This is a genomic window from Streptococcus sp. NSSLK0004 (assembly GCF_059039125.1).
Window position 1 is genome coordinate 610858 of the sequence record NZ_CM180142.1, and the last position, 115343, is coordinate 726200.

At 40.5% G+C, this 115343-nt stretch carries 115 protein-coding genes and 1 other annotated feature (2 of these 116 only partly in view); of the genes, 98 read left to right on the forward strand and 17 right to left on the reverse strand.

All coding sequences use genetic code 11. The features are described from left to right. From AC4CS8_RS03250 to AC4CS8_RS03265, 4 genes are all read left to right on the forward strand, one after another. Nucleotides 1-1153: the 3' portion of a Tex family protein gene (locus tag AC4CS8_RS03250; protein WP_493893524.1), read on the forward strand. It extends 1004 nt beyond the left edge of the window; 1153 of the gene's 2157 nt are visible here — the last part of the coding sequence; its start codon lies beyond the left edge, outside the window; the stop codon is at nt 1151-1153. Beyond that, nucleotides 1140-1574 carry a SprT family protein gene (locus AC4CS8_RS03255; protein ID WP_493893525.1) on the forward strand — a complete coding sequence of 145 codons (435 nt, stop codon included), beginning with the start codon at nt 1140-1142 and terminating at the stop codon, nt 1572-1574. The genes AC4CS8_RS03250 and AC4CS8_RS03255 overlap by 14 nt, the downstream gene beginning before the upstream one ends. Nucleotides 1575-1643: 69 nt before the next feature. Then, on the forward strand, nt 1644-2405 hold the full coding sequence (locus AC4CS8_RS03260; protein ID WP_493893526.1) for a hypothetical protein: 762 nt from the start codon (nt 1644-1646) through the stop codon (nt 2403-2405). Further along, on the forward strand, nt 2395-2673 hold the full coding sequence (locus AC4CS8_RS03265) for a PspC domain-containing protein (protein WP_493893527.1): 279 nt from the start codon (nt 2395-2397) through the stop codon (nt 2671-2673). The genes AC4CS8_RS03260 and AC4CS8_RS03265 overlap by 11 nt, the downstream gene beginning before the upstream one ends. A 38-nt stretch (nt 2674-2711) precedes the next feature. Here AC4CS8_RS03265 and manA read toward each other — a convergent pair whose 3' ends face one another. After that, a complete protein-coding gene (manA, locus tag AC4CS8_RS03270) occupies nt 2712-3653 on the reverse strand; it encodes a mannose-6-phosphate isomerase, class I (RefSeq protein ID WP_493893528.1) in 942 nt (313 codons plus the stop codon). Between the two features lie 126 nt (nt 3654-3779). On the opposite strand from manA, the gene hprK reads away from it, so the two are divergent. Genes hprK through AC4CS8_RS03290 form a run of 4 tightly spaced genes read left to right on the forward strand, consistent with a single transcriptional unit; the run spans nt 3780 to nt 6385 of the window. Further along, complete coding sequence (hprK, locus tag AC4CS8_RS03275) at nt 3780-4712, forward strand: HPr(Ser) kinase/phosphatase (RefSeq protein ID WP_493893529.1); 933 nt, start codon at nt 3780-3782, stop codon at nt 4710-4712. After that, on the forward strand, nt 4709-5488 hold the full coding sequence (gene lgt, locus AC4CS8_RS03280) for a prolipoprotein diacylglyceryl transferase (protein WP_493893530.1): 780 nt from the start codon (nt 4709-4711) through the stop codon (nt 5486-5488). Before hprK ends, lgt begins: the two co-directional genes overlap by 4 nt. A gap of 11 nt (nt 5489-5499) precedes the next feature. Next, a complete protein-coding gene (locus AC4CS8_RS03285) occupies nt 5500-5892 on the forward strand; it encodes a DUF948 domain-containing protein (protein WP_493893531.1) in 393 nt (130 codons plus the stop codon). Nucleotide 5893: 1 nt separating this feature from the next. Further along, a complete protein-coding gene (locus AC4CS8_RS03290; RefSeq protein ID WP_493893532.1) occupies nt 5894-6385 on the forward strand; it encodes a YtxH domain-containing protein in 492 nt (163 codons plus the stop codon). Nucleotides 6386-6484: 99 nt separating this feature from the next. Here AC4CS8_RS03290 and nrdF read toward each other — a convergent pair whose 3' ends face one another. The 3 genes from nrdF to nrdH all read right to left on the reverse strand — a co-directional run bounded on the left by nrdF (nt 6485) and on the right by nrdH (nt 10385). Further along, a complete protein-coding gene (nrdF, locus tag AC4CS8_RS03295; RefSeq protein WP_493893533.1) occupies nt 6485-7444 on the reverse strand; it encodes a class 1b ribonucleoside-diphosphate reductase subunit beta in 960 nt (319 codons plus the stop codon). A 234-nt stretch (nt 7445-7678) separates the two neighbouring features. After that, entirely contained in the window at nt 7679-9838 is a 2160-nt protein-coding gene (nrdE, locus tag AC4CS8_RS03300; protein ID WP_493893534.1) for a class 1b ribonucleoside-diphosphate reductase subunit alpha, read from the reverse strand. Between the two features lie 328 nt (nt 9839-10166). Beyond that, nucleotides 10167-10385: a glutaredoxin-like protein NrdH gene (gene nrdH, locus AC4CS8_RS03305; protein WP_493893535.1), complete on the reverse strand. Its 219-nt coding sequence runs from the start codon at nt 10383-10385 to the stop codon at nt 10167-10169. A gap of 299 nt (nt 10386-10684) precedes the next feature. Here nrdH and acnA point away from each other — a divergent pair, with 299 nt between their 5' ends. The 5 genes from acnA (at nt 10685) to ptsP (ending at nt 17815) form a co-directional block, all read left to right on the forward strand. Beyond that, nucleotides 10685-13357, forward strand: coding sequence for an aconitate hydratase AcnA (gene acnA / locus AC4CS8_RS03310; protein ID WP_493893536.1), 2673 nt, complete (start codon nt 10685-10687; stop codon nt 13355-13357). Next, entirely contained in the window at nt 13354-14472 is a 1119-nt protein-coding gene (locus AC4CS8_RS03315; protein WP_493893537.1) for a citrate synthase, read from the forward strand. Before acnA ends, AC4CS8_RS03315 begins: the two co-directional genes overlap by 4 nt. A 4-nt stretch (nt 14473-14476) precedes the next feature. Next, nucleotides 14477-15664 carry an NADP-dependent isocitrate dehydrogenase gene (icd, locus tag AC4CS8_RS03320; protein WP_493893538.1) on the forward strand — a complete coding sequence of 396 codons (1188 nt, stop codon included), beginning with the start codon at nt 14477-14479 and terminating at the stop codon, nt 15662-15664. 149 nt (nt 15665-15813) lie between these two features. Beyond that, nucleotides 15814-16077, forward strand: coding sequence for a phosphocarrier protein HPr (locus tag AC4CS8_RS03325; RefSeq protein ID WP_002936050.1), 264 nt, complete (start codon nt 15814-15816; stop codon nt 16075-16077). Between the two features lie 4 nt (nt 16078-16081). Continuing rightward, entirely contained in the window at nt 16082-17815 is a 1734-nt protein-coding gene (ptsP, locus tag AC4CS8_RS03330; RefSeq protein ID WP_493893539.1) for a phosphoenolpyruvate--protein phosphotransferase, read from the forward strand. Nucleotides 17816-17902: 87 nt separating this feature from the next. Here ptsP and AC4CS8_RS03335 read toward each other — a convergent pair whose 3' ends face one another. Beyond that, nucleotides 17903-19390: a DUF1846 domain-containing protein gene (locus AC4CS8_RS03335; protein ID WP_493893540.1), complete on the reverse strand. Its 1488-nt coding sequence runs from the start codon at nt 19388-19390 to the stop codon at nt 17903-17905. Nucleotides 19391-19673: 283 nt separating this feature from the next. Between AC4CS8_RS03335 and AC4CS8_RS03340 the strand changes: the two genes are divergently transcribed. From AC4CS8_RS03340 to ftsY, 8 genes are all read left to right on the forward strand, one after another. Next, nucleotides 19674-20942: an MFS transporter gene (locus AC4CS8_RS03340; protein WP_493893541.1), complete on the forward strand. Its 1269-nt coding sequence runs from the start codon at nt 19674-19676 to the stop codon at nt 20940-20942. Between the two features lie 60 nt (nt 20943-21002). Further along, nucleotides 21003-22244 carry an MFS transporter gene (locus AC4CS8_RS03345; protein ID WP_493893542.1) on the forward strand — a complete coding sequence of 414 codons (1242 nt, stop codon included), beginning with the start codon at nt 21003-21005 and terminating at the stop codon, nt 22242-22244. 38 nt (nt 22245-22282) lie between these two features. Beyond that, complete coding sequence (locus AC4CS8_RS03350; RefSeq protein WP_493893543.1) at nt 22283-23329, forward strand: ArsR/SmtB family transcription factor; 1047 nt, start codon at nt 22283-22285, stop codon at nt 23327-23329. A gap of 114 nt (nt 23330-23443) precedes the next feature. Then, nucleotides 23444-24130 (forward strand): ribonuclease III, encoded by a 687-nt coding sequence (rnc, locus tag AC4CS8_RS03355; RefSeq protein WP_493893544.1) that lies wholly within the window; start codon nt 23444-23446, stop codon nt 24128-24130. A 2-nt stretch (nt 24131-24132) separates the two neighbouring features. Next, nucleotides 24133-27672: a chromosome segregation protein SMC gene (gene smc, locus AC4CS8_RS03360; protein WP_493893545.1), complete on the forward strand. Its 3540-nt coding sequence runs from the start codon at nt 24133-24135 to the stop codon at nt 27670-27672. A gap of 79 nt (nt 27673-27751) precedes the next feature. Next, nucleotides 27752-28564, forward strand: a complete 813-nt coding sequence (locus AC4CS8_RS03365) for a Cof-type HAD-IIB family hydrolase (protein ID WP_493893546.1) — start codon at nt 27752-27754, stop codon at nt 28562-28564. Then, nucleotides 28554-29366 carry a Cof-type HAD-IIB family hydrolase gene (locus AC4CS8_RS03370; protein WP_493893547.1) on the forward strand — a complete coding sequence of 271 codons (813 nt, stop codon included), beginning with the start codon at nt 28554-28556 and terminating at the stop codon, nt 29364-29366. The genes AC4CS8_RS03365 and AC4CS8_RS03370 overlap by 11 nt, the downstream gene beginning before the upstream one ends. Nucleotide 29367: 1 nt before the next feature. Then, nucleotides 29368-30624: a signal recognition particle-docking protein FtsY gene (gene ftsY, locus AC4CS8_RS03375; protein ID WP_493893548.1), complete on the forward strand. Its 1257-nt coding sequence runs from the start codon at nt 29368-29370 to the stop codon at nt 30622-30624. 26 nt (nt 30625-30650) lie between these two features. Here the strand turns inward: ftsY and AC4CS8_RS03380 are convergent, their stop codons facing one another. From AC4CS8_RS03380 to AC4CS8_RS03405, 6 genes are all read right to left on the reverse strand, one after another. After that, complete coding sequence (locus tag AC4CS8_RS03380) at nt 30651-30809, reverse strand: GNAT family N-acetyltransferase (RefSeq protein ID WP_493893549.1); 159 nt, start codon at nt 30807-30809, stop codon at nt 30651-30653. A gap of 50 nt (nt 30810-30859) precedes the next feature. After that, nucleotides 30860-31534, reverse strand: a complete 675-nt coding sequence (locus tag AC4CS8_RS03385) for a DNA alkylation repair protein (protein ID WP_493893550.1) — start codon at nt 31532-31534, stop codon at nt 30860-30862. A 49-nt stretch (nt 31535-31583) separates the two neighbouring features. Next, the gene (gene zwf / locus AC4CS8_RS03390) at nt 31584-33071 is read right to left on the reverse strand and encodes a glucose-6-phosphate dehydrogenase (protein WP_493893551.1); all 1488 of its coding nucleotides are present in this window, start codon (nt 33069-33071) and stop codon (nt 31584-31586) included. Between the two features lie 79 nt (nt 33072-33150). Continuing rightward, a complete protein-coding gene (locus AC4CS8_RS03395; RefSeq protein ID WP_493893552.1) occupies nt 33151-33966 on the reverse strand; it encodes a TIGR03943 family putative permease subunit in 816 nt (271 codons plus the stop codon). Further along, nucleotides 33963-34868, reverse strand: coding sequence for a permease (locus AC4CS8_RS03400; protein ID WP_493893553.1), 906 nt, complete (start codon nt 34866-34868; stop codon nt 33963-33965). The genes AC4CS8_RS03395 and AC4CS8_RS03400 overlap by 4 nt, the downstream gene beginning before the upstream one ends. Before the next feature lie 2 nt (nt 34869-34870). Continuing rightward, nucleotides 34871-35017 (reverse strand): SPJ_0845 family protein, encoded by a 147-nt coding sequence (locus AC4CS8_RS03405; protein WP_493893554.1) that lies wholly within the window; start codon nt 35015-35017, stop codon nt 34871-34873. A 125-nt stretch (nt 35018-35142) separates the two neighbouring features. On the opposite strand from AC4CS8_RS03405, the gene ligA reads away from it, so the two are divergent. The 26 genes from ligA (at nt 35143) to AC4CS8_RS03535 (ending at nt 59981) form a co-directional block, all read left to right on the forward strand. Continuing rightward, on the forward strand, nt 35143-37101 hold the full coding sequence (gene ligA, locus AC4CS8_RS03410) for an NAD-dependent DNA ligase LigA (RefSeq protein WP_493893555.1): 1959 nt from the start codon (nt 35143-35145) through the stop codon (nt 37099-37101). Nucleotides 37102-37112: 11 nt separating this feature from the next. Continuing rightward, the gene (locus AC4CS8_RS03415) at nt 37113-38159 is read left to right on the forward strand and encodes a diacylglycerol kinase family lipid kinase (protein WP_493893556.1); all 1047 of its coding nucleotides are present in this window, start codon (nt 37113-37115) and stop codon (nt 38157-38159) included. Nucleotides 38160-38295: 136 nt separating this feature from the next. Next, entirely contained in the window at nt 38296-38496 is a 201-nt protein-coding gene (locus AC4CS8_RS03420; RefSeq protein WP_493893557.1) for a F0F1 ATP synthase subunit C, read from the forward strand. A 36-nt stretch (nt 38497-38532) separates the two neighbouring features. After that, nucleotides 38533-39246, forward strand: coding sequence for a F0F1 ATP synthase subunit A (atpB, locus tag AC4CS8_RS03425; RefSeq protein WP_493893558.1), 714 nt, complete (start codon nt 38533-38535; stop codon nt 39244-39246). 18 nt (nt 39247-39264) lie between these two features. Continuing rightward, the gene (gene atpF / locus AC4CS8_RS03430) at nt 39265-39774 is read left to right on the forward strand and encodes a F0F1 ATP synthase subunit B (RefSeq protein ID WP_493893559.1); all 510 of its coding nucleotides are present in this window, start codon (nt 39265-39267) and stop codon (nt 39772-39774) included. Beyond that, complete coding sequence (locus AC4CS8_RS03435) at nt 39775-40308, forward strand: F0F1 ATP synthase subunit delta (RefSeq protein ID WP_493893560.1); 534 nt, start codon at nt 39775-39777, stop codon at nt 40306-40308. 3 nt (nt 40309-40311) lie between these two features. Continuing rightward, nucleotides 40312-41832: a F0F1 ATP synthase subunit alpha gene (gene atpA, locus AC4CS8_RS03440; RefSeq protein WP_493893867.1), complete on the forward strand. Its 1521-nt coding sequence runs from the start codon at nt 40312-40314 to the stop codon at nt 41830-41832. A gap of 11 nt (nt 41833-41843) precedes the next feature. After that, nucleotides 41844-42722: a F0F1 ATP synthase subunit gamma gene (locus AC4CS8_RS03445; protein WP_493893561.1), complete on the forward strand. Its 879-nt coding sequence runs from the start codon at nt 41844-41846 to the stop codon at nt 42720-42722. Nucleotides 42723-42746: 24 nt separating this feature from the next. Further along, nucleotides 42747-44153, forward strand: coding sequence for a F0F1 ATP synthase subunit beta (atpD, locus tag AC4CS8_RS03450; RefSeq protein WP_493893562.1), 1407 nt, complete (start codon nt 42747-42749; stop codon nt 44151-44153). A 9-nt stretch (nt 44154-44162) separates the two neighbouring features. Continuing rightward, nucleotides 44163-44579, forward strand: coding sequence for a F0F1 ATP synthase subunit epsilon (locus tag AC4CS8_RS03455; protein WP_493893563.1), 417 nt, complete (start codon nt 44163-44165; stop codon nt 44577-44579). Between the two features lie 53 nt (nt 44580-44632). Further along, nucleotides 44633-44872, forward strand: a complete 240-nt coding sequence (locus AC4CS8_RS03460; RefSeq protein WP_493893564.1) for a DUF1146 family protein — start codon at nt 44633-44635, stop codon at nt 44870-44872. 31 nt (nt 44873-44903) lie between these two features. After that, a complete protein-coding gene (gene murA, locus AC4CS8_RS03465) occupies nt 44904-46187 on the forward strand; it encodes a UDP-N-acetylglucosamine 1-carboxyvinyltransferase (RefSeq protein WP_493893565.1) in 1284 nt (427 codons plus the stop codon). Further along, nucleotides 46180-46371, forward strand: a complete 192-nt coding sequence (locus AC4CS8_RS03470; protein WP_493893566.1) for a DNA-directed RNA polymerase subunit beta — start codon at nt 46180-46182, stop codon at nt 46369-46371. The genes murA and AC4CS8_RS03470 overlap by 8 nt, the downstream gene beginning before the upstream one ends. A gap of 28 nt (nt 46372-46399) precedes the next feature. Continuing rightward, nucleotides 46400-47239, forward strand: coding sequence for a DNA/RNA non-specific endonuclease (locus tag AC4CS8_RS03475; RefSeq protein ID WP_493893567.1), 840 nt, complete (start codon nt 46400-46402; stop codon nt 47237-47239). 61 nt (nt 47240-47300) lie between these two features. Then, complete coding sequence (locus tag AC4CS8_RS03480; protein WP_493893568.1) at nt 47301-48014, forward strand: hypothetical protein; 714 nt, start codon at nt 47301-47303, stop codon at nt 48012-48014. Nucleotides 48015-48289: 275 nt separating this feature from the next. Then, the gene (gene pheS, locus AC4CS8_RS03485; protein WP_493893569.1) at nt 48290-49333 is read left to right on the forward strand and encodes a phenylalanine--tRNA ligase subunit alpha; all 1044 of its coding nucleotides are present in this window, start codon (nt 48290-48292) and stop codon (nt 49331-49333) included. Between the two features lie 177 nt (nt 49334-49510). Continuing rightward, nucleotides 49511-50032 (forward strand): GNAT family N-acetyltransferase, encoded by a 522-nt coding sequence (locus tag AC4CS8_RS03490; RefSeq protein WP_493893570.1) that lies wholly within the window; start codon nt 49511-49513, stop codon nt 50030-50032. Nucleotide 50033: 1 nt separating this feature from the next. After that, nucleotides 50034-52433, forward strand: coding sequence for a phenylalanine--tRNA ligase subunit beta (gene pheT / locus AC4CS8_RS03495; protein WP_493893571.1), 2400 nt, complete (start codon nt 50034-50036; stop codon nt 52431-52433). 297 nt (nt 52434-52730) lie between these two features. Further along, nucleotides 52731-52916, forward strand: coding sequence for a hypothetical protein (locus AC4CS8_RS03500; protein ID WP_172071872.1), 186 nt, complete (start codon nt 52731-52733; stop codon nt 52914-52916). Further along, entirely contained in the window at nt 52897-53247 is a 351-nt protein-coding gene (gene tnpB, locus AC4CS8_RS03505; protein ID WP_493892778.1) for an IS66 family insertion sequence element accessory protein TnpB, read from the forward strand. The genes AC4CS8_RS03500 and tnpB overlap by 20 nt, the downstream gene beginning before the upstream one ends. Before the next feature lie 50 nt (nt 53248-53297). After that, nucleotides 53298-53504: an IS66 family transposase gene (locus AC4CS8_RS03510; protein ID WP_172066339.1), complete on the forward strand. Its 207-nt coding sequence runs from the start codon at nt 53298-53300 to the stop codon at nt 53502-53504. Further along, the gene (locus AC4CS8_RS03515; protein ID WP_493892777.1) at nt 53458-54810 is read left to right on the forward strand and encodes an IS66-like element short variant transposase; all 1353 of its coding nucleotides are present in this window, start codon (nt 53458-53460) and stop codon (nt 54808-54810) included. Before AC4CS8_RS03510 ends, AC4CS8_RS03515 begins: the two co-directional genes overlap by 47 nt. A gap of 252 nt (nt 54811-55062) precedes the next feature. Beyond that, nucleotides 55063-56187, forward strand: a complete 1125-nt coding sequence (locus tag AC4CS8_RS03520; protein WP_172006132.1) for an ISAs1 family transposase — start codon at nt 55063-55065, stop codon at nt 56185-56187. A 269-nt stretch (nt 56188-56456) separates the two neighbouring features. Next, nucleotides 56457-57716: a transposase gene (locus AC4CS8_RS03525; RefSeq protein ID WP_493892440.1), complete on the forward strand. Its 1260-nt coding sequence runs from the start codon at nt 56457-56459 to the stop codon at nt 57714-57716. A 240-nt stretch (nt 57717-57956) separates the two neighbouring features. Further along, nucleotides 57957-58586 (forward strand): hypothetical protein, encoded by a 630-nt coding sequence (locus AC4CS8_RS03530; protein ID WP_172006133.1) that lies wholly within the window; start codon nt 57957-57959, stop codon nt 58584-58586. Between the two features lie 9 nt (nt 58587-58595). Beyond that, nucleotides 58596-59981, forward strand: a complete 1386-nt coding sequence (locus tag AC4CS8_RS03535; RefSeq protein WP_172006134.1) for a hypothetical protein — start codon at nt 58596-58598, stop codon at nt 59979-59981. Between the two features lie 73 nt (nt 59982-60054). Here AC4CS8_RS03535 and AC4CS8_RS03540 read toward each other — a convergent pair whose 3' ends face one another. Then, entirely contained in the window at nt 60055-60357 is a 303-nt protein-coding gene (locus tag AC4CS8_RS03540) for a hypothetical protein (RefSeq protein WP_493893572.1), read from the reverse strand. Nucleotides 60358-60370: 13 nt separating this feature from the next. Continuing rightward, nucleotides 60371-61420 carry an endonuclease/exonuclease/phosphatase family protein gene (locus AC4CS8_RS03545; protein ID WP_493893573.1) on the reverse strand — a complete coding sequence of 350 codons (1050 nt, stop codon included), beginning with the start codon at nt 61418-61420 and terminating at the stop codon, nt 60371-60373. A gap of 188 nt (nt 61421-61608) precedes the next feature. Between AC4CS8_RS03545 and AC4CS8_RS03550 the strand changes: the two genes are divergently transcribed. Together AC4CS8_RS03550 and AC4CS8_RS03555 are read left to right on the forward strand one after the other, a co-directional pair. Then, nucleotides 61609-62352 carry a polyphosphate polymerase domain-containing protein gene (locus AC4CS8_RS03550; RefSeq protein ID WP_172024876.1) on the forward strand — a complete coding sequence of 248 codons (744 nt, stop codon included), beginning with the start codon at nt 61609-61611 and terminating at the stop codon, nt 62350-62352. Further along, a complete protein-coding gene (locus AC4CS8_RS03555; protein WP_493893574.1) occupies nt 62339-63016 on the forward strand; it encodes a DUF4956 domain-containing protein in 678 nt (225 codons plus the stop codon). The genes AC4CS8_RS03550 and AC4CS8_RS03555 overlap by 14 nt, the downstream gene beginning before the upstream one ends. A 68-nt stretch (nt 63017-63084) precedes the next feature. Here AC4CS8_RS03555 and AC4CS8_RS03560 read toward each other — a convergent pair whose 3' ends face one another. Then, nucleotides 63085-63567: an NUDIX hydrolase gene (locus tag AC4CS8_RS03560; RefSeq protein WP_024403727.1), complete on the reverse strand. Its 483-nt coding sequence runs from the start codon at nt 63565-63567 to the stop codon at nt 63085-63087. Nucleotides 63568-63735: 168 nt separating this feature from the next. Here AC4CS8_RS03560 and folE point away from each other — a divergent pair, with 168 nt between their 5' ends. The 5 genes from folE to AC4CS8_RS03585 are packed head-to-tail and all read left to right on the forward strand — an operon-like array spanning nt 63736 to nt 67304. Continuing rightward, nucleotides 63736-64299 (forward strand): GTP cyclohydrolase I FolE, encoded by a 564-nt coding sequence (folE, locus tag AC4CS8_RS03565; protein ID WP_105106434.1) that lies wholly within the window; start codon nt 63736-63738, stop codon nt 64297-64299. Nucleotides 64300-64307: 8 nt separating this feature from the next. Further along, nucleotides 64308-65120, forward strand: a complete 813-nt coding sequence (gene folP / locus AC4CS8_RS03570; protein ID WP_493893575.1) for a dihydropteroate synthase — start codon at nt 64308-64310, stop codon at nt 65118-65120. Further along, nucleotides 65113-65475, forward strand: coding sequence for a dihydroneopterin aldolase (folB, locus tag AC4CS8_RS03575; protein WP_493893576.1), 363 nt, complete (start codon nt 65113-65115; stop codon nt 65473-65475). Before folP ends, folB begins: the two co-directional genes overlap by 8 nt. Continuing rightward, a complete protein-coding gene (gene folK / locus AC4CS8_RS03580; protein ID WP_493893577.1) occupies nt 65472-65963 on the forward strand; it encodes a 2-amino-4-hydroxy-6-hydroxymethyldihydropteridine diphosphokinase in 492 nt (163 codons plus the stop codon). The genes folB and folK overlap by 4 nt, the downstream gene beginning before the upstream one ends. Nucleotides 65964-65993: 30 nt before the next feature. Then, nucleotides 65994-67304, forward strand: coding sequence for a GntP family permease (locus AC4CS8_RS03585; protein WP_493893578.1), 1311 nt, complete (start codon nt 65994-65996; stop codon nt 67302-67304). A gap of 45 nt (nt 67305-67349) precedes the next feature. Here the strand turns inward: AC4CS8_RS03585 and AC4CS8_RS03590 are convergent, their stop codons facing one another. Further along, a complete protein-coding gene (locus tag AC4CS8_RS03590; protein WP_493893579.1) occupies nt 67350-68498 on the reverse strand; it encodes a cobalamin-independent methionine synthase II family protein in 1149 nt (382 codons plus the stop codon). A gap of 215 nt (nt 68499-68713) precedes the next feature. Here AC4CS8_RS03590 and AC4CS8_RS03595 point away from each other — a divergent pair, with 215 nt between their 5' ends. Continuing rightward, a complete protein-coding gene (locus AC4CS8_RS03595) occupies nt 68714-69877 on the forward strand; it encodes an MFS transporter (RefSeq protein ID WP_493893580.1) in 1164 nt (387 codons plus the stop codon). A 61-nt stretch (nt 69878-69938) separates the two neighbouring features. On the opposite strand, the gene AC4CS8_RS03600 is transcribed toward AC4CS8_RS03595, so the two are convergent. Then, nucleotides 69939-70109 (reverse strand): DUF3042 family protein, encoded by a 171-nt coding sequence (locus tag AC4CS8_RS03600; protein ID WP_493893581.1) that lies wholly within the window; start codon nt 70107-70109, stop codon nt 69939-69941. A gap of 68 nt (nt 70110-70177) precedes the next feature. Here AC4CS8_RS03600 and miaA point away from each other — a divergent pair, with 68 nt between their 5' ends. The 38 genes from miaA (at nt 70178) to AC4CS8_RS03790 (ending at nt 112869) form a co-directional block, all read left to right on the forward strand. Beyond that, nucleotides 70178-71062 carry a tRNA (adenosine(37)-N6)-dimethylallyltransferase MiaA gene (gene miaA, locus AC4CS8_RS03605; protein ID WP_493893582.1) on the forward strand — a complete coding sequence of 295 codons (885 nt, stop codon included), beginning with the start codon at nt 70178-70180 and terminating at the stop codon, nt 71060-71062. After that, complete coding sequence (gene hflX / locus AC4CS8_RS03610) at nt 71055-72305, forward strand: GTPase HflX (protein ID WP_493893583.1); 1251 nt, start codon at nt 71055-71057, stop codon at nt 72303-72305. Before miaA ends, hflX begins: the two co-directional genes overlap by 8 nt. After that, on the forward strand, nt 72289-72918 hold the full coding sequence (locus AC4CS8_RS03615) for a cystathionine beta-lyase (protein ID WP_493893584.1): 630 nt from the start codon (nt 72289-72291) through the stop codon (nt 72916-72918). The genes hflX and AC4CS8_RS03615 overlap by 17 nt, the downstream gene beginning before the upstream one ends. Before the next feature lie 10 nt (nt 72919-72928). Next, nucleotides 72929-73858: a ribonuclease Z gene (gene rnz, locus AC4CS8_RS03620; protein ID WP_493893585.1), complete on the forward strand. Its 930-nt coding sequence runs from the start codon at nt 72929-72931 to the stop codon at nt 73856-73858. After that, a complete protein-coding gene (locus AC4CS8_RS03625) occupies nt 73855-74610 on the forward strand; it encodes an SDR family NAD(P)-dependent oxidoreductase (protein WP_493893586.1) in 756 nt (251 codons plus the stop codon). The genes rnz and AC4CS8_RS03625 overlap by 4 nt, the downstream gene beginning before the upstream one ends. Before the next feature lie 266 nt (nt 74611-74876). After that, a complete protein-coding gene (locus tag AC4CS8_RS03630; protein WP_493893587.1) occupies nt 74877-76940 on the forward strand; it encodes a BglG family transcription antiterminator in 2064 nt (687 codons plus the stop codon). 3 nt (nt 76941-76943) lie between these two features. Further along, nucleotides 76944-77402: a PTS sugar transporter subunit IIA gene (locus AC4CS8_RS03635; RefSeq protein ID WP_493893588.1), complete on the forward strand. Its 459-nt coding sequence runs from the start codon at nt 76944-76946 to the stop codon at nt 77400-77402. Between the two features lie 30 nt (nt 77403-77432). After that, entirely contained in the window at nt 77433-77711 is a 279-nt protein-coding gene (gene gatB, locus AC4CS8_RS03640; protein WP_493893589.1) for a PTS galactitol transporter subunit IIB, read from the forward strand. Nucleotides 77712-77756: 45 nt separating this feature from the next. Next, the gene (locus AC4CS8_RS03645) at nt 77757-79100 is read left to right on the forward strand and encodes a PTS galactitol transporter subunit IIC (RefSeq protein ID WP_493893590.1); all 1344 of its coding nucleotides are present in this window, start codon (nt 77757-77759) and stop codon (nt 79098-79100) included. A gap of 20 nt (nt 79101-79120) precedes the next feature. After that, nucleotides 79121-80158: a galactitol-1-phosphate 5-dehydrogenase gene (locus tag AC4CS8_RS03650; RefSeq protein ID WP_493893591.1), complete on the forward strand. Its 1038-nt coding sequence runs from the start codon at nt 79121-79123 to the stop codon at nt 80156-80158. Next, nucleotides 80155-81087, forward strand: a complete 933-nt coding sequence (locus AC4CS8_RS03655; protein WP_493893592.1) for a tagatose 1,6-diphosphate aldolase — start codon at nt 80155-80157, stop codon at nt 81085-81087. Before AC4CS8_RS03650 ends, AC4CS8_RS03655 begins: the two co-directional genes overlap by 4 nt. A gap of 52 nt (nt 81088-81139) precedes the next feature. Beyond that, nucleotides 81140-82072, forward strand: a complete 933-nt coding sequence (pfkB, locus tag AC4CS8_RS03660; RefSeq protein ID WP_493893593.1) for a 1-phosphofructokinase — start codon at nt 81140-81142, stop codon at nt 82070-82072. Nucleotides 82073-82400: 328 nt separating this feature from the next. Then, entirely contained in the window at nt 82401-84323 is a 1923-nt protein-coding gene (locus AC4CS8_RS03665) for a fructose-1,6-bisphosphatase (protein ID WP_493893594.1), read from the forward strand. Nucleotides 84324-84477: 154 nt separating this feature from the next. Continuing rightward, nucleotides 84478-86025 (forward strand): cardiolipin synthase, encoded by a 1548-nt coding sequence (gene cls / locus AC4CS8_RS03670; RefSeq protein ID WP_493893595.1) that lies wholly within the window; start codon nt 84478-84480, stop codon nt 86023-86025. 160 nt (nt 86026-86185) lie between these two features. After that, nucleotides 86186-88399 (forward strand): single-stranded-DNA-specific exonuclease RecJ, encoded by a 2214-nt coding sequence (recJ, locus tag AC4CS8_RS03675; RefSeq protein WP_493893596.1) that lies wholly within the window; start codon nt 86186-86188, stop codon nt 88397-88399. Between the two features lie 192 nt (nt 88400-88591). Continuing rightward, nucleotides 88592-89104, forward strand: coding sequence for an adenine phosphoribosyltransferase (locus tag AC4CS8_RS03680; protein ID WP_493893597.1), 513 nt, complete (start codon nt 88592-88594; stop codon nt 89102-89104). Nucleotides 89105-89210: 106 nt separating this feature from the next. Further along, a complete protein-coding gene (metA, locus tag AC4CS8_RS03685) occupies nt 89211-90152 on the forward strand; it encodes a homoserine O-acetyltransferase MetA (protein WP_493893598.1) in 942 nt (313 codons plus the stop codon). Between the two features lie 9 nt (nt 90153-90161). Next, entirely contained in the window at nt 90162-90842 is a 681-nt protein-coding gene (locus AC4CS8_RS03690) for a DnaD domain-containing protein (RefSeq protein WP_493893599.1), read from the forward strand. Nucleotide 90843: 1 nt separating this feature from the next. Beyond that, on the forward strand, nt 90844-91530 hold the full coding sequence (locus tag AC4CS8_RS03695) for a tRNA (adenine(22)-N(1))-methyltransferase (protein WP_493893600.1): 687 nt from the start codon (nt 90844-90846) through the stop codon (nt 91528-91530). Then, nucleotides 91517-92311 carry a Nif3-like dinuclear metal center hexameric protein gene (locus AC4CS8_RS03700; RefSeq protein WP_493893601.1) on the forward strand — a complete coding sequence of 265 codons (795 nt, stop codon included), beginning with the start codon at nt 91517-91519 and terminating at the stop codon, nt 92309-92311. The genes AC4CS8_RS03695 and AC4CS8_RS03700 overlap by 14 nt, the downstream gene beginning before the upstream one ends. A 105-nt stretch (nt 92312-92416) precedes the next feature. Further along, nucleotides 92417-93241 (forward strand): ZIP family metal transporter, encoded by an 825-nt coding sequence (locus AC4CS8_RS03705; RefSeq protein WP_493893602.1) that lies wholly within the window; start codon nt 92417-92419, stop codon nt 93239-93241. 94 nt (nt 93242-93335) lie between these two features. Continuing rightward, on the forward strand, nt 93336-94205 hold the full coding sequence (gene rfbA, locus AC4CS8_RS03710) for a glucose-1-phosphate thymidylyltransferase RfbA (protein WP_493893603.1): 870 nt from the start codon (nt 93336-93338) through the stop codon (nt 94203-94205). Further along, nucleotides 94205-94798: a dTDP-4-dehydrorhamnose 3,5-epimerase family protein gene (locus AC4CS8_RS03715; RefSeq protein ID WP_002939744.1), complete on the forward strand. Its 594-nt coding sequence runs from the start codon at nt 94205-94207 to the stop codon at nt 94796-94798. Before rfbA ends, AC4CS8_RS03715 begins: the two co-directional genes overlap by 1 nt. Then, nucleotides 94798-95283 (forward strand): phosphoribosylanthranilate isomerase, encoded by a 486-nt coding sequence (locus AC4CS8_RS03720; protein WP_493893604.1) that lies wholly within the window; start codon nt 94798-94800, stop codon nt 95281-95283. Before AC4CS8_RS03715 ends, AC4CS8_RS03720 begins: the two co-directional genes overlap by 1 nt. A gap of 360 nt (nt 95284-95643) precedes the next feature. Next, on the forward strand, nt 95644-96690 hold the full coding sequence (gene rfbB / locus AC4CS8_RS03725; protein WP_002937117.1) for a dTDP-glucose 4,6-dehydratase: 1047 nt from the start codon (nt 95644-95646) through the stop codon (nt 96688-96690). 57 nt (nt 96691-96747) lie between these two features. Continuing rightward, the gene (locus tag AC4CS8_RS03730; protein ID WP_493893605.1) at nt 96748-98268 is read left to right on the forward strand and encodes a glycosyltransferase family protein; all 1521 of its coding nucleotides are present in this window, start codon (nt 96748-96750) and stop codon (nt 98266-98268) included. After that, nucleotides 98265-99230 carry a glycosyltransferase family 2 protein gene (locus AC4CS8_RS03735; protein ID WP_493893606.1) on the forward strand — a complete coding sequence of 322 codons (966 nt, stop codon included), beginning with the start codon at nt 98265-98267 and terminating at the stop codon, nt 99228-99230. The genes AC4CS8_RS03730 and AC4CS8_RS03735 overlap by 4 nt, the downstream gene beginning before the upstream one ends. Before the next feature lie 57 nt (nt 99231-99287). Next, a complete protein-coding gene (rfbD, locus tag AC4CS8_RS03740) occupies nt 99288-100139 on the forward strand; it encodes a dTDP-4-dehydrorhamnose reductase (protein ID WP_493893607.1) in 852 nt (283 codons plus the stop codon). Between the two features lie 88 nt (nt 100140-100227). Then, nucleotides 100228-101382 (forward strand): beta 1-4 rhamnosyltransferase Cps2T, encoded by a 1155-nt coding sequence (cps2T, locus tag AC4CS8_RS03745; RefSeq protein WP_493893608.1) that lies wholly within the window; start codon nt 100228-100230, stop codon nt 101380-101382. Further along, entirely contained in the window at nt 101372-102304 is a 933-nt protein-coding gene (locus tag AC4CS8_RS03750; protein ID WP_493893609.1) for a glycosyltransferase family 2 protein, read from the forward strand. The genes cps2T and AC4CS8_RS03750 overlap by 11 nt, the downstream gene beginning before the upstream one ends. A 2-nt stretch (nt 102305-102306) precedes the next feature. Next, entirely contained in the window at nt 102307-103110 is an 804-nt protein-coding gene (locus AC4CS8_RS03755; protein WP_493893610.1) for an ABC transporter permease, read from the forward strand. Then, a complete protein-coding gene (locus AC4CS8_RS03760; protein WP_493893611.1) occupies nt 103110-104339 on the forward strand; it encodes an ABC transporter ATP-binding protein in 1230 nt (409 codons plus the stop codon). Before AC4CS8_RS03755 ends, AC4CS8_RS03760 begins: the two co-directional genes overlap by 1 nt. 11 nt (nt 104340-104350) lie before the next feature. Then, entirely contained in the window at nt 104351-105757 is a 1407-nt protein-coding gene (locus tag AC4CS8_RS03765; RefSeq protein WP_493893612.1) for a glycosyltransferase family 2 protein, read from the forward strand. Next, the gene (locus AC4CS8_RS03770) at nt 105754-107502 is read left to right on the forward strand and encodes a rhamnan synthesis F family protein (protein ID WP_493893613.1); all 1749 of its coding nucleotides are present in this window, start codon (nt 105754-105756) and stop codon (nt 107500-107502) included. The genes AC4CS8_RS03765 and AC4CS8_RS03770 overlap by 4 nt, the downstream gene beginning before the upstream one ends. Then, nucleotides 107499-109112, forward strand: a complete 1614-nt coding sequence (locus tag AC4CS8_RS03775; protein ID WP_493893614.1) for an LTA synthase family protein — start codon at nt 107499-107501, stop codon at nt 109110-109112. The genes AC4CS8_RS03770 and AC4CS8_RS03775 overlap by 4 nt, the downstream gene beginning before the upstream one ends. A gap of 234 nt (nt 109113-109346) precedes the next feature. After that, nucleotides 109347-110924 carry a sulfatase-like hydrolase/transferase gene (locus AC4CS8_RS03780; protein WP_493893615.1) on the forward strand — a complete coding sequence of 526 codons (1578 nt, stop codon included), beginning with the start codon at nt 109347-109349 and terminating at the stop codon, nt 110922-110924. A 77-nt stretch (nt 110925-111001) separates the two neighbouring features. Further along, nucleotides 111002-112252: a hypothetical protein gene (locus AC4CS8_RS03785; RefSeq protein ID WP_493893616.1), complete on the forward strand. Its 1251-nt coding sequence runs from the start codon at nt 111002-111004 to the stop codon at nt 112250-112252. A 128-nt stretch (nt 112253-112380) separates the two neighbouring features. Then, nucleotides 112381-112869, forward strand: coding sequence for an EbsA family protein (locus AC4CS8_RS03790; RefSeq protein ID WP_493893617.1), 489 nt, complete (start codon nt 112381-112383; stop codon nt 112867-112869). On the opposite strand, the gene AC4CS8_RS03795 is transcribed toward AC4CS8_RS03790, so the two are convergent. After that, a complete protein-coding gene (locus AC4CS8_RS03795) occupies nt 112858-113052 on the reverse strand; it encodes a ferredoxin (RefSeq protein ID WP_493893618.1) in 195 nt (64 codons plus the stop codon). The genes AC4CS8_RS03790 and AC4CS8_RS03795 overlap by 12 nt on opposite strands. Before the next feature lie 49 nt (nt 113053-113101). On the opposite strand from AC4CS8_RS03795, the gene AC4CS8_RS03800 reads away from it, so the two are divergent. From AC4CS8_RS03800 to rplT, 5 genes are all read left to right on the forward strand, one after another. Next, nucleotides 113102-113593, forward strand: coding sequence for an SAG1386/EF1546 family surface-associated protein (locus AC4CS8_RS03800; RefSeq protein WP_493893619.1), 492 nt, complete (start codon nt 113102-113104; stop codon nt 113591-113593). Between the two features lie 9 nt (nt 113594-113602). Continuing rightward, on the forward strand, nt 113603-114280 hold the full coding sequence (cmk, locus tag AC4CS8_RS03805; RefSeq protein WP_493893620.1) for a (d)CMP kinase: 678 nt from the start codon (nt 113603-113605) through the stop codon (nt 114278-114280). 26 nt (nt 114281-114306) lie between these two features. Then, nucleotides 114307-114436, forward strand: a sequence feature (ribosomal protein L20 leader region). A gap of 25 nt (nt 114437-114461) precedes the next feature. Continuing rightward, the gene (gene infC, locus AC4CS8_RS03810) at nt 114462-114983 is read left to right on the forward strand and encodes a translation initiation factor IF-3 (RefSeq protein WP_208562419.1); all 522 of its coding nucleotides are present in this window, start codon (nt 114462-114464) and stop codon (nt 114981-114983) included. 24 nt (nt 114984-115007) lie between these two features. Next, entirely contained in the window at nt 115008-115208 is a 201-nt protein-coding gene (gene rpmI / locus AC4CS8_RS03815) for a 50S ribosomal protein L35 (RefSeq protein ID WP_012027223.1), read from the forward strand. Between the two features lie 42 nt (nt 115209-115250). Next, nucleotides 115251-115343, forward strand: partial view of a 50S ribosomal protein L20 gene (gene rplT, locus AC4CS8_RS03820; RefSeq protein ID WP_024531755.1) — the 5' end (the start) only. 267 nt of this gene lie beyond the right edge of the window; 93 of the gene's 360 nt are visible here — the first part of the coding sequence; the start codon lies at nt 115251-115253; its stop codon lies beyond the right edge, outside the window.

Below are 115343 nucleotides of genomic sequence, written 5' to 3' on the forward strand. Positions count from 1 at the left end.
ACAGGTTATCTATCCTGTTGAGCCGGCTGGTCAGCGTCAAATCGCTCAGGCCAAAAAAGACTTGGCAGACTTGATTAGCCAGTATCAGGTGGAAATCATTGCCATCGGAAATGGAACGGCCAGCCGTGAGTCTGAGGCTTTCGTTGCTGATTTGCTCAGGGATTTCCCAGAAGTTTCTTACGTCATCGTCAATGAAAGCGGAGCTTCAGTTTACTCAGCTTCTGAACTGGCTCGATACGAGTTTCCAGACCTACCTGTCGAAAAACGCTCTGCTATTTCCATTGCCCGCCGTCTGCAAGACCCTCTGGCTGAGTTAGTAAAAATCGATCCCAAGTCGATCGGTGTCGGCCAGTACCAACACGATGTCAATCAGAAATCTCTCTCTGAAAGTCTGGACTTTGTGGTTGATACGGTGGTCAACCAGGTCGGTGTCAATGTCAACACGGCTAGTCCTGCCCTTTTGGCTCACGTGGCCGGTCTCAACAAGACTATTTCGGAGAATATCGTCAAGTACCGTGAGGAAAATGGTGCTTTGACCTCTCGTCAGCAGCTCAAAAAGGTGCCTCGTCTGGGTGACAAGGCTTTTGAGCAGGCAGCTGGTTTCTTGCGAATTCCTGAAGCGACCAACTTTTTGGACAATACTGGCGTGCACCCAGAGTCTTACAAGGCTGTGGAGAACTTGTTAGAACTTCTAGCCATTGACCACTTAGATGCTGCTGCGCAGGAAAAATTAAAAGCGGTGTCCATTGTAGATATAGCCGAGAAAATCGGTGTCGGTCAGGAAACCTTGAAAGACATCATCGCAGACTTGCTCAAACCTGGTCGTGACTTGCGGGATGATTTTGAAGCCCCTGTTCTTCGCCAAGATGTCTTGGATGTTAAGGACTTGGTGGTCGGACAGGAATTGCAGGGAACAGTCCGCAATATTGTAGACTTTGGAGCTTTTGTGGACATCGGCGTCCATGAAGATGGCTTGGTTCATATTTCACGTATGGTCAAACGCAAACGAGATAAGAATGGTCGCCAACAAGCCTTGCCTCATCCAAGTGAAGTTCTTGCAGTTGGGGAAATCGTAACGGTTTGGGTAGTTGAAGTCGATATCAAACGCAACCGTATCGGATTAAGTCTTTTAAAGCCAAATGGATCTGAATAAGTATGTGCAAGAAGTTTCCTTGGAGGACTTCGGTAAAGAATTTCGCCATGTAGCCATCTGGAACAGGCGATTGCGATCAACAGGCGGACGCTTTTTTCCAAAGGATGGGCACTTGGATTTTAATCCTAAGCACTTGGAGGAGCAGGGGCTGGAGGTCTTTCGAAAGATTGTTCGCCATGAGCTTTGCCATTACCATCTTTACTTCGAGAAAAAAGGCTATCGGCATGGAGATAGGGATTTCAAGGAATTACTGAAAGCGGTGGACGGTCTGCGCTATGCTCCCAAACTGGAACAAGCAACCAAGCCCAGCCTGCTTTATATCTGTCAGTCCTGTGGTCAAGTCTACCAGCGTAATCGCCGCATTGACCTAAACAAATACCGATGTGGGAAATGTCGGGGAAAACTTGTTTTGAAAGAATAGAGAATCAGTCCTCGGGCTGATTTTTTTATGAGTAAATATGATATACTAGAATAGAATTGAGGTGAGGGCATGGCACAGGAACAACAAGAGCGTTTGATTGAGCTGTATGAAAAAGGAGTGTTAACAAAAGAAGAAGCACGTGCTTGTTTTTTAGAATTTGAAGAACGTCCAGATGTGCTTTTTGTAGAAGAGAAAACCAAGATGAGTTTTACCCTCCCTAGTCTAAAGGTATTCTCTTCTTCCAAGCTTAAACAAGAATATAGCTTTGATGGAATTGAGTCTATTTTCTTGAATTTGGCTGAAGGACGACTCTTAGTTAACAAGTCCAAAACGAATCAAGTTCATATTAAGTTAATCTATCCTCAACAAGCTGATCAAACAGCATTGCCACAATTATACGTGGAAAAGAGAGGATTGCATTTTACCTCGACGGTACCTTGTCAGCTTACTGTATCTGTTCCGGATCAGCAATTAGGAATTTTAGATTTGCAAATAGGACGTGCAGATGTGAAGTTGGATTGTCTTCCTTTTGAAGATATTTCCATCCGTAGCAAGACGGATAGTAAACAACAGGATATTCGTATTAATGGCTACGGCCAATTTCCTCAGCACCTCTATCTTCAACTTATCCAGGCTCCGATTCATCTTATTTTGGCTAAAAATCAAGGAATTGTTGGACGTTTGGAGAGCTACTCTGGACAGATAATGATAAACCATAAGAAAAAAGTCAGTCCATGCTATTGTGAAAAATCAGGTCAAGAGTTACTTTATTTAAAATTGCAGACGGATAGAAGTAGTTTATTTGTGAAAGGAGTGAAAGATGTTCGCTAAATTGAATTTATTTAGACAACGACAAAATAAGTTGGTTTCAGGCGTTTTAGCAGGGCTTTCAGCTCGTTTCGGATGGAATCTAGCAGTTGCGCGTGGTGTATTTTTCTTCCTTTGTTTATTAGGGCGATTGGGACTGATTGCAATCACTCTGTACGTTCTTTTATCGATTTTAATACCTTATAAGGAAGATGTTGATGCAGAGCGATATGGAACAGGTCCGCGTAAGATAAAAGATGCGGAAAAAATTAATAAGTCCTGGTTTGGATAACAAAAAAACTTGAGATTGTCCTCAAGTTTTTTTGTATTTTAATTTGCGTGGCTTGCGATGATTTCCATCTGACCTATAAAGGTCCAGTCGGTTACGTTAGCTGGCAAGATAAAGTGGGTCCCTTTTTCAAGCGGATAGTTGGTTTCGCCAACTTGAATAGCTCCCTCACCGTCGATGATACTGACTAGCAGGTAAGGAACAGTCTGTTCCATTTTTATTTCTTGCTGTGTCTTCCATTTATAGACGGTAAAGAAAGGATTGGCAACTAAGAGGGTAGAATCGAGATTATCAGCTTTGAGGTGGGCAGGTGTTGAATTGGCAACGGGGCCAATTGTCAACACATCAATGGATTTTTCAATATGCAGTTCACGCAGGTTTCCAGCATCATCACGACGATCAAAATCGTAGACACGATAGGTTGTATCGCTAGATTGCTGGGTTTCCAAAATCATGATGCCCTTACCGATAGCATGCATGGTTCCGCTTGGAACAAAGAAGAAGTCCCCTTTTTTGACGGGTACATGGGTTAAGAGTTGTTCCCAATCCCCAGCTTCGATTTGTTGACGGAGTTCTTCTTTGGATTGGGCATTGTGGCCATAAATGATTTCGGATCCTTCCTCGGCTTCTAATATATACCAACATTCTGTCTTCCCAAGCTCCCCTTCGTTTGCCATTCCATAGCAATCATCAGGATGGACTTGGACACTAAGCCAATCGTTTGCGTCAAGGATTTTTGTTAAGAGTGGAAATACCTCATCTATTGGATTTCCAAATAAATGCTTTTCATTTTTGTAAAGGTCATCGAGTCCTCTACCTTTGTATCGTCCATTTGAAACAGCTGTGATACCATTAGGATGGGCGGAAATAGCCCAACATTCACCAGTCTTATCACTCGGAATGTTATAGTTATAATTGGTTTTTAAGCGACTACCACCCCAAATTTTTTCCTGCATAACTGGTGTGAGAAATAACGGTTCCATATTTTTCTCCTTAATAATAAGTCTTTATCTATATAAAGTATAACAGATTTTAAAAAAAAGGTACTTGTTTTTCTCTCGGTTCCTAGCTTATGGTATAATAGTTTTAAAGAAATTGTGAGGTAGCCTATGACTGTATTTGTCAAAGATTTGATTGACCATGTCCGTGTAGAATGTGCTTATAGCACTGAAGAGCTTTTGTTGAAAGAGATTACTACTTCGGATATTACTCGACCAGGCTTGGAAATGACAGGTTATTTTGATTACTATTCGCCTGAACGAATTCAGCTAATTGGAATGAAGGAATGGTCTTATCTGATGGCCATGACCTCTCATAACCGTTATCAAGTACTGCGAAGAATGTTTCAACCAGAGACCCCGGTAGTTATTGTAGCACGAGGTCTTGAGATTCCAGAAGAAATGCTTCGTGCGGCAAGGGAACAGAAAATAGCAGTTTTTCAAAGTCGCACGGCAACGAGTCGTTTGTCAGGAGAATTATCCTCATTTTTAGACAGTCGTCTGGCGAACAGGACTAGTGTCCATGGAGTTCTTATGGATATATATGGTATGGGGGTTCTGATTCAGGGAGATTCAGGTATCGGGAAAAGCGAGACAGGTCTAGAACTAATTAAGCGAGGTCATCGAATTGTTGCCGATGATCGTGTAGATGTTTTTGCTAAGGACGATGTGACACTTTGGGGTGAGCCAGCAGAAATCTTGCGTCATTTAATTGAAATTCGAGGCGTTGGGATTATTGATATTATGAGCTTATACGGTGCTAGTGCTGTCAAAGAATCATCAGAAGTTCAGTTAGTAGTCTATTTAGAAAACTATGATACTGGAAAAGTTTTTGATCGTCTTGGAAATGGTGGAGATACAATTGAAATCGCTGGAATCACCATTCCACAAATTCGTATTCCTGTAAAAACTGGACGAAATATATCAGTAGTAATTGAAGCTGCAGCAATGAACTACCGAGCTAAGCAAATGGGATTTGATGCGACGAAAGAGTTTGAAAAACGCTTATCCAACCTGATTGCAAGTAATAAGGAGGAAGTATGATTGATCCTATTGCTTTTCGTATCGGTTCACTGGAAATTCGATGGTATGCTCTTTGCATTGTAGTCGGTTTGATGATTGGTGTTTATCTAGCAGGTAAAGAAGCGCCACGTAGGAAGATTTTGCCGGATGATATTTTTGATTTTATCCTTTATGCATTCCCTTTAGCTATTCTTGGAGCAAGACTCTACTATGTTATCTTTTCTTGGAGCACTTATCAAGATAATATTCTGGAAGTTTTCGCGATATGGAATGGTGGTTTGGCCTTTTACGGCGGTCTAATAACTGGTATTTTAGTTCTCTTCTTCTTTACTCGTTATCGTTTTATCAATACATGGGACTTTTTAGATGTTGCTACACCATCTGTTATGATTGCTCAAGCTATTGGAAGATGGGGGAATTTCTTTAATCAGGAAGCTTATGGAAATGCTGTTGACAATTTGAATTACTTGCCTTCTTTTATTCGAAAGCAGATGTATATTGATGGCGCCTATCGGCAACCAACCTTCTTATTTGAGTCACTTTGGAATCTAGTTGGCTTTAGTCTGATTTGTTTTCTTCGCCGAAAACCAATGTTTCTTAAACAAGGAGAAATAACGGCCTTTTACTTAATTTGGTATGGATTAGGGCGGATATTGATTGAAGGAATGCGTACAGATAGTCTTATGTTTCTGGGAATTCGCATATCCCAATGGCTATCAGCAGTTTTAGTTTTATTGGGAATTGTTTTAATTGTCTATAGACGTAGACAAACAAATATTCCATATTATCAATCTTAAAGGAGATTTATATGATTGAAATTTCTATCTTAATTATTGCACTTTCAGTTGCAGCAGTGTCTATTTACATTGTCTTGCTATTGACAAAATTATCAAAAGTAACAGATGAAGCACAAAAGAGTTTACAGATTTTAACTAGTGATGTCAATGTTACCCTTTACCAGACGAACGAGCTCTTAGCTAAAACCAATATTTTAGTTGAAGATGTCAATGGTAAAGTATCTACCCTAGATCCATTATTTGTTGCTGTAGCAGACTTATCAACTTCAGTTTCAGATCTCAATGCTTCAGCGCGTGATTTGACTGTGAAAGCCAAAGAGGCAGGAAAAAACACAGCTAAAGCTGGTGGAGTTCTATCAGCTATCAATCTATTTTCATCTATTTTAGGCAAGAAAGGAGAATAATATGGTAAAAAAATCTAGTATCTTTACCAGTATTTTATTAGGAGTAGCAGGAGGAGCTGCAGCAGCTATTTTCTTGACAAGCAAGTCAGGCAAGGCTGTCAAGGAAAGAGTTGTCAACTTTACGAAAGACTATCAAGAAAATTATGAAGATATTAATGCAGAACTTCTTCATAAAGCACAAGATTTTAAAAATCAGGCTGTTGGAAAATATCAAGAAGTTAGAGAGCAATTTGAGACTGGCGAGATAACGGTTGATAGCTTGATGAAGTCAAGCAAAGAAAAAGCACAGGTTGTCAAGGAACAATCTAAGGAAACATTTGAGCAAATCAAGGGAAAAATTGCTGAACAAAACCTAACAACTAGTGACTTAATCGCTTCTATTAAGGAAAAAACAGTAACGAGTTTACCAATTCTAGAAGAGAATGACCTCTATCAAGATGATATTGAACTCACTGTGGACGATTTAGTAGAGCCACAGAATAATGTTGAGTAATTACAGCATAAAAATGAGCAAATCCATAAAAGTTGGATTTGCTCATTTTTTATTTTTCAAGTAGTTAACAACTATGTTCCAGTGATGTTATTTTTAAGTTTACAGACCGTAAAGATAATCATCATCCTGCATAGCTTCAACTTCACCGAGTAGGTAACCGTTTCCGACTTGCGAGAAGAAGTCGTGGTTAGATGTACCAGTTGAGATACCGTTCATGACGATTGGGTTAACATCATCTGCTGAATCTGGGAAGAGTGGATCTTGTCCCAAGTTCATAAGAGCTTTATTGGCATTGTAACGCAAGAAAGTCTTTACTTCTTCAGTCCAACCAACTGGATCATAAAGTGACTCGGTATAGCCTTCTTCATTTTCATAGAGTTGGTAAAGAAGATCATACATCCAGTCACGTAGTTTATCTTGTTCCTCTTCAGGCAATTCATTAAAACCAAGTTGGAACTTGTAACCAATGTAAGTGCCATGAACAGACTCGTCACGAATGATGAGTTTGATGATTTCCGCAACGTTCGCTAGCTTGTTATTGCCAAGATAGTAGAGCGGAGTGAAGAAGCCAGAATAGAAAAGGAAGGTTTCTAGAAATACACTAGCAACTTTCTTTTCAAGAGGTGTACCCGTTTCGTAGATTTCGTTGATAATTTTTGCTTTACGTTGCAAGTATTCATTGCTGTTTGTCCATTCAAAAATCTCTTCAATTTCAGACTTGGTATTCAAGGTTGAGAAGATAGACGAATAGGATTTGGCATGGACAGACTCCATGAATTGAATGTTGTTGTAAACAGCTTCTTCATGTGGTGTGCGAATGTCATTACGAAGGGCTTGAACCCCTGTCTCAGATTGAAGCGTGTCCAAGAGGGTCAATCCACCGAAGACCTTACCGACCAAGTCTTTTTCTTGGCTAGTCAATTTCCGCCAATCATCCAAGTCATTTGACAAAGGGATACGGGTATCGAGCCAGAATTGCTCGGTCAATTTTTCCCAAGTTGACTTGTCAATCACATCCTCAATGGCGTTCCAGTTTATGGCTTTGTAATAGGTTTCCATATTCATCACTTTCTTTTCTCGAAATATCTATACTATTGTATCATATTTTCTGCTAAAAAACGCCTCAAGGACGTTCTTTAAATTTGATTGCATCAACAGAATATTCTGTGAAAACACGTAGAAACTGAAGACGGTATTTCTTCAGTTTCGTAGTTAGTAAGGTAGCTAGCTAATCCGCTGATAGCGGTTGGCGTAGATTAGGTAGTTGGCTTGCCAACATCTAATCTTGCTACGTCAGATTACACAACTCTCACAGTGGTTTGCGCCGACTTCTTCGCCGTCGTCTGTAAATGTACGAATGTAGTAGATAGACTTGATACCTTTGTTAAAGGCGTAGTTACGAAGAATGGAGAGATCGCGCGTGGTTTGTTTATTTTCTTTTTTCCATTCGTAGAGTTCCTTTGGAAGTTCACTGCGAAGGAAAAGAGTGAGGGATAAACCTTGGTCAACGTGTTCTGTTGCTGCTGCATAAACATCGATAACCTTACGCATATCCATATCGTAGGCAGACTTGTAGAATGGAATGGTTTCAGTTGCCAATCCAGAAGCTGGATAGTAGATTTTACCGATTTTCTTCTCTTGACGCTCTTCAATACGCTGGGTAATTGGGTGGATAGAAGCAGAAACATCGTTGATATAACTGATTGATCCGTTTGGTGCAACTGCCAGACGGTTTTGGTGATAAAGACCATCTGCCATTACTTTTTCACGCAATTCAGCCCAATCTTGTCCACTTGGAATGAAGATTCCTTTGAAGAGTGCTTTGACACGGTCAGATTGTGGTTGGTAATCACCGGTTACATACTTGTCGAAATAAGTACCGTCTGCATATTTTGATTTTTCAAAATTATAGAAAGTTGTTTTCCGTTCACGGGCAATATTATTTGATTCTACCAAGGTCCAGTAGTTGAGGAGCATGAAGTAGATATTAGTAAATTCTACGGCTGTTTTTGATCCGTAATCAATCAAGTTTTGAGCTAAGTAAGAGTGAAGTCCCATTGCCCCAAGACCGATTGAATGAGCCTGTTCATTACCAGCTTCAATAGAAGGAACGGCAGAGATGTGTGAATGATCTGTAACGTATGTTAAAGCGCGTGTCATGGTACGAACAGATTGACCAAAGTCGGGTGACTTCATGAGGTTAACAATATTGGTTGAACCCAAGTTACATGATACATCTGTTCCCATTGTCAAGTATTCCTGAGAATCGTTGATAAGGCTAGGAGTTTGTACTTGAAGGATTTCAGAACAGAGGTTAGACATGATGATCTTACCGTCAACTGGATTGCTGCGGTTAGCAGTATCAATGTTGATGACGTAAGGGTACCCAGATTCTTGTTGAAGTTTAGAAATTTCTGTCTCTAGATCACGAGCCTTGATTTTGGTCTTGCGAATGCGTGGGTTTGCCACCAACTCATCATATTTTTCTGTAATATCCAGATAGCTATAAGGCACACCGTATTCCAATTCGATAGAGTAAGGGCTGAAGAGGTACATATCTTCATTCTTACGTGCTAATTCATAGAACTTATCTGGAATGGTAATACCAAGCGATAGGGTTTTGACGCGTACTTTCTCATCGGCATTTTCCTTCTTAGTAGAAAGGAAGGCGATAATATCCGGGTGGAAGACATCAAGGTAAACAACCCCAGCACCTTGGCGTTGACCAAGTTGGTTAGAGTAAGAGAAGCTATCTTCAAAGAGTTTCATAACGGGAACGACCCCAGAGGCAGCTCCTTCGTAACCCTTGATTGGTGCCCCTGCCTCACGCAAGTTGCTGAGTGAAATTCCGACACCACCACCGATACGGGACAATTGCAGAGCGGAGTTGATGGAGCGACCAATTGAGTTCATGTCATCTGTTACTTGAATCAAGAAACAAGAAACCAACTCACCACGACGTGCGCGACCAGCGTTGAGGAAAGAAGGAGTAGCAGGCTGATAACGCAAATGAATCATTTCATTAGCTAAATTAAGTGCCAATTCTTCATTTCCTTCTGCAAAATACAAGGCGTTGAAGAGAACACGGTCTTCCATGCTCTCCAAATAGTAGGCACCGTCGTTTGTTTTAAGGGCATACTGATTGTAGAATTTGTAGGCAGCCATGAAAGACTTGAAGTGGAAGTTTTGATCCTTCAAAAACTGTTCGATTTTAATGAGGAACTCTGGACTATAGTTTTGTAAAAATTCACTTTCGATATAGTTTTCTTCTATTAAATAATCAATTTTTTCTAAGATAGAGTCAAATTGTTTTGTATTTGGAAGTACATTTTCATTAAAAAATGCTGTGAGAGCTTCTTGATCTTTATGAAGTGGAATTTGTCCATTTATAGGACGGTTGATTTCGTTATTTAAACGGAAGTAGGACACATCGCCTAATTCTTTCAAACTCATGATTGTAATCTCTTTCTATAAATAAATGAAAAAATGGGAGTGGGAGAGAACTCGATTAACCTCAAAAAAGGTTCGTTAACAAGTCCTCATTTTGAGCTAAAACGACCGTTTTGCCCTCCCACATAGCTCCAATAGTCAGAGTAGTGACTTATTGGAGGTTAGATTTGAAGTGTAGTACACGAATTTCTGAAATTTGTTTTGCAAATCCCATCTCCAACTTTTAACAGTCCACCGGACTGTTAAAGCCAATCAACCACTGTGGTGAGATGTTGACTCAAACTTTGAGTAGTGGAGTTAAACTTTTTACCAATCTCCAATAGGGCACTTGTTAAACAAGTGCTTTTAGTTTGCTTGGTTGGAAACCTGAGAAACTTTCTATCTCTGTTTCGATTACAGGAGCAGATGAGAAGCCAAGACCTTTAACGTGCTCGATAAATTCAGGTTGCTCATCCAAATTGATTTCTTGATAAGCAACATTATGCTGGTCCAAGAAACGCTTGGTCATCTTACATTGGACACAATCATGTTTTGAGTATACAGTTACCATAACTCTCTCCTTTTTGTTAATCACCAATCTAGGATACAAGATTTTGTGGTGAAAGTCAAGAAGTAAAAACTAAATATTGTGTTATATTTTATCTAAGAGTACTATATATAGTGTAAAAACCTAATATAGTCAAATTTTGGAGTTTATTGGAAAGATAGTGTTTTATCAGTTATGTCATGTATAAAATTCTCGTTTCTCTATAAATGTTATAAAATATAACGTGAAAAAGTAAGAAAGGAATTGCCTTTTTATAAAACAATTATGTATAATATAAAGACAAAATAGTTGAGGTGACATAAATGGAGAAAAGGTTTACAAATACATTATATATTGATAAGAAGGCATATTGTTACTTTGATTTAGAAATGTTGTGTCAGGAAAATGGAGTGGATATTCATACACTTCCTTATACAATTCGTGTTTTACTCGAAAGTTTAATTCGAAAAGAAGATGGGGTAGATGTTCTAAAATATCACATAGATAATCTTGTTGCCTATCAGGCTTATGCTCCAAAGGGAGAAATTCCTTTTAAACCCAGTCGAGTTATTTTGCAAGATTTTACAGGAGTACCAGTCGTTGTTGACTTAGCTTCCATGCGGGATGCAGTCGTCAAACAAGGAGGTAATCCTGATTTGATCAATCCAGAAATTCCTGTGGATTTGGTTATTGATCATAGTGTGCAGGTCGATTTCTTTGGCTCTGATACAGCTTTAGAGCAAAATATTGAGTTGGAATTTGAACGCAATCAGGAGCGGTATCAATTTCTGAAATGGGCAGAAGGAGCGTTTGATAATTATCGAGCGGTTCCGCCGGCAACCGGTATTATTCACCAAGTTAATATTGAATTTTTGAGTGATGTCATTATTGAAAAAGATGGTTGGCTCTATCCAGATTCTATGTTTGGGACAGATAGCCATACAACCATGATCAACGGAATTGGTGTGCTTGGTTGGGGTGTGGGAGGAATTGAAGCAGAAGCGGCCATGCTTGGCGAGGCTTCCTATTTCCCTGTGCCAGAGGTGATTGGTGTTCGTTTGGTTGGAGAAATGCCGAAGATAGCAACTGCTACAGATTTAGCCTTAAAAGTAACGCAAGTTTTGCGTCAGGAAAATGTAGTTGGAAAATTTGTGGAGTTTTTTGGACCAGGCCTAGCTTCCTTGACTTTGGCAGACCGAGCAACAGTCGCGAATATGGCTCCTGAGTATGGTGCTACCTGTGGTTATTTCCCAATTGATGCAGAAACTCTTAACTATATGCGTTTAACCAATCGTTCGGAAGAACAAATTCGACTGACAGAAACCTACGCAAAGGTCAATCATTTTTATTATGATGAGAAAAAGTACCCGACCTATACCAAGGTTATTGAGTTAGACCTATCTAGTTTAACTCCTTCCATTTCTGGACCAAAACGGCCACAGGATTTGATAGAATTAGCAAATGCTAAGGAAGAATTTCAAGCTAGTCTGGTTCGTGAGGCAGGTGTGAGAGGCTTTGGTTTAGGAGAAGAGGAATTAGATAAGACGGCAGAAGTCGTATTTAATTCAGAAGATAAAGAAGAGATAAAGACAGGGCACGTTGCTATTGCTGCCATTACCTCTTGTACCAATACTTCAAACCCATATGTGCTACTAGCTGCGGGGCTTTTAGCCAAAAATGCAGTTGAGAAAGGCTTGACAGTAGCTAAGACTGTTAAAACCTCCCTGGCACCGGGATCTAAGGTGGTAACAGGCTATTTACGAGATTCTGGTTTGCAGACTTATCTAGACGCTCTTGGATTCAACTTGGTAGGTTATGGTTGTACCACCTGTATTGGAAACTCAGGGGACTTATCACCAGAAGTCGCCGAGGCTATTAAAAATGAGGATTTGCTCGTATCGGCAGTCTTGTCAGGAAATCGAAACTTTGAAGGACGTATTAATCCCTTGGTTAAGGCTAATTTTTTAGCTAGCCCACCTCTTGTTGTAGCTTATGCCTTGGCTGGTAACATGAATTGTGACTTGACAAGTGAACCTTTAGGTTTTGATGAAGTAGGAAAAGCTGTTTATTTAGCTGATATTATGCCAAGTCGTGATGAAGTAGATGCTTATATTGAGCGTTATGTTACTCCAGATTTGTTCAGGGCAGAATACCAACAAGTTTTCACAGATAGTCAAGCTTGGAATGAGATTGAAACGGCAACTGGTCAAAATTATCAATGGGATAGTCAGTCAACTTACATTCAAAATCCGCCTTACTTTGATCAGTTGAAAGAAGATTTGACTTTGAAACCTCTTCGGAATTTAGCAGTGCTAGCTAAATTTGGCGATACAGTTACGACAGACCATATTTCGCCAGCGGGTAATATCGCTCGCACTAGCCCGGCAGCTAGCTACTTAGAAGACAATGGGGTAAGCTTTATGGACTTTAATTCTTACGGTAGCCGTCGAGGGAATCACGAGGTCATGATGAGAGGGACTTTTGCCAATATTCGCATCAAAAATGAACTGGCTGATGGGAAAATTGGTGGATGGACTAAGTATAGAGGTGAGATAGTATCCATTTATGATGCAGCCATGGCTTATCAATTAGCAGGCATTGGTAGCTTGGTTATTGCAGGTAAAGACTATGGTATGGGGTCCAGTCGAGATTGGGCAGCAAAAGGTGCAAGCTTGCTTGGAGTTCAAGCTGTATTGGCAGAATCTTTTGAACGCATTCATCGCTCCAACCTTGTTATGATGGGGGTCCTTCCCTTGCAATTTTTAGAAGGACAGACAGCAGAGAGTCTTGGTTTGACTGGTTTAGAACGCTATGACATTGACCTGCCAGCTGATCCAAAAGTTGGTCAGCTGATTCGAGTGCGAGCTGTTTCAGAAGATGGAACCAAGGAATTTGACGTTCGTCTGCGTTTTGATGCCGTGGCAGATATTCGCTATTACCGTCACGGAGGTATTTTGCCAATGGTTGTACGAAAGAAATTAGGAGGAGCAATATGACAGAAAGTCAAGGTTTGAAGGACATGATTGCCTGCGAGACACGGATTTGTGCAATTGAAAATGAAGCCCTTTCTTATGCAGGTTATGATATTTCTGAGTTGATGGATAACAATGCTTCCTTTGAAGAGGTCATTTACCTCCTTTGGAATTTACACTTACCGACTCAGATTGAACTCAATCATTTTGAAAAGAGTCTACGGTCGGAGTACGCTATCTCAGATGCAGTGGAACAGTGTATCTTAATTCAGTCTCGTAAGCATCTACATCCTATGAGTGTTCTTCGTTCGACGGTTTCCCTTCTTGGTGTTTACAACATTCATGCTGAGGAGAATTCCTTAGAAGCTTTGTACGACCAGTCTATTCAGATTATGGCTAAGGTGCCGACTATAATTGCTAGCTTTGCTCGTTTTCGTCAAGGTCTAACTCCGATTGAACCGAGGGAGGACTTGGGGTTTGCGGCAAATTTCCTCTATATGCTGACAGGCGAGGAGCCTACGGAACTTCAAGTGAAGGCTTTTAATAAGGCGTTGGTTTTGCACGCAGACCATGAACTAAACGCTTCTACCTTTGCGGCACGGGTTACGGCTTCCACTTTGACAGACTTATACTCCTGTGTAACGACGGCCATTGGTACGCTTAAGGGGTCGCTACATGGCGGAGCAAACGAACGGGTGTTCGATATGCTCTTAGCTATCCAAGAGAGCGGCGATACGGAAGGCTACTTGCAGCAAAAATTAGACTCCAAAGAAAAGATTATGGGTTTTGGTCATCGTGTCTATCGGAGAGAAGATCCTCGACAAAGATATTTGAAAGAAATGGCGAGAGACTTGACGACGGGAACAGAAAACGAAGCTTTTTATCAACTCTCTCAAGAAGTGGAAAACTTTATCAAGCATAAGAAGGGACTGATTCCCAATGTCGATTTTTATTCCGCGACAGTCTATCATGTTCTAGGGATTGACAGTGATATTTTTACGTTAATTTTTGCTATGAGCCGAATGGCTGGTTGGATTGCTCATGTACAGGAACAACGTAAGAATAACAAGTTAATTCGTCCGCGTTCTTCTTATTTAGGAGCACGAGATCTGACTTATATCCCAATTGGAAAGAGGTAAAGTAATGGCAGAATTGATTCAAATGAAAACAGGGAGTTTAGTTGTCCCTGACAGACCAGTTATTCCTTATATTGAAGGGGATGGTGTGGGAAAGGATATCTGGCCAGCTACGCAGGCAGTAGTGGATAAGGCAGTTGAGAAAGCCTATGGTGGCAACCGTCAGATTATCTGGGAAAAGATGCAAGCAGGCGAAGCAGCTTTTGAGGCCCTTGGAACCTACCTGCCTGATGAAACCATTGAGCGAGTGAAGGAGACTTTAGTTGCTATCAAGGGTCCTTTGGGAACACCAGTTGGTGGGGGGCATCGTTCCTTGAATGTTGCTTTGCGTCAAGATTTGGATCTTTATGCCTGTGTCCGTCCTATTCGTTACTTCAAAGGTGTTCCAAGCCCTCTAAAAGAACCTGAAAAAACGCAGATGACTATTTTCCGTGAAAATACAGAGGATATATACGCAGGTATTGAGTGGGAAAAAGGGACTGCTGAAGTAGCCCAAGTCCTCGCTTTTCTACAAGAAAAAATGGGCGTCACTAAAATTCGCTTTCCTGAAAGTTCTAGCATCGGCATCAAGCCCATTTCTCAGGAAGGAAGTCAGCGTCTGATTCGGGCAGCTATTGATTATGCTCTCAAGGAGAAGTTAACAATTGTAACCTTGGTTCACAAGGGAAATATCCAGAAATTTACGGAAGGTGGCTTCCGTAAATGGGGGTATGAGTTGGCTCAAGCAGAATATGCTGACCAGTTAGCTAACGGAAAGTTGGTGGTTAATGATATCATTGCGGACAATTTCTTACAGCAGGTTCTTTTAGCTCCAGAAAAATTTCAAGTTGTCGCTCTGACCAATCTAAATGGTGATTATGCAAGTGATGCATTAGCAGCTCAAGTTGGAGGAATCGGTATCTCTCCTGGAGCTAATATCAATTATCAGACAGGGCATGCAATCTTTGAGGCTACTCATGGAACAGCTCCAGATATTGCAGGTGAGAACAAAGCAAACCCCTCCTCTCTTTTACTATCAGCCTGTATGATGTTGGATTATCTCGGCTGGACTGAGGCCAGCAGGTTGATTATTTCATCCTTAGAAGCGGCTTTTGAAAACGGTAAAGTTACGGCAGATTTTGCAAAAATGTTAGGAAAAACAGGGCTGTCAACTAGTGAATTTGCTGAGGTACTTATTACCACTATGGAAAGATGAGTTAAATTAATCGAGAGCTTTTCTGCTATCCAAATTTGAAAGAACGATAAAAAAATCTTGAAAATGATTTCAAAAAGTGGTATAATATCGTTTGTAAGGGTTATCATTCGCTAACCTACAATATTGAAAAAACAAAGGAGAATCCAAATATGGCTTCAAAAGACTTCCACATTGTGGCAGAAACAGGTATTCACGCACGTCCAGCAACTTTGCTTGTTCAAACTGCTAGCAAGTTTGCTTCAGATATCACTTTGAACTACAAAGAAAAATCAGTTAACCTTAAATCTATCATGGGTGTTATGAGTCTTGGTGTTGGTCAAGGCGCTGATGTAACAATCTCTGCAGAAGGTGCTGATGCTGACGATGCTATCGCAGCGATCACTGAAACAATGGAAAAAGAAGGATTGGCATAAGAATATGACAGAAATGCTAAAAGGAATTGCAGCATCTGATGGTGTTGCCGTTGCTAAGGCATATTTACTCGTTCAGCCAGATTTGTCCTTCGAAACTGTTACAGTTGAAGATACAAATGCAGAAGAGGCTCGTTTGGATGCTGCTCTTGCAGCCTCTCAAAACGAGCTTTCTGTTATTCGTGAGAACGCAGTAGCTAGCCTAGGTGAAGAAGCCGCAGCTGTATTTGATGCACATTTGATGGTTCTTGCTGACCCAGAAATGATTGGTCAAATTAAGGAAACTATCCGTGCCAAGAAAACAAATGCTGAAACAGGTTTGAAAGAAGTTACGGATATGTTTATCGCAATCTTTGAAGGTATGGAAGATAACCCATACATGCAAGAGCGCGCAGCAGACATTCGTGACGTAGCAAAACGTGTATTGGCACACTTACTTGGTGTACGTTTACCAAACCCAGCTACAATTGATGAAGAATCTATCGTTATTGCACATGACTTGACACCTTCAGATACAGCACAGTTGAATAAACAGTTTGTAAAAGCCTTTGTAACCAACATCGGCGGACGTACAAGCCACTCAGCTATCATGGCTCGTACACTTGAAATTGCTGCTGTTTTGGGTACAAATAACATTACTGAAATCGTTAAAGACGGTGATGTATTGGCTGTTAACGGTATCACAGGTGATGTAGTGATTAACCCTTCTGAAGAAGTGATTGCAGAATTTAAAGCAGCTGGTGAAGCCTATGCTAAACAAAAAGCTGAATGGGCACTTTTGAAAGATGCTCAAACAGTTACAGCTGACGGCAAACACTTTGAATTGGCAGCAAACATCGGTACACCAAAAGACGTTGAAGGTGTAAACGATAACGGTGCTGAAGCAGTTGGTCTTTACCGTACAGAATTCTTGTACATGGATTCGCAAGACTTCCCGACTGAAGATGAGCAATACGAAGCTTACAAGGCTGTTCTTGAAGGCATGAATGGCAAGCCAGTTGTGGTTCGTACAATGGACATCGGTGGTGATAAGGAACTTCCTTACTTCGACCTTCCACACGAAATGAACCCATTCCTTGGTTTCCGTGCCCTTCGTATCTCTATTTCTGAGACTGGTAACCAAATGTTCCGTACTCAGTTGCGTGCCCTTCTTCGTTCATCTGTACATGGTAAACTTCGTATCATGTTCCCAATGGTTGCCTTGTTGACTGAATTCCGTGCAGCAAAAGCAATCCTTGAAGAAGAAAAAGCAAACTTGTTGGCTGAAGGTGTAGCAGTTGCAGATGATATCCAAGTTGGTATCATGATTGAAATCCCTGCAGCAGCAATGCTTGCAGACCAATTTGCAAAAGAAGTTGACTTCTTCTCAATTGGTACAAACGACCTCATCCAGTACACTATGGCAGCTGACCGTATGAACGAACAAGTTTCATACCTCTACCAACCATACAACCCATCAATCCTTCGCTTGATCAACAATGTTATCAAGGCTGCACACGCAGAAGGCAAGTGGGCTGGTATGTGTGGTGAGATGGCTGGTGATCAACAAGCTGTTCCGCTCCTTGTCGGAATGGGATTGGATGAGTTCTCTATGAGTGCAACATCAGTACTGCGTACACGTAGCCTTATGAAGACACTTGACACAGCTAAGATGGAAGAATATGCTCACCGTGCGTTGACAGAATGTGCAACTGCAGAAGAAGTTCTTGAACTTCAAAAAGAGTATGTTGATTTCAACTAATAGTAAATAGATAGAAGCAAGGATAGTTTTCTCCTTGCTTTTTCAATATAGAAAAAATAGACTTGCTTTTGCAAGTCTATTGATATGCTAGTTTTTTTGATAGAATTTATTGTGCTGATAAACAGGATCAAATGTTAGATTGATACCTAGTTTACGAAGGACACTCTTGTCTTCATCGGATAGGATAACGGTTGAGTGGGCCTCGCTACCGTTTAATTGTCCTAATTCTTTCATGGCACGCGCAGCGATAGAGCTATCCTGTGCTGTGATGGCAAGGGCGTTAAGGATTTCGCTGGCATCGAGTCTTGTGTTTGTTTTATCCAAGTAATCTGCTTTCAGTTCTTGGATTGGGCGGATATAGTTTGGTTCAATAAGGAGAACTTGGTCGTCAATTTGTGCGATTTGTTTGATGGCATTCAAAAGGACGGTAGCAGTTGGTTTAAGGAGGTCTGAGGTCTTACCTGTAACAATTTCGCCAGTTGGCAACTGAATAGCAAGGGCAGGGCTAGCTGTCAGCTCTGCTTTTTCGCGTGCAGCGACAACCACCTTACGATCAGCAGGAGTAACACCGACTTCATTCATGAGAAGTTCAATCTTTTTAACAGCTTGCTCGCTCACTCGCTCTGCCTTGAAATCAACCAAGGTTTGATAGTAGCGGCGGATGATTTCCTGCTTGGATGCTTCAATAGCAGCTTCTTCGTTAACAATGGAATAGCCGACCATGTTGACCCCCATATCCGTCGGTGAAGCATAAGGTGATTTACTCAAAATGCGCTCAAAAGTACGGTTAAGAACAGGGAAGACTTCAATATCACGGTTGTAATTGACCGCTGTTTTTCCGTAGGTTTGGAGGTGGAATGGATCAATCATGTTAAGGTCATCCAGGTCAGCTGTAGCTGCTTCGTATGCCAAGTTGACAGGATGGTGGAGCGGCAAATTCCATACTGGGAAGGTTTCAAACTTAGCATAACCTGATGTTACTCCGTGCAGCTGGTCGTGGTAAAGTTGAGAGATACAAGTCGCTAACTTACCTGAACCAGGTCCAGGCGCGGTTACGACAACCAGGTTACGGCTGGTTTCGATGTAGTCGTTTTTCCCCATTCCTTCAGGTGAGATGATATGGTCGATGTCAGAAGGATAACCTTTGATTGGATAGTGGAGGTAAGACTTGATGCCGTGTTTTTCCAATTGCTTGCGGAAGGCATCCGCTGCTGGTTGGTTGCGGTACTGAGTAATGACAACTGAACCAACATAAATATCAATATCATTGAAGGTATCAATCAAGCGGAAGACTTCTTGGTCGTAAGAAATGCCCAAGTCACCACGTGCCTTAGAATGCTCAATATTGCTAGCGTTGATTGCAATGACAATTTCAACTTGATCTTTCAACTCTTGGAGGAGTTTGATTTTGTTATCTGGTTCATAGCCTGGCAAAACACGAGCTGCGTGGAAATCTTCTAGCATTTTTCCGCCAAATTCCATGTAGAGCTTGCCTTCAAACTGGGCAATTCGCTCCAAAATGTGATCACGTTGTAGGTTCAAATACTTATTTGAATCAAAAGCAATCTGTTTCATACTAATAAAGTCCTCCATATAATCAATAAATTGGGTCCATGTTTGGAAAAAACAAAAAATGCCCCCTAAAATATAGGGAGCTTTTTTTCTGACCTCACAAAAGAGGTGCCCGAACAGTACTATAACAAACTAAGTTGTTCTTGTCAAGAAAAAGACAGAACCAAGAATGTTAAACGAATGTTTAAAAAATATTTTATTTTCATTAAATTAATCGTTGACTTTATTAAAATAAAGTGTAAAATAATATTAAACAAATATTTAATTTCTGTTTAAGGAGATATTTATGAAAAACCTGATGAAAAATAAATTATTCCTATCTAGTTTTGTAGCTGATTTGATTTCAAATTTTGGTGATACCCTTTACTATCTAGCTCTGATGAACTACGTCTTACTATTGCCAGATACCAAGTTTGCTTTGGCTATGATTACAGCCTCTGAAACCTTACCAATCTTGGCTGGTCTTTTTATCGGAATCTGGGCTGATAAAACTAAGAATAAGTTGGATACCATTCTAGCAACTCTTATAGTTCGTGTTGGTTTGTATGCCCTCGTTGGTTTTCTAATGGGGTTTGCGCCAGCTCTCTGGGTTGTAGCAATAGTTTGTGTGGTGAATTTCCTGTCTGATTTGGCAGGTCAATATGAAAATGGTCTTTATCTGCCAGTTAGTTTGCGGGTTGTAGCAGCAGAAGACCGTGAGTCTGCCATGGCTTTCAAGATGACGGTGAAATCACTTTTGCAAATTGCATTCCAAGCCAGCGGAGCTATCCTAATCGGCTTTATGTCTTATCAAAATCTTGCTTTCTTCAATGCAGGGACCTTTTTGGCCAGTCTTGCAATTATGATGATACTGTGTCCAGCTCTTGCGAAACTCTTGAAGGAAAATCCTATCCAGCAAGCTGAACAAGTGGAAACGGAGACAGGGATTATCAAGAGCATGCGTCAAAGTCTTAAAGACTCCTATCAAGCTATCCAAGATATTCCTGTCCTAAAAGCTTCTATCATTACCATTGCTAGCTTAAACGCAATCTTTACGGCTCTATCACCCCTAGTTATCCTTAATATGAAGGAATTTTCAGATTTTGTTATTGCTAATGCAGGGACAACCGTTGCGCTCATTTCTATTCTCTTTTCAGTTGGTAGCATCCTTGGTTCAAGTATTGGGATGGCTCTCTTCAAAAATGTCAGCTTGATCAATCTTCTCAAGTTTTCCACCCTCATGCCTGTCATCCTTTTCGCAGGTTTCTTCCTTCATAATATCTACATGGTACTGGCGGTTATTTTTGCAACTGCTATGACCTTGGGCGTCTTTAATCCCAAAATGAATGCCTTGGTCTTGAATGAATTGCCAGAGGATAAATTGGCGACCGTTGGCGGTGGTATTGATAGCTTCTGTCAAATTGGTATGGTTGCTGGTCAAGCCTTGGTTGCTTTTATGGTGACAGTTCTATCTGCGACGAGTATTTCCCTTATCTTCCTCTTGCTTTCTGTGGGGCTATTGAGCTTTACTATTCTTACAGGGTACAAGTCTGCAAAATCAGTAGTAAACACTTGAAAAGAAATCTATGCAAGCAGATTTAAGGTGCTAAAACCAAGCCTATCAGGAGAAGAAACTATGAAAAAACTAATCCGTAATAAATTGTTCCTCTCTAGCTTTGTAGCGGACTTGATTTCAAACTTTGGGGATGTCTTGTATTACTTGGCTTTGATGAACTATGTTTTACTCTTGCCAGATACTAAATTCGCCTTGGCGATGATTACAGCCTCTGAAACCTTGCCAATTTTGGCTGGTCTCTTTATCGGAATTTGGGCAGATAAGACGGAAAATAAATTGGATACCATTCTGGCAACCTTAGTGGTTCGTATTGGTCTATACAGTCTGGTAGGTTTACTGATGGGGTTTGCTCCAGCGCTTTGGGTTGTGGCAGTGGTCTGTGTCATCAATTTCTTCTCTGACTTAGCTGGTCAATATGAAAATGGTCTTTATATGCCAGTCAGTTTGCGGGTTGTGGCAGCAGAAGACCGTGAAGCTGCCATGGCCTTTAGGAACTCTGTGGGAGGTGTCTTGTTAATTATCTTCCGCTCTAGCGGCGCTATCTTAATTGGTTTCATGTCTTATCAGAGTCTAGCCTTTCTCAATGCAGGGACTTTCTTGGCTAGTCTTGCGATTATGATGATTCTTCGTCCAGCTCTTGCCAAATTGTTGAAAGAAAATCCTATCAAACAAACTGAGCAAGTAGAAACAGAGGCGGGCATTATCAACGGTCTTCGTCACAGTCTCAAAGAATCCTATCAAGTCATTCAAAAGATTCCTATCCTAAAAACTTCTATAATTGCCATTACTTGCTTTAATGCTATCTTTTCGGCTATTTCCCCACTGGTTATCCTCACAATGAAGGAATTTCCAGCCTTTCTTATTGTTAATTCAGGGATAACAGTTGCCTTGGTCTTTAATCTCTTTTCAGCTGGGTACATTCTGGGGTCTAGTATCGGTATGGCACTCTTTAAGGATATCAGCTTTGCCAACCTCCTTAAGTTCTGTATCCTTATGCCTGTATTACTGTTTACAGGCTTCTATTTTCACAATGTTTATATGGTGATGGCCTTTATTTTAGTTATTACGATGACGACTGGAATCATCAATCCCAAATTGTATGCTTTGATAATGAATGAATTACCAGAGGATAAGCTGGCTACGGTTAATGCTGGAATGAATACACTATTTAATATTGGTAGTGTTGCTGGCCAAGCCTTGGTTGCCTTCATGGTGACAGTTTTATCTGCGACGAGTATTTCTCTCGTCTTTCTCTTGCTTTCGGTGGGACTATTAAGCTATACTATTCTTAAAAGGACATAAAATTGCAACATCAATAGTGAATGTTTAGAAAGAAACCTATGAAATTAGATTACCGTGAGTATAGAAGTGAAATTGTTGAAAAATTCTTCATTCCCTTGATTGTCAAGGAACGTGAGGAGCCTTTTGAAGCAGATTTATCACAGAAAGAAAAAGACATTTTGAAAGATGCTTTAGAAATTCGTGATGAGATTGAAGGAAAATTAGCTGATTTTCGTCAGGAAGTCAATGAGGTCTTTCTCTGGGGACAAATTTTTACTCTCTTGCATAGCTTGTATTTTTATTTGCTCAATCAAGGGCAGGACCCACAGACTGTTGAGGATGCCTGTCAGTTGATTTTGGACTTGTCACAGGAAGAAGTTGAAGAAGCTATGAGAACCATGCTGGCATCAGAAAATGACGGTCATCGGGAACAAGACCTCAGCCTCATGGAACTTTTGGAGAAAACAGATAAAAAGCCAGCAGATAAATGGTACTGGTCACTAGCTATTCGCAATCCCTTGGAAACAGTTGGACGTTCTGTGGAAGTCTTGAACAGGTTGCTGCCTATCTATCAACCTTATTTTGAACAGGCAAGGGCAGAGCGTGAAGCTTTTGCTAGGGATTTTGACATCGAAAAATTGTATCGAGAATCCAAGCAATTATCCATGACTAGCTTGGATGCTTTGGGTGTAGATACTGCCCGCTTCTTCGTCCTTAGTCCATGGTGCTTTTGGTTTGCCTATTATGGTAATGAAACATTTGACTACATGAAGGTTGCTCTTCTGGCTTCCTGTCGGATTGACCAAATTCTGCTATCAACTAATGAGTTAGATGTGGATGGTTTAACCGCTGCTCTCAAGGTTATCAGCGATAGCACACGCTATCAGGTTTTGGTAGAATTGACCAAGCCTCATGCCAAGAGCAAAGACATCGCTGAGCGGCTCAATATTACAGGGGCAGCAGTGTCTTTCCACACCCAGAAACTGATTAACGGCGATTTGCTTCTCTTTAATACAAAGGATAGCGATGTTAAATATAGTGTCAATCGTGACCTACTCCAACAGATGATTGCCAAATTGACAGAGGATTTTGATCTTGATTCATAAGTAGAAAACACGGCAGAAGCTGTGTTTTTCTTCGGTCAAAATAGGGAGTATTCTTTGAAATATGGTATAATAAAGGGTGACTTGCCTAGGTAAGTCAATGAGAAGGAGAAAGAAATGCAAGAATTACAAAAAAAGCTGGCTGTGGAGTTTGGGATTGATTTTAGTGATTTATCCTTGTTGGAAACGGCTTTTACCCATACGTCCTATGCCAATGAGCACCGCCTTCTAAAAATTTCACACAACGAACGCTTGGAATTTTTAGGAGACGCTGTTCTGCAATTGATTATTTCCAAGTATTTGTATCAGAAATATCCTGATTTTCCAGAGGGAGAAATGTCAAAACTTCGCTCGACATTTGTGCGTGAGGAGTCCCTAGCTGGTTTTTCTCGTACCTGCGGTTTTGATCGTTATATCAGATTGGGGAAGGGTGAGGAGAAATCTGGCGGTCGCAATCGTGATACCATTCTAGGAGATGCTTTCGAGGCTTTCTTAGGGGCTCTGCTATTGGATAAGGGGGAAAAGAGTGTAGAGGCCTTTCTTCATCAGGTAATGATTCCACAACTAGAGATAGGTAACTTTGAACGAGTGACGGACTACAAGACTGCCTTGCAGGAAATCCTGCAGGTCAATGGTGAAATCACGATTACCTATCAGGTGGTTTCTGAGTCAGGTCCAGCGCATGATAAGGTGTTTGAAGTGGAAGTCTTAGCGGAAAATCGTATGATTGGTCGTGGAAAGGGCCGGTCTAAGAAATTAGCAGAACAGGCTGCTGCCAAAAATGCGGTGGAGGCCAGAGGATAAGTATGTATCTTAAATCGATTGAAATGCAAGGTTTTAAGTCCTTTGCAGATAAGACCAAGGTCGTTTTTGACCGTGGAGTTACCGCAGTTGTTGGACCAAATGGGTCTGGGAAATCCAACATTACAGAGAGTCTGCGTTGGGCCTTGGGGGAATCTTCTGCTAAGAGCTTGCGTGGTGGAAAAATGCCGGATGTTATCTTTGCGGGTACGGAAAGTCGCAAAGCTCTTAACTATGCCTCTGTGGTGGTAACCTTGGATAATGCTAGTGGTTTTATTGCGGATAAGGACAAGGAAATCAAGGTGGAACGACAGATCTATCGCTCAGGAGATAGTGAGTACCTCATCGATGGCAAAAAAGTTCGCTTGCGTGATGTACATGACTTGTTCATGGATACTGGTCTAGGGCGGGATTCTTTTTCAATTATTTCCCAAGGGCGAGTGGAGGCAATTTTCAATTCCAAACCAGAGGAGCGTCGCGCTATCTTTGAAGAAGCGGCTGGGGTACTCAAGTATAAGACTCGTAAGAAAGAAACCGAAAGCAAATTAGCTCAGGCTCAAGATAACCTTGATCGCTTGGAAGACATCATCTACGAGTTGGACAATCAGGTCAAACCACTAGAAAAACAAGCGCAGACTGCTAAAAAGTTCTTAGAATTAGATGGACAACGCAGGGAACTCTATCTGGATGTTTTGGTAGCTCAGATAGTAGCTGGTCGTGAAAAATTGACTGCCAAACAAGAAGAATTGGAAGTTGTCAAAGCAGACTTAGCTAGTTATTACACCTTGCGTTCTAATCTAGAGCAGGAAAACCAAGACCTCAAAAATCAACGTCATCTTTTAACAGAGCAGATGGAGAGAGAGCAGGCAGTTCGTTTGGATTTGACCAAGTTGATTAGCGACCTGGAGCGCAAGATCGAAGTTCATAAATTAGAATCCAGTCAAAATGAATCCAGTAAGCAAGAGGCTCAAGAACGTCTGCAGACCCTACAGGAGAAGTTGGACAAGACTAGACAGCAGGTTGCAGAAAAAACAGACCTGATTGCAGATTTGAAGAGCAAGCTAGCAGGTCTTAAAGAGAAAATTGCAGGACTTGAAAAAGAAATTACTTACTTCTCAGAAGATCCAGAACAGGTCTTGGATCATTTGCGTGAGCAGTATGTGAGCCTTTTGCAAGAAGAGGCTGATTTGTCCAACAATCTGACCAAGGTAGAGCAGGATATTGCTAACCAGATTCGTCTATCTGAAAGTCAATCGGAAGAGATTCAGCGTTTACAAATTGAAAAAGAAGCGGTAGAAAGAGAAGTTTCTACGAGTCAGCAGGAAAGAAGTCAGGCAGAAACTACCTTGTCTCAACTCTTGAAAGACTATCAGGAACAAGCGCAAACCTTACAAGAAGAGGAGCGGGATTACCAGCAGGAACAAGGGGTTATGTTTGAGCTTTTGGATCAGGTCAAGGCCAAGCAAGCACGTCAAGCCAGCCTCGAAGCAATCCTGAAAAATCACTCCAACTTCTATGCTGGAGTCAAGTCAGTTTTGCAAAATGCTCAGTCTATCGGAGGCATCATCGGGGCTGTTAGTGAACACTTGACCTTCGATACCCGCTATCAGACTGCCCTTGAAATTGCTCTTGGTGGAGCTAGTCAGCATGTCATCGTCGAGGATGAAGCGACAGCCAAGTCAGCCATTTCTTTCCTTAAGCAGCAACGACAGGGGCGGGCAACCTTCTTGCCATTGACGACCATTAAGCCACGTCAGCTAGCTGGTCATCATGAGTCCGTTTTGACGACAGCGACTGGCTTTCTTGGTATGGCGAGTGATTTGGTGACCTATGAACCACGTCTCCGCACTATTTTCCAGAATTTGCTGGGGACCATTGCCATATTTGATACGGTTGATAATGCCAATCAGGCAGCGCGTGCGACCAAGTTCCAAGTGCGAATGGTGGCCTTGGACGGCTCGGAAATCCGTCCTGGAGGAGCTTTTGCCGGAGGTAGCAATCGTACCAATAACACCACCTTCATCAAACCAGAATTGGACCAGTTGTTAGGGGAAATAGCAGAGCTGTCCAATCAGTTGAAAGCTCAAGAAGACAAGGTTGCACATCAGAAAGCAAGTCTTGAGCAAGCTCGTCAAACCTTAGAAAATATAAAAACACAAGGCGAAGAAGCTCGGTTAGCTGAACAAGAAATCCGTCTCCGTCACGAGCAAGCTGAGGAACGGCTGAAACAAGTGACCAGTCTGTATAGTTTGCAAGTCAGTCAGACCAGTCCGGCTATTTTGACAGAATTACAAGAACTACAGATAAGTTATCAAACAGATTTAGCTGTCATGGCAGACAAGAAAATTCAGCTCAATCAACAGATTGAAGAGGTGAAGAATAATCGAGATGCCATTCAAGAAAATCTGACCAATTTGCAAGATCAACTGTCCAGCTTGAAATTGGAGCAGACCCAATTTGTTGGTCAACTTGGCTTTGAGCAAACAGACTTGACTCGCTTGCAGGAAGAAGTTGCCTCAACGGAGAAGGAAGCTGGGATTCTTGAAGATATTATCAATCAGAAGTCGGTTGCAATTGATGATACTAGCTTAGATGTCTTGCAAGAGCAATTGGAAGCTGCCTTGAAGAAGCAAGATGAAACCAACCAGATACAAATTCGTTTGAAATTTGAATTGGAAGATATTGATGGCCAGTTTGAAGACTTGGAAAGTCGTTTGGAGCAGGCCCGTCTGAAGAATGATGATTTGATTCGCAAGCAAGCCAAATTAGAAGCTGATTGTGAGCAAGCTAGTGACAAGTTGATGACTCTTTTAGCCAATCTTGGTGAGCAGTATAAGATGAGCTTTGAAGAAGCACAGGCTAAAGCCAAGGCGGTAGAAAATCTGGCTCAATCAGAAGGACAGGTCAAGGATTTGGAGCGGGCTATTCGTGCTCTAGGTCCAGTTAACTTGGATGCCATCGAGCAGTATGATGAAGTCCACAATCGCTTGACCTTCCTCAATGAACAGCGAACAGACATCCTATCTGCTCGTGACCTTCTCTTGAATACCATTCATGAGATGGATGATGAGGTCAAGGAACGCTTCAAGGTTACCTTTGAGGCGATTCGCGAAAGCTTTAAAACAACTTTCAAGCAAATGTTTGGCGGTGGCTCTGCGGACTTGATATTAACCAGTCCAGATATTCTGACTGCGGGTGTCGAGATTTCAGTTCAGCCTCCGGGTAAGAAAATCCAATCTCTCAACCTTATGTCAGGTGGCGAAAAAGCCCTCTCGGCTCTTGCTCTGCTATTCTCCATTATCCGCGTCAAGACCATTCCTTTTGTTATTTTGGACGAGGTGGAGGCGGCCTTGGACGAGGCCAATGTCAAGCGTTTCGGGGACTATCTCAATCGCTTTGACAAGGATAGCCAGTTTATCGTTGTAACCCACCGTAAAGGGACAATGGCGGCGGCAGATGCTATGTATGGGGTCACCATGCAGGAATCTGGCGTGTCCAAGATTGTTTCGGTGAAACTTAAAGATGTGGAAGATTTTGCCAAATAGAGCAGTTACCCTTGGGATTTTCTCAAGGGTTTTGCCATTAGATGTGGTATAATAAAAGAACTGGGAAAAGGGGAAGAATATGACAATTAAGAAGATTATTGCGACAGATATGGACGGAACTTTCCTGCGTGAAGATCATACTTTTGATAAGGACCGTTTACGTCGTGTCCTAGACCAGTTTCAACAGGCTGGTTACTTGTTTGTAGCTGCTAGTGGTCGTTCACTGCCAAGTTTGAAGATGGTTTTTGAAGGTTTTGAAGAGGAGATGGCCTTTGTAGCTGAAAATGGTGCCATTGTGACCTATGGTCATCAGGAAATTTATATTGATGACCCGATTGCGCCAGAAGTTTATATGAAACTAGTAAATGATTTAGTGGCAAGTGGCTATGCGCAACCTCATCATATAACCTTGTCTGGTATACAGCAATCTTATATGTTAAAAACGATTGAGAAAGATTTGCTCAAAGACTTATCAGGCTATTATCTATCCATTGGCTTAGTTGATGATTTTTCGCAAGTGGAAGAAGATATTATTAAGTTGAATGTGTTCTTTGATGAAGCAATTCGAGATGAGGCTCAGGATTGGATAAACAATAACTTTGACAATCTAACAGCAGTGACAACAGGTTTTACCTCTGTGGATATTATCTTATCAGGTGTTCACAAGGCCTTTGGTTTGGAAAAACTCTGCCAACACTTTGGCTTGACCAAGGATGATGTGATTGCTTTTGGGGACAACCAGAATGATGTCGAAATGTTAGAATTTGCTGGATTATCTTTGGTGACAAGCAATGCACAGCCGACTGCCAAAGCAGTAGCAGATAAGATGATTGGGCATTGTAATGATGATGCTGTTTTGGAGTATATGGAGGACTTGGTAAATGGCTATTAAACTAATTGCACTTGATTTGGATGGGACCTTGCTCACATCACAAAAGACTATTTCAGATAAAAATAAAGCAGCTTTGCAGGCTGCACGTGATAAGGGAGTTTATGTTGTTTTGACAACGGGTCGTCCTCTTCAAGCCATCGGAACTTTTTTAGAAGAATTAGACCTGCTTGGTGAAGAACAATATTCTATTACCTTTAATGGCGGTCTGGTGCAGGAAAATACAGGACGGATTTTGGATAAGATTGGCTTTAGCATTGAAGATGTACGGGCTATTCGCCAAGTGACCAATGCGTTAGAATTGCCTTTGGATATTTTGTATGGTGGTGATGTTTATTCACTGCCAGCTGCCCACGAATCACTTTATTTGACTGCCAATCCCCTTTTGAACAGAATTAAGATAACAGATGAGGAATTACCAGAAGATTTTGTTTACAACAAGGCTGTTTCAGCAGTGAATGCGGACTTTTTAGATGGACAAATTCCAAAAATTCCAGTGGAGCTGTATGAGCGATTCGAGATTTTTAAATCACGTGATATTCTTTTGGAGTGGAGTCCGAAAGGGGTTCATAAGGCAAATGGTTTGACGAAATTGATTGGTCATCTTGGAATTGATCGGTCAGAAGTCATGGCCTGTGGAGATGAAGGAAATGACCTTTCAATGATTGAATGGGCTGGTCTAGGAGTTGCTATGGCCAATGCAACAGATGAAATCAAATCTGCTGCAAAACTTGTCTTACCAAAGACCAATGATGAAGATGGAATTGCTTGGGCAATTGAACGCTATGTATTAAATGAGGACTAGTATGGGATTATTTGATCGATTATTTGGCCAAGAGGCACAAGAAGAACAAGCTGTAGAAGAGCTTGAATTTGAACAGTTGGATAGTGAAGAACAGGTTGATATTACTGATACGGAAGAAGTTGGTGAGACAACAGAACAGATTGTAGTATCTGAATTGACTGAGGAAGAAGAAGCGCAAAAACAGCGGACTCTAGATATGATGGCTCAGTACTATGCTGCTAAAGAAGCGGCAGCAGCCCGTGTCAAAGAAGCGCAAGAAAAGGGCTTTGACCCTGCTATTCAAACTAAGTCCAAGGATGAACCTGTTCAGGAAGTGCATTCAGTTCCCCAAGAGAGTGAGCAGGATAAATACCAGAGAACTCTGAAAAAAACTCGAACCGGTTTCGGAGCAAGGCTCAACGAATTCTTTGCCAATTTCCGTTCAGTGGATGAAGAATTTTTCGAAGAGTTGGAAGAAATGCTGATTTTGTCAGACGTAGGTGTGCAAGTTGCTTCTACACTGACAGAGGAGCTCCGCTATGAAGCCAAGCTACAAAATGCCAAAAAGACAGAAGAACTCCGTCGAGTAATCATCGAAAAATTGGTGGATATTTATGAGAAAGACGGTCAGTTTAGTGAGCAAATCCATTTCCAAGATGGCTTGACAGTCATGCTCTTTGTCGGTGTCAATGGAGTTGGGAAAACGACCTCTATTGGTAAGTTGGCCTACAAGTACAAGCAGGCTGGTAAGAAGGTCATGTTGGTTGCGGCAGACACTTTCCGTGCAGGTGCCGTTGCTCAGTTAGTTGAGTGGGGACGTCGTGTTGATGTGCCAGTGGTTACAGGGCCTGAGAAATCAGATCCAGCAAGTGTGGTCTTTGATGGTGTAGAGCGGGCTGTGGCTGAAAGCGTAGACATTCTCATGATTGACACTGCAGGTCGCTTACAGAATAAGGACAACCTCATGGCAGAGCTGGAAAAAATTGGTCGCATTATTAAACGCACCTTGCCAGATGCCCCACATGAAACTTTATTAGCCCTGGATGCCTCAACAGGACAAAATGCACTTAGTCAAGCCAAGGAGTTTGCAAAAATTACCCCATTGACTGGGTTGGTCTTGACCAAGCTAGACGGTACAGCTAAAGGTGGTGTCGTCCTTGCTATCCGTCAGGAGCTGGATATTCCAGTCAAGCTGATTGGTTTCGGTGAGAAAATAGATGACATCGGTGAATTTAAGTCAGAAGAGTTCATGCGTGGGCTCTTGGAAGGTTTAGTGTAGAATAAAAGTCGTTAGTTCAAAATGAACTAGCGACTTTTTCTATCTGTATGCAGTAGTGAGTAGACAGCGATATCCACAATCCTACGATTATTTTTCGCTGCTTGTCGCAGGGTACCTTCATAGGTCATACCTGCTTTTTCCATGACCCGACCGGAAGGACGGTTTTCACTGTCGTGAACAGCCATAATTCGTAAACAGTCGACTTCTTCTAGCAGAAAGCGATTATGCTTTATGACTATTTCCTCCTCAACAATGCCTCAATCCAGTCAGGTGCGTAGGCAGAGGTACAACCTTTTGGAACTTTCATATCGGCATAGACAGCCAACTCCTGACCAATTGCCAGTCCTTGTTCCAAATAGTCAGGATAGGTAACAGCAATTTCTACCAAGCATTGATTCATGGTCCATTGAACAAGCGGCTCAGCAGTTTGTAGATGCTTGCTAATATAGGCAAGGATTTCTTCAATTTCTTTTTTACTGGCTGATTTTCCAGCAAAATACTTGGCATGGAGGAACCAGCCTAGGCGTTGAAAAACTGCTTGGTCTTGGGCAAGTAAAAATTCTTCCCATTCCTTACTATCTTTGCGCTTGCTGAGAATGATAGAAGCTAATTTATCCAAAACATTGACAGATACTTGTTCATCCAGACAATTCTGTAAGTCACTGAAAGAAAGTTGGTCTGGTTTGGCTTTGGAAAGTTGAATGGCCAGGTATTGGGCCTCAAGTACCCCTGTCTGCCAGAGTGGAACAAACAAGTCCAGTCGATTTTTATAGCTCTTCGCAATTCCAGAAATGGCTCCCATTGGCACCGCAAAATAAGGTTTGGTTTCTCCAATTTTTTCATAACGCTTGAGAGTTCCTGTATGGCTGGCAGCCTCAAGTTCTGTTAAAATCATCTTAACTTCTGTCATTATAGCTCCATTCTTTCGAAAAAAACTGGATTACTCCAGTTTTAGTATCTTATTTCAATAATCCACGTTCACGGTACCAGACATCAGGGGTCCATACCCATTTGCAACCGTAACTTTCAAGCAAATCAAAGGCTGCCTGTGGTCCCATGGTTCCAGCTGGATAAGTGTGAAGTGGTACTTGATTGCTTGCCCACAAATCAACAATGCGGTCAATCAAACTCCAGCTTGCTTTTACTTCTTCCCAATGGCTAAAGTTGGTAGAATCACCATTTAGCACATCGAAAAAGAGTTTTTCGTAGGCTTCAGGTGAATTTCCAAGTGCAGTTGCGTTGTGACGGAAATTGAGTTTTGCAGGAGTAAGAGCAAAGTGTGAGCCAACTTCCTTACCATTGATAGATAACATGAAGCCTTCGGTTGGCTGGATAAAGATGGTTAAAACATTGGCTTCAGAAGGCTGACCAAAGATATCCTCTGCATGTTTGAAGGTGATGGTCACGCGTGTGCCTTTTTCTGTCAAACGTTTCCCTGTACGGAAGAAGAAAGGGACATCACGGAATCGGTCAGTATCGACAAAGAAGACACCACCAGCAAACGTTTCTGTTTGTGATTTCTCTGCGATATTTGGTTCATCTAGGTAGCCAACATAGTCTTTTCCGTCAATTGAACCTGCTGCATATTGACCGCGGATAAAGTTGCGTTTGAGGTCCTCATCAGAAGGCTGGCGAAGGTGTTGGAATACCTTGATTTTCTCTGCACGAACATCTTCCTCTTTAAAGCTAGCAGGCTTGTCCATTGCCAAGAGAGAAAGAACTTGCAAGGCATGGTTTTGGACCATGTCTTTTAAGGCACCTGAGTGGTCGTAGTAGCCTCCACGGTCTTCAACACCGATTGCTTCTGCGAAAGTGATTTGAACATTGTCAATGTAGTCGCGATTCCAGATATGTTCGAAAATAATATTGGCAAAGCGGACTGCGAAGATATTTTGCACCATTTCTTTGCCTAGATAATGGTCGATACGATAAATCTGGTCTTCATTGAAGGTAGCGGCTAATTCATCATTGAGTTTGCTTGCGGTTGAAAGGCTGGTTCCGAAAGGTTTTTCAATAATCAAACGTTCAAAACCTTGGCCGTCAACGATTTGCTCAGACTTGAGGTGTTTAGCAATGGTTCCGAAAAATTCTGGAGCCATTGATAAGAAGAAGACTTTGTTGTGCTGGGTATCGTATTTCTCGCATAAGTCATCCTGTAATTTCCGAAGGGCTACGTAATGTTCTGTATCGTTAACATCATGGCTTTGGTAGTAGAAATGACTTGCAAATTCATGGGCTTGACGAGGTGTGTCAGGCAAGTCACCAAGAGATTCTATAACAGTTTGCTCAAAAAATTCTTTAGTCCATGGTCTACGAGCAGTTCCGATGACTGCAAAATTTTCTTTAATATGCCCAGCTTTGTAAAGACGGAAAAGTGATGGATAGAGTTTGCGCTTGGCAAGGTCGCCACTAGCACCAAAAATTGTAAACAATACGTGTGATGACATAGATTCTTTCCTATTCTATTGAGTATAAATCTCATTATAGCATAAATTGTCAGAAAATTCACTTTTTGAGAGTGATTTTCTAAAAAACACGGTAAACATAAGGATTGTCGGGTTGATTGACTTCCTGAATAGAAGTCAATTCTAGCGTTGGAAGGCTTTGTCCAAGTGAGGTATGGTAACTAACTTTCAGAGTACCAGAGGCTTTGACCCAGGTATTATCAGGATAACTAGTGCTGGCCCCAGTTGAAAGTAGCCCATAAACACCAGAATCAGCAATACAATGGATGATACCAAATCGAAAAATGAATTGCTGATTGGCATTGTCAGGATCGTTATAGACGAAACCGACTAGTTCGACAGTCTTTCCAGCAAACTCATTTGGATAGTCATAGATTGCCTCCATAACTTCCATATAGTTATCGCTCGTCACAGTGATGACGTCTTCTTCAAGATAGCGGTCAGCAATAGCTCGCATTTCTGCTTGATAAGTAGCATCAGTAAAGTAAATAGACGTATCAGGTTTCAGGTACTGAATAGTTGTTCCTTCTTGAGCTTGAGTATCTACATCATTTTCTGAAGCAAGTGGAAAGTGATAGCCCTTGGCTGCAACAGTTGTAGAATCGAGTGTGACAGTTGGAAATAACCAAGCAACTGTTAAGGGAAGAATGAGCAAACCAATACTAGTGAGCTTCCCAATTCTTTTTGTTAAATGGCTGTGCGTTTCAATTTGCTTCATCCAGACAATCAATTGTACGACGGCAAGGATGAAGGAGAGAATCATCGATAAGTAAGCCAAGTAAGAATAGTGAAGGTTGATGTATTGGTCTAATTTATCAGATACATAGAGATACATAGTCATCTCGAAATACGCTGCAAGAATTAAAAATCGAATCATACCAGACCTCCAATTCCAAAAGAATAGACGAGGACAAGTAGAGAAATTAGCCCAATGAAGGCTAGAATGAATTTCCCCTTAAAATAATTCTTCATCATGAGTAGGTTCTTGATATCAATCATGGGGCCGATAACCAGAAAGGCCAAGACAGGAGCAAATCCAAAGCTAGATAATAAGGAAGCACCGATAAAAGCGTCGGCTTCAGAACAGAGTGATAGTAGGAAAGCCAAGACCATCATGAGTAAAATAGCCGTTAGTGGATTATGGGCGATTGAAGTTAATATAGTTGTCGGAACATAGACCTGGACTAGACTAGCAAAAAGGCAACCAAAAATCAAGTAGCGTCCTGTATCAAAAAACTCATCAATCGCTTGGATGAGAGCATAGCCCAGCTTTGTCCAACCTTTTAGAGCAGAAAAATCGTGTTCGTGGGTATCCTTTCTTCCTTCCTTGACAATCGGTTCCTTGACAAAAAATCCTAGCGCAATCCCAAGAATAAGAGCCACAAATACAGCTCCTAAGGCACGATAGAAGGCAAAGAGAAAGGAATTTCCAAAGGCAGTAAAGGTGGCAAAGAGGACAATGGGATTGATAATAGGAGCGGTCACCAAAAATGGCACTGCAGTATAACTAGGTACTTTTTTCTCCAAAAGACGATTGACGATAGGGACGATACCACATTCGCAGGAAGGGAAAACAAAACCGATAAGAGTTCCAAAAAGAATAGCCAACAACTTGTTCTTAGGTAGTAACTGGTGGACTTTGTCTGGTGTGACATAAACCTCAATAAATCCAGAAATGACAGAACCAATTAATACAAAAGGCAGTGCTTCAATGATAATAGATAGGAAAATAGCCCCCGCCTGCAAGACGGAGGTTGGAAGTTGATCAAATCCAAGCATGGCTACTTGTCATCAGCTTTCTCAGTAACTGGATTGCTAACTTTCTTGGTCTTAGGGTCAGGAAATTCCACTTTTTCTAGTTCTTCAAATGAAGCAAATTCTGAAAGCATTGCTTCCAAATCATCTTGACGTTTGTAAGTTACAGCCATAAGGCACCTCCAAATGTGTAGTTACTCTATTATACTCTTTTTTGTAAAAATAATCTAAATAAATATAGTGAGGAGAAGCGGTACAAAATCTTTCTGATAGGCTGGTTTCGTGATATAATATACATATGAAAACGAGAATTGAAGAACTGGTTGCATTACTCAATCAGTATGCTAAGGAATATTATCAACTGGATAAGCCCAGTGTTTCGGATGCTGAGTACGACAAGCTATACCGAGAATTAGTAGATTTAGAGACGCTTTATCCGGACCTTGTTTTGGCAGATAGCCCTACTCACCGGGTTGGGGGGAAGGTGCTTGATGGTTTTGAAAAATATAGCCACGTCTATCCTCTCTTTAGTTTGCAGGATACCTTTTCACGTGAGGAATTAGACTCCTTTGATCAACGTGTTCGCAAGGAATTTCCTCAAGCAACCTATATTTGTGAATTGAAGATTGATGGTTTATCTATTTCGTTAACTTATGAAGCAGGCAATCTTGTTGTTGGAGCGACACGTGGTGACGGTAGTGTCGGAGAAAATATTACAGAAAACCTCAAGCGTGTGGCAGATATTCCTTTAACCTTGCCTCAAGCAGTGGACATCACTGTCCGTGGTGAGTGCTACATGCCAAAGAGCTCTTTTGACCGTGTTAACAAGCAGCGTCAGGAAGCAGGTGAGGCTGAATTTGCCAATCCACGTAATGCGGCAGCAGGAACCCTTCGCCAACTTGACACAGGCGTCGTAGCCCAGCGTGGTCTTGCTACTTTTCTCTATCAGGAGGCCAGTCCTTCCGAGGCTACTAGCCAATCTCAAGTTCTTGAAAAACTAGATGAATTAGGGTTTGTGACCAACCATGACTATCAGTTGGCAGATACCATTGATGAAGTTTGGGCTTTTATTGAAAAAATGGCGGTGCTACGAGATGAGTTACCGTATGAAATTGATGGTGTTGTTATTAAGGTAAATGACCTAGCTATTCAAGAGGAACTTGGTTTTACTGTCAAAGCGCCTCGATGGGCGGTAGCCTACAAATTTCCTGCTGAGGAAAAGGAAGCTCAAATCCTATCAGTTGATTGGACAGTTGGGCGTACGGGTGTCGTCACTCCAACGGCCAATCTTAGCCCAGTTCAATTAGCTGGAACGACTGTTAGTCGTGCAACCTTGCATAATGTTGATTATATCGCGGAAAAGGATATTCGTATTGGTGACACCGTGATTGTCTATAAGGCTGGCGATATCATTCCTGCTGTTCTGAAAGTAGTGGGCAAGTACAGAAAAGACCAGGAAGCTGTGCCTATTCCAAGTCAATGTCCATCATGTCAGAGTAACTTGCAACATTATGAAGACGAAGTGGCTCTCCGTTGTATCAATCCTATTTGTCCTAGCCAGTTGATGAGCAAGCTAGAGCATTTTGCCAGCCGTGATGCCATGAATATCGCTGGTTTAGGAAGTTCCATTGTGGAAAAACTCTTTGTTGCTGATTTAGTCAAGGATGTGGCAGATATTTATAAACTGACTGTGGATGATCTCTTGACTCTAGATGGCTTCAAAGAAAAATCTGCTGAAAAACTTTATCAAGCCATTCAGACATCGAAGGGGAACTCTGCAGAACGGCTTTTGTTCGGTTTGGGGATTCGTCATGTTGGTAGCAAAGCTAGTAAGATTTTGTTAGAAAATTTTGGTGATTTGGAAGCCTTAGCTCAAGCAGGTCAAGAAGATATTGCTTCCCTAGAAGGATTGGGCCAAGTCATTGCCAAGTCCTTGACGACCTTCTTTGCCAGCTCAGGTACACAACAACTTTTAGCTGAACTTAAGGAAAACCAAGTAAACTTGACCTATCTAGGACAAGTGGCGGATTCCAATGCAGCTCTATCAGGCCTGACAGTTGTCCTCACAGGTAAGCTAGAACGAATGAAGCGGAGTGAGGCCAAGGCTAAACTAGAAGTCTTAGGAGCCAATGTAGCAGGGTCGGTTTCCAAAAAAACCAATTTGGTGGTCGCTGGAACCGATGCTGGAAGTAAGTTGGCCAAAGCTCAGGAATTAGGCATTGAAATAAAAGATGAGGCTTGGTTGGAAAGTCTTTGAGGAAATAAAGCATGGAAGAAAGAAAACGAGCACGATTGATTTATAATCCTACATCTGGTCAGGAAATTATGAAAAAAAATGTGGCTGATGTACTGGATATTCTAGAAAGTTATGGTTATGAGACTTCAGCTTTTCAAACAACCCCAGCAAAAGATTCTGCGAAGAATGAGGCTAGAAGAGCAGCAGAGTTGGGATTTGATTTGGTTATCGCAGCAGGCGGTGATGGAACAATCAATGAAGTGGTTAACGGAATTGCTCCTCTTGAAAAACGGCCGAAGATGGCTATCATTCCGACTGGAACAACCAACGACTATGCGCGTGCTCTCAAGGTTCCTCGTGGTAATCCTATTGAGGCAGCCAAGTTAATTGGTAAGAATCAGACCGTTTTGATGGATATTGGTCTTGCAAAAAACCAAAAAGATGGGCAACCAAATCATCATTATTTTATCAATATCGCAGCAGCAGGAACATTGACAGAATTAACCTATAGTGTACCAAGTCAACTCAAAACGACCTTTGGTTATTTAGCTTATGTGGTCAAAGGAGCAGAACTTCTACCTCAGGTACAGTTTACACCAGTTCGTGTCAAACATGATCAGGGTACCTTTGAGGGGAAAGTTTCTATGATTTTTGTAGCCTTGACTAACTCTATCGGTGGATTCGAAAAGATTGTACCAGATGCTAAGCTAGACGATGGTCAATTTACCTTGATTATGGTGAAAACAGGGAATCTATTTGAAATTTTGCATTTGATTCGTCTGGTGATTGACGGAGGAAAGCATATTGATAGCGATAAGATTGAGTACATCAAGACTCGAAGTCTTGAAATTCACTCACTAGATAATAAAGGGAGAAGACTTTTATTAAACCTAGATGGCGAATATGGTGGAGATGCACCAGTGGAACTTTTTAATCTTGCTAATCATATCGAATTTTTTGCAGATACAGATAAAGTGGCAAATGAAGCTATCACCTTGGATACAGAAGAATTAAAACGGGAACAGATGGCTAAGCGTTTTGTTGAAGAGTCTTCTCAATTAGAAGAAACTATTAAATAGGAAGAAAGAGTAAAAAGGCTCTTTTTTCTTTTGTACAAAATAAGAATATAACGCTTCCAATTGCCGTATTTTCTTGACAAAAGCAAGTAATAGGAGTATGCTATCAGGGTATTAAAATTTTAAAGGAGAATTCGTTATGAATTTAGGCGCATTGGCCCTTGGATTGGCCTGTCTTGGTGTAAGTATCGGTGAAGGACTGTTGGTGGCGTCCTACCTTAGCTCAACTGCACGTCAACCAGAAATGCAAAGTAAATTGATGGCTGGCGTATTTTTGGGTGTGGCCTTTATCGAGGGAACTTTCTTCGTAACCTTGGCGATGACATTTGTGTTGAGATAGTAGAAAATAGAGAAATAGAAAAGGGGGGAACCTCCATTGGAAGAACATTTAAGTCCAACCCTTACCCTTGGTCCCGTAACCTTTGACCTGACCATGGTATTGGTTTCAGGGATTACCATTTCTATTATCTTTCTTCTTGTTTTTTGGGCTAGTCGCAGTATGGAATTGAAACCCAAAGGTAAGCAGAATGTACTGGAATATGTGTATGAACTAACGATTAACTTTACCAAGGGAAATTTGGGTGATGAAGAGGCAAAACGCTACTCACTATTCTTTTTCACGGTCTTTACTTTTCTTTTGATTGCCAATAATTTGGGATTGATGACAAAAATCGAAACGGCAGAAGGTCAAAATTTATGGACTTCGCCTACTGCTAATATGGCCTATGACTTTGGTTTGGCTACTATTGCTATTGTATTTTGTCATATTGAGGGGATCCGCCGTAGAGGATTCAAAGGTTATTTGAAAGCTTTTGTGACTCCAGTAGCTATGACCCCGATGAATATCTTAGAAGAAATAACCAACTTGGTATCTCTGGCCTTGCGCTTGTACGGGAACATTTATGCAGGTGAAGTACTCGTCTCTCTCTTGCTTCAATTATCTCATCAAGGTGTTATGGTCTATCCAATAGCCTTCCTATTGAATTTGGTTTGGACAGCTTTTTCTGTCTTTATTTCCTGTCTGCAAGGCTATGTATTTATCATGCTAGTTTCGATGTATTTGAACAAAAAAATTGGCGGAGAAGATTAGGAAAGGAAAAGTAGACGAATGATGACAGTACTAACTACAAGTACAAGCAGTACTATTCTTGGTAACTTTATTTTGGTTACTGCTTCTTTTGCGACCTTGATAATCCTTGTTCGTGTCTTTGCTTGGAAGCGAATTACAGGCATCTTTGAAGCGCGTGAACAAAAGATAGCAGGGGATATTGATGCAGCAGAAGAAAAATTGAATGTCGCAGCTGATTTGGTTAAACAGAGAGAAGATGAGCTTGTCCAAGGTCGTATTGAAGGACAAAAAATCATCCAAGATGCTGTTGAGCGTGCCAAGTTAGAGAAAAAACGGATTTTAGAACAGGCTGAGGTTGAGGCTAAAGCTTTGAAATCTAAAGCGACGATGGAGATTGAAGCTGAAAAACGTGAGGCACAGGAGAACTTGCATAGACAAGTTGCTGAATTAGCTGTTGACCTCGCTGGAAAAATTATTTTGGAAGATTTGGATCAACAAGCACATAGTAACTTGGTTGATCGTTACTTGGAGAAACTAGGAGACAAGTAGATGAACGCTAGAGAAAATGCCATTGTGCAAAAATACGCTCTATCATTTGTTGAAAAAGTCAGTGATCATGCAGACATTTGGGAAATGTATGACCAAATTTCTGACTTGATTTCCATCATCCATGATAGTAAGCTGAATCGAATCTTGCTGTCGGCGACAGTATCTAGAGAAGAAAAGGCTGACTTTGTAAGGACGGTACGTCAATCTAGTTTCTGGCAAATCAATGATTTGATTGAAGATGTTATTCGAGATGGTCATGCAGATTTGCTCCTTGAAACATTGGAGCGTGTCCAACTACAAATCAGTAAATTTAAAAATGAATTTGAAGCCCAGGTGGTTTCAGTCTATCCCTTGACAGATGAACAAAAGGAGCGTCTTCGTCAATTGATAGAACAACGATTTTCCTTGCGTGTACGTAACATTACAGAGGAGTTAGACCCAAGTCTACTCGGTGGTTTTATTGTGACGGTCAATCATAAGGTAATCGATGCAAGCGTTCGGACACAGTTGAAGGACGTTAGGAAAAAACTTTAGAAAATAGAAAGTGGTGTTCTTTTGATAAATGCACAAGAAATTAGCGCTTTACTAAAACAACAAATTGAAGGCTTTCAGCCTGACTTTGACTACACAGAAACTGGTGTCGTAACCTATATTGGTGATGGTATCGCCCGTGCGCAAGGTCTTGATAATGCCATGAGTGGAGAGCTTTTGGTATTTGAAAATGGCACCATTGGTATGGCTCAAAACTTGGAAACCAACGACGTTGGTATCATCATTCTTGGTGAATTTTCGGATATTCGTGAGGGGTCAGTTGTTCGTCGTACCGGGAAAATCATGGAAGTTCCAGTTGGTTCAGCTTTGATTGGTCGTGTTATCAATCCTTTAGGTCAGCCAGTGGATGGTTTAGGAGAGATTCGTACAACAAAAACTCGTCCAATTGAATATCCTGCACCAGGTGTTATGCAGCGGAAGTCTGTTAATGAGCCATTGCAAACAGGATTGAAAGCCATTGATGCCTTGGTTCCGATTGGTCGTGGTCAACGTGAATTGATTATCGGTGACCGTCAAACTGGTAAGACTTCGGTAGCAATCGATGCGATTCTCAACCAAAAAGGCCAAGATATGATTTGTATCTATGTGGCCATTGGACAAAAGGAATCAACGGTTCGTACTCAGGTTGAAACACTTCGTCAGTATGGCGCCTTGGATTACACAATCGTAGTAACTGCTTCAGCCTCACAACCATCACCATTGCTTTTCTTGGCACCTTACGCTGGTGTTGCTATGGCAGAAGAGTTCATGTATGAAGGCAAGCACGTTTTAATTGTCTACGATGATTTGTCAAAACAAGCGGTAGCCTACCGTGAATTATCCCTTTTGCTTCGTCGTCCTCCAGGTCGTGAAGCTTATCCAGGTGACGTTTTCTACTTACATAGTCGTTTGCTAGAACGTTCAGCTAAGGTTTCTGATGAATTAGGTGGAGGATCAATTACTGCTTTGCCATTTATCGAAACACAAGCTGGGGATATCTCTGCCTACATCGCAACCAATGTGATTTCAATCACAGATGGACAGATTTTCTTGAAGGATGATTTGTTCAACTCAGGTATTCGGCCAGCTATTGATGCAGGTTCATCAGTATCTCGTGTAGGTGGTTCGGCTCAGATTAAAGCTATGAAAAAAGTTGCTGGTACTCTTCGTATCGACTTGGCTTCCTACCGTGAACTAGAGGCCTTCACTCAATTTGGTTCGGATTTGGATGCAGCTACACAAGCTAAACTGAATCGCGGTCGTCGTACAGTGGAGGTATTGAAACAACCATTGCACAAGCCACTTCCAGTTGAAAAACAGGTCTTGATTTTGTATGCTTTGACAAATGGCTATCTAGATTCAGTGCCTATTGACGATATTTTAGCTTTTGAAGAAGAATTGTATGCGTACTTTGATTTGCATTATGATAATCTTTTAGATGTCATCCGTACAACAAAGGATTTGCCAGATACTGATGATTTGGACGCCGCAATTCAAACCTTCAAGTCTCAATCGGTCTTTAAGTAAAGGAGACAGTAATGGCAGGTTCTCTGAATGAAATCAAAACCAAAATTGCATCTACAAAGAAAACCAGTCAAATCACAGGAGCCATGCAAATGGTTTCCGCATCAAAATTAGCAAAGTCAGAGCAATTAGCTCAATCTTTTCAAATTTATGCTAGCAAGGTACGTCAGATTACTACAGATTTGTTGCGAGGAGAATTAATGACATCGGACACATCTAATCCGATGCTGATTCGTCGTCCTGTTCAGAAATCTGGCTATATTGTCATTACTTCAGATAGCGGTCTAAAGGGAGGATATAATTCCACCATTTTGAAAGCGGTCATGGGAATGATTGAGCAAGACCACAATTCTAAGGATGAATATTCGATTATTGCTATTGGTAGCATGGGAGCAGATTTTTTCCGTGCAAGAGGCATTAATCCTGTTTTTGAATTACGTGGTTTAGCGGATAATCCGAGCTTTGAAGAAGTTCAAAAAATCATTTCAAAGTCTGTTGAAATGTATAAAAATGAACTTTTTGATGAGCTATATGTTTGTTATAATCACCATGTAAATAGCTTGACTAGTCAGGTACGGGTACAGCAGATGTTGCCAGTTGAAGATTTGGATCACAATGAAGTCGAAGGGTATACAGCCACTTTTGAATTGGAGCCAAGTCGTGAAGCTATCTTGGATCAGTTGCTGACTCAGTATGCTGAATCAACCATTTACGGAGCAATTTTGGATGCTAAAACAGCTGAAAATGCGGCGGGGATGACCGCTATGCAAACAGCTACTGACAATGCTAAAAATGTCATTTCAGATTTGACAATCCAATACAACAGAGCCCGTCAAGCTGCGATTACTCAGGAAATTACTGAGATTGTAGCAGGGGCATCTGCTTTGGAATAGATTTAGAAAAATAGAGGAAAGAGTATGAGTTCAGGCAAAATTACTCAGGTTGTAGGTCCAGTTGTGGATGTAAAATTTGCAACCGAGGATAAACTTCCTGAGATTAACAACGCACTGGTTGTTTATAAAAACGATGAATCCAAACAAAAAGTAGTGCTAGAGGTAGCCTTGGAGTTAGGTGATGGTGTCGTGCGGACTATTGCAATGGAATCCACAGACGGTCTGACACGCGGAATGGAAGTTTTGGACACAGGACGTCCAATTTCTGTTCCAGTTGGTAAGGAAACCTTGGGTCGTGTCTTTAACGTATTAGGAGATACAATTGACCTAGAAGAGCCCTTTACAGACGATGCTGAGCGTGAACCCATCCATAAGAAAGCACCCACTTTTGATGAATTATCAACTTCTACAGAAATTTTGGAGACAGGTATCAAAGTTATCGACTTATTGGCTCCTTACTTGAAGGGTGGTAAAGTTGGTCTTTTCGGTGGTGCCGGTGTTGGTAAAACCGTTCTTATTCAAGAATTGATCCACAATATCGCTCAAGAACACGGTGGGATCTCAGTATTTACTGGTGTTGGAGAGCGTACTCGTGAAGGGAATGACCTTTTCTGGGAAATGAAAGAATCTGGCGTTATTGAAAAAACAGCCATGGTATTCGGTCAGATGAATGAGCCACCAGGTGCTCGTATGCGGGTTGCTCTTACAGGTTTGACGATTGCGGAGTATTTCCGTGATGTTGAAGGCCAAGATGTTCTTCTCTTCATCGATAACATTTTCCGCTTCACGCAAGCAGGTTCAGAAGTATCCGCTCTCTTGGGACGTATGCCTTCTGCTGTTGGTTATCAACCAACACTTGCAACAGAAATGGGACAATTACAGGAGCGAATTACGTCAACCAAGAAGGGTTCAGTTACCTCTATTCAGGCTATTTACGTGCCTGCCGATGACTATACGGATCCAGCACCAGCGACAGCTTTTGCTCACTTGGATTCAACGACGAACTTGGAGCGGAAATTGACTCAGCTTGGTATCTATCCTGCGGTTGATCCATTGGCTTCATCATCGCGTGCTCTTGCTCCTGAGATTGTTGGAGAAGAGCATTATGCAGTAGCTATGGAAATCAAGCGTGTTCTTCAACGATACCAAGAGTTGCAAGATATTATAGCTATTTTAGGTATGGATGAATTGTCCGACGAAGAAAAGACTTTAGTAGGCCGTGCTCGTCGTATCCAGTTCTTCCTATCACAAAACTTCAACGTAGCAGAACAGTTTACAGGTATGCCAGGTTCATATGTTCCTGTTAAGGAAACGGTGAAAGGCTTTAAAGAAATCTTGGATGGTAAGCATGACCATCTTCCAGAGGATGCATTCCGTAATGTTGGATCGATTGAAGATGTAGTAGCTAAGGCTGCTAATATGAAATACTAGAGGTGACCTATGGCACAGATGACTGTTCAAATTGTCACACCAGACGGAATCAAGTATGATCACCATGCGGCCTTTGTCTTGTGTAAGACTAAGGAAGGGGAACTGGGAATTTTTCCAGGACACTTAGAATTGATTGCTGTGCTGGAAATTGATGAAGTTAAGGTGCGCCGAATTGATGATGACAATCATGTGGACTGGATTGCGGTTAACGGTGGGATTATCGAAGTGAATAAGGATATGATTACGATTGTATCGGACTCAGCAGAACGAGAGAGAGATATTGACGTTAGCCGAGCAGAGCGTGCCAAGTTACGTGCAGAAGGAGAGTTAGAAGAAGCTCACAGTGCACATAATATTGACATGGAGAAGCGCGCAACAATAGCTCTTCAAAGAGCGATCAATCGTATCCATGTAGGAAAACGATAAGGAGAGTGGGTTTGCCCCGCTTTCTTTTTTTATTTTTGTGATATAATAGTTTCATGATAACATCGATTTTCACCTTTTTAAGCCATCTTTTATTTATCTATTTGGCTCATTATTTACTTGTTAGTACGGTAGATTGGTCTAAGTGGTTGAAAGTAACTGCAGAAAACCAAGGGAAAATCCGTTTACTTATATTATTTTTTGCTATTGGTTTGGGGTACGTAGTTTCTACATTTTTTATCGAAATACTAGCAAACAGTCAAACCTTTGCGCAGAGTTTTTACGTTAGTCATTAGTAATTAGATTGAATAAATAGAGGGAATAATAATGGATAAGATAATTGTACGAGGTGGTCAAAATCGCCTTGAGGGAACTGTCACAATCGAGGGGGCTAAGAATGCTGTATTGCCTTTGCTAGCGGCTACTGTCTTAGCTCGTCAAGGGAAGACTGTCCTTTCAAATGTTCCAATTTTATCAGATGTTTATACGATGAACAATGTGGTGCGTGGGCTGGGTGTCCGAGTACAGTTCAATGAAGAAACAAATGAAATTTTAATTGATGCGAGTGGTCGTTTATCTAGCGAGACTCCGTATAAATATGTCAATAAGATGCGGGCCTCTATTGTTGTTTTAGGACCAATTTTGGCACGTAATGGATACGCTAAGGTATCTATGCCTGGTGGTTGTACGATTGGTAGCCGTCCTATTGATCTTCATCTGAAGGGCTTACAAGCCATGGGGGCGGTTATCAAACAGCGGGCAGGTTATATTGAAGCAAAAGCAGATCGTTTACACGGAGCTCATATTTACATGGATTTTCCAAGTGTTGGAGCAACACAAAATCTGATGATGGCTGCGACCTTGGCAGAGGGTACGACTGTTTTGGAAAATGCTGCGCGGGAACCTGAGATTGTAGATTTGGCTATCTTCCTTAATAAGATGGGAGCTAAGGTTAAAGGAGCTGGAACAGAGACTGTTACCATTACAGGTGTAGAGGAATTGACCGGGGCACAACACCAAGTTGTCCAAGATCGTATCGAAGCGGGAACATTTATGGTGGCTGCAGCAATGACAGGTGGTAATGTATTAGTAAAAGATGCTATTTGGGAACACAATCGTCCCCTTATTTCTAAGATGCAGGAAATGGGTGTCGAGATTACAGAAGAGGACGAGGGTATTCGAGTTCATTCGCAGGTAGATAAATTGAAGCCTGTGACAGTAAAAACGATGCCTCATCCAGGATTTCCAACAGATATGCAAGCTCAGTTTACTGCACTTATGGCTGTTGCAAAAGGGGAGTCTACAATGATTGAGACGGTTTTTGAAAATCGTTTTCAACATTTAGAAGAAATGCGTCGTATGGACTTACACTCAGAAATTTTGAGGGATACAGCTATGATTATGGGTGGAACAAAATTGCAGGGTGCAGAAGTTATGTCAACGGATCTTCGTGCTAGTGCAGCCTTGATTTTATCAGGATTAGTAGCTGATGGTGAGACTATTGTTGGTAAACTTTCCCATTTAGACAGAGGATACTATAGATTCCACGAAAAATTGGCGGCACTTGGTGCAGATGTTGAACGTGTAAGTAGGAGTGATGAGTGTGAATAAAGAAGAACTTCGTTTTGTTGGAAGGCAATTGTTAATTGTTATTCTGGTTGTAGTACTAGCAATTGTTGTATTTTCACTGGGATTGATGATTGGCTATGGAGTTATCGGTGACGGAGATAACATGTGGGCTATTTTATCTGCAGATAAATGGCAAGAATTAATTAGTAAATTCACAGGAAAGTAGGGGAACCTACTTTTTTGTCGGAGGAAAAATGGCAAAGAAGCGTATAAAAAAACAAACAGCTAGTTTATTGAGTATACTTGTAACAATTATTGTTGCAGTATCAGGTTATTATCTTAAAGACCAAGTATCCGATAATGGCAGTAGTCAATCTTATTATGTAAATCAGTCTAAAGCAAATGAATCGGCTCCTTCCGAAGAGTTAGCTAGTTCGGTCCTAACAGAAGCTGTTCGTAAGCAGTTAAGCGGTACGATTGAGTGGAATGGTAGTGGAGCATTTATTATCAATGGGAATGTGACTGATTTGGATGCCTCTGTTTCCAGTAAGCCATACGCTAATAATAAGACCAAAACAGTACAAGGTGAGGTAGTACCTACAGTGGCAAATGCTCTGTTATCTAAAGCTACACGCCAGTATAAGACTCGCGAAGAAACAGGTAACGGTTCGACCTCTTGGACACCAGCTGGTTGGCACCAAGTACAGGATTTGGAGGGTGCTTATAACCATGCAATTGATAGAGGGCACTTACTTGCCTACTCCTTGGTGGGAAATTTGAAAGGCTATGATGCCTCGACCAGTAATCCTGAAAATATTGCCGTCCAAACAGCTTGGGCAAATCAGTCTAATAGCGACGATTCGACAGGTCAGAATTTTTATGAAACTCAGGTTCGTCAGGCTTTGGATAAGAATAAGAGGGTGCGCTATCGTGTAACTCTGATTTATGCAGAAGAAGATGATTTGGTAGCGGTAGGAAGTCACTTAGAAGCGAAAGCAGCAGACGGTAGTCTTGAGTTTAATGTGTTTGTTCCCAATGTGCAGAGTGGTCTTAGCATTAATTACCATAGTGGAGAGATTGAGGAAAATGAGTAGAAGGCACTTAAATGTCCAATCTATAGTCGTCTTATTTTTTTCATTTTTTCTTACTGGATGTATGGTTCCGGAGTCTGTTCGTGAGAATGAAGAAAAATATGTGAGAGAGGCGCTAGAAGGACGTCTGGGAGTAGAGGTCATTAAGGTTGAGACAGCTGATACTTATTGGTCGGAAGCTGGTCATTTTGAAACCTATGTCTATGTAACCGATGGTCGAATATGGGATTTGGAAGATAACCAAAGTAAGAAACCGTATCGTTTGACTTATTCAAAGACAGAAACGGAATCTGCTGATGAGTTGATGTGGGAGTTATTTGGGTCAGAATTGGTCAACAGTGACTTTGAGACCGGAGTCTATCCTGTTGATGAAATGATTAAACATTTAGTAACAGACGAAAAACAAGAAGAAGTCCTGGCGACTATAGATGATTGGTATATTTATTATGTCTCAGATTTTAAAGTAAATTCCAATCATCCCGAATCCAGCCTAGTTCAGCGATTTTCAAAGTTAAAAGAATATTTACATTATCAAGATGGAGTCTATTCAGTAGCACCAAAAAATAGAAAAACTGTGCAAGAATTATTTCGACTGTTGGTTGAGGAAGAAGGACTTTCCTTTGGCATTCACTTGGCTTTTGAGACAGTTGATGCAAATGCTACTATAGAAGATTATCTCAATTTGGACTATGCAGCCACTCTTCCCAAAGGGACATGGATTTTCATACAAGAGGGAACAAAATTTGGAAGTGAGCCAATTTTTGAATACCAAGTTTAATAGGATTTTAACGGATAAAACCCGCGCTGTAACTTGCTAAAATCTAGAAACTTTGTTAAACTAATACTAATTGAATAGAAGTCTGTGAGACTAGTACACCTATGGAAACTGCCCAGGGAGTTGAGCCGTGACTGCAAGCTCAATCAGTGAAAGTTGGTCGAATTCACTCGCATAGAGACTTATAATGAAGGTCTGCCTAGCAGATGAAAACGGATGGTACCGCGTGACAACGCTCCGATACGAGTAGTGTCATGCGTTTTTTTATTGGAGGAATTATGTCAAACATTGAACAACAGTTGGCTGAATTGCGTCAAAGTACGCTTGATAAATTAAAAGAAATTCACCATGAGGGTGAGAAAGAATTGCAAGAACTTCGTGTTTCTGTCTTGGGGAAAAAAGGCTCTCTAACGGACTTGTTAAAAGGCCTTAAAGATTTATCAAACGATATGAAACCTATCGTTGGTAAACAAGTCAACGAAGTGCGCGATGTTTTAACAGCTGCCTTTGAAGAAACAGCTCAGAAGGTTGCGGAAGCAAAAATTCAACAACAATTAGCTTCAGAATCCATTGATGTGACCTTGCCAGGTCGTCAGGTCAAGGTTGGTAAGCGCCATGTTTTGACGCAAACTTCTGAAGAAATCGAAGATATTTTCTTGGGCATGGGCTTCCAAATCGTTGACGGATTTGAAGTGGAAAAAGACTACTACAACTTTGAGCGCATGAATTTGCCAAAAGACCACCCAGCACGTGATATGCAAGATACCTTCTACATCACAGAAGAAATCCTTATGCGGACTCATACGTCGCCTGTTCAGGCACGGACCATGGACCAGCATGATTTCTCAAAAGGTGCCTTGAAGATGATTTCACCAGGACGTGTTTTCCGTCGTGATACGGACGATGCGACCCACAGCCACCAGTTCCACCAGATTGAAGGCTTGGTTGTCGGTGAAAATGTATCCATGGGAGATCTCAAAGGTACTCTTGAAATGATTATCAAAAAAATGTTTGGTGAGGAGCGTCAAATTCGTCTGCGTCCATCATACTTCCCATTTACTGAGCCTTCTGTTGAGGTGGATGTTTCTTGTTTCAAATGCGGTGGTGACGGCTGTAACGTATGTAAGAAAACAGGCTGGATTGAAATCCTCGGTGCCGGCATGGTCCACCCACAAGTATTGGAAATGAGTGGTATTGACTCAACCAAATATTCAGGTTTTGCCTTTGGTCTTGGTCAAGAACGGATTGCCATGCTTCGTTATGGTATTAACGATATTCGTGGATTCTATCAAGGCGATGTACGTTTCTCGGAGCAGTTTTAATCCGATACTCATAAATGGTGCTAAAGCACCTATTTATGAGACGACAGTCGCTCTTGCGGTCAACCTACTCCCCTTACTAGGTCAAAGGTTGAAAAAATATCGTTTCCAACCTTTGTCCGTCGTAACCACACAAGTGTACGTAGACGGGAAACGCTATTAGAAACGAGAGGTGCCAAAGTGCAGATTGAACCGATATTGTTAGAAGAGGTTTCTGTTTTGCAAGAGTTGGCAAAGCAGACCTTCACAGAGACTTTTGGGCATCATAATACCCAGCAGGAGTTGGATGATTTCTTTGAGGAAGCCTACTCTTTGGAGGTTTTGACACGAGAACTATCTGACCCAAATTGTCAGCATTATTTTTTAAGAATTGATAATCAGCTCGCTGGTTACCTCAAACTGAATCAAGGAGCTGCTCAGACAGAGCAAGAGTTGGAAAATGCCTTTGAAATCCAGCGGATTTATCTCTTGCAGGATTTTCAGGGGCGTGGCCTTGGAAAGATTTTGTTTGAGTTTGCTTTGGAACAAGCAGAACAGTCCAATTGTAATTGGGTTTGGCTGGGAGTTTGGGAACATAACCAAAAAGCTCAAGCTCTCTACAAGAAATACGGATTTGAAAAATTTGGACAGCATGAATTTGCGGTCGGTGATAAGATTGATGTGGATTGGCTGTTGAAGCGGCCTTTGCACCAGAAAGGATAATATGTTAGTAAGTTACAAATGGTTAAAAGAACTCGTTGACTTTGATGCAAGCAGTCATGACTTGTCTGAAAAAATGTCAACAACAGGAATTGAGGTTGAAGGGGTTGAGCAAAAGAGTGCTGGTCTTTCGAAGTTGGTTGTGGGTCAGGTTGTTTCAGCGGAGCCAATTCCAGATACCCACCTCAACATCTGCCAGGTCAATGTCGGTGAGGAAGTCACGCAAATCGTTTGCGGTGCTCCAAATGTGAAACCTGGAATTAAGGTTATCGTAGCTCTGCCAGGTGCGCGTATTGCAGGCAACTACAAGATTAAGAAAGGTAAAATCCGCGGAGTTGAATCTTTGGGCATGCTCTGCTCATTGAACGAAATCGGCGTATCTGACTCCGTTGTACCAAAAGTCTATGCGGACGGAATCTACCACTTGCCAGAAGAAGCAGTTGTCGGTGAGCCAGTCTTTTCATACCTTGACCTTGATGATGAGATCATCGAGTTGTCGATCACACCAAACCGTGCGGATGCTCTTTCCATGCGTGGTGTGGCCCATGAGGTCGCAGCTATTTACGACAGCAAGGTCAACTTTAAGCCTGTCGTCTTGGCAGAAAGCGATAAGAAAGCCAGCGATGTAATTGAAGTAGCGATTGAATCAGACAAGGTCGCAGCCTATACTGCGCGTGTCATTGAAAATGTGACCATCGCTCCAAGTCCACAATGGTTGCAAAATCTGCTCATGAACGCTGGCATTCGCCCGCTTAACAACGTAGTGGACATCACTAACTATATCTTGCTTTACTTTGGTCAGCCAATGCACGCCTTTGATTTTGACAAGTTTGACGATAAGAAAATCGTGGCTCGTCAGGCAAAAGAGGGTGAGAGCCTGGTAACTCTTGACGGCGAAGAGCGTGACTTGATTACCGATGACATCGTCATTTCCGTTGCGGACAAGGCAGTTGCCCTCGGTGGTGTTATGGGTGGTGCTAATACAGAGATTGACAATAGCTCTAAGACCGTCGTGCTGGAAGCTGCCCTTTTTGACGGCAAGTCTATCCGCAAGACCTCAGGTCGCCTCAACCTTCGCTCTGAGTCCTCTTCTCGATTTGAAAAGGGCATCAACGTAGCGACCTTGACGGAGGCTATGGACACAGCAGCTGCTATGATTGCGGAACTGGCTGGCGGTCAGGTCTTGTCTGGTATCGTTTCTGCGGGTAGCGTGGACACATCGGATGTCCCAGTCACAGCAACCATTGATTACGTTAACCGCTCGCTCGGGACCAACCTCGACTATGCACAAATCGCAGACATTTTCCGTCGTTTAGGTATGGAAACAACTGGCGATGCAAGTCAGTTCACAGTCGCAGTACCACGTCGTCGTTGGGATATTCGCATTCCAGCAGACTTGGTAGAGGAAATCGCTCGTATCTATGGGTATAATAATCTGCCGATCACTCTTCCAAAAGAAGATGGAACAGCAGGTGAGTTGACCCTGACACAGCAAATCCGTCGCCAAGTACGTAGCCTGGCAGAAGGTGCAGGATTGACAGAAATTATTTCTTACGCTCTGACAACTCCAGAAAAGGCAGTTGAATTTGCGGCGCGTCCAACCACAGTAACCGAACTGATGTGGCCAATGACAGTTGACCGTTCTGCCCTTCGTCAGAATATGGTGTCTGGCATGTTGGAAACTGTAGCCTACAACGTGGCTCGTAAGAACAAGAATCTTGCTCTCTACGAAATCGGCAAAATTTTTGAACAATCAGGTAATCCAAAAGAAGACCTCCCACAAGAAATCAATAAATTTGCTTTTGTTTTGACAGGTTTGGTGGCTGAAAAAGACTTCCAGACACCAGCAGTTCCTGTTGATTTCTTCCATGCTAAAGGCATCTTGGAAGCTATCTTTGCTCACTACAAGTTAGCAGTTGACTTTGTAGCAACTAGTGAGATTGCAGCTCTGCACCCAGGACGTACAGCTGAAATCCATTTGAATGGGGCTGTAATCGGTTTTGTTGGTCAGGTACATCCTCAAACGGCTAAGAACTACGGTATTCCTGAAACTTATGTGGCTGAAATCAATCTGGATGCGATTGAGGAAGCTCTCCAGCCTGCTCAGCCATTTACCGAAATCTCTAAATTCCCAGCAGTTAGCCGTGATATTGCTCTTCTTTTGAACAGCGATGTCAAGCATCAGGATGTTTTGGATGCGATTGCTAGTGCGGGTGTGAAACGCTTGACCAAAGTGACCCTCTTTGATGTTTATGCAGGTAGCAACATTGAGGCTGGCAAGAAGTCTATGGCTTATAACCTGACCTTCCAAAATCCTGAGGATAGCTTGACGGATGAGGAAGTGGCTAAGTACATGGAGAAAATTAGTAAGGCTTTGATAGAGCTTGGTGCTGAAATTCGTTAAACTTTAGTCTTTCATTTTATATTTAATGACGTTGGTGAGATAGAAAACATGATTCAATGAATAACTCATTGTCAAATCGATTATGCTCCAATAAAAGATAGACTACAGACTTATAATGAGAAAATATAAAGATATGCTAGCATACAAATTGTGTTCTAGCATATCTTTTTTATTTCAAAGTACTAAAATTTATAAACTGTGTTATATTAAGCTGTATTGTAAGCGCCCCATAACAAGGTACCTATCCAATCATTCACTCCTCCAGTATACTGTAATAAAAAAACTGGAGGATTTTTTATGTCACAACCCATCGTCCCATTGACTGTTCCCAAATTGCGACGCTCTGAAAAGAAAAGCAGAAATGAGATCCTGATGAAGATTCGTCTCGAAAAAGTAGAACTCACTTTCTTTCACTCTATCAACCAAGAGATATTGGAAACAATCTTGGATAAGGTACTGTTCTATGACAATCCAACTCAGTGATTTAGGTCAAGTCTATTTGGTTTGCGGGAAAACAGATATGCGTCAAGGGATTGATTCTCTCGCCTACCTTGTCCAAAGTCAATTCAATCTGGATCCCTTCTCCGGTCAGGTCTATCTCTTCTGCGGAGGTCGAAAAGACAGATTCAAAGCTCTTTATTGGGATGGACAGGGATTTTGGTTATTGTATAAACGTTTTGAAAATGGAAAATTGACCTGGCCAAACAATGAAGAGGAGGTCAAGGCGCTAACTTCCGAGCAGGTGGACTGGCTCATGAAAGGATTTTCTATCAGTCCAAAAATAAATGTTTCAAAAAGTCGTGATTTATATTGAAATCATGGCTTTTCTTTGTGTATAATAAGACAAAAAGAAGGAGATTGGTTATGTCATCACTAGAAAAAATTATTGAAACACAGTCAAAAACGATAGAGATGATGGCTAATGAACTTACCCTCCTTCGTGAACAGGTTGTGTATCTGAGACAGAAACTCTACGGAAAATCATCAGAGAAGGTTGTGTATCAACCCGGTCAGCTGAGCTTGTTTGGGGAGGAAAGTCTCCCTGAAGAAGAAGCTGACTTACCCAGTTGAAACAGAAACGATTACTTATAAACGCAAGAAAGCTAAGGGAGTTCGTCAGGCTATTTTTAGTCAGTTCACTCCAGAAATTGTGCATCACGAATTGCAAGGTGAAGACTGCACTTGTCCAGACTGTCATGGACAGTTGAAAGAGATTGGTTCTACTGTTCAACGACAAGAGTTGGTCTTCATTCCCGCACAATTAAAGCGGATTGACCATGTTCAACACGCATACAAGTGTCAGGCATGTAGTCAGAAGAATCTGAGCGATAAGATTATCAAGGCTCCCATTCCTAAGGCACCTTTGGCACACAGCTTGGGTTCAGCTTCTATCATCGCCCATACTATTCATCAGAAGTTCACTCTTAAGGTGCCCAATTACCGCCAGGAAGAGGACTGGCATAAGCTTGGTCTGCCCATCAGTCGGAAGGAAATAGCCAACTGGCACATCAAGTCTAGTCAGTATTATTTCGAGCCAATTTATAACCTGTTACACGAGAAATTGTTGGAGCAGCCTATTCTCCATGCGGATGAAACCTCCTACAAGGTCTTAGAAAATGATAGTGAGTTAACCTTCTACTGGACCTTCTTGTCTGGGAAACATGAGAAAAAGGGAATTACCCTCTATCATCATGACAAACGACGGAGTGGCTTAGTTGTGGAGAAATTTCTTGGGGATTATGCGGGCTACGTTCATTGTGATATGTGGAGTGCTTATCGTCAATTAGACAAGGCTCAGCTGGTTGGTTGTTGGGCTCACGTCAGACGAAAGTTCTTTGAAGCGACTCCTAAGAAGACAGACAAGACCTCCTTAGGAGCCAAGGGATTAGCCTATTGCGACCGCCTATTTGCCTTAGAGAATGACTGGGCTGACTTGTCTACTGAGGAACGGCTACATAAACGTCAGACAGAGTTGGCCCCCTTGATGGACGACTTCTTTGACTGGTGTCGCAATCAGGCTGTTTTGCCAGGCTCTAAATTAGGCACTGCAATAGAATATAGCCTCAACTACGAAACCACTTTCCGAACCGTTCTCTCGGATGGTGACTTAGTCCTGTCTAACAATATGGCTGAGAGAGCAATGAAGACTTTGGTTATGGGCCGTAAAAATTGGCTTTTTTCCCAAAGCTTTGAAGGAGCCAAGTCGACAGCTGTCATTCTGAGTCTTTTGGAAACTGCTAAACGACACGGTCTTGATGCAGAAAAATATATGACCTATCTTCTAGAACACTTACCTAACGAGGAGACGCTCGCAAAAAAAGAGGTGCTAGAGGCTTATTTGCCATGGAAGGAAAAAATTAAAAGAGCTTGTAAATAGAAAAAAGGCTCCAGGGTCGACATGACTTTGGAGCTTTTTCAATATACTTTGTTATTAGGCGCTTACGCTGTATTATTAATGACTATTATAAATAAGCATGTGATTATTTATAGTAAATTTTATAGATTTCATTGAGAAACTATTATAAAATAGTTTCCACGATAAACGCATGAAGAAAAAATCGTTTTCAGAAAGCGAAAATCATAACAAAAGATCAATCAAAGTAGTACACTAGAATAGAGGTGAACTACAATGATTGATTTTCTTTTATCCATAGAAGAACACAAAGAAGAGTACGATAGCCGTCAACTATGGAAAATCCGCTATCCTCTATCTACCATTCTGTTTCTAGTTTTCGTTTGTCAATTGGCAGGGATTGAAACATGGAAAGAGATGGAAGATTTCATCGAATTGAACGAACCTGTTTTGGGAGAATACGTTGACTTGAGTGTCGGCTGTCCTTCTCATGATACCCTGGAACGTGTAGTGAGTATGGTCAATCCAGATTTCTTAAAAGAACTGAAACTGTCTTTCGAAGCCTCTTCAGAAACGGCTAATTTTTCCAAACTGATTGCCATTGATGGTAAAACGATTCGGGGGAACAGAGGCAAACACCAATCTCCTACTCATATTGTTACTGCTTATGACGGGGGCAATCGGCTTAGTCTTGGTCAGGTAGCTATTGAGGATAAAAGCAATGAAATCACAGCCATTCCTCGCCTCTTGTGTCAGCTAGACCTTCGAAAGAGTGTTGTTACGATTGATGCCATGGGTACCCAGACAGACATTGCGGATGTGATTATAAGCGGTAAGGGTGATTACTGCTTGGCAGTCAAAGGAAATCAAGGTACTCTCCATGAGGATATTGACCTTTATTTTAGTGATGCTAAATTGTTATCTAAGTTGACAGAAAAAGGCTGTCATTATCAGACCATCGAAAAGGCACGCAGTCAGATTGAGGTGAGGGACTACTGGGTTTCTCACGATGTGAAATGGCTGAGTCAACGACATCCGAAATGGAAAAAACTTCGTGGAATTGGTATGGCTAAGAACACCATTGATAAAGACGGTATCATTACGGAAGAAGTTCGATACTTTATCCTAAGTTTCAAGGGTGATGTGCAAACTTTTTCTCAGGTTGTTCGTGGTCATTGGTCGGTTGAGAGCCTACATTGGTTGTTAGATGTAGTTTACAGAGAAGATAAGAACCAAACCTTAGATAAACGAGCTGCCTTCAATTTGAATGCTATTCGCAAAGTTTGTCTTCATCTCTTACAAAACATGACCTTCCCTAAGGAAAAGCTGAGCTATCGCCGTAAACAACGCTATATTTCTGTCCATTTGGAGGATTATTTGCCACAATTATTTGGACATTGAGGATAAAGGTGGTTGTAAAAAGGTAGATACCAAGTTTAAAGTGGTTATTTCTGGGGACAAAAGGAGAGATTAAAGTTTTCATGCGTACGGCGTGAATAGTTTCGAATCATTCCCGTAGTTATTTATTCCCGTCCTATCACCAGATTAGCACGCTATAAAAAGAAAAATCGCCACGTTAAGTAGCGATTTTTCCCTTTTGTGAGCCTCAATGCAACGTCAAAGCGTTATAATAGTTTTAAGTCAAAAATCTCTATTAGCGAGGTCTCACTATGAAAATTATAACACAGCTTAACCTTTTTGAGGATCAGGAACTAGGTGATTTAGAAAAAATTTTGATGGTATTAGATGGTCTTCCAGAAACGGGTCTATTTGATGAGTTAGAAGCCAAACGCAAACACGGGCGTAAGGATTATTCTGTTCAATCTTACTTCATTGCCTATATTGCTAAAATAGTTCTTCAATTGGAAACCGATCAACAGTTGATTCGTCAGCTTAATATGAATAGCCAGCTCCGTCAAATCTGTGGCTTTGAAACTCACGGTGTTAAGCTCAAAAATGGTACTATTAAACTTGTTCATGCTCCCTCTAAGTCTGCTTATTCTCGTTTTATTCAGGATTTGGAAGAGGTCTGTCCAGACATTGACGAGTGGGTTTTATCTGGCATATCTGAACTATACAACCTTCTTCCGGAATTTGGTGTTGACTTAGCCCTAGATGGCAAGTTCATTGATAGTTATGCAACACCATATGGTAAGAAACAAAGAAAGGATAGACGCTCTGACTGTGATGCCGATATGGCTATAAAAAAACGTCATCATAAAAATGGAACGGTCTCTATGGAGAAACACTATGGCTATCGTTGTCATCTTGTGGTTGATGCGACCTATGAACTGCCTGTTGCTTGGGAAGTGACGACGGCCTCAGAAGGGGAACCTACTGTTGCCAAAAGGCTGATTCGAAACATGCGTCAAACGACCATGCAGAGAGCGGAATATTTGATGGCAGACCGTGGTTATAGTGGAATTCCTCTTCAGAATCTCATAGAAGAAGCCACGATTATTCCTATCATTGATCATCCTCATAAGTGGAAAGAAGATGAAACCAGGCAATACCTTGATACGGATGTGATTTACAATCAATCTGGAGAAGTCTTTTGGGTGGATGACAAGGGCAAAGCGATTCAGCTTATCTATAAGGGGTACGATAAGTCTTGTGACAGTTTGCGGTATGGTTTTCATCCCCGTTATCAGGACAATCGCATCTTCCGTTTAAAACGGTCGGTAGAACCTATTATCTTTAATCAAGTAGCTAGAGATAGTCAGAAGTTTAAACGACTCTACAAGAAGCGGACAGCTGTGGAGAGGGTGAATGGGCGTATAGACCGCGACTTTCGATTCGAGAAGCACACTATCCGAGGGCTTAAGAAGATGAGTCTAGCTATTGCCATGAGTTTTTTAGTGATGGTTGGATTTGCCTTAGCCAAACTCAAACAAGGCCAGAATACTCATTTAGCCAGCTGGGTAGTCTAAAAATAAAAAATAGTTCAAAAACCAAGGGGGTAGTACGCCCTTTTTTTCAGTTTTCGAGCCATCTCAATCCATCAGTGGAGGAAAATTCTTGAGTTTAAGAGAGTTAAACCAAATATTTTTGTCAGAAAAGCGAACGGGTTTTGAAAAATACAACAAAGGGAATGATTCGTTTCAAAAATCACTTGACAAAAGGATTCGGGGGGGTATAATAAAAGTGATACATATTTAAAGGAGATTATTATGGTTTTTAGAAAAACTGCAAACGAATATGTTAAAAGCCCTGTTGGAGTCATTTCAGACTATTCTGGATTAGCTGATACCGTTATTGATAGTCAAGGAAATGTTTATCAAATGGATGGCTTGAATTATATTAAGATTGGTTATGATATTCCTGCATTGGATGCTTATGTCAAGTATATTCCAAAAATTGGTTTTGGTGTAGCTGTGGCAAATGCTTTTGCTCCGAAATGGGGGAAACGTGAGGATAGAAGCTGGCTTGAGATTATTATTGGATTTATAATAGCTCTCTATGTTTTACTTGCGTTTGAAATTTTCTCTTGGATTGGCTATCAACTTCTAACACAGTTTGCTAAACCGATTCTAAGCTTTACGGAAGATAAACTATATCTTAGAAAATTTTTACCATGTGTTTGGTTCATGGAGTCACCAGATAAGAATCAGATGTCTATTGCTAGAGGAGCTGTTATGTTTCTTCCCTATCTAATACTTTTCATCATCTGGTGTAATCTACTATCAGCAGGTGTGTTAGAAGGTGTGGGAGCCATCGCTTTAATTGTTCCAATTTTTACAATTATTTCTACAGTTGCGACTTTTGTAAACTACAAAATTAATAAATCAAACCTAATTTAAGGAGAGAGTATGAAGGAACAATTTTCACTAAACACACAAGGGCATCAATTAAATAGTCTATCGAATTACCATTTGCAGTCTGTTATTTCGATGGCTATCGCAGAACGACTACCTTTAGAGAGTGCTTTGAATACATATTATTATTCTTTTGAAAGAGGGAAGTACAATATATATGTTGAAAAAGTAGGTTTATCCAACTACCGAATTTCTAATGAAAAGCTAGGCGCGATTTTACCTTTTACTCAAGAGGAAGTTGAGTCTGCGATTCATGAAAAAATAAGTCGTGAAAAAGTGGAATGTCAGAATGTGTTTGATGAAGTTGGAAAATCCTGGAAAGAGAATAGCAAACTATTTTACGATAATCTTAAGGAAGAAGACCCGAATCAATTTTTCAACTGGGCTTTGAAAGAAGTTGAAAATAACAATACTTTCGGATGTCTCTCTGGAATTATATTATCTTGCTTAGGTGGATTATTTTTATTTTATCTAGTTTATTATTTCCTATATGGGCATTCACCCATTGAATATTTAGGATGGATTACTGAACCTTTACGATATTTTCTTTCGGGTAATACACCATACGATGGGTATTACACAGCGGTATTACTGTTTTTCTTAGGTTTTGTTTTCCTATCAGTTATTTCTTTAATAGTTGTGTTACCATTGAATCGTAAGCTTTTTATTAACCCTCAAATCGAACTTTTAGCACGTAAAAAAGCTAAACAAGTTGCTAAAGAGCGATTTAACAAATCTAAAGAATTGTTAAGAGAATACCATCAGGATTTTTCCGGATTTTATGTTAATGATATTTTCCAACAATTGATTCCTTCTGCGATTCCAAAGGATTATTACTATCCTCTCAGTAAAAAATATAAAGCTGCTATAGATTCAATGTTTGAACTCCGTAGCTGGGAAAGTTCTTTTTCAAAGGAAACTTTCGATACAGTATTTGAACAATATAGAGAATATCAAGAAGTATTTTCGGAGTACATTATTCGTTTAAAAAATGGTTCTAGTATGCTTGCACAAATACCAACTACTTATCATGAATCAGAAAAACTCTCCAAAATTTGGATGCTATTAAACGAAGGAAGAGCAGATACTTGGAAAGAAAGTGTTAATTTGATGAGAACAGATGCATTCCAAGAAAGCATGTTAGAAGCAATTAGAAATACTTATCAATCAGTAGAGAGACTAACTAACCAATTATATATTCAAGGTCAAGAATTGCGCACTACACTTGAAAAGTCTATTTTGCAACAACAAAGACATTTTGAATCGATTGAATTCTCAAATCGTCAACAGAATCATCTTTTGGCTAAAAATAATGAGCTTATTGAGACTCAAAATATTATTACTAGTAATTTGTTAATTGCAGAATTAATGACAAAATGACAGATTAAAATAGAGTAATCATAATATTTGCATTAAAAACGAGCAATCCTAATTGGAGTTGCTCGTTTTTGTCTTACAAAATAAAGGGTTCAATTTTCAACTCTATCTGGTTGCCATACTTGGTTAGTAAATCGTCTGCCAGGGGATGATAGAGTTCTCGTAGTTGTTCAATTTTTTCAGGGAATTGCTTGCCGATGTAGTCAAACTTGCATTCGATGGTTAAGAAAAGTTGGTGGAAGAGTTCGTTTATCTCATTCAATCGGGCAATCATTTCTTCGTCTTCTTTGAGAAAGTCTGGAATTTCTTTTCGGCTGTCTGCAAATCCATCAATTAATTTGACTGGGAAGGAACCATATTCTAGGACAAATTCGTACATTAGTATCTCCATTCTATTGAGCAGGTGTCAGGCTGAACTGCATGACTACAGGATTGTGGTCGCTTGATGTAAAATTGTTAGAAAGCGTTTGGATATGATGAACTGTAACATTGTTGGAAATGATAAAGCCATCAATTGTTCCAGTTAAGGTGGTGTCAGGGTTGTAGGATTGATCAATGTTGCGGACTGTAGGTGCATTACTTGGAGCGACAACTGAAAATTCTACTGGTAGTTGCTCAGTTGGAAAAGATTTCATCCATGTGAGCTCATTGCGGGCATTATCATCTAGTGCGTGGTTAAAATCTCCACCGACAATGACATAATTTCCTTTTGCATATTCTTTTTTCATTGTTTGGCTTACTTTTTCCAGCTGTGCTTTCTGAATATTTTCATTCTTTGTATAAGCAGATAGATGGATATTGAGAACAACCAAATCAGCTCCGCTATTTGTTTTAAAGCGATTGACTGAGTAGGCACGATCGAGGTCAAAGAACTTATTGATATCCGTATCGATAGGTAGTTGGTAACGGATAGCCTCTTGGAAGTTTATCTTTGAAAAGGTCAAGAGTCCGGAAGTCGCTTGGCCGATTGGATTGGTAATGGGGTAAAAAAGGTAGGAAGAATCGTAGTTCTGAGCGAAAGACCAAGCATAAGTACTGAAGGCTTGAGTAAAATAATCGACCTGGTTGACGTGCTGCGAACGGTCGCCATCGACATCTACCTCCTGAAAGAGAACAAGGTCTGGATTTGCCGAATCGATGAACTCTTTATCACTAGTTAGGGCCTCTTCGACAGCTTCTTTACTCCGTGCACGAACTTCCTTTCCGCCATCCATAAAAAAGGAATAGTCGCTTGGGTAAGAACCATAGCCGATATTGAAGGTCATCATCGAATAGGTTTGATCAAGGATAAATGATTCCTGTTTGGATTGATTAGTGATTTCGAGACTGAGATTGTCTTCCAATCGGTGGTAATCTATCAAAAGATAGGACACATAAGCTCCAGCAATCAGCAATATACTTGCTAGTAAACCAAAGCAGTATTTCATTATTTTCTTGAACATAACAGTCTCCTTATTCCATTCTATTGTAGCACAGCCCTTTATGTGACAAAAGAATTTCACCTTCCTTCAGTTTAAGTTTTATTTAATGCTATTTTCAGTTTTGTTTAAAGCTTGGTCGGTAAACTATATCTTGTAAACAAGACAGGAACCTGTCAAGATTCAACATTTAGGATAGAAGAGGCAAAGCAATGAAAACAAGAATCGTACAAAAGCAATTTAAACGTAAAGAAACCAAATATATTGTTGATATGGATGTATTTGTAGAGTTTGAGAAAGAACTTCGTCAACATATGACCGAAGATGAATTTGCGACATCAACGATTACGAATATTTACTTTGACAATGAAGATTTTGATATGATTCAAGATTCTCTTGCTAAGAAAAATGGACGTGAGAAAATTCGTATGCGTGTGTATGATGAAATTCCATCAGAAACAAGTCAAGCCTTTTTGGAAATCAAGAAAAAGGAAAATAAAATTGGCTATAAATACCGTCTAACATCTAATCCAGTATCTGTTACAAATTACATTGAAAATGGTATTATTGATGCTACTATTAAAGATGAAAAAGTAACATCAGAACTGGATCAGTTGAGAAAACGTTATGGTGTCATCAAACCTAAAATGTATATTTATTATGATCGCGTATCATATAAGGGTATTGAGGACAAAAAAGTTCGCTTAACCATTGATAAAAATCTTCTATATCGTGACTATAATGTCAACGTAATGGTAGGGAAATTTGGTAAAGCCTTGCTAGATCCTAAAAAGGTCATCATGGAAATCAAAGTTCCAGAGGAACGTCCAGATTGGTTGGTTGCCTTGTTGGAAAAATACAATATCGAAAAACAATCGTTTTCAAAATATGGCAATGCTTATAAGCTAGCCCACGACATCGTAGAAGAGGAAGTCATTCATCATGCAGCTGTTTAATAGTATCTTTTCAACAGCCAATAGTAGTATCAACCTAGTCCAGATGGTCCTAGTATTCGGAGTCAGTCTATCCATGGGGGTACTCTTAGCGGCTGTTTACAAATATCAATCGAATTATACAAAGGAATTCGTTATCACTCTAAGTCTCATGCCGGCATTGATTGCTGTTATCATTGCATTAGTTAATGGTAACTTGGGAGCGGGTGTTGCGGTAGCAGGGACCTTTAGTCTTATTAAATTCCGCTCGGCAGCAGGTTCATCAAAAGAAATGCTTGCAGTCTTGCTGGCGATGGCTATTGGTCTTGCAACAGGAATGGGCTTCCTTGGTTTAGCCGTATTTACAACAGTCATCTTATCAGCTTGTATCTTGGTTTTTGAAAATATCAGTTTTGCACAAGTCAATCAAAATCGTCGCCATCTTTTAGTGACAGTCCCTATGGATTTCAATTATGATCAGTTTTTTGAAAATCAATTTGGTAAGTCTTGTAAGCAGTCTGATTTATTATCCCTTAAATACAAAAAGAAAAAAGAAGCACTTGTTTTAGAATATCAAGTCCTTCTTGATAAGAAAATTACAGATAAGCGTTTGGTAGATACAGTCTTATCAGCGGGTCCGCTGGATGTTGTATTAAATAAACAAATGCCTAAGAAGAAATTCTTATAATTCAGAAAACCTTGGTTTGTGTGTGTACCAAGGCTTTTTTCTATTTTGAAATAGACTAATGGGATAGCCTACTCACCATAAAAATCGACACTATAATCGATGAGTGTGTCTCCATCATATTGAAAACTAGCAGAGAAGAAGGGGCGGTTTTCCAGAAGCCACTGTTGAAAATGACGGTCACCTTCCCAAGTCGGCTTTGATAAAACCTGATCGTAGGGAACCCATTCCAAATCGCCTTCATTACACTCAATAATTGTTCCTTCAAAGCCAGTAATTTTAAAAACATAGGTGTACCAATCACAATTAGGGGTGAAATCTGGAAAGGTGATAATTCCTTTTAAGGCATGCTTTGTGACAGTTAGGCCTGTCTCCTCAAAGACTTCACGAATGGCGCAGGCTTGAGGGGTTTCACCTGGTTCAAGTTTGCCACCCACCCCAATCCACTTCCCTTCATGGACGTCATTTTCTTTCTTATTTCGATGAAGGAGGAGAAATTCCTTGCCATTATCAATGTAACAAATTGTCGCTAATTGGACTGATTTCTTAGTCATAGAGGGCTCCTTGTAAATGAATGATTCCATTATACCACAAAGGAGAATAGAGAGAAATCTTTGGGAGGTTTTCTGATTGGGTACAGTCTTGAAATTGTGAATATGTAAGGTCTTTTCTGAAAATCTAATTTAGGGTATAATAAAGAATCAAATGATTTAGGATGTATTATGTCAAAACAAGAACAAATAGAACAAACTATTTACCAATTATTGGAATTATTGGGTGAAGATCCAAACCGTGAAGGTCTACTTGATACACCGAAACGGGTAGCAAAGATGTACTTGGAAATGTTTAATGGGCTAAAAGAGGATCCAAAAGACCAGTTTACAGCCGTTTTTTCAGAAGGTCATGAAGAGGTTGTTTTGGTGAAGGATATTCCTTTCCACTCCATGTGTGAGCATCACTTGGTGCCCTTCTATGGAATTGCTCATGTGGCCTATATTCCAAGCAAGGGGCGGGTCACTGGTCTTAGCAAATTGGCACGGGCAGTAGAGGTGGCTAGTCGTCGTCCGCAGTTGCAGGAGCGTTTGACCCACCAAGTTGCCCATGCTCTTCAAGATGCTCTAGAACCTGAAGGTGTTTTTGTCATGGTAGAAGCAGAGCACATGTGCATGAGCATGCGTGGTATTCGTAAGCCGGGAAGTAAGACTGTGACGACAGTTGCTCTTGGTAAATACAAGGAAGATGCAATTTTACGCCGTGAACTCTTGTCTATGATTCACAACAAATAGGAGGTTCTATGTCAATCGAACAATTAGCTAATCATGTAACTATTATGGGAATTCTCAATGTGACCCCAGATTCCTTTTCGGATGGTGGCAACTATAATGAAGTGGAAGCAGCCTTGGTTCAGGTCGAAAAAATGTTAGCTGAAGGAGCCACAGTCATTGATGTCGGTGGTGAATCCACTCGTCCTGGTGCGACTTTTGTGTCAGAAGAAGATGAAATTGCGCGTGTCGTTCCGATTATCCGTGCCATTAAAGAAAAATACAAGTGTTTGATTAGTATTGATACTTATAAGACTGGTACAGCCCGTGCGGCACTTGAAGCAGGAGCAGATATTTTGAATGATGTCTGGGCAGGTCTTTACGACGGGGAGATGTTGGCTTTAGCTGCTGAATATCAAGTACCTATCATCCTCATGCACAACCAGAAAGAAGAAAGCTATGCGGATGTTGTTGGAGAGGTCAAAAACTTTCTAGCTGAGCGTGCCCAAGCAGCGCTAGATGCAGGTCTTGCAGCAGATAAGATTTGGTTGGATCCAGGATTTGGTTTTTCAAAAAATGTCCAGCATAATTTGGATCTTTTGCAAGGATTGAATCAGATTACCGGTCTAGGCTATCCAGTTTTGTTTGGGATTTCTCGTAAGCGCGTGGTGGATTATCTAGTCGGAGGAAATAGCCTACCGACTGACCGTGATCATGCAACGGCAGCCTTGTCTGCTTGGGCAGTACAAAAAGGTTGTAAGATGGTTCGTGTTCACAACGTAGAAGCCAATCGTGATGTAGTCAAGGTTTGGGAACAGTTGACTGCTGGAGGTCAAAATGGATAAAATTTCCCTTCATAAATGCCGTTTTTACGGTTATCACGGAGCTTTTAAGGAAGAACAAACTCTTGGTCAGATTTTTACGGTTGACTGCGATTTGTTTGTTGATTTGACCGCCGCTTCGCAAACGGACCAGCTGGAAGACACCGTTCATTATGGTATGGTTTTTGAAACAATCAAGGCAGTTGTGGAGGGCAAGCCTTATACCCTGATTGAAAAGGTGGCAGGAGTTATCTGTCAGGAGATTTTTGAACAGTTTCCAAAGGTGGAGAAGATTCGCTTGGCCATTTACAAGGAAAATCCCCCTATTGCTGGTCATTATGACTCTGTTGGGATTGAACTGGAGCGTGAACGACCATGAAGCATTTAGCCTATCTCAGTATCGGTGGGAATATGGGTGATCGACAAGCCTATTTACAGGCAGCTTTAGATAAATTAGATAGCCATCCAAATTGCCAGCTTGGTCTGGTTTCTGCCATTTATGAAACAGCAGCTTGGGGCAAGACCAATCAGGCTGATTTCCTCAATTTAGCCTGTCAAGTTCATACGGACTTAACTGCCCAAGAATTTCTGTCCTTTTGTCAAGAAATTGAACAGGACTTGGATCGAGTCAGAATTGAAAAATGGGGGCAACGGACCATTGACTTAGACATTATTTTTTGGGATGAGGGGAGAATTGAAGAGGAGAATTTGATTGTTCCCCATCCCTATGCTCATGAGAGGGCATTTGTGCTTGTTCCTCTCTCAGAATTAGCAGTTGATTATCTTCATCCAGTCTTAGGAAAGACGGTAGGGGAATTATTGGCTGAATTAGGAGAAGTAAAGGATATTAGAAAATTTATCTCTTAGTTAAATATAAAGGAAAATATAAGGAGAGTTATGGAAATTTTAGCGATCTTAGGAGTTTTATTGGCTGTTGTAGCCATCATTTATTTGACGTCAAAGAATTTACATGTCATTGTTGCAGCACCTTTGGCTAGTTTGATTATCTTACTGACCAACCAGATGAATATTCTGGAGGCCATGTTGGGCAAGGAACAGTCCTATATGGCTGGTTTAGCTGGTTTTTTGATCAATAACTTTGTTATCTTTATGCTCGGCTCTATCTTAGCCAGATATATGGAAGCCAGTGGGGCTACCTTAACAATTGCAAATAGTATCTTAAAGGTCATTGGAAAGGATAGTCCTTATAAGGTGTTACTGGCAATTGCTCTTATTACAAGTGTTTTGACTTATGGTGGTGTTAGTATCTTTGTTGTCATCTTTACCCTCTTGCCCTTGTCACGTCCGCTTTTCAAAGAGTTAAATATCAACTGGGCTCTTTTTCCTATTCCAGTTTTCATGGGGGCAAGCACCTACACCATGACTTCTTTACCAGGAACTCCTTCAATTCAGAACGTTATTCCAACTAAGGTTTTGGGGACAAGTTTGACAGCAGCTCCGATTTTGAGCCTAGCTGCAAGTCTAACCTTATTTATCTTTGGAGTTGCGTATATGTCTTATGCACTCAAGAAAAGTTTAGCTAATGGGGAAACCTATACGGAGGGAGACGAAGATTTGACGGTAGACTCAGCTGAGAAAACACCCAATCTCTTTTTTTCTGTTTTACCCTTGCTTAGTTTAATTGCTATAATCTTCCTCTTGAATAAAACTCCTAATGTTTTAGCTATTGGTCTGTTGGTATCTATTATTTTATCTGCTGTACTTTTCCATCCTTACCTACCAAATCAGAAGGATATTTTGAATACAGGTGCAACAGCTTCGATTGTTCCTGCTTTTGCGACTTCTAGTACGGTGGCATTTGGTACAGTCTTGACCTTATCAGCAGGTTTTGCCATTATTCAAGAGTGGATTCAGCAAATTCCAGGTTCACCTTTGATTAGCTTGTCTGTGTCTACTGCCCTGCTCAGTGGGATTATTGGTTCATCATCGGGAGCGGTTGGAATTGTGGCTACTAATTTCCTCCCTTCCTACTTAGAAATGGGGTTGAATCCAGAAGTTCTTCATAGAGTGACAGTTGTAGCGTCAGCTGTTCTTACAGTGGTTCCTCAGTCTGGTGTTATGATTACTTTCCGTAGTTTATCTAAACTCAGCATGAAACGTGCTCTCAAACATTCTTTTATCGTTGTCAACGTGGGTCACCTTTTAGCTTTAATTGTCATTTTGGTTTTATCGGCTATCCTTTATTGATTAAAAAACAAGTTAGATGGTTCATCTAACTTGTTTTCTTTTTGGTTATTCATTCCAGAATTTTGCTGCAATATCTTGACCTTGCTTAATTTTTGCCCACTGTTCTGAAATAGCTAATTCATTACCAGAGTCACATGAAGCAAATCCACATTGATGTGAGAGATAAAGACGTTCTTTTGGAATGATTTTGCTAGCCTCATCTAGTAGACGATAAACACGGTCTTCATCATCGAGATTTGTTGTTTTACTAGATAGAAGGCCAAGTACAATCTCTGCATTTGTATCTTTTAAGCTTTCCAAGGCTTTCAAGTCGCCTGCTCGCTCATCGTCCCATTCCAAGAAGAAGCGGTCGTAATGTTGATCGCGAAGGAATTTTTCTGCAATCGCTTCATAGGTCCCACCAGCAGCATATCGGCTTTCGTAGTTACCGCGACAGTTGTGAGTCCAAACTGTTAAACCGATTGAATGAGCGTAATCAACTACTTCGTTATTAAGTTTAACAAAAGCATCCGCCAAATCAGCCAATCCAGCGTTTCCTTCAGCAAAGAAACTTGCAGGATTGCTCTCATCAAAGAGTTCCCATAGGCAGTCATCAAATTGAATAATTTGACCACCGGCAGTTTTGTAATCATCTAGAAACTCTTTATAAGCAGCAACTAATCCAGCTTTTAGATCATCAGCTGTCTTATAGACTTGATCATCTCCATATAATCCATCAAAAACAGCTAGTTCAGTGTAGGCATGTGCAGGCCCCCAAACAGTCAATTTGGTATCTGTATCGCCTGCTTCTTGTTTCACCTTACGATAGATGTCAATAAAGTGATGGTTTTTACCAGAAAGTTCTTCATGGATGCGAATACCGATGTCCTTACGTGTTTCATAGTGACCACCATCATGGTCTTTGAAGGTATAGCCGTGGTCTGCGATGTAACGCTCAATTCCTTTTAAGCCCCAAACAAAGTCAAGGTGCCACATAGATTTTGAATATTCACCATCTGTCACGATGTCAATACCATTCGCTTTTTGCTCGGCTACGATAGTTTCAATCGCCGCGTTTTCGGTTTCTTGGTAACCGTCAAAGTCTTTGTAGAATGGATATTGAATGTCGTCACGGTGTTCGATTTGTGTCTTGTAGTCGCGCAAGTCAGCCGGACGTAATAGTGAACCAACTAGTTGAAATCTTGATTTTGCCATAATTTATCTCACTTTCAAATTTTAAGATGTCTATATTCTATCCTAGAAAGTTCCGTTTGAAAAATAGTTATTTTTACAGAAGAGGTATAGTTGGAAGTTATAACAAACTTTCATGCGATATGCTGGTTGACTATCATTTATCTTGTGTTATAATCTAAGGAGTGCAAAATCCGAACGTTTATTCGGTAAAAAAGTAGAAGAAAATTGAGGGTAGAATGAAAAAACAATCGCCTTATTTGGTACTAGGAACTATTATGTTGGGAGCTGTTATGCGGGTACCGATAACAGCGATTCCTTCCATTTTGACAGATATTGCGGCGGGACTAGGAGTATCGGTCAGTGATTTAGGGATTTTGACTTCTATTCCATTATTGATGTTTGCGCTTTGTTCCTCTTTAGCTCCTAAGTTGGCCGCAAAATTTGGTATGGAAAAACTGATGGCTATGGTTTTGATAGTTATGTTCGTTGGTTCTGCCATGCGGATTTTCAATGTATCGACCTTATATCTAGGAACGATGTTAGTTGGAGCTGCGATTGCTTTTATCAACGTTTTGCTACCTAGCTTGGTTGCGGCTAATTTTCCTCATAAAATTGGTTTGTTTACCACGATTTATGTTACGATGATGGGAGTCACTTCTACTTTAGCATCTATGGTAGCTGTGCCGATTGTGACAGCGACATCATGGCAGACTTTTCTTCTGATAATTTCAGCACTGGTCGGATTGGCTTTATTTATCTGGTTACCAAATGTAGCTTCCAATCATCGTTTTGAGAGAAAAGGCAATAATCAAGGAACATCCCTCTGGAAGAATCGGGGAGCCATTATTTTTCTTATTTTTGGTGGTTTACAATCTCTCTTGTTTTATACAGAAATGACTTGGCTACCAACGATTTCACAAACGGTTGGCTTGTCAAAAGCTGAGGCAGGTTTGTTAGCCGGTATTTTTAATATCGTAGCTATTCCAATGTCGATGGTTTTGCCATCTATTGTATCGCGCTTACCAAGAGAAAAACGAGCTTACCTGATGATAGGGCTCTCTGTTTTGACCTTGTTAGGATTGGGATTGATGGCTGTTGTACCCGTACAGTTTGGTTGGTGGCTTTTGATCCATATTCTTTTAGGGGTATCTGTTAGTGCCCTATTCCCTTATATGATGCTGTCATTCTCATTAAAGACAAGTAATAGCCAAGCAACCGCTCGTCTGTCAGGTATGGTACAAACAGGTGGTTATCTCATTGCAGCGATAGGGCCGTTTGTTCTCGGATATAGTTATCAATTATTTGGAAATTGGCTTCCCTTCATTATTGCTCTAATTGTTGTAACGATTTTAATGATGTGGACTATTGTATTGATTGAGAAAGAAGATATTATTTTATAGGCTAAGAAGGTTGGTTTCCCAGCCTTTTTGTAAAACAAAAAAAGCTGGAATTTCCAGCTTTTTAATGTGCTACACGTTTGCGTGCTGCTTTTTTACGATTTTCTTCGATGAAAGCTTCTTTCTTTTCTTCTGGTTCAATGATTATTTTATGAACAGTGAAGATAGCACCTGCTGCGAGAGCAACTGTAGAAAGAACACCTGTCAAGAAACCTTTGCCAAAACCTTTAGCCATAGTGAATTCTCCTTTACTTGTGTTATAATAGATTTTAGCGAAAAAACAAAATATTTTCAAGGAAAAAGATGAAAACAAAAGTAATTGTGGTCATAGGACCAACAGCGGTTGGAAAAACTGCTCTAGGAATTGAGTTGGTCCAGCGTTACAAAGGTGAGATTATTAGTGGCGACAGCCAGCAGGTCTATCGTAAGTTGGATATCGGAACGGCAAAAGCTAGTTCGGAAGAACAGGCAGCTGCGGTCCACCATTTGATTGACGTCCGAGATATAACCGAGGGCTACTCAGCTTATGAATTTGTGACAGAAGCCAAAGCCCTAATCACCGACATCTCCAGTCGTGGAAAACTTCCCATTATCGTTGGAGGTACAGGGCTTTATATCCAAAGCTTGCTGGAAGGATATCATCTGGGCGGAAAAGTAGATCAAGAGCAGGTTCTTGCCTATCGGGAAGAGCTGGACCTTTTGTCTGACGAAGTGTTGGAAGCAATGGCAGAGCAGGCAGATTTGGCTATCGAGGGAATCAGCCGTCGGAGATTGATTCGAGGCTTAGAGTTGAAAAAATTTGGCAAGGACTTAGAAAATACTGAATCAGACTATGAGCCTTTGTATATTTGTCTGACGGATGACAGACAGGTGCTTTACGACCGCATCAATCAGCGAGTAGATAGCATGATGACGGCGGGCTTGTTAGAAGAAGTTACTTGGCTCTATCAAGAACATCCAGAAGCCCAAGCAGCTATGGGGATTGGCTACAAGGAGTTTTTCCCCTATCTTGCAGGTCAAATTAGCCTAGAGGAAGCCGTCGATAAGGTTAAACAAAATAGCCGTCGCTTCGCCAAACGCCAATTAACTTGGTTCAGAAATCGGATGCAGGTTCCCTTTTATTCAGTAGGCGAGCCAGATTACAAATCGCAGATTTTCACCGCCGTGGAGGAATTTTTAAATGATTGAAACGCAAAAAGAACAAGAACGCGCCCTCCTGGTCGGAGTGGAATTGCAGCAGACAGGTAATTTTGACATGTCCATGGAAGAGTTGGCAAGCCTTGCAAAGACAGCTGGCGCTCTGGTCAAGGGAGTTTATACTCAAAAACGGGAGAAATACGACAGCAAAACCTTTGTCGGATCTGGTAAATTGGATGAAATTGCACAAATGGTTGAAGCTGACGAGATTGATACGGTGATTGTCAATAACCGCTTAACCCCTCGACAAAATGTTAACTTAGAAGAAATTCTGGGAGTTAAGGTCATTGACCGTATGCAGTTGATTTTGGATATTTTTGCCATGCGGGCGCGAAGTCATGAAGGAAAGCTACAAGTCCATTTGGCGCAACTCAAGTATATGCTACCTCGTTTGGTTGGTCAGGGAATTATGCTCAGCCGTCAGGCTGGTGGTATCGGCTCTCGTGGACCGGGTGAAAGTCAGTTGGAGCTCAATCGTCGGAGCATACGTAATCAGATTCATGACATCGAACGCCAACTCAAAACAGTTGAGAAAAATCGGGCAACTGTCCGTGAACGCCGCCTACAATCAGGTGTTTTCAAGATAGGTTTGATTGGTTATACCAATGCAGGTAAATCAACCATTATGAATGCTATGACGGATAAGCGACAGTACGAGGCAGATGAACTCTTTGCCACGCTTGACGCGACCACCAAGCAGATTAACTTGGCGGACAAGTTTAACGTGACCTTGACGGACACCGTTGGTTTTATTCAGGATTTACCAACGGAGCTGATTTCAGCCTTCAAGTCCACCTTGGAGGAGTCTATGAACGTAGATCTCTTGCTTCATGTCATTGACGCTTCGGATCCGAATCACAGCGAGCAGGAGCAGGTGGTCTTGGATATTTTGAAAGACCTCGACATGCTGGACATCCCTCGACTAGCCCTCTATAACAAGCTGGACAAGACAGACGATAGCTTCACTCCAAGCCAGTTTCCTCATGTCATGCTTTCAGCCAAAGATGAAAATGCCAAAGGCCATATACAAATGATGGTCTTGGCTAAGATTAAGACCATGTTTGAACGATTTGAGGTCAGAGTTCCATTGTCTCAGGCTTACAAGTTACACGATTTGGCAAGCCTCGCTTTGATAGAAAATCGGACTTACGAAGACGATGTGGAAGTGGTGTCAGGTTATATCGCTTCTAACAATAAATGGAAGTTGGAAGAATTTTATGACGGATTATCTTGATTTGGCCTTAAAATATGGTGGTTTTACCAGTCTAGATAAGGCTTATCTGACCAATAAATTGGCAGGTTTGAGCGAACAACAGAAGCTAGATTTTATTACGCCACCGCCTTCGGTTATCAATGCTTATTTTGCGGAAATCTACCAGAAACAAGGTGCTGAAAAAGCGACTGACTATTATCTCACTCTATCTCAACAACTCAGCCTTTTTCCAGAAGAGCCCAGTTTTGATGAAAGTAAGCCCTTTGTTCGCCTCAACTTATCAGGCAAGTCTTTTGGCTTTGTCTACCTATCTGCTGACGGTTTGGCCCAGGTTTTTTCAGAAGGGGAAGAAGAAATTACAGATAGCTTGCTCTTTGAAATCGCTCAGGTCTTTCCGCACTATGTGGTGTTTGTGGAGGATGGTAAGATTTTTATGAAGGCAAATACCTTTGATAAATGTCGGTTGGTAGAAGTGGAAACGGATTTTCTCTTGACCCAAGTGGCTGTTTCTGATGATTTGGTTAAGATTTCAGGTTTTAATCAAGAAGAGGTTGCAGAAGCAGCAAAATCTTACGCAGGGAAAGAATTCTATGCTTGGTCAGGTCGCTCCGCAATTTTATATTTAAAAGATTAGAAAGTAAACAATGCAAATTCAATTTTTAGGTACGGGGGCTGGTCAGCCCTCTAAGGCTCGAAATGTATCAAGTTTGGCCTTGAAACTCTTGGACGAAATCAATCAAGTTTGGCTTTTCGATTGTGGCGAAGGAACTCAAAATCAGATTTTGGAAACTACCATTCGCCCTCGAAAAGTTGCTAAAATTTTTATCACTCACCTGCATGGTGACCATATTTTTGGTCTGCCTGGTTTTCTGTCCAGTCGGTCATTTCAGTCTAGTGAGGAACAGACTGATATTGATATTTATGGCCCTGTTGGCATTCGTTCCTTTGTCTTGGCAAGTCTTAAAGTATCAGGGACACGCCTACCTTATCGCGTTCATTTTCATGAGTTTGATGTAGATACAGTCGGTCAGGTCCTAGAAACCGACAAATTCACGGTATTCGCTGAAAAGCTTGACCATACCATTCCTTGTGTCGGCTATCGTGTCATTCAAAAAGATTTGGAAGGAACACTAGATGCAGAAGCACTGCGTGCGGCGGGCGTTCCATTTGGCCCCCTCTTTGGGAAGGTTAAAAATGGGGAGAATGTGACCTTGGAAGATGGGACGGAAATCATTGCCAGTGATTATCTTTCTCCGCCACGACCAGGTAAGATTGTAACTATTTTGGGAGATACACGTAAGTGTCATGCTAGTGTGCGGTTGGCGGTCAATGCAGATGTCTTGGTGCATGAGGCGACTTACGGTAAAGGTGATGAAAAAATTGCTCGTAAGCATGGTCATTCAACCAATATGGAGGCAGCACAAGTGGCCAAGGACGCTGGAGTGAAGCAACTTTTGCTCAATCATATCAGTCCACGATTCTTATCTAAGGACATCAGCCAGTTAAGGAATGATGCCAGCACTATTTTTGAACAGGTCCGTGTGGTCAAGGACTTGGAGGAATTTGACCTATGAGAACTATTCTGATTACAGGAGCCTCAGGTGGCTTGGTACAGGAAATGGTTCCCTTACTCAAGGATGATTTCTTGATTTTGTTAGGGCGTAATGTAGAGAAAATCGAACAATTTTATGCTTACCATGAGAAAAAGGCTGTTTTTGATGTCGATATTCGAGATGAAGTTGCCTTGACTGCCTTTTTTGAAGAGCTGGATAGCCAGTTTGGTCAGATTGATATTTTAGTCAATAATGCTGGCTATGCCATTTATGATGATTTTGAGAATTTCTCTAGTCAGCAGGTACAGGCTATGTTTGACATCAATACTTTTGCTCTGATGACCCTGTGTCGTTTAGTAGGCAAGCGTATGAAGGCTAGAAGAAGTGGACAGATTATCAATATTATTTCGATGTCGGGCTTAATCGCTTCAAGCAAGTCTTCGGTCTATTCGGCGACCAAGTTTGCGGCCATGGGATTTTCCAACACCATTCGCTTGGAATTGGCTCAATACGGTGTCACGGTCACCACGGTCAATCCAGGTCCTATTGCAACTAGCTTCTTCGACCAGGCTGATCCCGATGGAAGCTATCAAGAGAGTGTCAAAGCCTTTCTCTTGCAACCAGACTATGTGGCTCGTAAAATTGTTGCAGCCATGGGAACCAGAAAGCGTGACATCAATTTACCTTGGACCCTGGCAGCAGCCCACAAACTCTATACCCTGTTTCCTAGAATTGCAGATTATCTGGCCAGTACGGTTTTTAATTATAAATAGCAAAAATCTAGGTTTGCCTAGATTTTTTTTTATTTCATTGCCTATAGACCAAGTGGTCGGAATACTCTACCATCAGCTATTTCTAGCTATTAATTTTAATAGCCTTATTTTTGTTTAAAGCTGTAATTTGGAAACTAAAAGTTCAAAAAATTTCAGCGAGAGGTGAAGAAAAATGTATAATGCAATAAATTTCCATGCATGTGAAAGACTTTGGTATTTTATTGAAAACGATTACGTTGTACAATGGATTTAGAAAGGAGGAAGTGATGAATCAACGAAGTAAAGAAATATTAAACTTACTTATTGAAAGAAAGGAGTCGCGCTTATCTGATTTGGCTGCTCTATACGAAGTATCTGATCGTACCATCCGAAATGATGTCGTGTCTCTAAACGACTACTTAGGGAATTTGAATTTTGGACAAATTGAGATAAAGAATAAACATTTGCGATTGCATTTGACTGTGGATAAGAAGCGAATTCTGACAGAAATCAATAAGTTTGATGTATATGAATACAAATTTACAAGTGATGAGCGGAGTTTGATTTGTCTCTTGATGTTAATAAATAACACCTCCTATATGACAATCCAACAGTTGTCAGAAAAATTATTGACAAGTCGTTCTACAGTGGTGAATGACCTTCGGACAACTCGTTCTCTAGCAAAGGAACATGGAATTAAGCTTGTTTCACGAGCAAATAAAGGATTTAAGGTGGAAGCGGATGAGGTTGCAGTGCGTCGTTTCCTTTATCAAGTAACAGGATTGGAACATTTTTCAATTCTAGAAACAGTTGCCTTTGAGGAGGGATATGAAGAAAAAATCCAACTTGATATGATTGAGCTTGCTTTAAAGAAATGTCGAACAAAGCTTGCACTAGCAGAAAAGAATATGGCTCGATTACAAAGATATTTGACAATATCAGCCTTTCGAAATTATCATGGTCAGAAATTAGAAAAGGAGGGAGGGACCCTTACAAGAACTTATCAATATTTAGCAGATTCTCTCATTTCGTATCTCTTTCTTGATGAGGTAGATATTATTTTTATTGAAAAAGAGTTGGAACAGGATGTTTCGAGAGGTCAGTTGAGCTCCAAAATAAACAAAGAATCAATTCGTATTCAAGTGGTAGCTATGCGCTTTATTGAAAAAATATCCCAAGAATTACAGATTGACTTTAAGGAAGATTACATTTTTTATGATAATTTTGCAGCTCATTTATTGCGTATGTTGCGGCGAGAGGACCATGCGTCACACAGTCCGTTATTTATGGAAGATATTGTCAAAAGCAATTTAAAAATTAAAGATGCGATTCTTCATCACCTTGGGATCATTGAAGAGAGTATTGGCCGAAAAGCTAGATTGATTGAAATTGATTATATTATCATTCATGTCTATGCAGCGATGGAGCGAAAAAAGCGAAAAGGGAGCAGTCTTAAGGTAGCTTTGGTAACGCAAGAAAAAGCAACGGAGATTTTCTTAATAGAAAGTAAACTCAACAATAATTTTTCCTTTAATTTGGATATATACTCAGTAGCAGATACAATTCAAGGGTATTATGACTTGGTACTAACTACAACGTACTTACCAAATCAAGAGTATCTTCATATTTCGCCAGTTGTTACGGATGAGGATTACATCTTAATTGCCAATGAAATTGATCGGATTATCAAAGAGAAAGAATTCTCTGATATTAGTCTACAAAAAGATACAGCTCTGAAAATAATTGAGCTAATATCGGAAAAAATTGATCAAGAAGAGTTGACCCAAAAAGAATTAAAAGCATCTGTTCGGACCTTGCTTCTTTCATTTGTAGAAGATTCTGAAGAAATTGTAGAGCAGCGTTTAGCAGATTTTCTACCTGAAACTCATATTCAGCTCGATGTGGAGGTGGCTGACTGGAAGGAAGCAATCTATCGTGCGGGACAAAATTTAGTAGTTGAAGGAAGTTGCGATATAACTTACTTGGATACCATAGTTAAAAACATCCAAGAAAATGGTCCCTATATGGTCATATCGGAAGGATTTGCTTATCCACATGCTCAGATTGGTGATTATAATCGTAAGACTGCGATGAACTTGATACGATTGAAACATCCAGTTTACTTTGATGATGAAGTACAGGATGATGTCACAGACATTGGCACTTTACCTGTTCGTTACATTTGTCTTTTGTCAGCTGTTGATTCAAGGACCCATACCAAGGCGTTCTTCAATCTTTCAAATCTATTGAAAAATCCGAGATTTAAAGAAAAATTAGATGCCTGCCAAACATCCATGGAAGTCCATGCCCTCATTGAAGAATATGAAATATTACTAGATATAAGGAGATAAAGTATGTTCAGTGAAGATTTAGTCTTTTTGGACCAAGATTTGGCCACGAGTAAGGACGTCTTGTCATTCAGCTTTGAGCAATTGCGCAATATGAATTATGTTAAGGAGGAATACTTCTCCTCTATTCTAGCAAGAGAAGCAGAGTTCCCAACTGGACTCAAGACACATGTTGGAATCCATATCGCCATGCCACATACAGAAGCTGAGTATGCTAAAAAAGAAGGAATTGTTTTTATCCGAACATCACAGCCAGTGATTTTCCAACATATGGTGGATCCAGATGAGGCAGTTGAAACACGACTAATATTTAATATTGTGGTTAAGGATCCTGCTAATCAGGTTGCCTTTCTGACCAAACTAATGAGGTTGTTCCAGAACGAAGAACTCTTGAACTTCCTTAATGAGTCAGAGGACAAGAAAGTCATTGTTCAAACAATTCAAGAATTTATTGACAACAATTAAAAATAAAATTTAAGAAAAGGAGTTTTTGTCATGAAGAAAGTTATTGTAGCTTGTGGAGGTGCTGTTGCAACATCTACTGTTGCAGCAAATCGTATTAAAGATCTCTGTGCCAATAATGGTATTGATTTAAATTTAGTACAATGTCGTGTTAATGAAATTGAATCTCATTTGACAGAGGCTGATTTAATCTGTACAACTATGCGTGTGAAAAAGACCTATGGGGACATTCCAGTTTTGACTGTAATGGGCTTTATTTCCGGTATTAATGAAGAAAAATTGGAGGCTGATATTCTTAATATTTTAAAGTAAAACGTATACCTAAAACATAACTGTTTTATTTAAAAGGAGGAAATTATGGAATTCTTACAATATATTATTGATCTTGGTGCAGCTGTAATGTTGCCGTTGGTTATTTTCGTCATCGCTTTACTATTTGGAGTAAAGATTGGGAAAGCCTTTTATTCAGCGATTTCTATCGGGATTGGTTTTGTTGGTATTGGAATTATTGTTGATTTTATGAATGCTCAAATTGGGCCTGCAGCTCAAGCTATGGCAGAAAATTTCGGACTAAATTTGACTGTTATTGACTTGGGTTGGCCTGGTATGTCTCCTATTACTTGGGCTTCAAGTATAGCTTTGGTAGCTATTCCAATTGCTGTCGTTGTTAATATTATTATGCTAGTCTTGAAAATGACACGCGTTGTCAACGTGGATATTTGGAATGTGTGGCATATGACCTTTACAGGAGCGATCGCTTATGTTGCGACAGGAAATTACTGGATTGGAATTTTGGGTGTGGTTGTTCATGCAATCATTGCTTACAAGTTTGGCGATTGGTTCCGTTATGACACTGAAGAATATTTTGGACTTGAAGGAATCGCAGTTCCTCATGGAACTTCGGCATATATGGCTCCGATTGCAGTCATTGTTGATACTATTATTGAAAAAATACCAGGTCTCAACAAAATCAACCTTGATCATGAGAAAATTGAAAAACGTTTGGGTGTTTTTGGACAACCAGTTGTTGTTGCCCTCTTCTTAGGTTTTATCATTGGTATCTTGGCAGGATATGATGCACAAGGTGTATTGCAACTTGCTATTAAAGTCGCTGCTGTTATTTCTCTCTTGCCAAAAGTGATTAAACCTGTCATGGAAGGACTACTTCCTATTTCAGAAGTTGTCAAAGCGAAATTGCAAGAGCGTTTCAAAGGAGCAGACTTCCTTATTGGTCTTGATCCAGCTATTCTCTTGGGAGATCCAGTTGTTGTATCTGCGGGCTTGATTTTTATTCCTCTAACTATCGTCATTGCTCTTATCGTTCCTGGAAATGAAGTGATGCCGTTTGGTGACTTGGCTACCATTGGTTTCTTCATTGCTATGGCTGTAGCAGTGCACAAAGGGAATCTATTCCGCACACTAATTTCTGGTTCTGTGATTATGTTTATGACAATTTGGATTGCTAACCAATCCATCGGATTAACTACAAAACTAGCAGAAACAACTGGCACCCTGTCTGATTCAACAGCACGTGTTGCTGCTCTTGATCAAGGCGGTTCACCAGTAACCTATATCTTTACCCAAATCTTTAATATGACAAATGTAGCAGGTTTCGCAGTTATTGGTATTATCTACGTGATTGGACTTTATCTAACATGGACTCGCTATCGTCGTCTCAAAAAAGAATGGGATGTCGAATAGACCCGTAGAAAGGAAGCCCCATGAGAGCACTCGTATTAGTTGAAAACAATCATGTCGAAGTTCAAGAGTTGGACAAACCTATTCCTCTAAAAGATGGAGATGTTCTTGTCAAAGTCGCCTACACAGGAATATGTGGTTCAGACTATGTACGTTTCTTTGAAGGTCAGGCAAAAAAATACCCACTGATTTTGACCCACGAATTTTCGGGTGTAGTTGAAGAGAGTCTGTCTGATGACTATAAGCCAGGAGATAAGGTGGCTATTATACCGCTTAAGCCTGATTTTGAGGACGAGCAAAGTTTGAAGGGCAACTATTCTCTTAGCAAAAATTACAGTTTCATTGGTTCTCGTGAAGATGGTGGCTTGAGAGAGTATGCTGTTATTCCTCAGGAAAATTTAGTTCATATCCCATCGGATATCGACTTGCGGACAGCAGCCTTTATAGAGCCATTGACAGTTAATTTACATGGTTTTAAAGTAGCCGAATTAAAAAAATTAGAAGTAAAAAAGGTTGCCTTGATTGGTATGGGAACAATTGGGTTACTTGCATTACAAGTACTGGTCAATTATGGCTACGACGTTACAGCCTTTGATATCAGCTCAGACAAGCTAAATCTTTCGAAAAAATTAGGTGCTAAAGCTATTGTTAATACCTTAAATGTAGATGAATTGGAAGCAGTTTATGACCAATTCGACTTTGTAGTAGAGACTTCGGGAGCAAATCAGAGTTATTACATTGTCAATAAACTGGCTGCGAAAAAAGGTCATATTCTCTATATTGGTACACCACATAAGGATTTGAATATTGATTTTCAAACCTTTGAGCTCATCAATCGGAAGGAATTGACTGCACGAGGGTCATGGATGAATTATTCAGCACCTTGGCCGGGTGAAGAATGGGCAGAAGCGGTGGAACTTTTTCAAAAAGGTGCCATCCAAATTGCTCCCCTCATTGCTGCCGACGTGACCTTGGATACCTTTGAAACTATTTTTGATGATTACCGTAATCGGAAAATTGATGGAAAAATCTTCATTACGGTAACAGGAGACGAAGCATGACAGATTTAAGTAAATTAACGACCAAGACTGGCATTATCAGTGCTTTAGCTATTGACCAGCGTGGAGCCCTGCGTAGAATGCTTGGAGAAGATGCTAGACAAGAAGAATTAGAACAATTCAAGGTGCTAGTTTCTGAGCAATTAACACCATATGCTAGCTCCATCCTATTAGATCCGGAGTTCGGGTTACCAGCAGCTGGAAAAAAAGATGCCAATTGTGGACTGATGCTTGCCTATGAAAAGACTGGATATGATTCTAGCACCCCCGGACGTTTTCCAGATTTGATTGACAATGAGTCTGTGAAACGATTAAAAGAGCAAGGAGCAGATGCTGTCAAACTCTTAGTGTATGTTGACGTTGATGAAGCTGATTCGATTAATGACGTCAAAAAAGCTTTTGTTGAACGTGTGGGGAGTGAATGTAAAGCAGAAGGCTTGCCTCTTTTCTTGGAGTTGGTCAGTTATGACGCAGAAATAACGGATAAGGAAGCGTATGCCAAAGTAAAACCTCATAAGGTAATTCAAGCTATGCGGGACTACTCTGATCCTCGGTATAATGTTGCGGTACTTAAAGTAGAGGTGCCTGTCGATATGGACTATGTTGAAGGATTCGGAAGTGAGAATTCGTTCTATACGCAAGAGGAGGCTGCAGCTTACTATAAGGAGCAAGCCACTGCAACAAATCTTCCCTATATTTACCTCAGTGCCGGAGTAAGTGCGGCTATGTTCCGTGATACTCTTCGGTTTGCGAAAGAAAGTGGGTCAACATTTAATGGAGTCCTTTGTGGACGAGCAACGTGGGCTGGAGGAACTAAAGTTTATAAGGAATCGGGAGTAGATGCTACTATTGAATGGTTCCAAAATAAAGGTAAGGAAAACATTGTGGAACTAGCCACTCTTGTAGAAGAATTAGCTACCCCAATCGTATAAAAGAGTTGGCCTCTGCCAGATTGGCGGAGGTCTTTCTTGAAGGAGGAAAAATATGATTACAACCGTTACCTTAAATGCCTCGATTGATAAGGCGTATGTACTAGATGGAGAATTTGTTCCTGGTACAGTCATGCGGGTCAAAGAGACACGTAATACAGCTGGCGGAAAAGGTCTTAATGTTGCTAGAGTTGCAAAAATTTGCGGAAGCGAGGTCACGGCAACTGGTTTTGTAGGAGGTTTTAATGGCGATTACTTAGAATTTCTTTTGAAAAAATCTAATATCCAAGCAGCATTTACTCACATCAAAGGAGAAACACGCTCCTGCATCAATGTATTGGAGGGGCGTTACAAATCTACAGAGTTTCTAGAACCTGGTTGTCAGGTAGAAGAAGCTGAAGTGACTGATTTTATCTACCAATTTTGCAGTTTGTTGACAAAGACAGATATTGTCACTTTATCCGGTAGTCTGCCTAAAGGAGTTCCAGTTTCTGTCTATGCAACCTTGATTGATCTTGCAAAATCAGCTGGCAAAAAAGTTTTGCTAGACTCTAGTGGTGTTTCTTTTCAAGAGGGATTAAATGCCTTACCTACTTTAGTTAAGCCCAATCAAGATGAGATTGAGGATTTCTTCAATGTAAAAATTCAGTCACGTGCGGACACAGTTCAATATGCCAAAAAAATTGCAGATAAGGGAATTGAGTATGTTGTAGTATCTCTAGGTAGCGATGGGGCAATTATGGTACACCAAGATAAAGTTTATCAGGGCATTCCGCCGAAAATTACTCCTATCAATACGGTCGGATGCGGAGATTCTATGGTAGCTGCTTTTGCGGTTGGTTTAGAGAAAAACTTTAGTCCTGTAGAATGTCTAACCTACGCAATTGCTGTTGGTACAGCCAATGCCCTATCTCCATTTACAGGGGATATTGATCCAACTGTATTAGCAACTCTTCAGCCACAGGTGAAAGTTCAAATTCTAAGCTAATGAAATTCAATGTTAATTGCAGAGAAATATCGATAGTCTTTGAAATACTAGTTTTTCTTTTACATAAGTACTTTGTAAAAAGTGCTAACTGTTTGGAGCAAGGATAGTGAATATCAAAATCTATGTGTTTAGCTTGTAAAGGAGTTTTAGATGGGGTATTTGAGTAAAATATTTCTATTCAGGGATATTCAATTGATGAAGGAAGTTATTTATAATTCTGGTTTGATAATCCAATAAAGGCGAAATGACTTGTGAGAAGTTTTGTTACTAAGTACTACATAAATATCTAACGCATTTTCCTATTCATGTTTGTAAAAAAGAGGTTGTCATGGAAGCTTATTATCATCTTTTGAAGAAAAATTTTGTAAGTAAAGATGCAATTTTGACTGAGCTTATCAATTTAGAAGCTATTACTCACTTGCCTAAAGGAACAGAATATTTTGTTAGCGACTTGCATGGTGAATTTGCTGCTTTTGATTACATATTGAGAAATGCATCCGGTGCTGTCAAAGAAAAAATAGAGCAGTGTTTCATAAATGACCAACTATCTAGAGAAGCTATTGATGACCTTTGCCTCTATATCTACTATCCGGAAGAAAAGATTGCTAGGCTAGCTAGCCAATTACAAAAGACTGATTTCGATAACCAACTGATGCAGATTATTCCACGGTTAGTGAAAGTTGTTCAATTTGTAGGTAGTAAGTATACAAGATCCAAGGTGAGAAAGGCGATGCCCAAGGAATTTTCCTATATCATCGAGGAGCTCCTATCCGAAATTGACCAGCAAAAAAATAAAATAGAATATTTCCGTACAATTTTGTCAACAGTATCTTCTTTGGGACAATTGGATAATTTGGTGATTGCACTGGCTTATTTGATACAAAACTTAGTTATTGACCATTTACATGTGGTGGGGGATATTTACGATCGAGGTTCTTATTCAGATACTATCATAGATCGTCTCATGACGTTACGTTCAGTTGATATTCAGTGGGGAAATCACGATATTACTTGGATGGGGGCTATGGCTGGCTCTCCACTTTGTATGGTCAATATCATTCGAATTGCAGCCCGTTACAATAATTTAGAAATGATTGAAGATCGATATGGGATTAATCTCAGACCCTTGATAGATTATAGTCAGAAATACTATCAGCCATGTCTAGCTTTTACCCCCATTATTGACCAGGGGAAGATTAGTTCTAGTCAAGAATCTTTGCTCAATCAACTCCAACAAGCTTGCGCTATTCTGCAGTTTAAATTGGAAGATCAATTGATTGAACGACGTTCAGAGTTTGCTCTGCACCATCGCCAGCTACTTCGGAAAATTAATTTTGATAAAAAAGAAATTGAGATTGCTGGGCAAGTCTATCCACTGACAAATTTTAATGCTTGTTGCATTGATGTGGAGCAACCCTCGACCTTGTCAGAAGAGGAGAAGAGCATTCTTGAACACCTTTTGTATCGTTTCCAAAATTCGGCCCGTCTCCAGCAACACGTGGACTTTCTTCTCGAAAAAGGGTCGATGTATAAAGTCTACAATCAACAGTTGCTCTTTCATGGATGCATTCCTCTACACGAAAATGGAGATTTTAAATCTTTGCGACTAGGTGGTGTCAACTATAGCGGAAAAGCACTGCTGGACTATTATGAGAATGCTATTCGATCAGCATTTAAGTCACCTGATGTTAGCGATGATTTGGATACAGACTTTTTTTGGTACCTTTGGATAGGTGAATCTTCATCGCTATTTGGTAAGGATGCTATGACTACTTTTGAGCGCTATTACATTGAAGACACCAACAGGCATAAGGAGATGAAAAATCCTTATTTTAACTTGCGTAATGACGTAGAAGTTTGCTGTCAGATTTTAGAAGAATTCGGTTTAGACTCTCAAAGTCATATTATTAATGGTCATACACCTGTCAAGGAAAAGCGTGGAGAAAGTCCTATCAAGGCAGATGGTAAGATGCTTGTTATTGACGGGGGATTGGCTAAAGGTTATCAGAAACAGACTGGTATAGCAGGTTATACCCTCGTTTTTAACAGTTACGGTTTGCAAATAGTTGCTCATCAACCTTTTACCAATGTGGAAGATGTGCTAGATGGAGGGTGTGAAATTATTTCGACTCAGCGTTTGGTAGAAGAAGCCAATCATCGAATACTGGTAAAAGATACCACTGTTGGCCAACAGATTCAGACAGAGATAAGGTCACTCCGACATCTCTATAACCATTTTGAAGAATATTAGTTTGTAAAAGTATATCTGATAAGAATTCCTATCAGCATAAGCCAGTAAGTATCAAAATCCATCTCTTTATAACAGTAGCTAGTCCCTCCATGGTCTAGCTTTTTCTTGTGAAAATTTGTATAATAGAACAAATCTGATAAATAAGGAGTTTTTTATGGGGAAGTTATGGAGGCTGATTTATAGCCGGACGTTTATTGTTCTGGTTTTGATTGGGATTACGATTCTTTCGATTTTGTGGTTGGTGACTTCGGCTGCGGTGCAAATCCCAGCAATTTGGTCTGTCTTGCAGCTTTTCTCAATCCTAGTTGCGATTTCGATTCTCAATCGTCCCATGAATGCTAGTTTTAAGCTGACTTGGATTTTGTTTGTCGTCGGTATTCCGATTTTTGGTGCTCTTTTTTACTTTATCCTCCAATCCAACATTGAAACACGACGGTATCGTCGGACATTTAAGAAACAAGCTGCAATTATGCGAGAATATGGGCATACGTCTGAGAAAGTTATGAAAGGCTTGGCACGGGAAGATAAGGAGCAACTTAAGCTAGCTCACTATATGAGTGAGTATGTTGGCTATCCATTGCACACCAATACAGATGCAGTTTATTTTCCATCAGGGGAAGCAAAGTTTGAGGCGCTCTTGGAAGAGTTGAAAAAGGCAGAGCAGTATATTTTTATGGAGTACTTCATTGTCGATTTTGGCTATATGTGGGAGTCTATTCTAACGATTCTGAAGGAAAAAGCAGAGCAGGGAGTGGAAGTGCGTTTTATGTACGACGGGATGAATTCCCTCAGCTTGCTTCCCTATAACTACTACAAAACCTTGCGTTCTTATGGTATAAAAGCTAAAGTCTTTTCACAGATTATCCCAGCCCTATCAACTGTTCAGAACAACCGTGATCACCGTAAGATTACTGTTATTGACGGAAAGGTTGCCTTCACAGGTGGTGTCAATATTGCGGATGAGTACATCAACCAAAAAGAACGGTTTGGTTACTGGAAAGATGCAGCGATTATGGTCAAAGGTGAGGCTGTTGCTAATTTTACCAACATGTTCCTTCAAATGTGGAATTTTGATGAGAAGAGGGAAAATGATGACCTCAAATACCTTCGAGCTCACAAAGATGCAGAATCAGAAACGGTTGGAGGTGAAGGTTATTTTCTTGCTTATGGAGAAAGTCCTTTTGACAACGATGAAGTCGCCAAACGCGTTTATCTGGATATGATTCAGTCTGCGACGGACTATATCTATATTATGACGCCGTATCTGGTGTTAGATGATGAAATGATTGACAACCTGACTTATGCTGCTAGGCGTGGTGTTCAGGTCAAATTGCTTTTACCACATATCTATGATAAGCAGTCGGCCTATCTCGCTGCTAGGACGGATTTCCGGACCTACTTAGAAGCAGGGATTGAAATTTATGAATTTACACCTGGTTTTGTCCACTCCAAAGTTGTCTTGGTAGATGACAAAAAGGCAACAGTTGGTACAGTCAATATGGACTTCCGTTCCTTTTATCTCAACTTCGAATGTGGGCTTTACGTCTATAATCACAAGCAGGTACTGGCAGACATTCACAAGGACTTTGAAGATTCCTTTGTCCAGTCCGAACGTGTGACTCTAGTTGGTTTTGAAAATACATACCCATGGTACAAGCGACTGGCAGGTGCTGTGATGCAGATTATTGCACCACTTTTGTAAGGAGCATTATTATAAAGAGAATCGACAGGTAGCCTGTCGTTTTTTTGCAGGAAAAATGATATAATGAAAGTCTATGAATAGAGCCATTCAGTCGCTGAAATACGGTTAAATATGCCATGAAGAAATAAGAGAAAGCTGATGGGCTATAAAGGAGAAAGCAGTGATTACACCCACTTATAACTGGGAGATTTTACCTAGTTTTTCTGATACAGAGTTTTTAAAATTGGCTAAGAAAGAGGGGTTAGATCCTCTGGCAGCCAAGCTTCTCTATGAACGTGGAATTCAGTCTAAGGAAGCATTGACAAGCTTTTTACAACCGAGCTTAGAAGATTTGCACGATCCCTATCTTTTACATGATATGGATAAGGCAGTGGAGCGGATTCGTCGTGCGATTGAGGATTATGAGCAGATTTTGATTTACGGTGATTATGATGCGGACGGGATGACCTCGGCTTCTATTCTCAAAGAAACCTTGGAGGAAATGGGAGCTGAAGTGCAAGTCTACCTACCCAATCGTTTTACAGATGGTTATGGTCCCAATCGATCGGTTTACAAGTATTTCATTGAGCAGCAAGGGATTTCCTTGATTGTTACCGTGGACAATGGTGTGGCAGGGCATGAGGCGATTGCCTATGCAAAAGAAATGGGAGTTGATGTGGTTGTGACAGACCACCATTCCCTTCAGGAAACCTTGCCGGATGCTTATGCCATTGTGCATCCAGAGCATCCAGAGGGAGATTATCCTTTCAAGCACCTAGCAGGTTGTGGAGTGGCCTTTAAGCTGGCTTGTGCTTTATTAGAAACAGTGCATGCAGACTTGTTAGATCTGGTTGCCATTGGAACCATTGCGGACATGGTCAGTTTGACCGATGAAAATAGGGTTATGGTCAAATATGGCCTATCTCTTCTCAAACAGACAGAACGGGTAGGTTTGCAGGAGTTGATGCAGATTGCTGGCATCGATGTAGCCGGTCTTGATGAAGAAACAATCGGTTTTCAAATTGCTCCACGATTGAATGCCTTGGGTCGCTTGGATGATCCAAATCCCGCGGTTGACTTGTTAACAGGATTTGATGAAGAGGAAGCACATGAAATCGCCCTTATGATTGATGCTAAAAATACGGAACGTAAAGAAATTGTGCAAGATATTTATGAGCAGGCTAAGGCTATGATTGACATGGACCAACCTGTTCAAGTTTTGGCAAAAGAGGGGTGGAATCCAGGTGTATTGGGGATTGTTGCTGGTCGTTTGTTAGAAGAATTGCAGCAACCTATCGTCGTCTTATCTATTGAAGACGGTCGTGCAAAAGGCTCGGCTCGTTCGGTAGAAGCGGTCGATATTTTTCAAGCCCTCAAAAATCATCAAGATCTCTTTATCGCTTTTGGGGGACATGCAGGAGCTGCTGGAATGACCTTGGAAGTAGGCAGGTTGGGTGACTTGGCTAAAACCTTATCTGATTATGTTCGAGATAACAATCTTGAAGAGGTTAGCAAGTCCAATTTGGTCTTGGATGAAGAACTAGACTTGGAAGAATTGACCTTAGATACACTCAAGTCGTTTGACAAACTAGCGCCCTACGGTATGGATAACAAAAAACCGATTTTCTATGTCAAAGATGTGCAGGTTGAATCCGCTCGGACCATGGGGCAAGACAACGCCCACCTCAAACTCCGTTTGGTGAAGGGGCAGGTAGCTTTTGACTTGGTTGCCTTTGGTCAAGGACGCCAGGCCTTAGAATTTTCACAGGCAAAAAATTTAGAGTTAGCGGTAACGCTATCTGTCAACCAGTGGAATGGACATACCAGTCTTCAACTCATGCTAGTTGATGCCCGTGTAGAAGGGGTTCAACTCTATAATATCCGCGGGAAGCAACATGCTCTTCCAGAGGGAGTACCTGTTTTGGATATGACAGATTTATCTAAACTAGCTGGTGCTCAGTCGCTTGTTTTAGCTCAGTTGCCTGAAAACCTGTCGGACCTCAAGCCAATTTTTCAAGAGCATGATTTTCAAGCTATTTACTTCAAAAATGAGATTGTCACTCCTTACTACCTTGATGGGTATGGCAGTCGAGAACAGTTTGCAAAACTATACAAGACCATCTACCAATTCAAGGAATTTGATGTCCGCTATAAATTAGCTGAATTGGCTACCTATTTGAAAATCAAGCAACCTCTCTTGGTTAAGATGATTCAGATTTTTCAAGAACTTGGCTTTGTGACCATTACAGACGGCGTCATGACGGTCAATACTGACGCAGGAAAACGAGAGATTGCGGATAGCCAGATTTACCAAGACTTGAAGAAACAGGTCATCGAGCAGGAACGCATGGCACTCGGAACAGTGCAGGAAATCTATGATTGGTTGAGAGAGTAGAAGAAAGTAGTTATAGAAGAATAGAAATTGGTATTATTTTAACCAGCCTATTTCGGTCCGATGTATTGCTGGGAACAGCGACGGATAGCCAATATGTTTTAAACTGATTATTGAGAAGTGAGAACAGAATCTTTCACTAGTCAGAAATTATGATATAATGAAGAAGATAAAATTTTTATAAAGGAATAGAAAATGAACTTAAAAGAGTATATTGCAACCATTCCAAATTATCCAAAAGAGGGTATTGAATTTCGTGACATTAGTCCGTTGATGGCAGATGGAAATGCTTATAGTTATGCTATTCGTGAAATCGTACAATATGCAACTGATAAGCAGATTGATATGATTGTTGGACCAGAAGCGCGTGGTTTCATCGTCGGCTGTCCAGTAGCCTTTGAATTAGGAATTGGCTTTGCACCTGTTCGTAAGCCAGGCAAATTACCACGCGAAGTCATCTCGGCTGATTATGAAAAAGAGTATGGCATTGATACTCTGACCATGCACGCTGATGCGATTAAGCCTGGTCAACGTGTGTTGATTGTTGATGACTTGTTGGCGACTGGTGGTACCGTTAAGGCAACCATCGAAATGATTGAGAAACTAGGTGGTATTGTTGCTGGTTGTGCATTCTTAATTGAGTTGGACGAACTCAAAGGACGCGAAGCAATTGGAGATTACGATTATAAAGTCTTGATGCATTATTAGATCAACATCAAGTCATAGACTAAAACTATAACCTACCCTAGTTTTCTTCTAATTGAAAAGCAGGCTTTCCTCACTTATAATATAATGAAGAAGAGGAGGAACTCCTATGCCAATTAAGATAGATAAATCACTTCCGGCTGTTGAGATATTGAAAACGGAAAATATATTCGTTATGGATCATATTCGAGCGAGTCATCAGGACATTCGCCCTATCCGGATTCTCATATTGAATCTCATGCCACAAAAAATCGTAACAGAAACCCAACTACTCCGTTTGCTTGCGAATACTCCCTTGCAGTTGGAAGTGGAGTTCCTTCATATGGTAAGCCATGCTTCTAAAAACACGCATGCCGAACACCTAGATCAATTCTATAAGACATTCGAAGAAGTCAAGCATGATTATTTCGATGGTTTAATTGTTACCGGCGCTCCTGTTGAAAATTTACCATTTGAAGAAGTGGACTACTGGCAGGAACTGGTTGAAGTATTAGAATGGTCTAAGACCCATATTTGTTCGACTTTGCATATTTGTTGGGGAGCTCAGGCGGGGTTGTATGCGCGTTATGGTATTCCAAAGGAACGACTTGCTAGTAAGCTGTCAGGTGTATACGAACAAGAGCTGCTTAAACCAGATTCCCCATTAATGCGAGGATTTGATGATAGTTTTTTAGCGCCACATTCACGTTATACAGAAGTGAAAGAAGAGCTGGTCGCATGTCTGGAGCAATTAGAAATCTTAGCTGCTGGAAAAGATGTTGGTCTATCGATTTTAGCTAGTAAAGATTTGCGTGAAGTTTATAGCTTTGGACATTTGGAATATGATAGGGACACATTAGCTAAAGAATACGAACGAGATTGTTTGGCTGGGAAAAAACCTCAGGTTCCAGAGCATTACTTTACAAATGACGACCCCGCAAGTCGTCCCAAGCTATCTTGGAACTTACCTGCTGCTCAGTTTTTTACCAACTGGGTCAATTACGCTGTCTATCAAGAAACACCGTACGATTGGAGTGTTATAGGGGACTCAGCCTTATCAGCTAGTTTATAGAGAGGAATTATGTCATACGCAAAGGAATTCGGTCAAGGACAGCTTGTCCTACCACCAGCTTTACTTTTTCATTTTAAGGACCTTTTTCCGTCCGCAGATGATTTTTTAATCTGGCAGTTTTTCTATTATCAAAACACTAGTAACTTAGATGGTTTAGCACCGAGTCAAATCGCCCAAGCGACTGGTAAAGCTCTAGCAACAGTTAATCGCTCTATTGAACAACTGCAGGAGGCAGGGCTTTTGGAGTATAAGACCATTAACCTGGCTGGTGAGATTGAAATGCTCTTTGATGCTAGTCCAGCTTTTGAAAAGTTGGATCGTTTTCTTGAATCTTCTAGGGAAATGGCGGAGCAATCGAGAGATATTTCTTATGATTTGAAGGATTTGGTGGCTGATTTTGAACGGGAATTAGGACGATTTCTTTCGCCTTTTGAAATCGAGGACTTGCAAAAGACTATCGAAGAGGATCGTGTGTCTCTAGACCTTGTTCGGACTGCCTTACGAGAAGCAGTTTTTAACAACAAGACCAATTGGCGTTATATTCAGGCTATTTTGCGCAACTGGCGTCGAGAAGGGATTACAACTGTAGCTCAGGTAGAGGCAAAAAATGCCGAACGAGAAAATCCACTACCGCAAAACTTATCCGCATCAGCTGATTTCCTTGATGCGATGAATCTTTGGAAAGACTAATATGGAAACCAAATTATCACAACGTTTAGAAACAGTAGCTTCGTTTGTTCCACAAGGAGCACGCTTAGTAGATGTAGGGAGTGACCATGCTTATCTCCCTCTTTTTTTGGTAGAAAAGGACTGGATAAACTTTGCCATAGCAGGAGAAGTAGTGCAAGGCCCCTATCAGTCTGCTTTACAAAATGTAGCGCAAGCAGGTCAAACGGATAAAATTTCCGTTCGTCTCGCAAATGGTTTGGCTGCAGTCGAACTATCTGACCAAGTAACAGCCGTGACGATTGCAGGTATGGGTGGTCGCTTGATTGCTGAAATTTTGGAAGCTGGTAAAGATAAATTACAGACCGTAGAACGCTTGATTTTACAGCCCAATAATCGCGAAGATGATGTTCGTCGCTGGTTGGTCGCCCATGATTTTCAGTTGGTTGCTGAAAAAATCTTAGAAGAAAATGATAAGATTTATGAAATTCTGGTAGCGGAAAAAGGAAAGGCAGACTTGACAGCAGACCAGTTGCGGTTTGGTCCCTATTTACTGGAAGAGCAGTCTGCAACCTTCCAGAAGAAGTGGCTCAGGGAGTTGGATAAACTAACTTATGCCTTGGAACAAGTGCCACTCGAACGCCAAGCTGACCGCTCTGCTATTTCCAAAAAAATCCAACAAATACAGGAGGTGCTTCATGTTAGCAAGTAAAATCATCGAGCGTTACCAAGCCTTTTGCCCGCCAAGTTTGGCGATGGAAGGTGATGTGACGAGTCTTCAAATCGGTACACTCAATAAGGATATCCGTCGGGTCATGGTGACTTTGGATATCCGTGAGACGACGGTGGCTGAAGCTATTGACAAGAAGGTGGATTTGATTGTCGTCAAGCATGCTCCGATTTTTCGACCGCTCAAGGACTTGGTAGCTGACAACCCTCATACAAAGATGTATCTAGATTTGGTCAAGCATGACATTGCCGTTTATGTCAGCCATACGGATATTGATGTGGTGGACGGTGGCCTTAACGACTGGTTCTGTGAACTTCTAGGCATTCAAGATACCGCTTATCTGATTGAAACCAGCGAGGGACAGGGGCTTGGTCGTGTGGGGACAATAGCAGAGCAGACTTTGGAGGAATTGGCTTTAAAAGTTAAGTCGGTCTTTGGTCTGGACGCTGTCCGTCTGGTAACTTACGGGCATCAAGCCAAGCAATATGTCAGTCGTGTTGCCATCTGTGGTGGTAGTGGGGGTTCTTATTATCATGAGGCTCTTGCCAAGGGAGCAGATGTCTATATCACAGGCGATATTTACTATCATACTGGCCAGGATATGCTGACCCAGGGCTTGCTGGCTATTGATCCAGGCCACCATATCGAAGCCTTGTTTATCAAGAAAATTGCAGATTTGCTGGAAACATGGAAGGCAGAAGAAGGCTGGGATGTGGAAATTCTCGCTTCAACTGTTTCGACTAATCCATTCAGACATATATAAAAGTCACAAGGAATTGTGGCTTTTTTACTTTGTTTTCTTGATTTTTTTGGTAAATTAGGCTATCCTAATTCGTATAATGCGCTAGATTAAATGAAGGAGTAAGAAATGACTTGGTTTACACAACAGTCTGTTATCATGCAGGCTTTGTTAGCTGGTTTGTTTACGTGGTTTTGTACCGTGGTCGGTTCAGCGATTGTTTTTTTCTTTCGAAAGATTAGTCGTCGTTTACTAGACACCATGTTGGGGTTTGCGGCAGGAGTTATGATTGCGGCTTCTTTTTGGTCCTTGCTAGCTCCGTCTATTGAGTATGCAGAGGTAACTTACGGCAGTTTGTCTTGGATTCCAGCAGCAGTTGGTTTTTTAGCAGGAGGATTCTTTTTACGCTTGGTTGATGCCCTGATTCCTCATTTGCATCTAGGAAATGAACGAGAAAATGCAGAAGGTGGTGGTGAAAAGGACAGGAAAAACCTGTCTAAGACAGCTCTGTTATTTTTAGCTATAACCATTCATAACATTCCCGAAGGCTTGGCGGTCGGTGTCACCTTTGGAGCGTTGGCAACTAATTATTCTCCAGCAGCTTTTGTTGGTGCTATTGGTTTAGCACTTGGAATTGGTTTACAGAATATTCCGGAGGGGGCAGCCCTGTCTATTCCAATTCGGACAGATGGAAAATCTCGTAAAGAAGCATTTTTCTGGGGCTCCATGTCGGCTATTGTTGAGCCGATTGCTGCTTTGATTGGTGCCGTTGCGGTCACCATGATGACTCCAATATTACCTTATGCCTTATCTTTTGCAGCAGGTGCTATGATTTTTGTAGTAGTAGAAGAACTAATCCCAGAGTCTCAGACAAATGGGAATACAGACATTGCAACCTTGGGCTTGATGGCAGGATTTGTCATTATGATGATTTTAGATGTGGCACTTGGTTAAAATGAAGAAGTCTGCTTGGTCAGACTTTTTCTTATATCATGAATTTGAAAAGTATGGTATAATAGACTGAATATATTTTAGGGAAGGTACTTACATGAAAGGTATTATTCTAGCCGGTGGGTCTGGAACTCGCCTTTATCCACTTACTCGTGCGGCATCAAAGCAGTTGATGCCAATCTATGATAAACCAATGATTTACTATCCTCTTTCAACCTTGATGTTGGCTGGTATCAAAGAGATTTTAATTATCTCTACTCCTCAAGATTTGCCACGCTTTAAGGATATGTTGGGAGATGGTTCTGAGCTTGGGATTTCCCTTTCTTACGCAGAACAACCAAGTCCAGATGGCTTGGCTCAAGCCTTTATCATCGGTGAAGAGTTTATCGGTGACGATAATGTGGCCTTGATTTTGGGTGATAACATCTACCATGGAAATGGTTTGACCAAGATGTTGCAACGTGCAGCCAACAAAGAAAAAGGTGCGACAGTTTTTGGTTATCAAGTAAAAGACCCAGAACGTTTCGGTGTTGTAGAGTTTGATGCAGATATGAATGCCATCTCTATCGAAGAAAAACCAGAAGTACCAAAATCTAATTTTGCTGTTACTGGCTTGTATTTCTATGACAACGATGTGGTTGAAATTGCAAAAAATATCAAACCATCACCTCGTGGCGAATTGGAAATCACAGATGTCAACAAGGCTTACTTAGACCGTGGTGATTTATCTGTTGAACTCATGGGGCGTGGTTTTGCATGGCTAGACACAGGTACGCATGAAAGCCTCTTGGAAGCGGCTCAGTACATCGAAACAGTTCAGCGTTTGCAAAACGTTCAAGTGGCCAACTTGGAAGAAATTGCCTACCGTATGGGCTATATCACAAAAGAACAAGTGCATGAATTGGCACAACCACTTAAGAAAAACGAATACGGACAATATTTGCTCCGTTTGATTGGAGAAGCTTAATGACAGAAAACTTTTTTGGTAAAACATTAGCAGCTCGCCCAGTTGAAGCCATTCCAGGCATGTTAGAATTTGATATTCCTGTTCATGGCGACAACCGTGGTTGGTTTAAAGAAAACTTTCAAAAGGAAAAAATGCTTCCGCTTGGTTTTCCAGAAAGCTTCTTCGCAGAAGGGAAATTGCAGAACAACGTTTCCTTTTCGCGTAAGAATGTTCTACGTGGACTTCACGCAGAGCCTTGGGATAAATACATCTCAGTAGCAGATGGCGGTAAGGTTTTGGGAACATGGGTTGATCTTCGTGAAGGTGAAACCTTCGGTAATACCTATCAGACCGTAATCGATGCAAGCAAGGGTATCTTTGTTCCTCGTGGTGTAGCTAATGGTTTCCAAGTCTTGTCAGATTTTGTGGCTTACAGCTACTTGGTTAATGACTACTGGGCTTTGGAACTCAAACCTAAGTATGCCTTTGTCAACTATGCTGACCCTAGCCTTGACATCAAGTGGGAAAATCTAGAAGAAGCAGAAGTTTCAGAAGCAGATAAAAACCACCCACTCTTGAAAGACGTTAAGCCTTTGAGAAAAGAGGACCTCTAATGTTTTCAGCCTTTTTGGAAATAGCAGAGCAGTTAAATAAGCTAGGAATTACTCCTTTGTTAATGGGCTCAGTTGGTTTGGAAAGGCGGACAGGACGAGATTGGCAAGCAGGCGACCTTGATATTCATGTCCCTAGTGACCCAAGAGGATGGGAAGCACCAGATGATGAGCGGCTTTACCGTGCTGACGAGCTGATTGCCATGATGAATCAACTGGGATACGTTCTGGTTGATCGTCACGAACATGAATTTCAAAAAGATGGTCTGTCTGTTGAGTTTGGAGGACTCCATTCACTTCCAGAATTTGCAGGTGTGGAGTTAGAAGACTTAGAAGAGATAGAAACTCAAGGTGTTCGCTATTATTTGCCAACTCTTGAACAATACTTGAAAATCTATCAAGCTTCTTCAAAGGACTCCTACCGAGCAGAAAATAATAATCAAAAAGACTTTGCCAAGATTGCTTACTTGAAAGAAGTATTGAAGTAGTCTGGTAATTAGAGAAGGCGAGCAAAGCGAGCCGATAGCGATAGTTTCCGCTGTAGTGAAAATAGGAACCTGCATTCATAGTTCAGTACGTTCATCTAAGGCTATTTTTTCAGCTACTCATCGTTAGTTTTTTTCAGAATACAGTCAGTATTCCCTCAAAAAACTGCCTTGATTAGCGAAAAACTATCTCTTATATAAAAGCACTTCACTTGTGAATACAGGTTCCGAGATTACGTTTTACATAATCTTGCAGGGAAATTTTGAAACCTTAGGTTCAAAATTTAGCCATGAAACCGAAGGTTTGCTGGCGTCCCCACTACCTAAGGAAACTACCAAAATAAGAAAAAATCGGAGAAAAAAATGTCTCAATTTAAAAATATTATCGTAACTGGTGGAGCTGGTTTCATCGGTTCAAACTTTGTACATTATGTTTATAACAATCATCCAGATGTTCATGTGACTGTTTTGGATAAATTGACCTATGCAGGTAATAAAGCTAACTTGGAAGCAATCCTTGGTGACCGTGTTGAACTTGTTGTTGGTGATATTGCAGATGCTGAGTTGGTCGACAAATTGGCTGCTAAGGCAGATGCTATTGTTCACTATGCAGCAGAAAGCCACAATGACAATTCCCTCAACGATCCAAGCCCATTCATCCACACTAACTTTATTGGTACCTACACATTGCTTGAAGCAGCTCGTAAATACGACATTCGCTTCCACCATGTATCGACTGATGAAGTGTATGGAGATCTTCCATTGCGTGAAGACCTTCCTGGTCACGGTGAAGGCCCAGGTGAGAAATTCACTGCTGAAACTAACTACAACCCATCATCACCATATTCATCAACCAAGGCTGCATCAGACTTGATTGTAAAAGCATGGGTGCGTTCATTTGGTGTCAAAGCAACAATTTCCAACTGTTCAAACAACTATGGTCCATACCAACACATCGAGAAATTTATCCCACGTCAAATCACTAACATCTTGGCAGGAATCAAGCCGAAATTGTATGGTGAAGGTAAAAACGTTCGTGACTGGATTCACACAAACGATCACTCAACAGGTGTTTGGGCTATCTTGACAAAAGGCCGTATGGGAGAAACTTACCTCATCGGTGCGGATGGCGAGAAAAACAATAAAGAAGTGCTTGAATTGATTCTTGAGAAAATGGGTCAACCAAAAGACGCTTACGACCACGTGACTGACCGTGCAGGACACGATTTACGCTATGCTATTGACGCAAGCAAACTTCGTGACGAGCTTGGATGGACACCGCAATTTACAGACTTCTCTCAAGGTTTGGAAGAAACAATTCAATGGTACACTGACAACCAAGACTGGTGGAAAGCTGAGAAAGAAGCTGTTGAAGCCAATTATGCTAAGACGCAAGAGGTTATTAAATAAGGAGATGATATAAGATTTCATAGAGACAGCTATGGAATCTTATATTTAATTATGAGGATGAAAAATATTTATAAAAAATTGTTTAGTTTTTTTGCGGTCATTATGTTAATTATTTCTGTTCATTGGCTTATAACAGCTATTGTTCAGTTAGCAGGAGCAGCTCCTATCTTACTTTTTTTATTTTCCCTTGCAATTGTTGTTCTGATAAAATGTCCGAAATTTATCAAAAAAATCTACCACCTGCTAGTTGCTTATAAGTTTTGGCTTCTGGTTTTGGTTATCATCTATCAATTAGCTATTTTATTATCTACTAATTTGATGATTCGTTCTGATGCAGCTATGGTCTTTAATGGAGCAATGAAGATTGTAGATGAAGAGACAATTTCACTTTATCTATCACGTTATCCCAATAATTTATTGCTGTTTCTCTATGAACGTTTTTTCTACAATTTGTTGGGAATTAATGCTATTTGGGTGATGCAAGCTTTGAATATTTTTTATGTTGTACTATCAGCTTATATGTTACACCATGTTACCAAAAAATATTTCAATGAAACGGTTGCCAATATTACTTATTTTTTCTATTTAGCGTTTTTGGGATTTTCACCACAATTTGTAACCATGTACACGGATGTTATGGTTATTCCTATTTTAATATTTCAATTATATTTCATTTTTGAGACTTTCTATCAACGACATTCAACTTTGTTACCGGTCACTCTCAATGCTCTTATGCTAGCTATTTTTACAGCCGTAGGTGTTTTGATTCGACCAACTCTAATAATATTGCCAATTGCTGTCTTTATCGTGCAATTATTATCGCTAAATATAAAGAAATATCTGGCCATTTTTTCTGTCTTTCTACTTGGATTTGGAATATCGTATGTTGCTTTGAAAACAGTTCGTGATTCGCAACAAGAAGTAGTACTCAATGAGGAGTATAGCATAACTGCACTTGCTTATATAGATTTAGGCTTGACTTATATAGGTACGGATCAAATTGATTTTCAAGCTGGATTGTCCACCTTTGTAACAGATGAGACGCGAGTAGATGAGCATTACGATGGGCGTTTTTCAAATGAAGTCGTGATGAAAGATATAAAGCGTCGTTTATCAGAATATACGCCAACTATGTTCGTGGCTCATTTGGTTCAGAAACAGGTAGGTTTAGTTCGTGATGGGACACTTGGTTGGAATTATAAAGATGCTAGTAAAGAAGGCGCCTCATTCATCAATCCTCTCTATGAAAAGACTAAGGATAGTCAATTAGCTACCTTGATTCGTAATTATCTCATTTACACGGATGTAGAAGGAGATCCCTACAAGTATTATCGTTATGGGATTCAATTTGTCTTTGTCTTTTTAGTATTAGGCGTTACTATACACTTTGTAAGATTTGATGAAGATAGAAAATCGCAAACTTTGGCGCTTTCTATTTTTGGTGGATTTCTTTTTCTTATGATTTTTGAAGGTGGAAAGAGTCGTTACCTCATCCAGTTTTTACCACAAATTTTGATGCTGTCTGGTTTAGGATACAATAAAACATACTCTTGGTGGAAAGGAGTGAGGCAAAAATGACAGTAAGCGTTCCAACATTATATATTGTCATCCCTTGTTATAATGAAGAGGCTGTTTTGCCTGAGACTAATCCTCTTTTTCTTCAAAAATTGACACAGTTGATAAAGGATGACTTAGTATCACAGAATAGCCGTATACTCTATGTTAACGACGGTAGCAAGGATAAGACTTGGGAGTTGATAGAAAACTATGCTTCTCAAAGTCACTATGTCATGGGTCTTTCTCAGTCTCGTAACCGTGGACATCAGAGTACAGTTTTAGCGGGGATGATGGAAGCGAAAGAATTAGCAGATATTGTTATCACTATTGATTGTGATGGTCAAGATGATATCAACTGTATGGATGAGATGATTCGCGCTTATCAGCAGGGGGCAGAAGTGGTTTACGGAGTTCGTAAAAAGCGGACAACAGATACTTTTTTTAAGCGATTTACGGCGGAAGGTTTTTACCATTTGATGGAAAAATTGGGAGTTGAAATTATCTTCAATCATGCAGATTATCGTTTGATGTCTAAAAAAGCTCTAAATGCCATCTCTGAATTTACAGAGGTCAATCTTTTTTTGAGGGGCTTAGTTCCCTTAGTTGGTTTTAACTATGCAGTAGTGGAGTATGAACGTTTTGAACGTATTGCAGGAGAAAGTCATTATCCGCTCAGTAAAATGCTGGGCCTTGCTTTTGATGGGATTACTAGTCTGAGCATTAAACCGATTAGACTTATCACAAGTTTGGGAGTGATAACTTCAATTATTTCTTTTGCATTTATTTTATGGAGCATCGTTAGAAATTTTACCGGAAATACCGTTTCGGGTTGGGCTAGTACGGTGACGATTGTTGCTTTTATTGGAGGAATTCAGCTAATTTCTATTGGAATTATCGGAGAATATATTGGAAAAATCTATTTAGAAACCAAACGACGTCCACGTTATATTATTGACAAACGGACGAATGAAAGACAGCTATAAAAAACTTATCAGTTTTTAGATATACTAAATGGGATTAATACATAAAAGGAGTTAAATATGATTTTAATTACAGGTGCAAATGGTCAGTTGGGTACAGAGTTACGCTATCTTTTGGATGAGCGTGGTGTTGAGTATGTAGCAGCTGACGTGGCAGAAATGGATATTACAGATGAGGCCAAAGTTGATGCTTTCTTTGCAGAAGTTAAGCCGACAGTTGTTTACCACTGTGCAGCTTATACTGCGGTTGATATGGCTGAAGACGAAGGGAAAGAGCTCAACTACAAGATCAACGTAACAGGCTCTGAGAATGTAGCTAAGGCAGCATCTAAATACGATGCAACTCTTGTTTATATTTCAACAGACTATGTCTTTAATGGTGATTTGCCAGTCGGTCAAGAGTGGCAAGTTGATGACCAGCCAGACCCACAATCTGAATATGGTCGCACCAAACGTCTGGGTGAAGAAGCGGTTGAGAAATTTGCAGACAAGTTCTATACTGTTCGTACAGCTTGGGTCTTTGGTAACTATGGTAAAAACTTTGTCTTTACCATGCAAAATCTTGCAGAAACACGTGATACCTTGACAGTTGTTAATGACCAACACGGTCGTCCAACTTGGACACGTACCCTTGCAGAATTTATGGTACATTTGGTAGAAACCAATCAAGAATTTGGTTACTACCATTTGTCAAATGATGCAACAGAAGACACCACTTGGTTTGATTTTGCGACGGAAATTCTCAAGGATACCAATACAAAGGTCTTGCCAGTAGATTCTAGCCAATTCCCAGCCAAAGCTAAACGTCCATTCAACTCGACTATGAGTTTGGATAAGGCAAAGGCAACAGGCTTTGTTATCCCAACATGGCAAGAAGCTTTGGAATCATTTTATAAACAAGAAAAGAAATAAGATGAACGGGCAATGGCCCGTTTTTTCTATGATTTTCATAGGATTTGTGGTATAATAGCCTGATTACATTTTTAAGAACTTAGGTACTATGAAACATATTTTTATCATTGGTAGCCGAGGCTTACCTGCCCAGTATGGAGGGTTTGAAACCTTTGTCGAGCAACTGGTTTCCAATCAAGTAAGTCAAGAAATTCGCTACCACGTGGCCTGTCTATCTGACACAAGCCATCACCAACACTCAGAATACAAAGGGGCTGATTGTTTTACCATCAATCCACCCAAAATTGGGCCAGCTCGGGTCATTGCTTATGACATGATGGCGATTTCCTATGCGCTGGACCTAATCAAGGCTCAAGGCATTGAACAACCGATTTTTTATATTTTGGGCAATACCATAGGTGGCTTCATAGCACCATTTGCTAAGAGGATTCACTCTGTGGGAGGAAAACTATTTGTGAATCCCGATGGTCTAGAGTGGAAACGGGCTAAATGGCCCAAGCCAGTACAAGCCTATCTCAAGTACGCTGAAAAAATGATGACCAAATATGCTGATTTGGTGATATCAGACAATGAAGGAATAGAGGAATATATCCGTCAGGAATACCCTTGGTCAAAGACCGCTTTTATTGCCTATGGTACAGATTTGAGTCCGACTCGTTACTCAGCTAACACTCAAGAGGTCCGTGACTTTTTTGAAAAATGGCAAATACAGGAAAAAAATTACTACCTCATTATTGGACGTTTTGTTCCTGAAAACAATTATGATCAAGCTATTGAAGAATTTATGATGTCACAAACACAGCGTGATCTGGTCATTGTCAGCAATCATGAAGGTTCAGCTTATTTTCAAACTCTAAAGGATAAGACCGGTTTTGATGCTGATTCTCGTGTAAAGTTTGTTGGAACTACTTATGATGTAGACTTATTGAAGTATTTGAGAAGAGAGTGTCGGGCTTACATTCATGGACATGAGGTTGGGGGTACCAATCCTAGCTTGTTAGAAGCATTGGCTCAAACTAACGAGAATCTGGTAATAGATGTAGACTTTAATTATAAAGTTGCATTGGATTCGGCTCGTTACTGGAGTAAAGAGCGAGGAACATTGAGTCAGTTGATTGATAATTGCGATCAGCGCGAAGAGGATACCTCTCTTGGTCAGCACGCCAAAGAGCATATGCGTGCAAACTATACATGGAGTAGAATTGTAGATCAATACGAGGATTTATTTCTAAATGAAAGTTAATATTTTATTGTCTACCTACAATGGTGAACGATTTTTAGCAGAGCAGATTCGATCCATTCAGGAACAGAGTTTCAGTGATTGGAATCTGTTGATTCGTGATGATGGATCTAGTGACTCCACTCGTCAGATCATTCAAGATTTTGTTGCTAGTGATAAGCGAATCCGTTTTATTAATCCTGAAGAGACAGTCAATCTGGGTGTTATTAAAAGTTTTCACAGTTTGCTGAAGGTCGAGGAAGCAGATGTTTACTTTTTTAGTGACCAAGATGATGTATGGCTACCAGAAAAAATGCAGATGATGTTGGATGAAGTATCACACCATCCTACACAACAACCGCTCATGGTTTATACAGATTTGACAGTGGTTAATCAAGATTTGGAAACCATGGCAGAAAGTATGATTCGAAGCCAATCTCACCACGCTAATACAGAATTAGTGCAGGAATTAACAGAAAATACAGTGACAGGTGGGGTATCCTTGGTTAATCATGCCTTGGCAGAGCTATGGACTGGAACTGAGGATGTTATCATGCATGATTGGTATTTGGCCTTGCTGGCGACCGCCTTTGGTAAACTTGTTTTTATTGATCAGCCCGGAGAGCTTTACCGCCAGCATAGTGATAATGTTCTTGGCGCTCGGACCTTGTCCAAACGTGTAAAAAAATGGATTCGACCACATATCTTGTTTACAACGTACTGGGACCTGATTAAACGTAGTCAAAAACAAGCAAGCAATCTGCTAGAATTTCCACTGACGGATGAGGATAGAGATTTAGTTCAAGCTTTTGTTACGATTATGGATAAGCCTTTACTACAACGCTATCAAACCTTGAAGAGATTTGGATTGCGAAAAAATAAGACTTTTCATACCTTTGTTTTTTCAACACTAATTATTACAAAATTTGCTTACGTTAAGGAGTAAACATGGATTTATTTTCCACTAAAAATCGTATTCTTTTGAAAGAATTGATAAAAACAGATTTTAAATTACGCTACCAAGGTTCGGTTATCGGCTACCTTTGGTCTATTTTGAAGCCGCTGATGTTGTTTGCGATCATGTATGTGGTTTTCATTCATTTCTTACGCTTGGGTGGGGATGTTCCTCACTTCCCAGTAGCTCTTTTGCTAGGGAATGTCATTTGGTCATTCTTTTCAGAAGCAACGAATATGGGGATGGTTTCAATCGTAACCCGTGGTGACTTACTAAGAAAACTAAATTTCTCTAAAGAAATCATCGTTTTGTCCTCCGTTTTTGGAGCTGCGATTAACTTTTCCATTAATTTGATTGTTGTCTTGATTTTCTCATTCTTTAATGGCGTGCAATTTACTTGGACCGTTATCTTCGCCTTGCCTTTGTTTGTCGAGCTGTTTTTATTAGCAACAGGTGTAGCCTTTATCTTGTCAACGCTTTTTGTTCGCTTCCGTGACCTTGCTCAAATATGGGAAGTAATCATGCAGGCTGGTATGTACGCAACCCCAATTATTTATTCACTTTCTTTTGTGATGAACCAAAGTGTCTTGGCAGCAAAATTAATCATGCTCAATCCAATGGCCCAAATTATCCAAGATATGCGCTATTTTGTTATTGATCGAGCTAATTTGCCGGTTTGGCAAGTTATTAACAATAAAGCTATTGTTATGATTCCATATCTTGTCCCAATCATTGTCTTTGTGATTGGTATTAGTGTCTTTAAAAAACATTCTAAGAAATTTGCGGAGATTCTCTAATGACAGAAAAGAATATTGCAGTAAAAGTAGACCATGTCAGCAAGTTTTTCAAATTGCCAACAGAGGCTACGCAAAGTTTGCGAACAACCATGGTCAACCGTTTTAGAGGGATTAAAGGATATAAGGAGCAGCACGTTCTGAAAGATATTTCCTTCGAAGTTGAAAAAGGGGATTTCTTTGGGATTCTTGGTCGGAATGGTTCGGGAAAATCAACACTTTTGAAAATTATTTCTCAAATCTACGTGCCAGAAAAAGGTTCTGTAACAGTTAACGGGAAATTAGTTTCCTTTATTGAGTTGGGTGTTGGTTTCAACCCTGAACTAACTGGTCGTGAGAATGTTTACCTAAACGGTGCCCTTCTTGGTTTCTCGCGTGAAGAAATCGATGATATGTATGATGACATTGTCGATTTTGCAGAATTGCGTGAGTTTATGAACCAAAAACTCAAAAACTATTCTAGTGGTATGCAAGTGCGCTTGGCCTTCTCTGTTGCCATTAAAGCTCAGGGAGACGTCTTGATTTTGGATGAGGTCCTTGCCGTAGGAGACGAGGCTTTCCAACGAAAATGTAATGATTATTTCCAAGAGAGAAAGCAAAGCGGTAAAACGACCATTCTTGTCACACACGATATGGGTGCGGTTAAGAAGTATTGTAATAAAGCCGTTTTGATTGAGCATGGTTTGGTTAAGGCCTTGGGAGATCCGAATGACGTTGCCAACCAGTATAGTTTGGACAATACCGTTACCGCTGCTCCTCAGGCCGAAGAAGTCGTGGATGTAGAGGAAGACATTACTGAAGAACCGACTGTCCTAGTTGATAATTTAGAAGTAAAAATGCTTTCTCCTCAACGTATTTCGCAAGATCAACAAGTCGAATTTGAAATTTCTTACGATGTCCTAGAAGATATTGAAGCACACGCTGTTTTTTGTATGACAGATATTGACCGAAACATCTGGATTTATAACGATAATAGCTATGATTGTCCGACAACAACAAAAGGACATAAGGTCTTACGTTATTCATGTAGTCTCTCCGCCATTAACGATGTGAAGTTGAAATTACAAGTAACAATTTTAGGGAAAAATCGTGAAATGTTAGCTTACGCAACTTCAGAGCATGCACCATTGATTTTAGTTACAAGAACAGATATTGCTCAAGAAGACTTTTCAGCTAATGATTCTGCAGCTGGACTTATTAATCGAAATGGAAGTTGGACTATTACAGAATAAAAGGAGCAAAAATGAATCAACCACTTGTTTCAATTGTTTGTACTGTTTATAACAAGGCTCCGTGGTTGCGTCAAACCATAGAGAGCTTTTTGGAGCAGGAAACTAGTTTTCCTTATGAAATTGTATTGATAGATGATTGCTCGACAGATGGCTCTACTCAAATTGTCGCAGAGTATGCAGAACGATATCCAGAAACTATTCGTGCCTTCTATAATAAAGAAAATTTAGGGATTGCACGAACATGGGTCAAGATTTGTCAAGAATTGACAGCGCCTTACATGGCTCGTTGTGATGGCGATGATTTTTGGATAGATGTAAAGAAATTGCAGAAACAGGTTGATTGTTTGCAGGCTAATCCTCAATCAAAATGGGTGAGTACGGATATTGATTATGTCGACGAGGAAGGGGAAATACTTGCAGAAGCTGTTTTTGAAAGTGGTTTGGTTCCGAAAGCTCATGATTTTGAAACCATGCTAGCTACCAGAGGTTTTACAGCTCCATCAACATGGTTGGTAGACACCAAACTGATGCAAGAAGTCAGTCAAGAAATGGATGTTACTACTGCGGATGATACTTTTGATTTGCAGTTGGATCTCTTTCAACGAACAGAGCTAATCTACTTACCAGAGGTGTGTGTTGCTTATCGTGTTAATCAAGGATCGGATTCACGTCCAAAAGAGTTTGCTAAAATCGAACACCGTTTCAACAATTTGCTCGCCACTCAAGAAGCATATGTGAATAAATATCCAGATAGTGATTGGCGAAAAATGTTGGGGATTCTACTAAAACGAAATAATCGCTATGAGTTAGAATTAACTCGAAAAGAAGCAGGACTGGCGAAATTTGGTTTTGAAAAAGTTACCATTTACTTTGAGAGGGACAATCATTCTTTTAATCAAGATGATTTGTTACAGTTTTCTTTATCCAAGCAGGCACAGATAAATTTTACTATTCCAGAAGGGTGCAGTCGCATCAGGATTGACTTGTCGGAACAACCGAGCTTCTATGCAAGCGTTCGTCTAATTTCTACGGAAATGCAAACCAGTTTATTACCGAGTTTTACAAATGCGATTGTGCTTGGAGATTCCTATATTTTTCCAAATCCAGACCCTCAATTAGTCTATTCTCTTGGCGAGTGGTTTGGTAAAGAATTCACTCTGAGTTACCAAGCCTATGAAATTGACGATATTTATTGTGACGACTACGTAGCGAAAGGATTAAGTCAAGAGCTATTAGACTTGAAGATGCGGGTAGCAGAGTTGGAAAGTTACCGTTTGACCTACCATCAGCAGGAAGCGAAAATTCGCGAACAACAAACCGATCTTGAAACCATTACAGAACTCTATCATGGCGTTATTGCGTCCCGCCGTTGGATTATCCCGACAAAAATTATCAACTTCTTTAGGAGAAAAAAATGAAGCGTCTGCTTTTATATGTTCATTTCAATAAGTTTGGCCTAGTTAGTTCCCATGTAGAATACCAACTGAGCAAAATGCGTCCCTTATTTTCAACAATCATTTTCATCAGCAACAGTCAGTTGTCGGAAGAAGATGAGACCAAGTTAAAGCAAGTCTTTCTTGTAGATGAGGTCTTGAAACGTAAGAATATCGGTTTCGATTTTGCTGCATGGCGTGACGGCATGAGCTATGTTGGCTTTGAAGAATTGAAAAATTATGATTCGGTAACATTGATGAACGATACCTGCTTTGGTCCCTTGTGGGATATGAGCGAAATTTATGACCGCTTTGAGCAAAATCCTGAAGTTGATTTCTGGGGAATGACGAACTTTAGAGCGAATAAGCAATTTAAAGAGCATATTCAAAGTTACTACCTTTCATTCTCTCAGAGAGTCGTACAGTCTAAAGCTTTCCAAGATTTTTGGATTAATGTACAAAATTTTACCAACGTTCAAGATGTTATTGACAATTATGAAACACAGGTGACGACTAATTTAGTTGATGCAGGTTATCGCTATCAAACGGTATTTGATACGATTGATGCTGATACAACAGGGATGTTGCACCCGGATTTCTCTTATTACAACCCAACAGCAATCCTTAAAAACAAAGTTCCGTTTATTAAAGTAAAAACCATTGGCGCAAACCAGCATATCACTCCCTATATCTTGCAGGAGATTGAAGAGGCAACAGAGTATCCAGTTGACTTGATTGTGTCACATATGTCCAAAATCAATTATCCTGATTTCAAATATCTCTTGGCTAGAAAGTACGTCCAGCCAGCAGAGCAGGCATTTTCTGGTAATAAAAAAGTCGCTGTTCATCTGCACGTTTTCTATGTTGATTTGTTGCAGGAATTTTTGACTTCCTTTACAGCATTTGAATTTAGCTACGATCTATTTATCACCACTGACCGTAAGGAGAAGGTGGCTGAAATTGAAGCAATTTTGGCAGAAAATAGCAGAGCAGCGGAGATTGTTGTGACTGGAAATATCGGTCGTGATGTCCTTCCGATGTTGAAGTTGAAAGAAGCCTTGCAGGGCTATGATTATGTTGGCCATTTCCACACCAAGAAGTCCAAAGAAGCAGATTTCTGGGCTGGGGAATCATGGCGCAAGGAATTGATTGCTATGTTGATTACACCAGCTAACACTATTCTGGCAAATTTGGAAGCCAAAGAAGATTTGGGATTGGTGATTGCAGACATTCCAACCTTCTTCCGTTTTAACAAGATTGTTGATGCCTACAACGAAAATCAGATTGCTCCAGCCATGAATGACCTCTGGCAAAAAATGGAGATGACCAAGCCGATTGACTTTAATGCCTTACATACCTTTGTCATGTCCTACGGAACATATGCCTGGTTCAAGTATGATGCCTTGCAACCCTTGTTTGACTTGGATTTGACAGATGAGGATGTACCTGCGGAGCCTCTACCACAGAACTCTGTATTACATGCTATTGAACGTCTTTTGGTCTATATTGCATGGAATCAACAGTACGATTTCCGAATTTCGAAGAATCCGATTGAATTGACAGCCTTTATTGATAATAAGTTACTCAATGAACGTGGAGATGCCTTACCACATACCTATGTCAATTTTGACCACTTAGGTGGTATCAAAGGTGCTTTGAAATATATTATTATCGGTCCTGCGCGTGCTGTTAAGTATATTTTGAAACGATTGAGGAGTAAATTGAAGTGAATGGATTATTAGAAGGAAAGAAATGGTTGTTGGCAGTTGCTAAGTATGTGTTTTCCGTTATCTTAGTACTAGTAGCTTACCAAACACATAAAACTCTATTCTTTTCATTCGTCAGTCTGTTGGAATTGATTATCATACTGAGTTTGACCAATCGACTTTTAGACTGGAATAAGTGGCTGGGATATGGGTTCAACTCTTTGTTTTTATTCTTGTTTAACGCTCAGAACTTGGTCATGTATTTTGGTGGTTCATACACTACACTCATTATGGTGACAAATTTGGACTCTTTAGAGTCCTTGAGTGGTCATTTCTTACTCTATACGAGCGGAACGATTTTACTGCTTATTTTTACCTTCTTGCCAGTGGCTAAGATTGGGTTCAAAAAGGTAGATACCATGTCAGTTTTATCCGCCGCCCTCATAGCTGAGCTGGGTTTTACTTTCCTATATGGAAATGCTTATTCCCCTCTGTTTGCTGTGTATCGTTTAGGATTAGATGCCAAGCAGCACCAAGAAAGGTTAGCTGCGATTGCAGACCAGCCGAACGTAACGTCTTTCTTTTACCTTGATGAGATAAAGGAAGCCCGAGATAAGCCAACTAATTTGCCAGAAAATCCGAATATTGTTTTGGTCTTTGTAGAAGGTCTTTCTCAAAATATTGTCGATGATGAACGGGCTGTTATGCCAGCTTTTAAAGCACTTCAAGATAGTTCATTAAGCTTTACCAATTATTACAACCATACCTTTGCAACCTACCGTGGTTTGATTGGTCAGCTCTATTCAGGTTACCAATTAGATAATCTGGATACAAATAGTTTGGTGGGGATTCAAGATGTATTGGCCGATAAAGGTTACCAAACTACCTTTATCAATACGGAACCCAATAATACTCAGTTTACCAGTTATTTAGAAAGTCTAAATTATCAAACCTTGATCAATGACAATTCCAGAGGTAACGGTATTCGAGGGAGTTTGACGGATCAGTCAGCTTTTGAACTTCTATATGAAACGATGGAAAAACAAGCTCAGTCAGACCAACCGTTTTTTACCACTATGTATACCTATGGAACACATATGAGTTTTGATTCACCAGACAAAACATTTGGCGATGGAAAAAACTATCTGCTTAATCGTTTCTATAACTTTGATTACTATTTCAATGAGTTTATCACCAAATTTAATCAGAGTAGTTTGTCTGATAATACTATCTTGATTTTTACAACGGACCATGCTACCTTTGAGGATAAGGATTTTACAGATGCTTATCCAGATTACGTGCGTGCAAACTCCGATGTTGACAGAATGCCGCTCTTTATTTATTATAAAGGTGTGCAGCAGGAGAAGTTGGACGTCGAAGGACGCAATAGTCTTAGTTTGGTACCAACGATTCTAGACTATTTGGATATCAATGTACCAAACTATTTCTTGGGGCAATCATTATTCTATTATAAAGAAAATGATAACTCATACGACACGGTATTCTATGATAACACCTACCTCCTTAGCACAAATTACGGTATAATAGAACCGTTGTCGGATACGAATAAGGCAACTCTAGAAGAATTATTGCAAAAATATTTTGCGGCAAAAACACAAGAACCACAAAAATAGATAACTAGAAAGTAGAAGGTTGTATTTTTGGAAGATAAAACGCAAGAGAAACAAGCGAGTCGATATTTTTCGTCAAATTATTCTCGGAAACAAAAGCGAAAAACAGGAGGAGCTGGAAGAAGGCATCGTTATCCACGACCACATAGTGAAATGACAGAACGAACTACCAATCAACAGCAAATATCTCTTCTTACCTGGAAAAAAAATCTATTTGACCATCGCTATACTATTTCAATGATAGCTAAATACGTGTTTACAGCGTTGTTAATCCTTTTGTCTTATAGAAGTAGTCGTCACCCATTGTATTTGATGGTCAGTTTTTTAGAACTTTTTGGAATTATTTTATTATCAAATTATCTTTTTAAAATAAAGAAATGGCTAGCTTACGCAGTTCATTATATACTTCTCTTCCTTTTGAACGTAGAACTTTTAGTCATGCTCTTTGGAAGTACGTATGTTAGTTTGGTTATGGTTACCAACTTGGAGTCTCTGGAGGCTTTGAGTGGTTCAATGCCTCTTTATGTTACCGGTATAATTTTTCTTTTAGTTTTTACTTTCGCACCAATTCGCTCCTTTGAGCTTCCGAAGATATCGGCTGGAAAAATCTTTTCCATCGTTTTAATTGTAGAACTTGGTTTGACCATGTTGTATGGAAATAGCTATTCACCTCTATTTGCTGTCTATCGATTGGGGCTAGATGCTCGAGACTATCAACGTCAATTGGCAGAAATTGCTAAATTACCGAATGTAACAGCTGAATTTTACAGGCCAAGAATTGCATCCGCTATAGACAAACCAGGGAACTTGCAAGAGCAACCTAATGTTGTCTTGATTTTTGTAGAAGGTCTTTCACAAAGTATCATTGATGACGAACGGAATTTGATGCCTTATGTACGTCAATTACAGACGGAATCACTCAGCTTTTCAGGTTACTACAACCATACCTTTGCAACTTACCGTGGTCTGATTGGGCAGTTGTACTCAGGTTATCAGTTGGACAACTATGACGATAACAGCCTGATTTCGATGCAGGATATCTTTAGAAATCAAGGCTATTTAACAAGTTTTGTCAATACCGAGCCACGCAATGTACAATTTACCACCTATCTCGATGCTATGAACTTTGATCAATTGGTAATGGATCCAGAAACGACCTATTCTGGAGTAGGTGGTACCTTGTCGGATAAAGAAGCATTTGAAACCCTCTATGAAACGATGGAGGGACAAGCGGGACAGCCTTATTTTACAGCTATGTACACATTTGGGACGCATATCTCTATGGATTCTCCAGATGAAAAATATGGTGACGGAAAAAATTATCTCTTTAATCGATTCCATAATTTTGATATCCAGTTCCAAGCCTTTATGGAAAAGGTAAAAGCAAGCGGTATGGCAGATAATACTCTCTTTGTTTTTACAACAGACCATGCGACTTACCAGGATGCTGATTTTATTTCAGCCTTTCCGAATTATCCGCGGGCTAATACAGATGTGGATGAAGTACCATTGTTCTTCTATTACAACGGAATTACACCACAGGTGATCGAAGTAAAAGGTCGAAATTCGTTGGATATGGCACCAACAGTCTTTGATTATATTGGTATCAGTGAGGAGAATTATTTCTTAGGAGTTAGTCTATTCTTCCCGAAAGATAATAATAACTCTTACGATACGGTATTTTATGACAATAGTTTCTTGTTGTCGACAGATCAAGAAGTGATTCAACCATTGCCAGATACGACCAGTCTAATTATCGAAGATCGATTGCAGAAATACTTTGCAGCCAAGACACAGGCGCAGCAAAAGCCATAAGAAACCTATAATAAAAATGGTTACATTGACAAATGTGGCCGTTTTTATTATTATTTTAGTAAGGAGGAATTCTATCTATGAAAAAGAAATACTTTTTAGTTTTGCTAGCAACGGTTGTCGGTATTAGTTTAATTACCTTTTCAACAGTGATTGCACAAGCTGATACTACAGTTTACCGTCTTTATAATCCCTTGAATGGAGAACATTTATATACAACAGATGCCAATGAAAAAGATGTTTTGATTAAGCAACATGGCTGGGGATATGAGGGAGAAGCTTGGTATGCACCAGATAATGGACAAGGAACGCCAGTTTATCGCTTGTATAATGCTGGCTTGCAAAACCACCTTTATACCACAGATACCAACGAAGTAAAAGTGCTAACCAGTAAGCATGGTTGGACAATGGACAATAACGGGCGCCCAGTTTTCTATTCCGGAGGCGATGCAAAAATTTATCGCGTTTATAACCGTGGACTTCGAGGTCTTCACCATTGGACAACAGATATGAACGAGTATAATATCTTACCACAGCATGGTTGGCAACAAGAAGGTGTAAAGTTGAAGGCTCTCCGTGTCGGAAAACCGATCCAAACACAGTATTATAATGCACCACAACCGGGTAACTCACTTAGCACCAATATTCCATCTGGGACAAACACGATTGCTAATACAGCATCTAAACACACGATTGAAGCTGAGGTTACACTGACTGGTGGTGGTACTGGCTATCATGCGAAGCTTGTTATGGCGACTCCGGATTCAGCAGTAAGTTTTGGTTTACAGTATGACAGTGCAGCAGTAGCACCATTTACAGGTAAGACAGCCTTCTTGATCGAAAATATCGCAAGTAATAATTCTGGAGGCCAAAGCTATCATCGAGCAAACTATCTAGCTACACTCAATAGAACTTATCGCTTGATGTTGACCCTTCAAAATGATGGAACTTATGTTGGTTATGTCAATGGAACAGAGGTAGTAAGAGGGCGTAATGCAGTTCTTGCGAATCGCACGGATATTTATCTACGTGTCGAGGGAGCTGCACGTAAGTCTGGTGACTCCATTACAGCAACGTTTGCTGGTATCAAATTGAAACAAAACGGTCAATATAATGCAGGTCGTGTCTGGACAGGAACACCACGCTTTAATATTGGAAATGGCATCCTAACTTATATTGATGGTAATCAGGTTAATAACACCCCGTCTTATGATCGACTTGTGACAAACCACATCGTGTTTAGGGGGACATTGAGCGGTTTACCAGCGTCTGCGGACTGGGATACCGCTGGCTATTTTGATAAAGTTTCAGGCTTAATTCAGTTCTATTAGCAAAGAAAACTCTATCAGTACATTAGTGCTGATAGAGTTTTGTATTGTATTGGAAATTTTTATAAAGCTAGAGCTTTTCATAGAAAAATAAGTGACTTTATGCTAAAATGTTTAGAAGGAGGGGATGCATGATTACTATATTCGGTCGTATTCGTTATCATTGGCAACCAGAGTTATCTTGGGCTATTATTTATTGGTCTTTAACTATTACTCCAGTGTTTATCAGTTTGTCACTCCTATTAGAAAAAGCAAGGATTTCAATAACGATTTTGACCTTATTTCTTGTATTCATTGTGTTATTTGGTACTGGACTGCATCGTTATTTTGTCATTGAGGAGTCGCAGTTGCGTATTTCTTCAGCCAACCCCTTTATCAGTCGAAAAATTGAGATTGCTTCGATTGATAAGATAGAGGTCACACATTTGTCTATTCAGATTTATTCCAAGGAATTTCCTGATGGCAAAATCTTCTATATGCGAAAATGGCCAAAGAAATATTTTATAAATGCTTTAGCCTTGAATACTTATTTTTCAGGTGAAATTGTTTTAACAGATCATTTGGTTAAAGTTGATTATTTTGAAGAATATTATTCCAAAAAAGACGAATCACTCCACTGAGATGGCTTTAGTTGGACAAGATTTAGTAGCTAAGAGGAGAGATGAATCTTCCTCAAATTCAGCAGAAAGTCCAGGTTTCTGGGAAAATAAGACAATGCCATCGTCATCGTAATCAAAGGCTGATGAATACGTTTGGCAGAGACCGCAAGCAATGCATTTTTCAGGAAATAGTTTTATTTTCATACATCTATTTTATACATTATTCTATTAAAAGACAAGGGGAAAAAACGGTATGTCACAAGAGCCATGGAATGAAGAAATTTATCAGTCAAGTGGGGGAAGAAGGAGAAGTAGATCCAAAGCTGTAAGTAAGTCAGGCTCTCAATTTTTTACAGTCTTGATTGTCATTTTTATTTTAATTACAGTTGCGATTACAGCTCTGGCGATTTACTTATCTAATGGTGGTAGTAAGACATCATCAAGTGATGAATTTTACAATACTGCTAGTTCATCAGCTGTTGAAGCAAGTACGAGTAGTACCGTAGTTACAACGGAATCTAGTTCATCAAGTGTTGAAGTAACCGAAGATTCGAGTACTGATACGAGCTATGATGATTATTCAGAAGAGGATACTATTGTAGTGTTGGAAGGTGAGGGTTCTGTAGAAACAGCAGCGCGAGCAGGTATTACTGCTGAGGAGCTAGAACGTCTTAATCCAGATAAAATGGTTGGACCAGGAGGTTCCTGGTTGGTCTATCCAGGAGATGTAGTGCGAATTAAGTAAAGGGGAAAAATGAAGTCGATTCAGATTGCTATAGATGGACCAGCATCGAGTGGTAAGTCTACAGTTGCGAAAATTATTGCTAAGAATTTCGGATATACCTATCTTGATACAGGAGCTATGTATCGTGCGGTAACCTTGCTTGCTTTGGAAAATAAATTAGGGGAACAAGAGGTAGAAGCTCTCCTTGCCTTATTGGATAAAGAACCGATTTCTTTTGGGAGATCTAGCGATGGTCAGCAACAAGTTTTTCTTGGTCAACGTGATGTCAGCCTGGCCATTCGAGATAACGATGTGACCAACAACGTATCTTGGGTATCTGCTTTGGCTCCTGTTCGTGAAAAGCTGGTTGATTTGCAACAACAGATTGCACAAGCGGGAGGTATTGTCATGGATGGTCGCGACATTGGTACAGTTGTATTACCTCAGGCGGAACTTAAGATTTTCCTCATTGCTTCTGTTGAAGAACGTGCTCTTCGTCGTTTTAAGGAAAATACGGAACGTGGCATCGAGACAGACTTAGAAACCTTGAAAGAGGAGATTGCGGCGCGTGATTTTAAAGATTCTAATCGAGCAGTATCCCCTTTGAAAGCGGCAGAAGATGCTATTACATTTGATACAACAGGCGTATCCATTGACGGTGTGGTGGCATTTATTTCAGAAAAAGCGAATGAAATTCTTGACAGATAGAGTTGGACATGATAAAATAGTCACATTGAGAAAAGCAGAAGTGAGAGCTTCTCGCCTTGCGACTAACGTTGTCTGGCCCTACATGTTCAAGATTTCTTCGGAAAGACTAATGATGTAGTGCGGACTTGTGTAGCAAGTCCGTTTCGTTTTTCTCGAAAAAAATAAAATGAGGTGAAAAGCCATAGCAAAGCAAGATTTGTTCATCAATGATGAAATTCGAGTGCGTGAAGTTCGTCTAATTGGTCTTGACGGTGAACAGTTAGGAATCAAACCACTGAACGAAGCCCAGTCATTAGCTGACGCTGCTAACGTTGATTTAGTATTGATTCAACCGCAAGCTAAACCGCCTGTTGCGAAAATTATGGACTACGGTAAGTTCAAATTTGAGTACCAGAAGAAACAGAAAGAACAACGCAAAAAACAAAGTGTTGTCACTGTGAAAGAAGTTCGTCTCAGTCCAGTTATTGACAAAGGGGATTTTGAGACCAAACTTCGGAATGCCCGTAAATTCCTTGAAAAAGGAAATAAAGTCAAGGTATCTATCCGCTTCAAAGGTCGGATGATTACCCACAAGGAAGTTGGAGCGAAAGTATTAGCGGAGTTCGCTGAAGCAACACAAGATATTGCGATTATTGAACAACGCGCTAAGATGGACGGACGTCAAATGTTTATGCAGTTGGCCCCAGCTTCAGACAAAAAATAAGCTTTTTAGCAAAAGGAGAATATCATGCCAAAACAAAAAACTCACCGCGCATCAGCTAAACGTTTCAAACGTACAGGTTCTGGTGGCTTGAAACGCTTCCGCGCATATACTTCACACCGTTTCCACGGTAAAACTAAAAAACAACGTCGTCACCTTCGTAAAGCAGGTATGGTACATGCTGGTGACTTCAAGCGTATCAAATCAATGCTTACAGGACTTAAATAAGTCGATTATTAGAAATTAGAGAACTATTCGGAGGAAATATACATGGCACGTGTTAAAGGTGGCGTTGTTTCTCGTAAACGCCGTAAACGTATTTTAAAATTAGCTAAAGGTTACTATGGAGCTAAACATCTCTTG

Excerpts from the sequence above, each read along its gene's own strand:
- AC4CS8_RS03255 (WP_493893525.1), top strand. The coding sequence starts at position 1,140 with ATGGATCTGAATAAGTATGTGCAAGAAGTTTCCTTGGAGGACTTCGGT.
- AC4CS8_RS03260 (WP_493893526.1), top strand. The coding sequence starts at position 1,644 with ATGGCACAGGAACAACAAGAGCGTTTGATTGAGCTGTATGAAAAAGGA.
- AC4CS8_RS03265 (WP_493893527.1), top strand. The coding sequence starts at position 2,395 with ATGTTCGCTAAATTGAATTTATTTAGACAACGACAAAATAAGTTGGTT.
- manA (WP_493893528.1), bottom strand. The coding sequence starts at position 3,653 with ATGGAACCGTTATTTCTCACACCAGTTATGCAGGAAAAAATTTGGGGT.
- hprK (WP_493893529.1), top strand. The coding sequence starts at position 3,780 with ATGACTGTATTTGTCAAAGATTTGATTGACCATGTCCGTGTAGAATGT.
- lgt (WP_493893530.1), top strand. The coding sequence starts at position 4,709 with ATGATTGATCCTATTGCTTTTCGTATCGGTTCACTGGAAATTCGATGG.
- AC4CS8_RS03285 (WP_493893531.1), top strand. The coding sequence starts at position 5,500 with ATGATTGAAATTTCTATCTTAATTATTGCACTTTCAGTTGCAGCAGTG.
- AC4CS8_RS03290 (WP_493893532.1), top strand. The coding sequence starts at position 5,894 with ATGGTAAAAAAATCTAGTATCTTTACCAGTATTTTATTAGGAGTAGCA.
- nrdF (WP_493893533.1), bottom strand. The coding sequence starts at position 7,444 with ATGGAAACCTATTACAAAGCCATAAACTGGAACGCCATTGAGGATGTG.
- nrdE (WP_493893534.1), bottom strand. The coding sequence starts at position 9,838 with ATGAGTTTGAAAGAATTAGGCGATGTGTCCTACTTCCGTTTAAATAAC.
- nrdH (WP_493893535.1), bottom strand. The coding sequence starts at position 10,385 with ATGGTAACTGTATACTCAAAACATGATTGTGTCCAATGTAAGATGACC.
- acnA (WP_493893536.1), top strand. The coding sequence starts at position 10,685 with ATGGAGAAAAGGTTTACAAATACATTATATATTGATAAGAAGGCATAT.
- AC4CS8_RS03315 (WP_493893537.1), top strand. The coding sequence starts at position 13,354 with ATGACAGAAAGTCAAGGTTTGAAGGACATGATTGCCTGCGAGACACGG.
- icd (WP_493893538.1), top strand. The coding sequence starts at position 14,477 with ATGGCAGAATTGATTCAAATGAAAACAGGGAGTTTAGTTGTCCCTGAC.
- AC4CS8_RS03325 (WP_002936050.1), top strand. The coding sequence starts at position 15,814 with ATGGCTTCAAAAGACTTCCACATTGTGGCAGAAACAGGTATTCACGCA.
- ptsP (WP_493893539.1), top strand. The coding sequence starts at position 16,082 with ATGACAGAAATGCTAAAAGGAATTGCAGCATCTGATGGTGTTGCCGTT.
- AC4CS8_RS03335 (WP_493893540.1), bottom strand. The coding sequence starts at position 19,390 with ATGAAACAGATTGCTTTTGATTCAAATAAGTATTTGAACCTACAACGT.
- AC4CS8_RS03340 (WP_493893541.1), top strand. The coding sequence starts at position 19,674 with ATGAAAAACCTGATGAAAAATAAATTATTCCTATCTAGTTTTGTAGCT.
- AC4CS8_RS03345 (WP_493893542.1), top strand. The coding sequence starts at position 21,003 with ATGAAAAAACTAATCCGTAATAAATTGTTCCTCTCTAGCTTTGTAGCG.
- AC4CS8_RS03350 (WP_493893543.1), top strand. The coding sequence starts at position 22,283 with ATGAAATTAGATTACCGTGAGTATAGAAGTGAAATTGTTGAAAAATTC.
- rnc (WP_493893544.1), top strand. The coding sequence starts at position 23,444 with ATGCAAGAATTACAAAAAAAGCTGGCTGTGGAGTTTGGGATTGATTTT.
- smc (WP_493893545.1), top strand. The coding sequence starts at position 24,133 with ATGTATCTTAAATCGATTGAAATGCAAGGTTTTAAGTCCTTTGCAGAT.
- AC4CS8_RS03365 (WP_493893546.1), top strand. The coding sequence starts at position 27,752 with ATGACAATTAAGAAGATTATTGCGACAGATATGGACGGAACTTTCCTG.
- AC4CS8_RS03370 (WP_493893547.1), top strand. The coding sequence starts at position 28,554 with ATGGCTATTAAACTAATTGCACTTGATTTGGATGGGACCTTGCTCACA.
- ftsY (WP_493893548.1), top strand. The coding sequence starts at position 29,368 with ATGGGATTATTTGATCGATTATTTGGCCAAGAGGCACAAGAAGAACAA.
- AC4CS8_RS03380 (WP_493893549.1), bottom strand. The coding sequence starts at position 30,809 with ATGGCTGTTCACGACAGTGAAAACCGTCCTTCCGGTCGGGTCATGGAA.
- AC4CS8_RS03385 (WP_493893550.1), bottom strand. The coding sequence starts at position 31,534 with ATGACAGAAGTTAAGATGATTTTAACAGAACTTGAGGCTGCCAGCCAT.
- zwf (WP_493893551.1), bottom strand. The coding sequence starts at position 33,071 with ATGTCATCACACGTATTGTTTACAATTTTTGGTGCTAGTGGCGACCTT.
- AC4CS8_RS03395 (WP_493893552.1), bottom strand. The coding sequence starts at position 33,966 with ATGATTCGATTTTTAATTCTTGCAGCGTATTTCGAGATGACTATGTAT.
- AC4CS8_RS03400 (WP_493893553.1), bottom strand. The coding sequence starts at position 34,868 with ATGCTTGGATTTGATCAACTTCCAACCTCCGTCTTGCAGGCGGGGGCT.
- AC4CS8_RS03405 (WP_493893554.1), bottom strand. The coding sequence starts at position 35,017 with ATGGCTGTAACTTACAAACGTCAAGATGATTTGGAAGCAATGCTTTCA.
- ligA (WP_493893555.1), top strand. The coding sequence starts at position 35,143 with ATGAAAACGAGAATTGAAGAACTGGTTGCATTACTCAATCAGTATGCT.
- AC4CS8_RS03415 (WP_493893556.1), top strand. The coding sequence starts at position 37,113 with ATGGAAGAAAGAAAACGAGCACGATTGATTTATAATCCTACATCTGGT.
- AC4CS8_RS03420 (WP_493893557.1), top strand. The coding sequence starts at position 38,296 with ATGAATTTAGGCGCATTGGCCCTTGGATTGGCCTGTCTTGGTGTAAGT.
- atpF (WP_493893559.1), top strand. The coding sequence starts at position 39,265 with ATGATGACAGTACTAACTACAAGTACAAGCAGTACTATTCTTGGTAAC.
- AC4CS8_RS03435 (WP_493893560.1), top strand. The coding sequence starts at position 39,775 with ATGAACGCTAGAGAAAATGCCATTGTGCAAAAATACGCTCTATCATTT.
- AC4CS8_RS03445 (WP_493893561.1), top strand. The coding sequence starts at position 41,844 with ATGGCAGGTTCTCTGAATGAAATCAAAACCAAAATTGCATCTACAAAG.
- atpD (WP_493893562.1), top strand. The coding sequence starts at position 42,747 with ATGAGTTCAGGCAAAATTACTCAGGTTGTAGGTCCAGTTGTGGATGTA.
- AC4CS8_RS03455 (WP_493893563.1), top strand. The coding sequence starts at position 44,163 with ATGGCACAGATGACTGTTCAAATTGTCACACCAGACGGAATCAAGTAT.
- AC4CS8_RS03460 (WP_493893564.1), top strand. The coding sequence starts at position 44,633 with ATGATAACATCGATTTTCACCTTTTTAAGCCATCTTTTATTTATCTAT.
- murA (WP_493893565.1), top strand. The coding sequence starts at position 44,904 with ATGGATAAGATAATTGTACGAGGTGGTCAAAATCGCCTTGAGGGAACT.
- AC4CS8_RS03475 (WP_493893567.1), top strand. The coding sequence starts at position 46,400 with ATGGCAAAGAAGCGTATAAAAAAACAAACAGCTAGTTTATTGAGTATA.
- AC4CS8_RS03480 (WP_493893568.1), top strand. The coding sequence starts at position 47,301 with ATGGTTCCGGAGTCTGTTCGTGAGAATGAAGAAAAATATGTGAGAGAG.
- pheS (WP_493893569.1), top strand. The coding sequence starts at position 48,290 with ATGTCAAACATTGAACAACAGTTGGCTGAATTGCGTCAAAGTACGCTT.
- pheT (WP_493893571.1), top strand. The coding sequence starts at position 50,034 with ATGTTAGTAAGTTACAAATGGTTAAAAGAACTCGTTGACTTTGATGCA.
- AC4CS8_RS03500 (WP_172071872.1), top strand. The coding sequence starts at position 52,731 with ATGTCACAACCCATCGTCCCATTGACTGTTCCCAAATTGCGACGCTCT.
- tnpB (WP_493892778.1), top strand. The coding sequence starts at position 52,897 with ATGACAATCCAACTCAGTGATTTAGGTCAAGTCTATTTGGTTTGCGGG.
- AC4CS8_RS03510 (WP_172066339.1), top strand. The coding sequence starts at position 53,298 with ATGTCATCACTAGAAAAAATTATTGAAACACAGTCAAAAACGATAGAG.
- AC4CS8_RS03520 (WP_172006132.1), top strand. The coding sequence starts at position 55,063 with ATGATTGATTTTCTTTTATCCATAGAAGAACACAAAGAAGAGTACGAT.
- AC4CS8_RS03525 (WP_493892440.1), top strand. The coding sequence starts at position 56,457 with ATGAAAATTATAACACAGCTTAACCTTTTTGAGGATCAGGAACTAGGT.
- AC4CS8_RS03530 (WP_172006133.1), top strand. The coding sequence starts at position 57,957 with ATGGTTTTTAGAAAAACTGCAAACGAATATGTTAAAAGCCCTGTTGGA.
- AC4CS8_RS03535 (WP_172006134.1), top strand. The coding sequence starts at position 58,596 with ATGAAGGAACAATTTTCACTAAACACACAAGGGCATCAATTAAATAGT.
- AC4CS8_RS03540 (WP_493893572.1), bottom strand. The coding sequence starts at position 60,357 with ATGTACGAATTTGTCCTAGAATATGGTTCCTTCCCAGTCAAATTAATT.
- AC4CS8_RS03545 (WP_493893573.1), bottom strand. The coding sequence starts at position 61,420 with ATGTTCAAGAAAATAATGAAATACTGCTTTGGTTTACTAGCAAGTATA.
- AC4CS8_RS03550 (WP_172024876.1), top strand. The coding sequence starts at position 61,609 with ATGAAAACAAGAATCGTACAAAAGCAATTTAAACGTAAAGAAACCAAA.
- AC4CS8_RS03555 (WP_493893574.1), top strand. The coding sequence starts at position 62,339 with ATGCAGCTGTTTAATAGTATCTTTTCAACAGCCAATAGTAGTATCAAC.
- AC4CS8_RS03560 (WP_024403727.1), bottom strand. The coding sequence starts at position 63,567 with ATGACTAAGAAATCAGTCCAATTAGCGACAATTTGTTACATTGATAAT.
- folE (WP_105106434.1), top strand. The coding sequence starts at position 63,736 with ATGTCAAAACAAGAACAAATAGAACAAACTATTTACCAATTATTGGAA.
- folP (WP_493893575.1), top strand. The coding sequence starts at position 64,308 with ATGTCAATCGAACAATTAGCTAATCATGTAACTATTATGGGAATTCTC.
- folB (WP_493893576.1), top strand. The coding sequence starts at position 65,113 with ATGGATAAAATTTCCCTTCATAAATGCCGTTTTTACGGTTATCACGGA.
- folK (WP_493893577.1), top strand. The coding sequence starts at position 65,472 with ATGAAGCATTTAGCCTATCTCAGTATCGGTGGGAATATGGGTGATCGA.
- AC4CS8_RS03585 (WP_493893578.1), top strand. The coding sequence starts at position 65,994 with ATGGAAATTTTAGCGATCTTAGGAGTTTTATTGGCTGTTGTAGCCATC.
- AC4CS8_RS03590 (WP_493893579.1), bottom strand. The coding sequence starts at position 68,498 with ATGGCAAAATCAAGATTTCAACTAGTTGGTTCACTATTACGTCCGGCT.
- AC4CS8_RS03595 (WP_493893580.1), top strand. The coding sequence starts at position 68,714 with ATGAAAAAACAATCGCCTTATTTGGTACTAGGAACTATTATGTTGGGA.
- AC4CS8_RS03600 (WP_493893581.1), bottom strand. The coding sequence starts at position 70,109 with ATGGCTAAAGGTTTTGGCAAAGGTTTCTTGACAGGTGTTCTTTCTACA.
- miaA (WP_493893582.1), top strand. The coding sequence starts at position 70,178 with ATGAAAACAAAAGTAATTGTGGTCATAGGACCAACAGCGGTTGGAAAA.
- hflX (WP_493893583.1), top strand. The coding sequence starts at position 71,055 with ATGATTGAAACGCAAAAAGAACAAGAACGCGCCCTCCTGGTCGGAGTG.
- AC4CS8_RS03615 (WP_493893584.1), top strand. The coding sequence starts at position 72,289 with ATGACGGATTATCTTGATTTGGCCTTAAAATATGGTGGTTTTACCAGT.
- rnz (WP_493893585.1), top strand. The coding sequence starts at position 72,929 with ATGCAAATTCAATTTTTAGGTACGGGGGCTGGTCAGCCCTCTAAGGCT.
- AC4CS8_RS03625 (WP_493893586.1), top strand. The coding sequence starts at position 73,855 with ATGAGAACTATTCTGATTACAGGAGCCTCAGGTGGCTTGGTACAGGAA.
- AC4CS8_RS03630 (WP_493893587.1), top strand. The coding sequence starts at position 74,877 with ATGAATCAACGAAGTAAAGAAATATTAAACTTACTTATTGAAAGAAAG.
- AC4CS8_RS03635 (WP_493893588.1), top strand. The coding sequence starts at position 76,944 with ATGTTCAGTGAAGATTTAGTCTTTTTGGACCAAGATTTGGCCACGAGT.
- gatB (WP_493893589.1), top strand. The coding sequence starts at position 77,433 with ATGAAGAAAGTTATTGTAGCTTGTGGAGGTGCTGTTGCAACATCTACT.
- AC4CS8_RS03645 (WP_493893590.1), top strand. The coding sequence starts at position 77,757 with ATGGAATTCTTACAATATATTATTGATCTTGGTGCAGCTGTAATGTTG.
- AC4CS8_RS03650 (WP_493893591.1), top strand. The coding sequence starts at position 79,121 with ATGAGAGCACTCGTATTAGTTGAAAACAATCATGTCGAAGTTCAAGAG.
- AC4CS8_RS03655 (WP_493893592.1), top strand. The coding sequence starts at position 80,155 with ATGACAGATTTAAGTAAATTAACGACCAAGACTGGCATTATCAGTGCT.
- pfkB (WP_493893593.1), top strand. The coding sequence starts at position 81,140 with ATGATTACAACCGTTACCTTAAATGCCTCGATTGATAAGGCGTATGTA.
- AC4CS8_RS03665 (WP_493893594.1), top strand. The coding sequence starts at position 82,401 with ATGGAAGCTTATTATCATCTTTTGAAGAAAAATTTTGTAAGTAAAGAT.
- cls (WP_493893595.1), top strand. The coding sequence starts at position 84,478 with ATGGGGAAGTTATGGAGGCTGATTTATAGCCGGACGTTTATTGTTCTG.
- AC4CS8_RS03680 (WP_493893597.1), top strand. The coding sequence starts at position 88,592 with ATGAACTTAAAAGAGTATATTGCAACCATTCCAAATTATCCAAAAGAG.
- metA (WP_493893598.1), top strand. The coding sequence starts at position 89,211 with ATGCCAATTAAGATAGATAAATCACTTCCGGCTGTTGAGATATTGAAA.
- AC4CS8_RS03690 (WP_493893599.1), top strand. The coding sequence starts at position 90,162 with ATGTCATACGCAAAGGAATTCGGTCAAGGACAGCTTGTCCTACCACCA.
- AC4CS8_RS03695 (WP_493893600.1), top strand. The coding sequence starts at position 90,844 with ATGGAAACCAAATTATCACAACGTTTAGAAACAGTAGCTTCGTTTGTT.
- AC4CS8_RS03700 (WP_493893601.1), top strand. The coding sequence starts at position 91,517 with ATGTTAGCAAGTAAAATCATCGAGCGTTACCAAGCCTTTTGCCCGCCA.
- AC4CS8_RS03705 (WP_493893602.1), top strand. The coding sequence starts at position 92,417 with ATGACTTGGTTTACACAACAGTCTGTTATCATGCAGGCTTTGTTAGCT.
- rfbA (WP_493893603.1), top strand. The coding sequence starts at position 93,336 with ATGAAAGGTATTATTCTAGCCGGTGGGTCTGGAACTCGCCTTTATCCA.
- AC4CS8_RS03715 (WP_002939744.1), top strand. The coding sequence starts at position 94,205 with ATGACAGAAAACTTTTTTGGTAAAACATTAGCAGCTCGCCCAGTTGAA.
- AC4CS8_RS03720 (WP_493893604.1), top strand. The coding sequence starts at position 94,798 with ATGTTTTCAGCCTTTTTGGAAATAGCAGAGCAGTTAAATAAGCTAGGA.
- rfbB (WP_002937117.1), top strand. The coding sequence starts at position 95,644 with ATGTCTCAATTTAAAAATATTATCGTAACTGGTGGAGCTGGTTTCATC.
- AC4CS8_RS03730 (WP_493893605.1), top strand. The coding sequence starts at position 96,748 with ATGAAAAATATTTATAAAAAATTGTTTAGTTTTTTTGCGGTCATTATG.
- AC4CS8_RS03735 (WP_493893606.1), top strand. The coding sequence starts at position 98,265 with ATGACAGTAAGCGTTCCAACATTATATATTGTCATCCCTTGTTATAAT.
- rfbD (WP_493893607.1), top strand. The coding sequence starts at position 99,288 with ATGATTTTAATTACAGGTGCAAATGGTCAGTTGGGTACAGAGTTACGC.
- cps2T (WP_493893608.1), top strand. The coding sequence starts at position 100,228 with ATGAAACATATTTTTATCATTGGTAGCCGAGGCTTACCTGCCCAGTAT.
- AC4CS8_RS03750 (WP_493893609.1), top strand. The coding sequence starts at position 101,372 with ATGAAAGTTAATATTTTATTGTCTACCTACAATGGTGAACGATTTTTA.
- AC4CS8_RS03755 (WP_493893610.1), top strand. The coding sequence starts at position 102,307 with ATGGATTTATTTTCCACTAAAAATCGTATTCTTTTGAAAGAATTGATA.
- AC4CS8_RS03760 (WP_493893611.1), top strand. The coding sequence starts at position 103,110 with ATGACAGAAAAGAATATTGCAGTAAAAGTAGACCATGTCAGCAAGTTT.
- AC4CS8_RS03765 (WP_493893612.1), top strand. The coding sequence starts at position 104,351 with ATGAATCAACCACTTGTTTCAATTGTTTGTACTGTTTATAACAAGGCT.
- AC4CS8_RS03770 (WP_493893613.1), top strand. The coding sequence starts at position 105,754 with ATGAAGCGTCTGCTTTTATATGTTCATTTCAATAAGTTTGGCCTAGTT.
- AC4CS8_RS03780 (WP_493893615.1), top strand. The coding sequence starts at position 109,347 with ATGATAGCTAAATACGTGTTTACAGCGTTGTTAATCCTTTTGTCTTAT.
- AC4CS8_RS03785 (WP_493893616.1), top strand. The coding sequence starts at position 111,002 with ATGAAAAAGAAATACTTTTTAGTTTTGCTAGCAACGGTTGTCGGTATT.
- AC4CS8_RS03790 (WP_493893617.1), top strand. The coding sequence starts at position 112,381 with ATGATTACTATATTCGGTCGTATTCGTTATCATTGGCAACCAGAGTTA.
- AC4CS8_RS03795 (WP_493893618.1), bottom strand. The coding sequence starts at position 113,052 with ATGAAAATAAAACTATTTCCTGAAAAATGCATTGCTTGCGGTCTCTGC.
- AC4CS8_RS03800 (WP_493893619.1), top strand. The coding sequence starts at position 113,102 with ATGTCACAAGAGCCATGGAATGAAGAAATTTATCAGTCAAGTGGGGGA.
- cmk (WP_493893620.1), top strand. The coding sequence starts at position 113,603 with ATGAAGTCGATTCAGATTGCTATAGATGGACCAGCATCGAGTGGTAAG.
- rpmI (WP_012027223.1), top strand. The coding sequence starts at position 115,008 with ATGCCAAAACAAAAAACTCACCGCGCATCAGCTAAACGTTTCAAACGT.